The sequence below is a fragment of the Streptomyces physcomitrii genome, from assembly GCF_012273655.1.
GTDB classification, from domain to species: domain Bacteria; phylum Actinomycetota; class Actinomycetes; order Streptomycetales; family Streptomycetaceae; genus Streptomyces; species Streptomyces physcomitrii.
In genome coordinates, this window is sequence record NZ_JAAWWP010000002.1 from 374,869 (window position 1) to 489,200 (window position 114,332).

At 71.4% G+C, this 114,332-nt stretch carries 100 protein-coding genes and 3 pseudogenes (2 of these 103 only partly in view); 18 read left to right on the forward strand and 85 right to left on the reverse strand.

All coding sequences use genetic code 11. From position 1 onward, the window contains the following. From HFV08_RS04825 to HFV08_RS04835, 3 genes are all read right to left on the reverse strand, one after another. Positions 1-250 carry the 5' end (the start) of a DoxX family membrane protein gene (locus HFV08_RS04825; RefSeq protein ID WP_246341504.1) on the reverse strand. Its footprint begins 407 nt before the window's first position, so the window shows 250 of its 657 coding nt (coding positions 1-250); it begins with the start codon at positions 248-250; its stop codon lies off the left edge, out of view. A 126-nt stretch (positions 251-376) separates the two neighbouring features. Next, on the reverse strand, positions 377-1,642 hold the full coding sequence (locus tag HFV08_RS04830; protein ID WP_168536198.1) for a hypothetical protein: 1,266 nt from the start codon (positions 1,640-1,642) through the stop codon (positions 377-379). A gap of 427 nt (positions 1,643-2,069) precedes the next feature. Beyond that, a complete protein-coding gene (locus tag HFV08_RS04835; protein WP_168536200.1) occupies positions 2,070-2,855 on the reverse strand; it encodes a class II aldolase/adducin family protein in 786 nt (261 codons plus the stop codon). A 386-nt stretch (positions 2,856-3,241) separates the two neighbouring features. Here HFV08_RS04835 and HFV08_RS04840 point away from each other — a divergent pair, with 386 nt between their 5' ends. Both HFV08_RS04840 and HFV08_RS04845 read left to right on the forward strand, forming a co-directional pair. After that, a complete protein-coding gene (locus HFV08_RS04840) occupies positions 3,242-4,591 on the forward strand; it encodes an FG-GAP-like repeat-containing protein (protein ID WP_168536202.1) in 1,350 nt (449 codons plus the stop codon). A 114-nt stretch (positions 4,592-4,705) separates the two neighbouring features. Then, on the forward strand, positions 4,706-5,215 hold the full coding sequence (locus tag HFV08_RS04845) for a pyridoxamine 5'-phosphate oxidase family protein (RefSeq protein WP_168536204.1): 510 nt from the start codon (positions 4,706-4,708) through the stop codon (positions 5,213-5,215). 87 nt (positions 5,216-5,302) lie between these two features. Here HFV08_RS04845 and guaA read toward each other — a convergent pair whose 3' ends face one another. Further along, positions 5,303-6,883 carry a glutamine-hydrolyzing GMP synthase gene (gene guaA / locus HFV08_RS04850; protein ID WP_040252802.1) on the reverse strand — a complete coding sequence of 527 codons (1,581 nt, stop codon included), beginning with the start codon at positions 6,881-6,883 and terminating at the stop codon, positions 5,303-5,305. A gap of 659 nt (positions 6,884-7,542) precedes the next feature. Between guaA and HFV08_RS04855 the strand changes: the two genes are divergently transcribed. The 3 genes from HFV08_RS04855 (at position 7,543) to HFV08_RS04865 (ending at position 12,509) form a co-directional block, all read left to right on the forward strand. Beyond that, positions 7,543-7,971 carry a chorismate mutase gene (locus HFV08_RS04855; RefSeq protein WP_168536206.1) on the forward strand — a complete coding sequence of 143 codons (429 nt, stop codon included), beginning with the start codon at positions 7,543-7,545 and terminating at the stop codon, positions 7,969-7,971. Positions 7,972-8,750: 779 nt separating this feature from the next. Next, the gene (locus HFV08_RS04860; RefSeq protein ID WP_168536208.1) at positions 8,751-9,755 is read left to right on the forward strand and encodes an LPXTG cell wall anchor domain-containing protein; all 1,005 of its coding nucleotides are present in this window, start codon (positions 8,751-8,753) and stop codon (positions 9,753-9,755) included. Positions 9,756-10,076: 321 nt separating this feature from the next. Then, entirely contained in the window at positions 10,077-12,509 is a 2,433-nt protein-coding gene (locus tag HFV08_RS04865; protein WP_168536210.1) for a polysaccharide lyase 8 family protein, read from the forward strand. A 277-nt stretch (positions 12,510-12,786) separates the two neighbouring features. Here the strand turns inward: HFV08_RS04865 and HFV08_RS04870 are convergent, their stop codons facing one another. The 10 genes and pseudogenes from HFV08_RS04870 to HFV08_RS04915 form a co-directional block, all read right to left on the reverse strand. Next, positions 12,787-14,562: a GMC oxidoreductase gene (locus HFV08_RS04870; RefSeq protein ID WP_312885407.1), complete on the reverse strand. Its 1,776-nt coding sequence runs from the start codon at positions 14,560-14,562 to the stop codon at positions 12,787-12,789. A 294-nt stretch (positions 14,563-14,856) separates the two neighbouring features. After that, positions 14,857-16,485 (reverse strand): succinic semialdehyde dehydrogenase, encoded by a 1,629-nt coding sequence (locus HFV08_RS04875; protein ID WP_168536212.1) that lies wholly within the window; start codon positions 16,483-16,485, stop codon positions 14,857-14,859. 322 nt (positions 16,486-16,807) lie between these two features. Continuing rightward, positions 16,808-18,679 carry a serine/threonine-protein kinase gene (locus tag HFV08_RS31375; protein ID WP_446696843.1) on the reverse strand — a complete coding sequence of 624 codons (1,872 nt, stop codon included), beginning with the start codon at positions 18,677-18,679 and terminating at the stop codon, positions 16,808-16,810. Positions 18,680-18,799: 120 nt separating this feature from the next. Then, positions 18,800-20,584 carry a serine/threonine-protein kinase gene (locus HFV08_RS04885; protein WP_168536214.1) on the reverse strand — a complete coding sequence of 595 codons (1,785 nt, stop codon included), beginning with the start codon at positions 20,582-20,584 and terminating at the stop codon, positions 18,800-18,802. Between the two features lie 216 nt (positions 20,585-20,800). Further along, on the reverse strand, positions 20,801-22,432 hold the full coding sequence (locus tag HFV08_RS04890; protein WP_168536216.1) for a serine/threonine-protein kinase: 1,632 nt from the start codon (positions 22,430-22,432) through the stop codon (positions 20,801-20,803). A 99-nt stretch (positions 22,433-22,531) separates the two neighbouring features. After that, positions 22,532-24,109 (reverse strand): serine/threonine-protein kinase, encoded by a 1,578-nt coding sequence (locus HFV08_RS04895; RefSeq protein ID WP_168536218.1) that lies wholly within the window; start codon positions 24,107-24,109, stop codon positions 22,532-22,534. Positions 24,110-24,444: 335 nt separating this feature from the next. After that, a complete protein-coding gene (locus HFV08_RS04900) occupies positions 24,445-28,017 on the reverse strand; it encodes a serine/threonine kinase C-terminal domain-containing protein (protein ID WP_168536220.1) in 3,573 nt (1,190 codons plus the stop codon). Between the two features lie 570 nt (positions 28,018-28,587). Continuing rightward, positions 28,588-29,598 carry a serine/threonine kinase C-terminal domain-containing protein gene (locus tag HFV08_RS32690; RefSeq protein WP_168536567.1) on the reverse strand — a complete coding sequence of 337 codons (1,011 nt, stop codon included), beginning with the start codon at positions 29,596-29,598 and terminating at the stop codon, positions 28,588-28,590. A gap of 1,494 nt (positions 29,599-31,092) precedes the next feature. After that, positions 31,093-32,400, reverse strand: a pseudogene (locus HFV08_RS31380) (serine/threonine-protein kinase); the annotation flags it as partial. A gap of 330 nt (positions 32,401-32,730) precedes the next feature. Further along, positions 32,731-34,437, reverse strand: coding sequence for a glycerol-3-phosphate dehydrogenase/oxidase (locus HFV08_RS04915; RefSeq protein ID WP_168536222.1), 1,707 nt, complete (start codon positions 34,435-34,437; stop codon positions 32,731-32,733). A 325-nt stretch (positions 34,438-34,762) separates the two neighbouring features. Between HFV08_RS04915 and HFV08_RS04920 the strand changes: the two genes are divergently transcribed. Continuing rightward, positions 34,763-36,013: a nucleotide sugar dehydrogenase gene (locus HFV08_RS04920; protein ID WP_168536224.1), complete on the forward strand. Its 1,251-nt coding sequence runs from the start codon at positions 34,763-34,765 to the stop codon at positions 36,011-36,013. Between the two features lie 220 nt (positions 36,014-36,233). Next, entirely contained in the window at positions 36,234-36,875 is a 642-nt protein-coding gene (locus HFV08_RS04925) for a hypothetical protein (RefSeq protein WP_168536226.1), read from the forward strand. Positions 36,876-36,962: 87 nt separating this feature from the next. Here HFV08_RS04925 and HFV08_RS04930 read toward each other — a convergent pair whose 3' ends face one another. The 4 genes from HFV08_RS04930 to HFV08_RS04945 all read right to left on the reverse strand — a co-directional run bounded on the left by HFV08_RS04930 (position 36,963) and on the right by HFV08_RS04945 (position 41,332). Beyond that, positions 36,963-38,087 (reverse strand): GuaB3 family IMP dehydrogenase-related protein, encoded by a 1,125-nt coding sequence (locus tag HFV08_RS04930; protein WP_168536228.1) that lies wholly within the window; start codon positions 38,085-38,087, stop codon positions 36,963-36,965. 135 nt (positions 38,088-38,222) lie between these two features. After that, entirely contained in the window at positions 38,223-39,737 is a 1,515-nt protein-coding gene (gene guaB / locus HFV08_RS04935) for an IMP dehydrogenase (protein ID WP_168536230.1), read from the reverse strand. A gap of 165 nt (positions 39,738-39,902) precedes the next feature. Further along, on the reverse strand, positions 39,903-40,478 hold the full coding sequence (locus HFV08_RS04940) for a sigma-70 family RNA polymerase sigma factor (protein ID WP_040252770.1): 576 nt from the start codon (positions 40,476-40,478) through the stop codon (positions 39,903-39,905). Positions 40,479-40,720: 242 nt separating this feature from the next. Then, positions 40,721-41,332, reverse strand: a complete 612-nt coding sequence (locus tag HFV08_RS04945; protein WP_003948568.1) for a response regulator transcription factor — start codon at positions 41,330-41,332, stop codon at positions 40,721-40,723. A 455-nt stretch (positions 41,333-41,787) separates the two neighbouring features. On the opposite strand from HFV08_RS04945, the pseudogene HFV08_RS32065 reads away from it, so the two are divergent. Next, positions 41,788-42,108, forward strand: a pseudogene (locus HFV08_RS32065) (WhiB family transcriptional regulator); the annotation flags it as partial. A gap of 171 nt (positions 42,109-42,279) precedes the next feature. Here the strand turns inward: HFV08_RS32065 and HFV08_RS04955 are convergent. Beyond that, positions 42,280-43,176 carry a LysR family transcriptional regulator gene (locus HFV08_RS04955; protein WP_040252767.1) on the reverse strand — a complete coding sequence of 299 codons (897 nt, stop codon included), beginning with the start codon at positions 43,174-43,176 and terminating at the stop codon, positions 42,280-42,282. 80 nt (positions 43,177-43,256) lie between these two features. On the opposite strand from HFV08_RS04955, the gene HFV08_RS04960 reads away from it, so the two are divergent. From HFV08_RS04960 to HFV08_RS04970, 3 genes are all read left to right on the forward strand, one after another. Further along, entirely contained in the window at positions 43,257-43,937 is a 681-nt protein-coding gene (locus HFV08_RS04960; protein WP_168536232.1) for an MOSC domain-containing protein, read from the forward strand. Positions 43,938-44,021: 84 nt separating this feature from the next. Next, positions 44,022-44,798, forward strand: coding sequence for an SDR family NAD(P)-dependent oxidoreductase (locus HFV08_RS04965; protein ID WP_168536234.1), 777 nt, complete (start codon positions 44,022-44,024; stop codon positions 44,796-44,798). A gap of 128 nt (positions 44,799-44,926) precedes the next feature. Continuing rightward, positions 44,927-46,189, forward strand: coding sequence for a glycoside hydrolase family 27 protein (locus HFV08_RS04970; RefSeq protein ID WP_168536236.1), 1,263 nt, complete (start codon positions 44,927-44,929; stop codon positions 46,187-46,189). 188 nt (positions 46,190-46,377) lie between these two features. Here the strand turns inward: HFV08_RS04970 and HFV08_RS04975 are convergent, their stop codons facing one another. From HFV08_RS04975 to HFV08_RS04990, 4 genes are all read right to left on the reverse strand, one after another. Continuing rightward, positions 46,378-46,920, reverse strand: coding sequence for a DUF1990 domain-containing protein (locus HFV08_RS04975; RefSeq protein ID WP_168536238.1), 543 nt, complete (start codon positions 46,918-46,920; stop codon positions 46,378-46,380). Between the two features lie 304 nt (positions 46,921-47,224). Next, on the reverse strand, positions 47,225-48,847 hold the full coding sequence (groL, locus tag HFV08_RS04980) for a chaperonin GroEL (RefSeq protein WP_168536240.1): 1,623 nt from the start codon (positions 48,845-48,847) through the stop codon (positions 47,225-47,227). 113 nt (positions 48,848-48,960) lie between these two features. Then, positions 48,961-49,269: a co-chaperone GroES gene (gene groES / locus HFV08_RS04985; protein WP_040252755.1), complete on the reverse strand. Its 309-nt coding sequence runs from the start codon at positions 49,267-49,269 to the stop codon at positions 48,961-48,963. A gap of 305 nt (positions 49,270-49,574) precedes the next feature. Beyond that, positions 49,575-50,546: a polysaccharide deacetylase family protein gene (locus tag HFV08_RS04990; protein ID WP_168536571.1), complete on the reverse strand. Its 972-nt coding sequence runs from the start codon at positions 50,544-50,546 to the stop codon at positions 49,575-49,577. A 90-nt stretch (positions 50,547-50,636) separates the two neighbouring features. Here HFV08_RS04990 and HFV08_RS32695 point away from each other — a divergent pair. Then, positions 50,637-50,843 (forward strand): annotated as a pseudogene (locus HFV08_RS32695) (DUF8688 domain-containing protein); the annotation flags it as partial. Between the two features lie 45 nt (positions 50,844-50,888). After that, positions 50,889-51,902, forward strand: coding sequence for a class I SAM-dependent methyltransferase (locus HFV08_RS04995; RefSeq protein ID WP_512700955.1), 1,014 nt, complete (start codon positions 50,889-50,891; stop codon positions 51,900-51,902). Positions 51,903-51,909: 7 nt separating this feature from the next. On the opposite strand, the gene HFV08_RS05000 is transcribed toward HFV08_RS04995, so the two are convergent. Together HFV08_RS05000 and HFV08_RS05005 are read right to left on the reverse strand one after the other, a co-directional pair. Beyond that, positions 51,910-53,232 (reverse strand): RNA polymerase sigma factor, encoded by a 1,323-nt coding sequence (locus HFV08_RS05000; RefSeq protein ID WP_168536242.1) that lies wholly within the window; start codon positions 53,230-53,232, stop codon positions 51,910-51,912. Between the two features lie 125 nt (positions 53,233-53,357). Continuing rightward, the gene (locus HFV08_RS05005) at positions 53,358-53,711 is read right to left on the reverse strand and encodes a YciI family protein (RefSeq protein ID WP_168536244.1); all 354 of its coding nucleotides are present in this window, start codon (positions 53,709-53,711) and stop codon (positions 53,358-53,360) included. Between the two features lie 589 nt (positions 53,712-54,300). On the opposite strand from HFV08_RS05005, the gene HFV08_RS05010 reads away from it, so the two are divergent. After that, the gene (locus HFV08_RS05010) at positions 54,301-55,302 is read left to right on the forward strand and encodes an alpha/beta hydrolase family protein (protein WP_168536246.1); all 1,002 of its coding nucleotides are present in this window, start codon (positions 54,301-54,303) and stop codon (positions 55,300-55,302) included. A gap of 137 nt (positions 55,303-55,439) precedes the next feature. Here HFV08_RS05010 and HFV08_RS05015 read toward each other — a convergent pair whose 3' ends face one another. From HFV08_RS05015 to tsaB, 4 genes are all read right to left on the reverse strand, one after another. Then, positions 55,440-55,709, reverse strand: a complete 270-nt coding sequence (locus HFV08_RS05015) for a hypothetical protein (protein WP_168536248.1) — start codon at positions 55,707-55,709, stop codon at positions 55,440-55,442. A gap of 32 nt (positions 55,710-55,741) precedes the next feature. Continuing rightward, positions 55,742-56,947, reverse strand: coding sequence for a tRNA (adenosine(37)-N6)-threonylcarbamoyltransferase complex transferase subunit TsaD (gene tsaD, locus HFV08_RS05020; RefSeq protein ID WP_168536250.1), 1,206 nt, complete (start codon positions 56,945-56,947; stop codon positions 55,742-55,744). Continuing rightward, positions 56,940-57,449, reverse strand: a complete 510-nt coding sequence (gene rimI, locus HFV08_RS05025; RefSeq protein WP_168536573.1) for a ribosomal protein S18-alanine N-acetyltransferase — start codon at positions 57,447-57,449, stop codon at positions 56,940-56,942. Before rimI ends, tsaD begins: the two co-directional genes overlap by 8 nt. A 62-nt stretch (positions 57,450-57,511) precedes the next feature. Then, positions 57,512-58,165, reverse strand: coding sequence for a tRNA (adenosine(37)-N6)-threonylcarbamoyltransferase complex dimerization subunit type 1 TsaB (gene tsaB, locus HFV08_RS05030; protein WP_168536252.1), 654 nt, complete (start codon positions 58,163-58,165; stop codon positions 57,512-57,514). A 162-nt stretch (positions 58,166-58,327) separates the two neighbouring features. On the opposite strand from tsaB, the gene HFV08_RS05035 reads away from it, so the two are divergent. Continuing rightward, positions 58,328-58,879 (forward strand): hypothetical protein, encoded by a 552-nt coding sequence (locus HFV08_RS05035; RefSeq protein WP_078845473.1) that lies wholly within the window; start codon positions 58,328-58,330, stop codon positions 58,877-58,879. A gap of 272 nt (positions 58,880-59,151) precedes the next feature. Here HFV08_RS05035 and HFV08_RS05040 read toward each other — a convergent pair whose 3' ends face one another. From HFV08_RS05040 to HFV08_RS05065, 6 genes are all read right to left on the reverse strand, one after another. Then, the gene (locus HFV08_RS05040) at positions 59,152-59,367 is read right to left on the reverse strand and encodes a hypothetical protein (RefSeq protein WP_168536254.1); all 216 of its coding nucleotides are present in this window, start codon (positions 59,365-59,367) and stop codon (positions 59,152-59,154) included. Positions 59,368-59,718: 351 nt separating this feature from the next. Beyond that, a complete protein-coding gene (tsaE, locus tag HFV08_RS05045; RefSeq protein ID WP_168536256.1) occupies positions 59,719-60,282 on the reverse strand; it encodes a tRNA (adenosine(37)-N6)-threonylcarbamoyltransferase complex ATPase subunit type 1 TsaE in 564 nt (187 codons plus the stop codon). Beyond that, positions 60,239-61,468, reverse strand: coding sequence for an alpha/beta fold hydrolase (locus HFV08_RS05050; protein ID WP_168536258.1), 1,230 nt, complete (start codon positions 61,466-61,468; stop codon positions 60,239-60,241). The genes tsaE and HFV08_RS05050 overlap by 44 nt, the downstream gene beginning before the upstream one ends. A gap of 293 nt (positions 61,469-61,761) precedes the next feature. After that, the gene (gene alr / locus HFV08_RS05055; protein WP_168536260.1) at positions 61,762-62,910 is read right to left on the reverse strand and encodes an alanine racemase; all 1,149 of its coding nucleotides are present in this window, start codon (positions 62,908-62,910) and stop codon (positions 61,762-61,764) included. A 348-nt stretch (positions 62,911-63,258) separates the two neighbouring features. Continuing rightward, on the reverse strand, positions 63,259-64,695 hold the full coding sequence (locus tag HFV08_RS05060) for an NAD(P)H-hydrate dehydratase (protein ID WP_168536262.1): 1,437 nt from the start codon (positions 64,693-64,695) through the stop codon (positions 63,259-63,261). Between the two features lie 71 nt (positions 64,696-64,766). Next, positions 64,767-65,135 carry a holo-ACP synthase gene (locus tag HFV08_RS05065; RefSeq protein ID WP_168536264.1) on the reverse strand — a complete coding sequence of 123 codons (369 nt, stop codon included), beginning with the start codon at positions 65,133-65,135 and terminating at the stop codon, positions 64,767-64,769. Positions 65,136-65,447: 312 nt separating this feature from the next. Here HFV08_RS05065 and coaA point away from each other — a divergent pair, with 312 nt between their 5' ends. Further along, entirely contained in the window at positions 65,448-66,437 is a 990-nt protein-coding gene (gene coaA / locus HFV08_RS05070) for a type I pantothenate kinase (protein WP_168536266.1), read from the forward strand. Between the two features lie 43 nt (positions 66,438-66,480). After that, positions 66,481-67,461 (forward strand): DUF389 domain-containing protein, encoded by a 981-nt coding sequence (locus HFV08_RS05075; protein WP_168536268.1) that lies wholly within the window; start codon positions 66,481-66,483, stop codon positions 67,459-67,461. A 114-nt stretch (positions 67,462-67,575) separates the two neighbouring features. Here HFV08_RS05075 and glmM read toward each other — a convergent pair whose 3' ends face one another. The 3 genes from glmM to rplM all read right to left on the reverse strand — a co-directional run bounded on the left by glmM (position 67,576) and on the right by rplM (position 70,181). Beyond that, positions 67,576-68,934 (reverse strand): phosphoglucosamine mutase, encoded by a 1,359-nt coding sequence (gene glmM, locus HFV08_RS05080; RefSeq protein WP_168536270.1) that lies wholly within the window; start codon positions 68,932-68,934, stop codon positions 67,576-67,578. A 236-nt stretch (positions 68,935-69,170) separates the two neighbouring features. Then, complete coding sequence (gene rpsI / locus HFV08_RS05085; RefSeq protein ID WP_040252724.1) at positions 69,171-69,695, reverse strand: 30S ribosomal protein S9; 525 nt, start codon at positions 69,693-69,695, stop codon at positions 69,171-69,173. A 42-nt stretch (positions 69,696-69,737) separates the two neighbouring features. Beyond that, on the reverse strand, positions 69,738-70,181 hold the full coding sequence (gene rplM / locus HFV08_RS05090) for a 50S ribosomal protein L13 (protein WP_168536272.1): 444 nt from the start codon (positions 70,179-70,181) through the stop codon (positions 69,738-69,740). Positions 70,182-70,522: 341 nt separating this feature from the next. Between rplM and HFV08_RS05095 the strand changes: the two genes are divergently transcribed. Beyond that, complete coding sequence (locus tag HFV08_RS05095; protein WP_210429845.1) at positions 70,523-71,698, forward strand: hypothetical protein; 1,176 nt, start codon at positions 70,523-70,525, stop codon at positions 71,696-71,698. Positions 71,699-71,738: 40 nt separating this feature from the next. On the opposite strand, the gene truA is transcribed toward HFV08_RS05095, so the two are convergent. From truA to HFV08_RS05340, 47 genes are all read right to left on the reverse strand, one after another. Further along, on the reverse strand, positions 71,739-72,593 hold the full coding sequence (truA, locus tag HFV08_RS05100) for a tRNA pseudouridine(38-40) synthase TruA (protein WP_168536274.1): 855 nt from the start codon (positions 72,591-72,593) through the stop codon (positions 71,739-71,741). Between the two features lie 115 nt (positions 72,594-72,708). Beyond that, positions 72,709-73,212, reverse strand: a complete 504-nt coding sequence (gene rplQ / locus HFV08_RS05105; protein WP_168536276.1) for a 50S ribosomal protein L17 — start codon at positions 73,210-73,212, stop codon at positions 72,709-72,711. 143 nt (positions 73,213-73,355) lie between these two features. Next, entirely contained in the window at positions 73,356-74,378 is a 1,023-nt protein-coding gene (locus HFV08_RS05110; RefSeq protein WP_040252716.1) for a DNA-directed RNA polymerase subunit alpha, read from the reverse strand. A gap of 168 nt (positions 74,379-74,546) precedes the next feature. After that, the gene (gene rpsK, locus HFV08_RS05115; RefSeq protein ID WP_003948617.1) at positions 74,547-74,951 is read right to left on the reverse strand and encodes a 30S ribosomal protein S11; all 405 of its coding nucleotides are present in this window, start codon (positions 74,949-74,951) and stop codon (positions 74,547-74,549) included. 96 nt (positions 74,952-75,047) lie between these two features. Further along, the gene (gene rpsM / locus HFV08_RS05120) at positions 75,048-75,428 is read right to left on the reverse strand and encodes a 30S ribosomal protein S13 (protein ID WP_040252714.1); all 381 of its coding nucleotides are present in this window, start codon (positions 75,426-75,428) and stop codon (positions 75,048-75,050) included. A 217-nt stretch (positions 75,429-75,645) separates the two neighbouring features. Continuing rightward, positions 75,646-75,759 (reverse strand): 50S ribosomal protein L36, encoded by a 114-nt coding sequence (rpmJ, locus tag HFV08_RS05125; RefSeq protein WP_003948619.1) that lies wholly within the window; start codon positions 75,757-75,759, stop codon positions 75,646-75,648. A 68-nt stretch (positions 75,760-75,827) separates the two neighbouring features. Continuing rightward, positions 75,828-76,049, reverse strand: coding sequence for a translation initiation factor IF-1 (gene infA / locus HFV08_RS05130; RefSeq protein WP_003948620.1), 222 nt, complete (start codon positions 76,047-76,049; stop codon positions 75,828-75,830). A 207-nt stretch (positions 76,050-76,256) separates the two neighbouring features. Then, positions 76,257-77,093 (reverse strand): type I methionyl aminopeptidase, encoded by an 837-nt coding sequence (gene map, locus HFV08_RS05135; RefSeq protein ID WP_168536278.1) that lies wholly within the window; start codon positions 77,091-77,093, stop codon positions 76,257-76,259. Positions 77,094-77,290: 197 nt separating this feature from the next. Continuing rightward, on the reverse strand, positions 77,291-77,956 hold the full coding sequence (locus HFV08_RS05140) for an adenylate kinase (protein WP_168536280.1): 666 nt from the start codon (positions 77,954-77,956) through the stop codon (positions 77,291-77,293). After that, positions 77,956-79,269, reverse strand: a complete 1,314-nt coding sequence (gene secY / locus HFV08_RS05145) for a preprotein translocase subunit SecY (RefSeq protein WP_168536575.1) — start codon at positions 79,267-79,269, stop codon at positions 77,956-77,958. Before secY ends, HFV08_RS05140 begins: the two co-directional genes overlap by 1 nt. Positions 79,270-79,527: 258 nt before the next feature. Beyond that, the gene (gene rplO, locus HFV08_RS05150; RefSeq protein WP_168536282.1) at positions 79,528-79,983 is read right to left on the reverse strand and encodes a 50S ribosomal protein L15; all 456 of its coding nucleotides are present in this window, start codon (positions 79,981-79,983) and stop codon (positions 79,528-79,530) included. A 2-nt stretch (positions 79,984-79,985) separates the two neighbouring features. Further along, entirely contained in the window at positions 79,986-80,168 is a 183-nt protein-coding gene (rpmD, locus tag HFV08_RS05155; RefSeq protein WP_168536284.1) for a 50S ribosomal protein L30, read from the reverse strand. Further along, positions 80,168-80,776 (reverse strand): 30S ribosomal protein S5, encoded by a 609-nt coding sequence (gene rpsE / locus HFV08_RS05160; protein ID WP_005481208.1) that lies wholly within the window; start codon positions 80,774-80,776, stop codon positions 80,168-80,170. Before rpsE ends, rpmD begins: the two co-directional genes overlap by 1 nt. A gap of 64 nt (positions 80,777-80,840) precedes the next feature. Beyond that, positions 80,841-81,224 (reverse strand): 50S ribosomal protein L18, encoded by a 384-nt coding sequence (rplR, locus tag HFV08_RS05165; RefSeq protein ID WP_040252699.1) that lies wholly within the window; start codon positions 81,222-81,224, stop codon positions 80,841-80,843. 3 nt (positions 81,225-81,227) lie between these two features. Beyond that, positions 81,228-81,767: a 50S ribosomal protein L6 gene (gene rplF / locus HFV08_RS05170; RefSeq protein WP_168536286.1), complete on the reverse strand. Its 540-nt coding sequence runs from the start codon at positions 81,765-81,767 to the stop codon at positions 81,228-81,230. Between the two features lie 20 nt (positions 81,768-81,787). Next, entirely contained in the window at positions 81,788-82,186 is a 399-nt protein-coding gene (gene rpsH / locus HFV08_RS05175) for a 30S ribosomal protein S8 (RefSeq protein WP_010986352.1), read from the reverse strand. A 232-nt stretch (positions 82,187-82,418) separates the two neighbouring features. Further along, the gene (locus HFV08_RS05185; protein WP_003956452.1) at positions 82,419-82,604 is read right to left on the reverse strand and encodes a type Z 30S ribosomal protein S14; all 186 of its coding nucleotides are present in this window, start codon (positions 82,602-82,604) and stop codon (positions 82,419-82,421) included. Between the two features lie 5 nt (positions 82,605-82,609). Further along, entirely contained in the window at positions 82,610-83,170 is a 561-nt protein-coding gene (gene rplE / locus HFV08_RS05190) for a 50S ribosomal protein L5 (protein ID WP_040252696.1), read from the reverse strand. Continuing rightward, positions 83,170-83,493 carry a 50S ribosomal protein L24 gene (gene rplX / locus HFV08_RS05195; protein ID WP_168536288.1) on the reverse strand — a complete coding sequence of 108 codons (324 nt, stop codon included), beginning with the start codon at positions 83,491-83,493 and terminating at the stop codon, positions 83,170-83,172. Before rplX ends, rplE begins: the two co-directional genes overlap by 1 nt. Before the next feature lie 2 nt (positions 83,494-83,495). Next, a complete protein-coding gene (gene rplN, locus HFV08_RS05200; RefSeq protein WP_003974257.1) occupies positions 83,496-83,864 on the reverse strand; it encodes a 50S ribosomal protein L14 in 369 nt (122 codons plus the stop codon). Between the two features lie 154 nt (positions 83,865-84,018). Beyond that, positions 84,019-84,327 carry a 30S ribosomal protein S17 gene (gene rpsQ / locus HFV08_RS05205; protein WP_040252692.1) on the reverse strand — a complete coding sequence of 103 codons (309 nt, stop codon included), beginning with the start codon at positions 84,325-84,327 and terminating at the stop codon, positions 84,019-84,021. Then, the gene (gene rpmC, locus HFV08_RS05210) at positions 84,327-84,551 is read right to left on the reverse strand and encodes a 50S ribosomal protein L29 (RefSeq protein ID WP_003974259.1); all 225 of its coding nucleotides are present in this window, start codon (positions 84,549-84,551) and stop codon (positions 84,327-84,329) included. The genes rpsQ and rpmC overlap by 1 nt, the downstream gene beginning before the upstream one ends. Further along, the gene (gene rplP / locus HFV08_RS05215; protein ID WP_040252689.1) at positions 84,551-84,970 is read right to left on the reverse strand and encodes a 50S ribosomal protein L16; all 420 of its coding nucleotides are present in this window, start codon (positions 84,968-84,970) and stop codon (positions 84,551-84,553) included. Before rplP ends, rpmC begins: the two co-directional genes overlap by 1 nt. Before the next feature lie 5 nt (positions 84,971-84,975). Then, positions 84,976-85,815, reverse strand: coding sequence for a 30S ribosomal protein S3 (gene rpsC, locus HFV08_RS05220; RefSeq protein ID WP_040252687.1), 840 nt, complete (start codon positions 85,813-85,815; stop codon positions 84,976-84,978). Beyond that, on the reverse strand, positions 85,815-86,162 hold the full coding sequence (gene rplV, locus HFV08_RS05225; RefSeq protein ID WP_040252685.1) for a 50S ribosomal protein L22: 348 nt from the start codon (positions 86,160-86,162) through the stop codon (positions 85,815-85,817). Before rplV ends, rpsC begins: the two co-directional genes overlap by 1 nt. 42 nt (positions 86,163-86,204) lie before the next feature. Continuing rightward, the gene (rpsS, locus tag HFV08_RS05230; RefSeq protein WP_010986346.1) at positions 86,205-86,486 is read right to left on the reverse strand and encodes a 30S ribosomal protein S19; all 282 of its coding nucleotides are present in this window, start codon (positions 86,484-86,486) and stop codon (positions 86,205-86,207) included. 12 nt (positions 86,487-86,498) lie between these two features. After that, positions 86,499-87,335, reverse strand: a complete 837-nt coding sequence (rplB, locus tag HFV08_RS05235) for a 50S ribosomal protein L2 (protein WP_040252680.1) — start codon at positions 87,333-87,335, stop codon at positions 86,499-86,501. A gap of 38 nt (positions 87,336-87,373) precedes the next feature. Beyond that, positions 87,374-87,790, reverse strand: a complete 417-nt coding sequence (rplW, locus tag HFV08_RS05240) for a 50S ribosomal protein L23 (protein ID WP_040252678.1) — start codon at positions 87,788-87,790, stop codon at positions 87,374-87,376. Continuing rightward, a complete protein-coding gene (gene rplD, locus HFV08_RS05245) occupies positions 87,790-88,443 on the reverse strand; it encodes a 50S ribosomal protein L4 (RefSeq protein ID WP_040252676.1) in 654 nt (217 codons plus the stop codon). The genes rplW and rplD overlap by 1 nt, the downstream gene beginning before the upstream one ends. A 7-nt stretch (positions 88,444-88,450) precedes the next feature. Beyond that, positions 88,451-89,095 (reverse strand): 50S ribosomal protein L3, encoded by a 645-nt coding sequence (rplC, locus tag HFV08_RS05250; protein WP_040252674.1) that lies wholly within the window; start codon positions 89,093-89,095, stop codon positions 88,451-88,453. A gap of 14 nt (positions 89,096-89,109) precedes the next feature. Next, the gene (gene rpsJ / locus HFV08_RS05255) at positions 89,110-89,418 is read right to left on the reverse strand and encodes a 30S ribosomal protein S10 (RefSeq protein WP_014054162.1); all 309 of its coding nucleotides are present in this window, start codon (positions 89,416-89,418) and stop codon (positions 89,110-89,112) included. Between the two features lie 624 nt (positions 89,419-90,042). Beyond that, positions 90,043-91,236 (reverse strand): elongation factor Tu, encoded by a 1,194-nt coding sequence (gene tuf / locus HFV08_RS05260; RefSeq protein WP_040252668.1) that lies wholly within the window; start codon positions 91,234-91,236, stop codon positions 90,043-90,045. Positions 91,237-91,390: 154 nt separating this feature from the next. Further along, positions 91,391-93,517, reverse strand: coding sequence for an elongation factor G (gene fusA, locus HFV08_RS05265; protein WP_040252667.1), 2,127 nt, complete (start codon positions 93,515-93,517; stop codon positions 91,391-91,393). Positions 93,518-93,556: 39 nt separating this feature from the next. Next, positions 93,557-94,027: a 30S ribosomal protein S7 gene (gene rpsG / locus HFV08_RS05270; protein WP_003998848.1), complete on the reverse strand. Its 471-nt coding sequence runs from the start codon at positions 94,025-94,027 to the stop codon at positions 93,557-93,559. Positions 94,028-94,029: 2 nt separating this feature from the next. Then, positions 94,030-94,401 carry a 30S ribosomal protein S12 gene (rpsL, locus tag HFV08_RS05275; protein WP_003948652.1) on the reverse strand — a complete coding sequence of 124 codons (372 nt, stop codon included), beginning with the start codon at positions 94,399-94,401 and terminating at the stop codon, positions 94,030-94,032. A gap of 389 nt (positions 94,402-94,790) precedes the next feature. Then, positions 94,791-95,615: a hypothetical protein gene (locus HFV08_RS05280; protein ID WP_168536290.1), complete on the reverse strand. Its 825-nt coding sequence runs from the start codon at positions 95,613-95,615 to the stop codon at positions 94,791-94,793. A 300-nt stretch (positions 95,616-95,915) separates the two neighbouring features. Beyond that, positions 95,916-96,218, reverse strand: a complete 303-nt coding sequence (locus HFV08_RS05285) for a hypothetical protein (RefSeq protein ID WP_168536292.1) — start codon at positions 96,216-96,218, stop codon at positions 95,916-95,918. Further along, positions 96,211-100,710, reverse strand: a complete 4,500-nt coding sequence (locus tag HFV08_RS05290) for a DUF6531 domain-containing protein (RefSeq protein ID WP_312885392.1) — start codon at positions 100,708-100,710, stop codon at positions 96,211-96,213. The genes HFV08_RS05285 and HFV08_RS05290 overlap by 8 nt, the downstream gene beginning before the upstream one ends. 11 nt (positions 100,711-100,721) lie before the next feature. Beyond that, a complete protein-coding gene (locus HFV08_RS05295; protein ID WP_168536294.1) occupies positions 100,722-101,048 on the reverse strand; it encodes a hypothetical protein in 327 nt (108 codons plus the stop codon). A gap of 452 nt (positions 101,049-101,500) precedes the next feature. Further along, complete coding sequence (locus HFV08_RS05300) at positions 101,501-102,511, reverse strand: hypothetical protein (RefSeq protein WP_210429850.1); 1,011 nt, start codon at positions 102,509-102,511, stop codon at positions 101,501-101,503. Further along, entirely contained in the window at positions 102,508-103,185 is a 678-nt protein-coding gene (locus HFV08_RS05305) for a hypothetical protein (RefSeq protein ID WP_168536296.1), read from the reverse strand. The genes HFV08_RS05300 and HFV08_RS05305 overlap by 4 nt, the downstream gene beginning before the upstream one ends. Positions 103,186-103,441: 256 nt before the next feature. Further along, positions 103,442-107,353 carry a DNA-directed RNA polymerase subunit beta' gene (locus HFV08_RS05310; protein ID WP_168536298.1) on the reverse strand — a complete coding sequence of 1,304 codons (3,912 nt, stop codon included), beginning with the start codon at positions 107,351-107,353 and terminating at the stop codon, positions 103,442-103,444. A 142-nt stretch (positions 107,354-107,495) separates the two neighbouring features. After that, on the reverse strand, positions 107,496-110,981 hold the full coding sequence (gene rpoB / locus HFV08_RS05315) for a DNA-directed RNA polymerase subunit beta (protein ID WP_168536300.1): 3,486 nt from the start codon (positions 110,979-110,981) through the stop codon (positions 107,496-107,498). 649 nt (positions 110,982-111,630) lie between these two features. Next, positions 111,631-112,014: a 50S ribosomal protein L7/L12 gene (gene rplL, locus HFV08_RS05325; protein ID WP_040252643.1), complete on the reverse strand. Its 384-nt coding sequence runs from the start codon at positions 112,012-112,014 to the stop codon at positions 111,631-111,633. 127 nt (positions 112,015-112,141) lie between these two features. Beyond that, positions 112,142-112,672, reverse strand: a complete 531-nt coding sequence (rplJ, locus tag HFV08_RS05330) for a 50S ribosomal protein L10 (RefSeq protein ID WP_168536302.1) — start codon at positions 112,670-112,672, stop codon at positions 112,142-112,144. Between the two features lie 351 nt (positions 112,673-113,023). Further along, positions 113,024-113,929, reverse strand: coding sequence for an SCO4651 family lipoprotein (locus HFV08_RS05335; RefSeq protein ID WP_168536304.1), 906 nt, complete (start codon positions 113,927-113,929; stop codon positions 113,024-113,026). 125 nt (positions 113,930-114,054) lie between these two features. Further along, positions 114,055-114,332 carry the final stretch of an SCO4651 family lipoprotein gene (locus HFV08_RS05340; RefSeq protein WP_168536581.1) on the reverse strand. The gene runs 595 nt beyond the window's last position, so the window shows 278 of its 873 coding nt (coding positions 596-873); its start codon lies off the right edge, out of view; its stop codon occupies positions 114,055-114,057.

The following is a 114,332-nucleotide window of genomic DNA, read 5'->3' on the forward strand; positions in this document are numbered from 1 at the left end:
GCTTGTCGAGGCCCGCGTAGACGAAGGTCACGCCGAGGAAGAGGCGCAGCGGGAGGAGGGCGTGGCGGGTGAGGAGGGCGCGGAGCGAGTGGCCGGTCCGGGGGTCGGGGGCGGACCGCCCGGTCCGAGGGTCGGGAGCGGACCGGCCGGTGGCTCCGCGGGGGAAGCGGTCGCCCCGGTGCTCGCCGGGGGTGCCGCGGGTGTCCTCGCCGGGATCGCCGCCGGTGTCCTCGCCTCTGCTGTGGGCCATCGTCCGACCGCCTCTCCCGCCGGGCCCCGGTGGCCCGTCGAAGGACGGTACGTACGCCGGTTCCGGCCCGTTCATTCCAGCGTACGACGGGGTGGGAGGGGCCGCGTCCGGCCGGGGCGGGGCCGGTCAGTCCACCACGTCGATGGTGCGGCGGCCGGTCTCCAGGCCCGCGGCGGTGACCACCTGCACCTCGACCGGGCCGGGCTCGACATCGGCCGGCACCGGGACGGTCAGCACCGTGTCGGTGGGGTTGCTGAAGCCGCCGGGGACGGGGACCAGCGGGACGTGCACCTGCACGGGTCCGAGGCGTACCGCGAGGCGGGCGAGCTGCTCGGCGGTGCCCGCGCCGGGCGGCACGAAACCGGTGCCGCGGATCTCGATGTCGTCGCCGGTGCGGATCGGGCCGTCCAGGTCCCCGGCCTCGCGGGAGCGCACCACGGAGAGGATCACCGGCCGTCCGCCCGCGGTGCAGGCGGCCCCGGCGAAGACGGCCGCCGAGACCAGCACCAGGAGCACCACGGCCCAGGGCAGCGGGGGCAGCTCGCGCGGGCTCCGGGCCAGCAGTACGCAGCCGAGGACGAGCCCGGCCCCGCCCACCACCACGTACTGCGCCCGGGCCCAACTGCCGTGCCCCGCCTCGTCGGTGAAGAGATCGGCCCAGCGCGGCCGGTCGGCGCGGATCCGCTGGAGCCGCCCGGCGCGCACCCGTGCGGCGCGCACCCCGTCCACGGCCACCGCGACCGCCGCGAGCGCGCCGAGCAGGGTGACGAAGCCGGTGGACCGGCCGGGGCCGAGCGCGTCCAGCAGCTCCCGCCGGTCGGCCGCACCGCTCGCGGCGACGAGCTGGACGGCGAGGAGCAGCAGCGCGTAGACGGCGAGGAGCAGCCAGGCCGCCGCCACCGTCCGCGCGGCCGAGAGCCGGTTGCCGCCGCCGGTGAGCGGTGCGAGGAGGCCGCCGCGGGCGCGGTGCAGGTAGGCGGCGCCGCCGAGCAGCGCGCCGAGCGGCAGGGCGGCCACAAGTCCCGCCGTACGGGCGGTGGTCCAGCCCGCGCCGATCGCCGTGGCGGCCTCCACGAGCAGCAGCAGGACGAACCCGGTGGTCAGGACCTGGGCGGTCCGCTGCCAGAGCGGGTCGAGGCGGGCCTCGGCCTCGGCCCGGCCGCGCGCGGCGACCTGGGCGGCGGACTGGGTCAGCTCGTCGGAGACCCACTGGCGGCTCGCGCCCGCGGAGTGCGCGACGGCGGCGGGCAGGCCCTCGCCCGCGGCGAGTTCGTCCCGCCGGGCGAGGAAGCGGGCGACCGCTCTGCGGTGGCCCTCCCGGGCGCCCTTCGGGCAGTCGCCGCAGGTGCAGCCGCCCTCGTGTGCGCTCTGCCGCGCCTCCTGCACCGCCACCGGACCACTACTCCGTCGTCTGGGACCACCTGCCGTACGGCGGGGCGCTCGTGTCCGTACCCGGCCGCCGTCGGTACGGTCGACGGCCGCTGCCGATGATCGCCCGATGTGATCATGAACTTTCCTGCTGTGACTGGGAATTGTGCCGCACCCGGGGAGCGCGCGGGCACGGCGGAGGCCCCCGTGGGTGTGAAGCGGCCACGGGAGGGTTGACCTCGTACTCCCCCGGCGGGCGCGGTGCCCGCTATCCGGACACGGGGTGCTGCTCAGCGGCGTACGGGACGGTCGGCCGACCCGGTCGGCACCAGGTCCCGGGCAGTGGGTTGTGGGTCCCCGGCAGTGGGTTGTGGATCGCGGTTGTGGGTTGTGGATCGCGGGTTGTGGGTTGTGGGTCCCAGGTTGGGAACGGCTGCTGCGGCTGTGGTTCTCAGGCCAGCAGATCGGGCTCGCTGCGGCTGATCTGCTCCCACATCGGCTGGTAGTTGATCCAGGCGACGAGGTCGTGGCCGAGCTGTTCGCGGGTGGCGACCGCGCGGGCGTGGTCGATGAGGAAGGGCCGGCCGGCGGCGCGGGCCGCGAGCTGCACCTGGCAGGCGCGTTCCAGGGTCAGGAACCACCAGGCCGCCGCGTCGACCGAGTCGCCGACCGTGACCAGTCCGTGGTTGCGCAGCACCACCGCCTTGTGCGGCCCGAGCGCGGCGGCGATCCGGCGGCCCTCCTCGGTGTCGACGACCACGCCCGAGTAGTCCGGGTAGAGCGCGTGGTCCTCGTAGAAGGCGCAGGACTCCTGGGTGATCGGGTCGACGGGCTCGCCGAGCGCGGCCAGGGCGCGGCCGTGCACCGAGTGGCAGTGCGCGACGGCGACCACCTCGGGCCGGGCCCGGTGGATCTCGGCGTGCACGGTGAAGGCGGCCTGGTTCACATGGCGGCTGCCCTCGACGACCTGCCCGTCGTGATTGGCGAGAACCAGATCGCCCACCGTGAGATGGGCGAAGGGCATCCCGAAGGGGTTCACCCAGTAGTGGTCGGTGAGTTCGGGGTCGCGGGCCGTGAGATGGCCGGAGACCCCGTCCTCGTACCCGAGGCGGCCGAAGAGGCGCAGGGCACCGGCGAGGCGCTCCTTGCGGTGGCGGCGTTCGTCCTCGGGCGATTCGTGCACGGGCGGCATCGCGAACCGCAGCTGGTCGACGGGTATCGGAGTGGGCCCGTGCATCGTTCCTCCATCGCGTGCGGTGGTCCGCAGCGGAAGCTACCGGGGGCGGGCCGATCGGAACAGTCCCCGCACGCGAACACCTGCGGACGGCCGTCCGCCGCGGGAGAAGCGGAGGCGGTTCCGGGGCGCGGAGAGCACGGCAGGCGAGGGCGGTCGGGGGCCGGAAGACCGTGTGAGCAGGGGCGGTTCCGGAGGCGCGGATCGCGGTCGCGGCGGAGAAGGGCGCGGACGGGGTACAACCCTCGGCCCCGGTGGCGAGTCTGCCTCTGCGAGGCGGGGGACGTAAGCCTTCCGCCATCCACAGGCATCCGCATGGACACCCGGTCCCCGTGCGCCGTTCACCGGCGACCCGGGCCGGCGGCCGTGTCCCCCACCCAGGAGATTCCGTGCTCGTACCCCGCCATCGACTCGCCGCCCGCTGCGCCGCGGTCGCCGCCCTGCTCACCGCGCCCGTGGTGGCCCTGTCCGCCCCGGCCTCCGCCGACGGCGGGCGGGCCGCGGAACCCGCCGCCGTCCAGGCGGACTTCGACCACGACGGTCTCGCGGACGTGACGGCCTCCTCGCCCGCCGGTTACCAGTCCGTCCGGTACGGGGGTACGGACGGCCGGAACCAGACCGTGACGGTGGACCCCGCCCGCAGCACCGCCCGCGACCTGGACGAGGACGGCTACGCGGACCTGGTCTCCGGCGACACCATCCGCTGGGGCTCCGCCGAGGGGCTGACCGAGGCGGCGCTCACCATCCCCGCCGACCAGCAGTTCGGCGGCAGCGGCGTGACCTCGGGCGACTTCGACGGGGACGGCCACGCCGACCTCGTGGCGCAGAAGAAGGACGCCGAGGAGTGGGGCGATCTGCGCGTCCTGTACGGGCCGTTCACCCGCGAGGGCACCGCCAGCCGCTCCTCCGACCTGTCGACCGGCCGCACCTTCGACCCGACCCGGATGGTCTCCGGCGACATCACCGGCGACGGCCGCGACGACCTGGTCACCCTGCACGCCTTCGAGGAGATGTCGGAGTCCTCGCAGTTCTGGGCGGGCGGCGCGGACGGCCTGGCCACCAAGTCCACCACGCTGCCGGACGCCGCGTCCGCGGCCATCGGCGACGTGGACGCGGACGGCTACGGCGACCTGGTCATCCGCACCGTGCCGGGCGGCGTCGTGGAGAACCTCCCCTACGACGCGGGCACCGTGAAGGTCCTCTACGGCACCGCCAAGGGCCCCTCCACCAGCCGTACGACCACGCTCACCCAGGACTCCGCCGGGGTGCCGGGCGTGAGCGAGGACGGCGACCAGTTCGGCTACGACCTCGCGGCGGCCGATGTGAACGGCGACGGCTACGCCGACGTGGCCGCGGGCGTGCCCTACGAGGACCTGACCGCCAAGGGCAGGCCGGTCAAGGACGCGGGCTCGGTGGTGCTCCTCAGGGGCGGCGCGAAGGGCCTCACCGGCACCGGCGCGCAGGCCGTGCACCAGGACACCGCCGGGGTCCCCGGGGCCGCCGAGAGCAAGGACTACTTCGGCAGCGCCCTGTGGACCGGCGACACCGACGGCGACGGCCACCCGGACCTCGGGGTCGGCGCGCCCGGCGAGGACACCTCCAACGCGGACACCGGCGCGGTCTGGCTGCTGCGCGGCTCCCCGGCGGGCCTGACCTCGGAGGGCTCGACCGCCTTCAACCCGGCGGAGATCGGCGCCCCGGACGCCGACGCCCGGCTCGGCAGCGACTTCGCCGGCTGAGGCGGGATCCACCAGCGGGATCCACGAGCTGAAGCGGCGGGCGGGCGAGGGCCCCGCCCGCCGTTTCGCGGTCCGGCGGAGCCGATTGTCAGTGGCGGCGTGCAGACTGCCCGCATGACTTCCACGAGTGCCGGCAGGAGCGCGGGGCAGAGTGCCGGCTGGGGTGCCTTCGCCGCCGCGGAACCGGAGTTCGCCGCGCGGGCCGAGGCGCGCTTCGCGGCCTTCGCGCACCATGTGCTCGCGACCCTGCGGGCGGACGGCTCCCCGCGGACGCACGGCCTCGAAGTCCGCTTCCTGGACGGCGAGTTGTGGCTCGGCATGATGCCGGACTCCGCCAAGGCGCTGGACCTGCGGCGCGATCCGCGCTTCGCGCTCCAGGCCAATCCGGGCGCGGGGCAGGGGATGGACGGCGGGGACATCCGTCTGAGCGGCCGCGCCGTCGAGGTCACCGACCCCGCCGTCCGGGCCCGCTACACGGCCGAGGTGGACCCGCCCGACCCGGACGCCTTCCACCTCTTCCGCGCCGAACTCACCGAGGTGGTGCGGACCTCGGTGGAGGGGGCGCAGCTGGTCCTGCGGATCTGGCGCCCCGGCGAGGGGGTGCGCACCGTGCGGCGGAGCTGAGACCACCCCGCGGCGGGACGGGCCACGGGGGTGTCCGTCCCGCTCGCGGGGTCGGGGCCGGTCGGCGGGATCACTCCCGCGACGGGCTCACTCCCACTCGATGGTGCCCGGCGGCTTGCTGGTGACGTCCAGGACCACCCGGTTGACCTCGGCGACCTCATTGGTGATCCGGGTCGAGATCCGCGCCAGGGTCTCGTACGGCAGCCGGGACCAGTCGGCGGTCATGGCGTCCTCGGAGGAGACCGGGCGCAGCACCACGGGGTGGCCGTAGGTGCGGCCGTCGCCCTGGACGCCGACCGAGCGCACCTCGGCGAGCAGCACCACGGGGCACTGCCAGATGTCGCGGTCCAGACCGGCGGCGGTCAGCTCCTCGCGGGCGATGGCGTCGGCCTCCCGCAGCAGGTCGAGGCGGTCCTTGGTGACCTCGCCGACGATGCGGATGCCGAGGCCGGGGCCGGGGAAGGGCTGGCGGTGCACGATCTCCTCGGGCAGGCCCAGCTCGGCGCCGACCATGCGGACCTCGTCCTTGAAGAGCTGGCGCAGCGGCTCGATGAGCGTGAACTCCAGGTCCTCGGGGAGGCCGCCCACATTGTGGTGGGACTTGATGTTGGCGGTGCCGGTGCCGCCGCCGGACTCGACGACGTCCGGGTAGAGGGTGCCCTGCACCAGGAACTCCACCGGCTGGTCGCCCGGCGCCTCGGCGACGATCTCCGCCTGGGCCTGCTCGAAGACGCGGATGAACTCCCGGCCGATGATCTTGCGCTTCTGCTCCGGGTCGCTGACCCCGGCGAGCGCGTCCAGGAAGCGCTTCTCGGCGTCCACCACCCGGAGCTTGATCCCGGTCGCCGCCACGAAGTCCTTCTCGACCTGCGCGGTCTCGCCCTTGCGCATCAGACCGTGGTCGACGTACACGCAGGTCAGCTGCGGGCCGATGGCCTTCTGCACCAGGGCCGCGGCCACCGCCGAGTCGACGCCGCCGGAGAGGCCGCAGATCGCGCGCCGGTTGCCGACCTTCGCGCGGATCGCCTCGACCTGCTCCTCGATGACATTGCCCATGGTCCACTCGGGCGCGATCCCGGCGCCGCGGTAGAGGAAGTGCTCCAGGACCTGCTGGCCGTGCGTGGAGTGCATCACCTCGGGGTGGTACTGGACTCCGTAGAGCTTCTTCTCGTCGTTCTCGAAGGCGGCGACCGGGACCACGTCGGTGGAGGCGGTCACGGTGAAGCCCTCGGGCGCCGCGCTGCAGGCGTCGCCGTGCGACATCCACACCGGCTGCTCGTCCGGGGTGCCCTCGAAGAGGGTGGAGCCGGAGCGCGAGACATGCAGTCCGGTACGGCCGTACTCGCGGGCGCCGGTGTTGTCGACGGTGCCGCCGAGGGTGGTGGCCATCAGCTGGAAGCCGTAGCACATGCCGAAGACCGGGACCCCGGCCTCGAAGAGCGCGCGGTCCACGCTGGGGGCGCCCTCCGCGTACACCGACGAGGGGCCGCCGGAGAGGATGATCGCCGCGGGGTTCTTCGCGAGCATCTCGGCGACGGGCATGGTGCTCGGCACGATCTCGCTGTAGACCCGGGCCTCGCGGACCCGGCGGGCGATGAGCTGGGCGTACTGCGCGCCGAAGTCGACGACCAGGACGGTGTCGGGGGCGGCGGGGGACGCTGATGGCACGGCGGCGGCCTTCCGGCGTTGAGCAGGCTGGCCTGCGAGGTACAGGCTCTGCGGGGAAACAGGGGTTTGGTGTCGATTCTAACGGCGCCGGTGACCGCGCCCTCCGGCCCTCCCGGGGGCACTCTCCACCCCGGTCCTCCGCCCTCGGGTGCACTGTCCGCCGTCTCGGCGTCCACCCTGCGGGTGCACCCCGCGGTGCACCCGCTCGTCCCGGCCTCCACCTGGCGGTCCAGTGCCTGCCTCTCGCCGTCCACCCTTCAGTCCAGCGCCTGCTCCTCGCCGTCCACCCGTCGGTCCACCGCCTGCCCCTTGCCGTCCACCCGTCGGCGCGGCCGCCCTCCACCCCGGTCCGGCTCCGCCGCCCTCCCCGGTCCCGGCATACCGGCATACCGGGCCCCCGCCGTCCCGCCCCGTCTCAGCATCCGGGCCGCACCGGCGGCGGCTTGACCGGACGGCCGCCGGTGCGGGCATACTGACCGCGTGATCCAGCACAGCTTCGTCTTTACCTATGGCAACCGGTCCGCCGGCTGCCACGGTTGTGCTGCTTGATCCACTGACAAGCGACTTCCCAGGCGCCCCGGGCCGACAAGGCCCGGGGCGTCTGGCGTTTCCCGGGTCCTGGGCACCGGGGCACCTCCCCTTCAGCAGAGGAGCCCGCCATGACCGCCACGACCACCGCTGCCCCCGCCACCGGAGCGACCGCCGCCGCGAGCGCCGGTCCCGAGGGCGGCCCCGCGCGCGAGCCGCACCCCGCCGGAAAGCAGGCGGCAGGGAAGCAGGCAGCAAGGAAGCAATCGGCCGGGAAGCAGTCGGCCGCCGAGTGGACCGGTGCCCGTACCGAGGAGGCCGCGGGGGTGATCGCCGAGGCCAGGTCCCGTATCGACGCGCTCGACGACCGGATCATCGGCCTGGTGCAGGAGCGGATCGCCGTCTCCGCCGTCGTACAGGAGGCGCGGATCACCTCGGGCGGGCGGCGGGTGAACCTCTCCCGCGAGACGGAGATCCTCGGCCGCTACCGGGACGCCCTGGACCGGCCCGGCACCACCCTCGCGATGACCCTGCTCGAACTCTGCCGCGGCCGGTCCTGACCCGCGGAGGGGGGCGGCGGGCGGGCCGTCCCCCCGGCTGCCGTGCCGCCCGGGCCCGCCCGAAGCCCGCCGCGCCGCCGCACCTGCGTTCGGTCCGCTTCTCACCCGTACGGCGCGTGACCAGGGCGGCCCGGGCTTCGTTGATCCCGGTGTCCGTGCCAGCCAGGGGCGGGCCCCTCAGAAGAACCACGCGTGGCTCAGCCCGGAGCGATGAGACGTACGGATCGTGCGTCGTGGGACCTCGCTCCGGAGAGATGGCCGGACGGCAGGGGACAGCAGCCCGGTCATCAAAAGAAGCGGCCGGCTCCGGGGACGCCCGGGGCCGACCGACGCACCGGCCCTCCGCCCCGGCGGACAGGACCTCTCGGCCGGAGCGGCAGACCGCAGGACGACGACCACCACCCCCGGGCCGCGGGGACCCGCTCCCCGCCCCCCAGGACCACAGCGCGGCGCACCTCCCCCCGGCGCCGCCCCGGGTACCGACGCGGCCCTGACGTCGGTGCCGACACGAGGAGCCCCGCGTATCCGTCACGCGGGGCTCCTCGCTGTGCGCCCGCGGGAGGCCGGCACCTGCCCCCGGAGTACGTCGGGGGCCGCCCGCACAACCCCTGACCTGGTGATCCACCCCACATAAGATTTCTGTCAATTCGAGGACAACCCTTCACAGGGGTCGCGGGTCATCCATGCAGAACCAACGGCCACACCCGCGTCCCCACGCCGCGGAGGCCTCCACTCCCGTACTGCACCCCATGCAGTACGCCGGACTTCCTGAGGTCTTCATGAAGATTCGCCGCGCCCTGGCCACAGCGGCCGCGACGGCTGTCATAGCCCCGCTCGCCCTGCTGTCGGCCCCGGCCGCCTCCGCGGACACCACCGATCCGTCGGCGTCCACGACCGCCTCCCCGAGCGCCACGGAGCCGGACCCGAGCACCGGGACTCCCACCCCCTCGGACTCGGCCACTCCCCCGGCCACCGGCACGCCCACCTCCCCCGCCCCGACCGCGAGCACCTCGCCGAGCGGGGACACCAGCGCCAGCCCCTCGCCGACCGCCACGGCGCCCGACGAGGACGTCCCGTACTGCGAGGAACTGGACGAGGACTTCGCGGACGCCCGCGTCTCCGCCGCCGTCAGCGGGCTGCCCGGCAAGATCGTCGCGGGCAGCGGCTTCCACGAGTTCGCGCTGAAGGTCACCAACGACTCGAAGATCGACGTCGAGGGCGTCGCCTTCTACGCCGAGGTGGAGAACTACGAGGTCGACGACGAGGCGAAGTTCCTGAGCCGGTACGTCGACCTGCAGTTCAAGAACCCCGAGTCCGGGAAGTGGGAGCGCATCGGCAGCGAGGAGTGGGCCGGTGACTACTTCTTCTACGCCGAGAAGCTGACGGCGGGCAAGAGCCGGAGCGTCGCGCTGCGCGTGGCGATCGCCGAGGACGCCCCGGCCGGGGACGCCTACTCCTTCGGCTCCGGCGCCTACCTCGACCAGGTCGAGGAGCAGGACTGCATCGCCGAGGGCTGGGCCGCCTACGACTTCCAGGTCCTGAAGGCGGGTTCCGCCAACCCCGAGCCCGGTGAGGCCGAGCCGGGCAAGGGCGGCGGCAAGGACGGCAAGGGCAACCACCCGAAGCCCGCGGGCAAGGTCTCCGAGCTGCCGGGGGGCAGCCTCGCCGAGACCGGTTCCTCCTCGGTGCTGCCCGCCATCGGCCTGGTCGGCGGCCTCGCCGTGCTGGCCGGTGCCGGTGCCGTGGTCGTGGTGCGCCGCCGCAAGGGTGACGCGGCCGCGTAAGGCACCACCCCTGAACAGAAGGGACCTGCGCTCGGAGGGGGGCGCAGGTCCCTTCGGCGTTTCCGGACGCGGTTGTCCGGCCGGACGCCCCTGCCACGAGCGGGCGAACGCCGCTGATACGAGCGGGAGTTGAGGCAGCGGCGACCGGGCGGCGGGGTGGCGCGGGGGCGTCGGCCGGGTGACAGAACCATTGCCGGTCTCCGGGAGCCGTGCTAGAAAGCGCTTACTTCACGCAAGCGCTTTCCGTCGATTTCTCGCCACCCGCCCTCCAGGACGCATGACGCCACGCTCCCCTCCCCCGAGCACGGAGGTTTTCCGCCCATGCCCTCCGCCGTCCCCTCCTCCCTGCTGTCCCGGCGCGCGCTGCTGCGCCTGACGGCCGCCACCGCCCTCGCCGCCCCGCTCGCCGTCCAGGCGGGCCCCGCCCCGGCCGCCGCCGGCGACGTCTACGACACGCTGCGCCTCAAGTGGCGCGAACTGCAGCTCGGTTCGGGCTTCGACCCGGGCGCCGAGCCCTACCGCGGCAAGCTCCGCGCGCTCGGCGAGAGCGCGCGGAAGCTGCGCGAGACGATGGCGCCCGCCAAGGGCGCGCTCTGGCCGGATGCCGTCTACGGCGATCCGGAGCCGGACACCGAGGCCGACTCCTTCCCGTACTCCGAGGCCCTGCAGCGCAGTTACTACCAGCTGCGCACCATGGCCGAGGCCTACGTCCAGCCCGGCACCGGACTGACCGGCGACGCCGCCCTGCGCACCGCGATCCTCACCGGACTCGACCAGCTGCACGAGGAGGCCTACCACGCGGGGCAGACCCGCTACGGCAACTGGTACAACTGGCAGATCGGCGCACCCCAGGGCCTGCTCGACATCTGCTGCCACCTCTACGAGGAGGTCGGCCCCGAGCGGATCGCCGACTACGCGGCCGCCGTGGACCACTTCGTCCCGGACAGCGCGGTCGGCAGCTACACCGGGACCTCGACCGGCGCCAACCGGGTCGACCTGTGCCGGGTGCTCGCCCTGCGCGGCGTCCTCACCCGCACCCCCGCCAAGATCGCCCTCGCCCGCGACGCGCTCTCCCCGGTCTTCCCCTATGTGACCGAGGGCGACGGCCTCTACAGCGACGGCTCCTTCATCCAGCACACCTACGTCCCCTACGCCGGGTCCTACGGCTCGGTGATGGTCGGCGGGCTCGCCCTGCTCTTCGCGCTCCTGAAGGACTCCGACTGGGAGGTGACGGACCCGAAGCGGCAGATCATCCTGGACTCGGTGGAGAAGGCCTACGCGCCCTTCCTCTTCAACGGCCTGGTGATGGACAGCGTCTCGGGGCGGGCGATCAGCAGGGAGAGCGCCGCCGGGCCGAACGGGCTCACCCCGCAGGGCGACCATGTGCGCGGCCACGGCATCATCGCCGCGATCGCGCTGCTGGCGCGGAGCGCCTCGGCCGCCGAGAACTCCCGCTGGCAGTCCATGATCAAGGGCTGGTCCCAGCGGGCGGTGTACCAGCCGCTGCTCGACGACCCGGCGCTCGGCGTCGCCCCGGCCGCCCGGCTCGCCGCCGTCCTCGCGGGCGGTGCCCGGCCGAGCCCCGAGCCGGTGGGCCACTCGCTCTTCGCCGGCATGGACCGCGCGGTGCACCGCCGCCCGGGCTGGGCCGCGAGTCTGGCCATGGCCTCGGACCGGATCACCTACTACGAGACCGGCAACGGCGAGAACCTGCGCGGCTGGCACACCGGCTCCGGAATGCTCTACTGGTGGCCGAAGGACTCCGCCAACGGCCAGTACACGGACGCCTTCTGGCCCACCGTCGACCCCTACCGGCTGCCCGGCACCACCACCTCCCGCAAGAAGCTCACCGACGGCGAGGGCGGCGACTGGGGCGCGGCCCGGCCGGGGGTGAAGTGGGTCGGCGGCACCGGCGACGGTACGTACGGGATCAGCGGCCAGCACCTCAAGGGGCTCTCCTCCACGCTGAGCGCCCGCAAGTCCTGGATCTTCGCCGACGACGCGGTCGTCTGCCTGACCGCGGGCGTACGGGCGAAGGACGGCACCGCCGTGGACACCGTGGTGGAGAACCGGAACCTCGGCGAGAAGGGCGTGCACCGCTTCACCGTGGACGGGACGGCGCAGCCCACCACGGATGGCTGGAACGCCACGCTGCGCAAGGCGCGTTGGGCCCATCTCGCCGGGCACGGCGGCTATGTCTTCCCCGGCGGCGCCGGGCTGCGGGCGCTGCGCGAGACCCGTACCGGCACCTGGGCGGCGATCAACAAGAACGGCTCCACGACCCCGCTCGGCCGCCGCTATCTGACGCTCTGGTTCGACCACGGGAGCGACCCGGACGGCGCCGCCTGCGCCTATCTGGTGCTGCCCGGCGCGAGCGAGGCCCAGGTCGCCGCCCGTGCCGCGGACCCCGGCTGGCTGCGGGTGCTCGCCAACTCCGAGCAGCAGCAGGGGGTTTCGGTGCCCTCCCTCGGCCTGACCGCGGTCAACTTCTGGGCGGCGGGCAGCCTCGGCGGCCTCACCACCGGCGCTCCGGCGAGCGTGCTGGTCCGGCGCACCGGGAGCCGGGCCACCCTCGCGATCAGTGAACCCCCGCGCACCGGGGCCGAGTTCACGGTGAGCTGGCGGCAGCCGGTGACCGCGGTGACCTCGCGGGACCCCGGCGTCGAGGTGGTCGCCACCGGGGACTCGCTCAGCCTGAGGATCACCCCGGGGAAGCTGGGCGCGAGCCACCGGTGCACGGTGCGGCTGGGCTGAATCACCGGTGCACGGTGCGGCTGGGCTGGACCGCCTGCCGGGGCGACCGGGGTGGGCCACGGGCCGGGCTGGACTCCCGGCCGTCCCCGCCAGGTCGACCGGGTCCGACTCCTTGCCGCACTCGGGCTTTTGAAGCCGCCGGACCCCCGCCTCCCAGGGAAGCGGGGGTCCGGTGCTCGTCAACCGCCTTCGGTGGGGCCGTACTTCACGGGCCGTATCAACTGCCCGTGCCAGGGGCCTACTTCAGTGGGCGGCCTCAACTGCTCGCGTACGGCGCCTACTTCATCGGCGGGGCCTCGGCCTCCACCTTCTTCGGCGGGACCGTCGGGATGCCGAGGAAGGGCAGCTTGAGCGCGCCGAAGGCGTCGGCGGGGACGGCCGGGGACTTGGGGGCCACCGCGTTCAGCCGCACATAGGCCTCGCCCTGCGCCGGACGGATGTCCTCCTCACCCTTGTTGGGCCAGAAGGACATGGCGCGTTCGGCCTGCGCGGTGATGGTCAGCGAAGGGTTCACGCCCAGGTTGGCGGAGACCGCGGAGCCGTCCACCACCGAGATGCCCGGGTGCCCCCAGAGGCGGTGGTACGGGTCGATGACCCCGCTGTCCGCGTCGGCGCCGATGGTGCAGCCGCCGAGGAAGTGCGCGGTCAGCGGCATACCGGTCAGCTCGCCGATATTGGAGCCCGGGAAGCCGTTGATCTCCTCGGCGAGGATGCTGGCCGCCTGGGTGGCCTCGGCGATCTGCGTCGGGTTCTTCTCGCCGTGGCCCTGACGGGCCGTCAGCATGCCTTTGCCGAGGCCCTTTTCCTTGCGGTAGGTGGTCAGCGAGTTGTCCAGGGACTGCATGACGAGGCCGATGATGGTGCGCTCGGACCAGCGGCGGTTGGACAGCGCGCGGGCGAAGAGCAGCGGGTGGCGGACGTTGTTGGCGAGCCAGCGGCCGAGCCGCCTGCCGCGCGGGCTGAACGGCACCTGGAGCACCGTCATCGCGCCCATCGCGTTGGACTTCTTGCCGTAGCGCACCGGCTCGATGTGGGTGTTCTCGTTCGGGTGGATCGAGGAGGTGATCGCGACACCCTTGGTGAAGTCCGCTTTCTCGCCGTGCTTCTTGGCGTAGCGGCGGTTGTCGGTCTGCGCGCCGACCAGGGCCTCGGAGTTGGTGCGGGTGAGCACCCCGAGGCGGTCGGAGACGCGCGGCAGCAGACCGGTGTCCTTCATCCGGTGCAGCAGGGTCTGGCTGCCGTAGGTCCCGGCGGCGATGATCACCCGCCGGGCGGTGAGGGTGCGTCCCGCGCCCTTGCGCTTGTTGTCGGTCGGCAGCGTCTGCACGGCGAATCCGCCGCGGGAGTCCTCGGTGACCGCGACCACGGAGGTCATCGGGTGCACCACGGCGCCCGCCTTCTCGGCGAGGTAGAGGTAGTTCTCGTTGAGGGTGTTCTTCGCGCCGTGGCGGCAGCCCGTCATGCACTCGCCGCACTCGGTGCAGGCCTTGCGGGAGGGACCCGCGCCGCCGAAGAAGGGGTCCGCCACCTCCTCACCCGGCTTGACGTTCACACTGCCGTCGGTGTCCTTGCCGTCACCGAAGAAGACGCCGACCGGGGCCATGTGGAAGCTGTCGCCGACGCCCATCTCGTGCGCGGCGGCCTTGAGATGGACGTCCATCGGGGTCATCGTCGGGTTCAGCCGCACCCCGAGCATCCGCTTGGCCTGGTCGTAGTAGGAGGACAGCTCCTCCTGCCAGTCGGTGATGTCCTTCCACTGCGGGTCCTCGAAGAAGGCCTTCGGCGGCACGTAGAGGGTGTTGGCGTAGTTCAGCGAGCCGCCGCCGACGCCCGCCCCGGCGAGGACCATGACATTGCCGAGCAGATGGATGCGCTGGATGCCGTAGAGGCCGAGCGCGGGGGCCCAGAGGAAGTTCTTGATGTCCCAGGAGTTCTTCGGCAGGGTCTCGCGGGTGAAGCGGCGGCCCGCCTCCAGGACGCCGACCCGGTAGCCCTTCTCGGTCAGGCGCAGCGCCGACACCGAACCGCCGAAGCCGGAGCCGACCACGAGCACGTCGTAGTCGTAGGACTCGTCCGGGTCCTGTTCGCCCCGCCGCGCGCCTGGTGCGTCCTGCCCGGCGGGGACGGATTTCTCCAGTGCCACGATGCTCTCGCTCTCTTCGTTGTCCGCGGCGTCCGCGGTGTCCGTGGTGTCCGCGGTCTTCGACACGGCTCGGTGGTGACGGCTCGGTGCTGACGGCTCGACGGTGACGGCCCGGCGCGGGAAAAGCGGGTCGCCGCGCGCCGGGCCGTGCGCGCCCGCGCGCGGCCCGGTCGGGGAGTCGGCCCCGGATCTCCCGGACGCGGCCTAGCGCAGCCGCAGCTTCTTCAGGGTCTTCAGGCTCAGGGACATGAAGGCCGCGTACTTCTCGTCGTCCATGCCGAAGGAGGGGCCGAGCGGCAGGACCCGCTGGTGGGCGACGGTCTGCGCCTCGGTGTACTTGAGGATGCCCTCGGCGCCGTGCCGCCGGCCGAGGCCGGAGTCCTTCATGCCGCCCATCGGCGACTGCACGCTGGCGTAGCCCGGCGCGAAGCCCTCGTTGACGTTGGCGGTGCCGGTGTGCAGCCGGGCGGCGACGGCGCGGCCGCGGCGGGCGTTCTTCGACCAGACCGAGGAGTTGAGCCCGTACGGGGTGGCGTTGGCCAGCTCCACGGCCTCGTCGTCGGTGGCGAAGCGGTAGATCGAGACGACCGGGCCGAAGGTCTCCTCGGCGCACAGGGTCATCTCGTCGCCGACGCCGTCGAGGATGGTGGGCTCGTAGAAGTACGGGCCGACATCGGGCCGCGCGACGCCGCCCGCGAGGACCTTGGCGCCCTTGGCGACCGCGTCGTCCACGTGCTGGGTCACCGTCTTGAGCTGGCGCTCGCTGGCCAGGGAGCCCATCTCGGCGCCGTAGGCCAGGGAGTTGCCGAGCCGCATCTCCTTGGTCTTCGCCACGAAGCGGGCCACGAAGCGGTCGGCGACGGCCTGGTGCACGTACAGCCGCTCGATGGCGATGCACAGCTGGCCGGCGGTGGAGAAGCAGGCGCGGACGGCGCCCTCGGCGGCCTTCTCGATGTCGGCGTCGTCGAGCACGATCATCGGGTTCTTGCCGCCGAGTTCGAGGGAGACGCCGACCAGCCGGGCGGCGGCGCCCTGGGCGACCTCGCGGCCGACCCGGGTGGAGCCGGTGAAGGAGACGTAGTCGCCGCGCTTGACCAGCTCGGGGCCGACGACGGGGCCGTCGCCGATGACCACTTGGAAGACCTCGGCGGGCAGTCCCGCCTCGATGATCAGGTCGCGGGCCCACAGGCCGGTGAGGGCGGTCTCGGTGTCGGGCTTCATGACGACCGCGTTGCCGGAGACGAAGGCGGGCAGCGCGTCGCCGATGGTGAGTTCGAGCGGGTAGTTCCAGGGCGCGATCTGGCCGACCACGCCGCGCGGCTGCCGCCGCTCGCTGACGTGGGTGAGGAGGGGGACGGCGCCGGTGTGCCGCTTGGGCGCGAGGTAGGCGGAGGCGCGGCGGCCGTAGTGCCGGGCGGCCATCGCGACCGCCTGGATCTCCTCGTGCGCGTGCAGCCGGGTCTTGCCGGTCTCCAGCTGGATGAGGTCGAGCACCTCCGCCTGGCGCTCCAGGAGCAGGTCGTGGAAGCGCAGCAGTACGGCGGCGCGCCGGCGGACCGGAGCCGCGGCCCACAGCGGCTGCGCGGCGCGGGCTCGGGCGAAGGCGGTCTCGACGTCCTCGGGGGTGGACTCGGGGAGGTCGGCCAGCTTCTCGCCGGTCAGGGGCGAATGGTTCCAGGTGCGACCGGAACCGACGACGCCCTTGGTGAGCTGGGCGACCAGCTCGGGCGTCACGACATCGGCGGCCGTACGGGCACCCGCGGGGGCGGGCGCAACCGGGTTGGTACCGGCCGGCGTGGTGGAGTCCTGGCGGGGTGCGGTGGCCTGCGTCATAAGCGTGAGGGTATTCCTGTCACCGGGCTTTGTGTACCCATGGGTAACAGCAATTCACCGGGCCTGCACACGCTGCCAGTGATTGCTGGCACAACAGCCCTGATCAGGGGCTTGCCCGGTCGGGCACCGGAGAGAGCGGTGAGGGCTGTGACACATTCCTCACCGTGCGTGGTGCCGGGGTGACAGATGTGGCGGCGGGGAGGGGCGGGTCCGGTGGGAGCGCGTCCCGTGGCGAGGCGCGTGTCCGGCGGGAGCGCGCCGCGTGGCGGTGCCCGGGTTCCGCGGGAGCGCGCCGCCTGGTGACGCGGGTGTCGCGTGGGGCTCAGCCCGCCTCGACGGGCTCCAGGCGCAGGCCCGCCACGATGTCCCGGTAGAGGGCCCGCCCCTCGGCGCGGCTGCGGCCCTCGTCGAGCATGTCGACGAGGAGGGCATGGCAGGTGCCGTCCTCGTCGTAGACGAAGAGCTGCAGGGCCCGGCGCTTCTCCAGATCCTCGTAGGCGGACTCGGCGAGGCTGGTCCGGCGCCCGTCCAGGGTGCCCTCGCCGCACTTCGTCTCCGGGGTGGTCCACTCCTCCACCGGCACCTTCGCGGGATCGCCGCAGGGACCGCTCTTCCCGTAGGTGCCCTTCGGGTACAGGGTCAGCCGCACCCGGGTGTCGCCCACCGCGTACTCCAGGAAGTCCGCCTCCCCCGGCTCCCGTACGAAGCCGCCGCCGTTCCCGTCCCGCCGCTCCGCCGTCTCCGGCAGCTTGAGCGAGGCGCCGAGGTGGGGCAACCGCCGTCTGCTCCAGGTGGGTTCGGGCAGCTCCACGGAGGCGGTGGGGCTCCGGTCCGGCCCGTCCGCCCGGTCGCCGCCGTCGCCGTCCCGCCCGGCCCGGGTGCCCCAGATCCCGGCCCCGAGCGCGAGTCCGAGGAGGGCGGCCAGCGCGGCGATCCGTACCCAGCGGTGGTCGAGGCGGGAGGGGGAAGGGGCGGGGGCGGGGGAAGAGGCGGGGACTGGTTCGGGTTCGGGGGAATCGGGGCCCCGGGGTTCGGAGTTCGCGGGTCCGGGGTCCTCGGTCCTCGGATCCTGGGATTCGGGACCCTGGGGCTCCGAATTCTCGGATTCGGGATCCTGGGATCCCTGGTCCTGGGACTCGGGATCCTGGGACTCGCGGTCCTGGGACCCGCGGTCCTGGGATACAGGATCCGTGGACTCCTGATCCGAGGACTCACAATCCGAGGACTCCCGATCCGAGGACTCCCGATCCTTGGATCCCAACTCCAGGAGCCCCGACTCCCAGGCCCCCGACTCCCAGGCCCCGGCCTCCCCACCCCCAGAACCCGACGACACCCCCGCCCCCGGACCCGCCCCCAGCACCACCGGCCCCGTCTCCTCGAAGGCCGTCGCCGAGCGGAGGTGGCGGAGGGTCTCCTCGGTGGTGGGGCGGGCCTCGGGGTCCTTGGCGAGGAGGTGGCGGATCAGCGGGGCGAGGCGGCCGGAGGCGGCCGGCTCGGGTGGTTCGGCGCCCAGTACGGCGGCGAGTACGGCCTCCACGGCGTGGCGGCGGAAGGGCGAGAAGCCTTCGGTGGCCGCGTAGAGGAGGACGCCGAGGGACCACAGGTCGGAGGCGGGTCCCGCCCGGTGGCCCGCGATGCGCTCCGGCGCCACGTACTCCAGCGAGCCGACGAACTCGCCGGTGACGGTGAGGGATTCCTCGCCGCGGATCTGGGCGATGCCGAAGTCGGTGAGGACCACCCGGTCATGGCTGCCGAGCAGGACGTTGGCGGGCTTCACATCGCGGTGCACGATGCCCTTCGCGTGCGCGGCACCGAGCGCCCCGGCGAGGGCGAGGCCGACCCGGGCCGCCTCCGGCACCGCCAACGGCCCCCGGTCCAGGCGCTCCTGGAGGGACTCGCCCCGTACCAGCTCCATGACGATCCAGGGCAGGCCGTCCTCGACGACGACATCGTGCACGGAGACCGCGCAGGGGTGGTCGACCCGCGCGGCGGCGCGGGCCTCGCGGTGGAGGCGGGCGGACATCCGCCGGTGCGCCTCCTCCTGCGGATCGCCGGGCAACCGCGGCTGCTTCAGGGCCACTTCATGGCCCACCCGCTCGTCAAGGGCGCGCCACACCGTGCCCATGCCGCCGGAGCCGATGCGCCCGACCACCCGGTAGCGCCCGCCCACCAGCCGCCCCAGAACCCCGGCCACTCCCCCTCGTTCCCCCTCGGTCCCGTTCTCCCGCACCCCCGCGCCCGATCCGGGGCCCGGCGCGCACGGCATCGGCCGACCGCTCCCCGGGCTGCGGGGACCGGCCGGCCGGATCCGTCCTCAGAGCTTGCTGATCTCCAGCTTCTCGATCGCCCCGTCGGCGACCTCGCGGCCGCGCTCGACGAAGTCGCCCTTGCCCGGGTAGCCGATGATCAGCTTGTACATGTCCCCGGCCTTCGACTTGTAGTAGAAGATCCGGATCTCCCGGGGGTGGCGCCGGTCGTCGCCGGTCCCCTCGGTGTACGTACCGGTGTTCTCGGCCGACTCCCCGCCCTTGTACGTCGTCTTGTCGGTGTGCATCTTCAGGCCCGCGTCGGAGCCGATGCCGAGGTCGGACTCGCCGGTCTCCTGGAAGGTCTCGGCGTCGTCGTAGGCCTCGGCGGTCGCCGAACCGGCGATGTTGTCAAGGCTGTCGTCCTTCTCGGCGTCGACCTGGAGCCGGACCCAGATCGCGCCGCTCGGGTCGGCGTACTCGGCCCAGCCCTGGTCCGAATCGTCCTCCTCCGGAACGTACTTGACGTACGACTCGGGCACCGAGACCGTCGCCCCGAGCCCCTTCGCCTCGTCGTCCTTCCAGCCCTCGGCGGAGGAGCCGCCGAAGGGGTCGGCGAGGACCACGCCCACCACGAGGACGGCGGCCACCAGCGCGGCGCCGATACCGAGCAGCGCCTTGCGGCTCAGGGTGACGCCCTGGGCGCTGCCGGGCCCCGCGGCCCGCACCGTGGGGGCGGGCGGCGGCGCGGGCGCGGCGGCCTGCTCCAGGAGCTGGCGCACCCGGGCGGCGGCCGGGCGCTGCGCCGGGTCCTTGTGCAGCAGGCCGTTGATGGCGTCGGCCAGCGGGCCCCGCGCGGAGGCGGGCGCGGCGGGCGTCGCGTTCAGTACCGACTGCAGGGTGGCGGGGGTGTTGCTGCGGCGGAAGGGCGAGACGCCCTCGGTCGCCGCGTAGAGCACCACGCCGAGCGACCAGAGATCGCTCGCCGGTCCCGGCCGCTGCCCGAGGACGCGTTCGGGGGCGATGAACTCCGGTGACCCGACGAAGCCGCCGGTGTCGGTCAGATTGGTCTCGCCCTCGATCTGGGCGATGCCGAAGTCGGTGAGGACCACCCGCTCGTGGCGGCCGAGCAGCACGTTGTCCGGCTTCACATCGCGGTGCAGGACGCCCCCCTGGTGCGCGGCGTCCAGGGCGCCGAGCACCTCAAGACCGATCCGGGCGGCCTCGCGTGCGCCGAGGGTGCCCTCCTGGAGCGCCTCGCCGAGGGTGCGGCCCTGGACGAACTCCATGACGATCCACGGCTGGCCGTCCTCGACGGCGACATCGTGCACGCTGACCACCGCGGGGTGGTCGAGCCGGGCGGCGGCCCGCGCCTCGCGGCGCATCCGCTCGAAGACCGTGGCGCGTTCGCGTTCGGGAAGGTGGTCCGGGACCCGCGGTTCCTTGACCGCCACCTCCCGGTCGACGGTCTCGTCCTTGGCCCGCCAGACGGTGCCCATGCCGCCGTGCCCGAGCTTGGCGAGCAGCCGGTAGCGCCCGGCGATCAGGCGCCCCGCCCCCGGGTCGGGCTGCGCCTGCTGGTGCGGCACCGCCTGGGTCGGCTGGGCGTGCGGCGCGGGGGGCACGGGCGGTGCCTGCTGACCCGGATGCGGTCCGGGACCCCCCGGCGGCTGACCGTGCCCCTGCTGCTGCCCGGGGTACCCGTACCCGCCCTGCTGCGGCTGCTGCCCCTGGGGAACCCCGCCGTACGGGGCTCCCGGCTCCCGGGGCCGAGGCGGCTGGAGTCCGTAGCTGGTGGTCTCGCCGGACCCGCTGCCGCCGGACCCGTAGGGGGCTCCCCCGTCGTTGCTCATGCATCCCTCTCTATCGCGTGGGGAGGCGCCACTTCCAGTCCGGTCACAGAGCCGTGACCCGCCGCCCCGCTTTGCCCCGTTTTCCGCGAGCGGGCGGCGGAGGTACGCCCTCCCGATCCGTACCTTTTGGGAGTTGACCCGTTACGTACGGTCAGCCTCCGGCGGTCCCGGGGGCCGGCGCGGGCGGCCGGAACGGTCGGCCCCGGCCGGACCCGGTCAGCCGCGGCCGGTGACCTGGAAGCCCGAGGCGGCCGTGTCGAAGTGCTCCTTCGCCTCCTGGAGCCGCCCGACGGGGGCGGAGACCCAGACGTCGTACATCCGCCCGCCCTCCTCCCAGCAGAGGTCGAAGGTGTGCCGCGGGCCCTCCTCGGCGGTGAAGCCGTCCCAGGTGAACTCCCAGAGGGCGGCGGGGTGTTCACCGTGGGTGGTCGCGGTGACCGTGCCCGCGCGGTAGCCGGGGTTGTGGTCCGGGCCGGCGGCGTCGGCGCGGCGCATCACGGCGAGCGGGCCGCCCTCCTCCGGGTCCGCCTCCTTGACGCCGATCCGGAAGACGGAGCCGGGCGAGAGGTAGAAGACGCGCTCGCCGTCGGGCGAACGGGTGTACCCGGCCGGGACGTTGAGCGAGAAGCCCCTCGGGTCCTCGGCGCGGCGGTAGCCCGCGGGCGGCGCGGGGGCGGTGCCGCCCGGCGGGCTCGCGCTCGGCCCGGGCGCGGTGCCGGTGGCCGAACTCCCGGGCGCGGCGGGCGAGTCGGTACGGGTGGCCGAACTGCCCGGCGTGCCCGGCGAGTCGGTGCTGTCGCCGAGGCTCAGCGCCACCGCCGCGACCCCGGCGCCGAGGCCCGCCGCGAGCAGCACGGCGGCGGCCAGCGCGGGGCGCCCGAACCGCCGGGGCCCGGCCGGTGCCGCGGGCGCCCGGAGCAGTCCGACGCCGGGCTCGGTGGGGACGTAGGCGCCGGGGGCGAGGCCGCCGGGGGCCGGGTGTTCCGGCGGGGCCTGGCCCACGGCGGGCGGCATGCGGCCGGTGTCGAGGTAGGCGCGCAGCAGCCGTTCGGCCTCGGGGGCGGTGAGCCTGCGGGCCGGGTCGCGCTCCAGGAGCCCGGTCACCACCGGGAGCAGCGCGGCGGCCTCGGCGGGCGGGCGGATCTCGTCGAAGACCACGGCGTGCAGCACCCCGCCGAGGGACTCCCGGTGGAAGGGCGAGACCCCGCTGACGATCGCGCAGAGCAGCGCGCCGAGCGACCAGAGATCGCACTCGGGGCCGATCCGCCCGCCCGACATCCGCTCCGGGGCGGTGTATTCGGGCGAGCCGACGAAGGAGCCGGTCTCGGTGAGCGTGGTCGCGCCGTTCACGTGCGCGATGCCGAAGTCGGTGAGGACCACCCGCCCCAACTCCCCGTCGACCAGGACGTTGGCGGGTTTGAGGTCGCGGTGCAGGACGCCCGCCTCGTGCGCGGTGCGCAGGGCGCCGAGCAGCGCCAGGGCGATCCGGGCGGCCTCCGGCGCCGGGACCGGGCCGTCCGCGAAGACCCGGCTCTGCAGGGAGCCGCCCTCGACCAGCTCCATCACGATGAAGAGGCGTTCCTCGTGCTCCACGACGTCGTGCACGACCACCACATGCGGATGCCGCAACTGGGCCACCGCGCGGGCCTCGCGCAGCGTACGGTCGCGGCGCCCGCGGGCCTCCTGGGGCGACAGGGAGTCGTCGGTGTCGAGTTCCTTGACCGCGACCGGGCGCCCGAGCAGCTGGTCCTCGGCCCGCCAGACCACGCCCATGCCGCCGCGCCCGAGCCGCTCCCGCAGCCGGTAGCGGCCCGCGATGACGCGGACGGTGTCCCCCTCGCTGCCCATGGGGTCATCATGCCCCACGGTGGCCAGCGGCTTTGCGGCTTGCGGGGGCGGCCCACCGGGACGCGCCGGAGGCGTCCGCCGTACGTGTGGCGGGGCGGCCTATTCGCGCCAGCTCCGCAGGATCGAGCCGAACTGCTTGCGCGCCTCGGCCCAGTCCTCCTCGGGGGAGGAGAGGTAGAGCGCGTACTCGACCCCCTCCGCGCTGACATAGGTCTGCTCGATCGCCCGGCGCGGCCCCGGGTGCTCGCCGGAGGCCCCCGCGGTCCAGGTGAACTCCCAGAGGGAGCCCTTGCGGTCGCGGTAGACGTTCGGCTCCATCTGGAGCCTGCGATAGGCGGTCAGCTTCTCCACCGACTTCTCCAGGGCGAGCTGGTGCAGCCGTACGTCGTCGTAGTCGGGCGAGGTGTCGCGGCTGATGCGGACGAAGTGCTCGCCGCCGTCCGGGGTGTAGTCGATCTGGCCCTCGTTCACCTCGCGCTTCCAGCCGCGCGGCAGCGAGAGCGAGAAGCCCTCCGGATCGTGCACCCGCTCCCAGCCCTCGGGGGTCTCGGCGGAACCCGTCGCGCCCGGCGAGGCGCCCTGGCTGTCGTCCTGGCGCTGGTTCCACAGGTGCACCCCGGCCGCCGTGCCGCCGCCGACCAGCGCGGCGGCGAGCACCACGACCAGGATCGCGCGCCGGCCGCGTCCGCGCGGGGCGGGAGCCGCCCCGGAGCCCCCGTAGCCCTGCGGTTCCCCGGGCGGATACGGGCGGCCGTAGGAGGGGGTGTGCTCGTAGGCGTGCGGGTCGCTTCCCGGCAGCGTTGCCGGCTCGTGCCGCTCGGGGCCCGGCTGCGGCGGCACCTGCGGCAGGGTCACCTCGGGGCTGCCGCCGCGGGCCACCTCGGCGAGGAGCTGCTCGGCCTCGGCGGGGCCCGGCCGGTGGCGCGGGTCCTTGCGCAGCAGGGCGGTGATCACCGGTCCGAGCGCTCCGGCCCGCGCGGGCGGCGCCGGTTCCTCGTCGACCACCGCCTGCATGGTGTTGAGCGGGGTGGTGCGCCGGAAGGGCGAGACGCCCTCGACCGCGGTATACAGGGTCGCGCCCAGCGCCCACAGGTCGGCGGAGGGCCCGGGCTCGGCGCCGCGGACCCGCTCGGGCGCCAGATAGTCCACCGAGCCGACGATCTCCCCGGTGCGGGTGAGCGTCGAATCGCCCTCGACCTGGGCGATGCCGAAGTCGGTGAGGAGCACCCGGCCGTCGTCGGCGAGCAGGACGTTGCCGGGCTTGACGTCCCGGTGCAGTACCCCGGCGGCGTGCGCGGCGCGCAGGGCGCGCAGCACCCACAGGCCGATCCGGGCCGCCCGCCGGGCCTCGACGCCGCCGTCCTGTTTGACGGTGTCGGCGAGGGAGGTGCCCTCGACCAGTTCCATCACGATCCACGGGCGGTCGTCGTGTTCGAGGACGTCGTGCACGGTGACCACGGCCGGGTGGTTGATCCGCGCGGCGGCCCGTGCCTCGGTCTGGGTACGGGCGAGCAGTACCGAGCGGTCCGAGTCCTGCACGTACTGAGCGGCCGTCAACTCCTTGACGGCGACGGCCCGGTGGAGGAGTTCGTCCTGAGCGCGCCAGACCCGGCCCATGCCGCCCCGGCCGATGGTCTCGCCGAGCCGGTAGCGGCCGCCGAGGAGCAGGCCCTGCATCTGGTTCACATTCCCCCGCACTGCCCCCGAACAATGGTCTCGACATCCCCCAGACTAAGGACCCGGACCCGCCCGGGGAACGGCGGCTCCCGCAAGGAGACCGCACTGTGACGCTTGTCGCGCCGCAACAGTGCGACGCCGGGCGGCTGAAAACCGTCCGCCCCGGCCGGGCAGGGGCAGTTGAGGGGGTGTCGGGTGCGCGGGCGTACGGAGTGGTGGTACGGAGGTGGTGATACGCGGCGCCGGGCCCGAGGGATCCTTGCCGCGTCAACTCACCCCGTGCGGGGCCATGTTGCGATCCCGGGCGACCGAACTCCCCGAGCCGTCCGCTCCGTTCAGCCCGTGAACCGGTAACTCGCCGAGGCCTGCTCGTAGAAGCGGGTCACCTCGTCGCGCTGGGTCTCCGGGCCGATGACCTGGAGCACGTGGTAGCGCCCGCCGAAGACCATCGCCAGATTGCGCACGAAGACCTCGCGCCCGTCCGACTCCTGCCAGGTGAACTGCCCTTCGGCCATCCGGCGCCCGCCGACGTCGATGCTGCGCATGCCGGAGGAGGTGGCCCAGGTCGAGTCCCGGAAGGGCTGGAGCTCGTACTCCCGCTCGCGCTGGTACGACATCGGGTCGTCCCCGAAGGTGGCGGTGCTGTCCCGGCCCGGGGTGATCAGCAGGGTGAACTGGCCGTTGGTGTAGCTGACTTGCTTGCGGCCGTTCTTCGGGGTGCGGGTCCAGCTCTCCGGGACCTGGACCTGGAAGCCCTCCTTGTCCTTGCGGAGGGCATAGCCCGCGGGGAGTTCGGGGTTGGTGGTCTGCGGCTGCTCGGAACCCGGGTTCTGCGGGTCGCCGGACTCCCCGCCGTCCTCGCCCGGGCTCTCCTCGGAGGTGGGCCCCGGCTGCTGTCCGGTGGCGTCGCCGGAGCCGGGCCGGTTGTCGCCGCCCGCGTTCTCCCCGGACTTGGGCAGGAACAGCATCGCGAAGGCGAGCGCCCCGACCAGGCCGACGAGGACCAGGATCAGCAGGGTGCGGCCGAGCGAACGGGGCTCGCGTCCACCGCGCCCCGCGGGCCGCTTCTTGCCGATCCGGGGTTCCCGCGGCGCCCGCGGCTCCGGCTTCGGCCGCGCCGGGCGCTCCCGGCCCGCCTTCTCGCGTGCCGGGGCCTGGCGGGCGGGCCGTTCGCGTACCGGCGCGTGTTCGCGGGCCACGTGCTGTTCGCGGGCCGCCGCCTCGCGGGCGGCGCGCTTGTGGCGGGCGGGCTTCGCCGCGCCCCGCCGCCGCCAGCGCCGCACCAGCTCACCGCGGCGCCGCACGATCGGCAGCAGATGCGGATCGGCCGGCGGGCCCGCCACCACATGCGCGCCCGCCTCGGGCTCCGGCGCCGAACGCACCAGGGACCGCAGCCAGCCGCGCAGCTCCTCGAAGTCGAGGCGCTCGGTGGGGTCTTGGCGCAGCAGCGACTCGACCACCGGCCGCAGCGGCCCGCACTCCTCGGCGAAGGCGGGCGGCTCCGCGCACACCAGCTGCACCAGCTCGCTCGTACTGTCCTCCGGGTACGGGGCATAGCCCTGCACCGCGCGGAAGAGCAGCGCGCCCAGCGCCCACAGGTCGGTGGCGGGCCCGATCGGCGCGGCCAGCTGCCAGTTCTCGTGCACCGGCCCGGCCTGCTCGGGCGCCCACCGCTCGGTCACCGGACCGACCACGGCCATCCGCGCCTGCCGCGCCCGCTCGGCGGCCAGCGCGGTGGCGGGCCCCCGGCGCCGCACCGGCGCCTGGTCCTCCGGCACATCCCAGCCGGAGGGCCAGGAGGCGGCGGGGCGTTCGGCGTGCGGGTCGGCGTCGGCCGACGCCGGGTCCTGGGCGTGCGGATCGTCTTCGGGGTGCGACTCCCCGGCGCCGTACGGGGATTCGCCGTACGGCGTCAACTCGCGGGAGTCGTGCGGGACTTCGCCACGAGGAGCCAACTGGCGGGAGGGGTACGGGGTTTCACCGTAGACCGCCGAACGGCCGGAGCCGGAACCGAAGTCAGCATCGGGGCCGGAGTCGGTGCCGGGGCCGGAGTCGGCGGGGGTTTCGCCGTGGGTCGACTCCCCCGCGCCGTACGGGAGTTCGCCGTGCGGCGCCGTCTCGCCCGGGCCGTACGGGGAGGTGCCCGCCCCGGCCGGGTCGCGGTCCCAGCCGAGCGGCAGCGGCGGAAGACCGGTGGGCCGCGGCGCCGGGGGCTGCTCGCCCGCTTCCCCACGGGGAACGGCACCGTGCCAGGGCTCGGCCGGGGCGCCGTGCACCCCGTAGGGATCGGCGATACGGCCGGGCGGCGTGACAAGGTCCTCGGGCGCGCTCCGTACGCTGTCGCCCGGCCGGGAGTGCGGGGAGCGCGGCGGCACCGGGGCGGAGGGGTCACCGGGGGCGCCGCCGCGGCGGCCCTGGGCGCCCTGGCCCTGAGGCGCGGAGGGCGCGGCGGGCCGCTGCTGCGGTCCTTGGGAGGTGCCGGGCGCCTGTCGATGACCGTAAGGCGCGTCGGGGGACTGCTGCCGGCCGTACGGCGCGTCGGGTGACTGCGGCTGGCCGTACAGCGCATCGGACGACTGCTGCCGACCGTGAGGCGCGTCGGGTGACTGCTGCTGGTTTCGGGACGGCCCGGGCTGCTGCTGGTTCGGGGACGGCCCTGGCTGCTGCTGCCGTCCGTACGGCGACTCGCCCCGCTGCTCCCTGGCCTGCTGCGCGCGCTGCTCCTCGTCCGCCTGGCGGCCGCGCTGCTGCTGTTCGCTGTGCCGGGCAGCGGCCCGGGTACCCGCCTGGTAGGCGGCGATCGCCGAGCCCGCGCGGGGCGGGCGGCCGGAGTCGCCGGGGCCCGAACTGCCGTCGCCGTAGGGCGCGTTGCGGTCCCGGGAGCCCGGGGTCCCCGGGCGCGGGGCCTCCTGCGCCTCCCGCGCACGGCCCTGGTCCGGGGCGCGGCCCTCTCCGGCGGGACCGCGGCCGGGGCCTTCGGGCAGGGCAGCCGCCCCGCGGCCGTAGCCCTCCGGGAGCGCCGCCGAGACGCCCCGCTGCCGGGCCTGGGTGAGTCCGTGCGTACGGCTGCCGCCCGCGCCTTCCGGTGCCGGGGTGGTGCGGGCCCCGCCGCGCGCCGGGCCCGGCGTGCCGCGGTCTTCGGGGCCGCCGTGCCCCGGGCCTCGGCGCGGTCCGCCGACCGGCTGGGAGCCGGTGTCGTCCTGGAGGGCGCCGCCCGGTCCCGGGGGGCCGTCGTGCGGCGGCTCGGGGCGCGGGTCGTAGCCGCAGAGCGCCTCCTCGGCCGCCCCGGCGGCCAGCCCGGTGAGCATCACCCGGCCGTCGTCGCAGATGAGCACCGTACGGGCGGTGATGTTGCGGTGCACCCAGCCGTGCGCGTGCAGGGCGCGCAGGGCGGTCACCACATCGGCGGCGACCTCGGCCGCCCGGTACGGCGAGAGCGGTTCGTCCGCGAGGAAGGCCGCGAGCGAGCGGGCCGCGACGAGTTCGGTGACGATCCAGAGCGAGCCGCCCTCGGCGAAGACGTCGAAGACCTGGTCGAGCCGCGGATGGTCCGGCACCTGCGCAGCCGCCTGCGCGGCCTCGATGGCCCGCTGCACCACCGGATCGGGGGAGCTGCGCACCTCGGCGCCCTCGCCCCTGCCCCCGGCGGCGGTACGTCCCCGCTCCCCCGCCCGGCCACCGGCGCCGGGCGCCCCGCCGCGTCCGCCCCGGCTGACGTACCCCTCCGGCAGGCCTTCGGAGTCGAGCACCTCCGCCTCGACGACCTCGGGCAACGGCACCTGCCGGACGAGGACTTCCTGCCCGCTGTACGTGTCGAAGGCGCGGGTCTGGGAGATTTCGTGCCCGCCCGAGGTGGGCAGCGGCAGACGGTAGCGACCGGCCAGTACCCGGCCCGCGTACTCCTCCATGTCGCCTCCCCCGCCGCGCGGTGCGGTCGATTCCGTTCCCGGTCAGATCTGTTCGCCTTGCGCCCCGCTTGCGCACCGCTTCGGATGCAGACGGTCCGCAAGGCTTCACGATACGTGCCGACAGCACCACGTACCGAACGGATCCCACAACTTCCGTTCCCCGCAACAAGCCGCCCAGCTCAGGGGCACCAACTCCCGGGGCCCGAGCGGCCGTTCGACCCCGGTGGAGCCCGCCCGGGGGCCGACCGGAGGCCGAACAGGGGCCTGGCGGAGGGGTTTCGCCCCAGATTCCGGGCGCCTGTTCACGGGGCCGGGGCTCCGGACTCCGCTCAGGCGGGTTCCGGGCCCCGGGCAGACGGTTCCGCTGGGTTCCGCTCGGACGCTGTCCTCTGGGCTCCGCTGGGCGGTCGACCCGACTTCGCTCAGGCGGCCGACCGGGCTCCGCTCGGGGCGTCGACCGGACTCCGGGCGGGCGGATCGCTCGCGCTCCCCGGCTCGGGGCTTCTCCCCGGGCCGAGGACCGCTGCCGACTCAGGCTTTCTTCCCAAGCTTTCGTATCAGGCCTTCTTCTCAGGACTTCTTCGGGGTGAAGGTGTCGGTGAACACCTTCCAGGTGTCGCGGCGCTGGCCGGTGTCCCAGTCCGCGTCCTTCGCCGTGTACATGAGTGCGTAGCCGAGGGTGGGCCCGACCACGAAACCGCGGTCGATGGAGCGGTACTTCACGCCCTTGTCGACGTACGTGAACTCCCAGTCCGCCGTTTCCCAGTCCCGGAAGCCGACCTTCTCTATCCGGATGCGGTGGTACTGCGACCGCTCCATGTACTGCTCCTGGCTGCGCCAGTCCGCGACGGGGTTGTCCTTGGGCGTCGAGGTCCAGCCGACCAGGAGCTTCTGGCCGTCCGGCCCCTCGAAACGGGCACCGGCCGCACTGGTCGAGGTGTACTTCCAGCCCTTGGGCAGACCGATCGAGAAGCCCTGGGAGTGGCGGTAGGTCGTGACGGTGTCCTCGATTCCGCTGCCGCCGTCCGAGCCGCCGTCCCGGCCGGGGTCGTGGCCCTCGCCCGCGTCCTCGCCGGGCTCACTGCCCTCGCCCTTGCCGTCGTCGTCCTTTTCGCCGTCGTCCTTGCCGTCCTCGCCCTTGTCCTTGTCCTTGTCCTTGTCCTTGCCGGTGTCCTGGCCCTGGTCGTCCTGGCCTCCGCTGCCGCCCGCCGAGGTGTTCTTGTCCCCGCCCGGGCCGCCCTTCCCGGCCTGGTCCGAGTCATCGCGCAGGGCCAGCCCGAGCACGGTGGCCACCACCGCGAGCGCCAGCACCGCCGCCGCGATCACCAGCGCCCGGCGCGGCACCCCGGCGAGCGGCGAACCGGAGGATGAGCTGTCCCCTCCGCCACCGGAAGGGGGCCCACTCGGCGCGGCGGGGGTCCCGGCACTGGACCCGGCAGCCTGTCCGGCCGTACCCGAAGCCGATCCGGCACCCGAAGCCGAGGCCGATCCGGAGCCTGAGCCGGAGGCCGGAGCCGCGCCCGAACCGGTGCCGGTCCCCGAAGCCGCCGCGGCGCCCACTCCGGCACCCGCCCCGGCCATGCCGGACAGCACGGCGGTACGGGGATCCGCGGCGGGCCTCGGCGGGGTGGTCGCGCTCCCGGCGCCTGAGGCACCAGCGGCACCCGAAGCGGCAGCACCTGAAGCGGCAGCCGCACCCGCGGAGCCCTTGGTGCCGGTGCCGGTGCCAGAAGCGGCCTTGCCGGAGGCTCCGGTGCCCGAAGTCCCTTGGCCTGACGTTCCCTTGCCCGACTTCGCGGAGCCGGACTCCGCACCGCCGGTCCGCGCGGAGCCGGACTTCGCGGTACCCGTGGAAGGCGAGCCCGAGGCGGGCGCGCCTGAACCCGAGGTGGGCGCGCCTGAAGCCGCCGTACCCGAGGTGGACTGCGCGCCGGGCTTCCCGTTGCGTGCGGTGGCCGCCGCGGCGGCACCGGTGAGGTGCACCGTCCGCGGATCGGCGACGGGCTTGTCCCCGGCGGCGGACTCGCCCTCGGGGGCGGACTCGCCGTCCCCGGCAGACGCCTTGTCCCCGGCGGCCTTGTCCTCGGTAGGCACCGCGTCCCCGGCGGAGACCTCGTCCTCGGAACTGCCGTTCCCGCCCTCGGACTTCGTCTTCGCCCCGGTGTCCGAGGAGCCCTTGCCCTCGGTCCCGGACGTCGCCCGGGCGCCTCCCGCTCCCGCGAGGTCCTTGCCCAGGGCCAGCGTTCCGCCCTCGACGGCGGCGACGGTACCCACGGCCGCGGCTGCCTTGCCCGCACCGTGGTCCGAGTCCGAGTCCGAGACCGAGCCCGATTCCCGGCCCGTGCCCTCGCCGGAACCGCCCGGGGAACGGCCGTCCTCAGAACCGTCCCCGTCGGGACCGCCCTCGCCAGAGGCTTCCTTGCCGGACGCCTCCGTGCCGGAACCGCGCTCTTCAGCGCCGCCCTTCTCCGAACCGCTCGCTTCCGGACCGCTCGCCTTCGAACCGCCCGCCTTCGAACCGCCCTTGTCCTCAACGGACTTGTCCGCCCCGGGCACGCCGAAGGCCGCGTCGACCAGATCCGTAGCCGGTGCCACGTCATCCGCGACGGCGGAGTCTTGAGAGCCGCCGGATCCGGCAGAGTCGGCAGAACCGCCGGATCCGGCAGAGCCACCGGAGTCGGCAGAACCCTCAGGCTCACCGGACTCACCAGACCTACCGGACGTACCCGAAGAGCTGCCGGACGTCCCCGGCTCGGCGGAATCAGCCCCAGAAGCCCCCTGGCCCGAGCTGCCCGAACTGCCCGAGTCCGAAGAGCTGACCGCGGGCAGCACAGCCGTCCTCGCCACCTCGGCCACCGGCTTCGAGTCTCCGGCTTCCCCGGCCTCTGCCGCGACCCCCGCGCCTGCCTCGGCCCCTGACGAGCTGTCGGCCCCGGTCGCGTCCTCCTTCGGCACGTCCTCGGCCAGGCCGCCGGTGACAGCCGTGCCCGAGGCGGCGCCCACCGCCGCGTCCAGGCCGCCGAGTCCCGCAAGGGTCTTCCTGTCCTGGGCGAGCTGCTCGGCCGACTTCTCCTGAGCGCCCGGCTGAGCGGCCGGCGCGGCCGGCTCTTCCGCGGTGACCGGGGCGGCGGTCGGCCTGTCCGGCGCGGAAGGGCCCGCCGGGGCCCCCGCGCCCGTACCGGCGCCGCGCTTCGGGAGGCGTGAACCGCCGCTCTGCCGGCTCTGCTTGGTCCGGCTCTCGCCGGAGCCGCCCGCGGCCTTGCGTACCGCGCGCAGGGCGCCGCGCAGGCGCTCCGCGACGTCCTCGGAGCGCTTGCCCGAGGGGGCCGGAGCACCCGGCGCCGCCGTGCTGCCCGCCGCGGCGGACGCGGAGCCCTCGGTGGCGGGGGCCGGGCCGAAGCCGCCCGCGGACGGGGCCGGGCCGGTGGCCCCGGTCTCCCGGGCGGCGTCGCCCGGCGGGCGGGTGGGCGGCGGCGGGACCCGCAGATGGTGGGTGGACCGGTCGGACCTGGGCGCGGGCGCCGGTTCGGGGGCGTGCACCAGGGCGGTGAGCAGGGCGCGGGCGCCCGCGTCGTCGAGGCGCTGGCCGGGGTCCTTGGCGAGCAGTCCGTAGATGACCTGGGAGAGCTTCTCGCCCGCGTTCTTCGGCGGTTCGACCGGCTCGGTCATCACCGCGGTGAGGGTGGCGATGGCGGTGCCCTTGTCGTAGGGCGGGCCGCCCTCCACCGCCGCGTAGAGCAGGCCGCCGAGGGACCAGAGGTCGGCCGCGGGGCCGGGCTTGTGGCCGCGGGCGCGCTCCGGCGAGATGTAGGAGGGGGCGCCGACGAGCATGCCGGTGGAGGTGATCGAGGGGTCGCCCTCGACCTGGGCGATGCCGAAGTCGGTGAGCACGACCCGGCCGTCCTCGGACATCAGGACGTTGGAGGGCTTCACGTCCCGGTGCAGGATGCCCTCGCGGTGCGCCGAGCGCAGCACGTCGAGGACGGCGAGGCCCACCTCGGCCGCGCGGCGCGGGGTGAGCACGCCGTCCTGCCGGATCACGTCCGCGAGGGACTTGCCCTCGACCAGCTCCATCACGATCCAGGGGCGGTCGTCCTCGTCCACGACGTCGTAGACGGTGACCGCGCTGGAGTTGCGGATCCGCGCGATCGCCTTGGCCTCGCGCAGGGTGCGGGTGATCAGGCGGCGCTTGTCCTCGTCGTCGATGGCGGACGGGAAGCGCAGCTCCTTCACGGCGACCGAGCGGCCCAGCGTCTCGTCCAGCGCCCGCCACACGGTCCCCATGCCACCGCGGCCGAGGACGTCCTGCAGCCGGTAGCGACCGGCGAGGAGACGTTCCCCCTTGTCCTGACGGGTCGCCCCCGTCTTCTCCGCCTCCGACATGAGTCCCCTCTGCACCGTGCTCGCAACCCGCCCCGAAAGTGCCACCATTGTCCCTCACGCGGGGACCGCGCGGCGCCGCAGGGTCCGCCGTCCCGCATCATGGGCACACCCCGGCGCCCGGCACCAGTGGCCCGGCCGCCCCGCACCACCGCCACCCAAGCGCCGCCCACCGCCCCGGCGCCCCCGCCGAGTTCACGCACCGCGCCGGGGGTCCGGTTCCCGCCACGCGCCCGGCGCCCGTCGGCCACCGGGGCCGAACCCGCCCTGCCCGGCGTCGAGTTCGGTCCCGGAGCCGCTGCCGCGCGGGTCCGTACGGGCCCGGGTGCCCGGCTACAGCGGCACGATGTCCGGCGCCCCGAGCCGGGCCGCGTCCGCGGTCAGGTCGTCGGGCTGGCGCTGGGACTCGCGCTCGGCCTCGACCCGCTTCTCGTAGTGCGCGACCTCGCGGGCGATCTGGTCCTTGTCCCAGCCGAGGACCGGGGCCATCAGCTCGGCCGCCTCCTGGGCGCTGCGCGCACCGCGGTCGAAGGTCTCGATCGAGATGCGGGTGCGGCGGGTGAGGACGTCGTCGAGGTGGCGGGCGCCCTCGTGCGAGGCGGCGTAGACGATCTCGGCGCGCAGATAGTCCTCGGCGTGCTTCAGCGGCTCGCCGAGGCTCGGGTCCTCGGCGATGAGGGCCAGCACCTCCTCGGTGAGCGAGCCGTACCGGTCGAGGAGGTGCTCGACGCGGACCACGTGCAGACCGGCGCGCTGGGCGAGGCGGGCGCGGGCGTTCCACAGCGCCCGGTACCCCTCCGCGCCGACCAGCGGGACGTCCTCCGTCACGCAGTCGGCCACCCGCTGGTCGAGTCCGTGCACCGCCGCGTCCACCGCGTCCTTCGCCATCACCCGGTAGGTCGTGTACTTGCCGCCCGCGACCACCACCAGGCCGGGCACCGGATGCGCCACGGTGTGCTCGCGCGAGAGCTTGCTGGTGGCCTCGGACTCCCCGGCGAGCAGCGGCCGCAGCCCCGCGTAGACGCCCTCGACGTCGTCCCGGGTGAGCGGGACCGCGAGGACGGAGTTCACATGCTCCAGGAGGTAGTCGATGTCCGCGCTGGAGGCCGCCGGGTGCGCCTTGTCCAGGTCCCAGTCGGTGTCGGTGGTGCCGACGATCCAGTGCCGGCCCCAGGGGATCACGAAGAGCACGGACTTCTCGGTGCGCAGGATCAGCCCGGTGCTGGAGTGGATGCGGTCCTTGGGGACCACCAGGTGGATGCCCTTGGACGCGCGTACGTGGAACTGGCCGCGCTCGCCGACCAGGCCCTGGGTGTCGTCGGTCCACACCCCGGTGGCGTTGACGACCTGCTTGGCGTGGATGTCGTACTCGCCGCCCGCCTCGACGTCCTCCACCCGCGCCCCGACCACGCGCTCGCCCTCGCGCAGGAAGCCGGTGACCCGGGCCCGGTTGGCGACCTTGGCGCCGTAGGCCCCGGCGGTGCGCACCAGGGTGGCGACATAGCGGGCGTCGTCCATCTGGGCGTCGTAGTACTGCAGGGCGCCGACCAGGGCGTCCTTGCGCAGGCAGGGGGCGACCTGGAGGGCGTGGCGGCGGCTGAGGTGGCGGTGCATCGGCAGGCCCCTGCCGTGGCCGCGGGCCATGGACATCGCGTCGTAGAGGGCGACGCCGGAGCCCGCGTACCACCGCTCCCAGCCCTTGTGCTGCAAGGGGTAGAGGAAGGGCACCGGCTTGACCAGGTGCGGGGCGAGGCGCTCCAGGAGCAGTCCGCGCTCCTTGAGGGCCTCGCGCACCAGGGTGAAGTCGAGCATCTCCAGATAGCGCAGCCCGCCGTGGATCAGCTTGCTGGATCTGCTGGAGGTGCCGGAGGCCCAGTCGCGCGCCTCGACGATGCCGGTGGCCAGGCCGCGGGTGACCGCGTCCAGGGCGGTGCCCGCGCCGACCACACCGCCGCCCACGACCAGTACGTCGAGTTCCTTCTCGGCCATCGCCGCGAGCGCCTCGGCCCGCTGCTCCGGGCCCATTGCCGCTGTCCTCACCGCTGCCTCCCGTCGTCCGCCGCCCCGGCCCACACCTGGTGGCGTGTGCCCGGACTCCAGTCCCCCATGCCGAAGATTCTGACCGCCCCGCCCGAGTTCAGCCACCACGCCACCGCCGCCTGTGGACAACTCCGGAGCCACATCCCGGACCAGGCAACACACGTCAACTTCTGTCCGCGCAATACACCAAAACGGTCATATTTACTCCTAGTGTGACAGTGCGCTGGTCCACCTTGTCCACAGGGCTTGCGTTAGCGAATCACTCCGGTTATGGGGTCGGCGCCAGCACCGCACCGCGGGCCCCGAGGGAAGGACGGCCACCGACATGCCCGCAGACCTCGCCGTCATCGGACTCGGTCCCCTCGGGCTCCCGCTGGCCCAGGCCGCGGTCAGGGCCGGGATCCCCACCCTCGGCTACGACCCGGGCCGCGCCCCCGCCACCGGCCAGCCGACCGCCGAACGCCTCGACAGCGGTGCCCTCAGCCCCGCCGACCTGCGCCGGATGCTCGCCGGGGGCTTCCACACCACCACCGACCCCGCGGAACTCGGCCGGGTGCGCACCGCCGTCATCTGCGCCCCCACCCCGCGCAGCGCGCACGGCCCGCTGGACCTCGGCCAGGTCACCGAGGCCGCGCGGGTGCTCGCGACCCGGCTGCGCCCGCACACCACGGTCATCCTCGAATCCCCGGTACCGCCCGGCACCACCGAGGACACCCTGCGCCCGCTGCTCGAACAGGGCTCGGGCCTGCGCGCCGGCACCGACTTCCACCTCGCCTACGCCCCGAGCCGCCTCGACCCGGGCAGCCGCAGCCACTCGCACTCCAACACCCCGCAGGTCATCGGCGGCCTCACCCCCGCCTGCACCGAGTCCGCCGCCGCCTTCTACGCCCGGCTCACCGAGAAGGTGGTACGCGCCCGGGGGCTGCGCGAGGCGGAGACCGTGCAGCTCCTGGAGACCAACTACCGGCACGTCAACATCGCCCTGGTGAACGAGATGGCCGTGCTCTGCCACGAGCTGAACGTCGACCTCTGGGACGTCGTGCGCTGCGCCGAGACCAAGCCCTTCGGCTTCCAGGCCTTCCGCCCCGGGCCCGGCGTCGGCGGCCACGCGGTGCCGCAGGAGCTCGCGGGCCCGCCGCATCTGGTGCGCCCGCTGCGGATGGTGGAACTCGCCCAGCAGATCAACGACCACATGCCCGCCTACGTCGTGCAGCGGGCCGCCGCCCTGCTCAACGAGCACGGCAAGTCCGCCCGCGCCGCCCGCGTCCTGCTGCTCGGCGTCACCTACAAGCCGGACCTCGCCGACCAACAGGGCTCCCCCGCACGGGAGATCGCCCTGCGCCTGACCGACCTCGGCGCCTCGGTGAGCTACCACGACCCGCTGGTCCCCTCCTGGAGCGTGCTCGAACGCCCCGTCCCGCGCGCCGAGTCGCTCTACGAGGCCGCCGCCGACGCCGACCTGACGATCCTGCTCCAGCAGCACCGCACGTACGACCTCCAGGGCCTGTCGGTGAAGGCCCAACTCCTCCTGGACACCCGGGGAGCCGCACCGCCCGGCGCCGCCCAGCGGCTCTGAGCGCGGGCCGCGCGGAGGGGCACCATCGCGGCGCGGAGCGGCCGGACGCCGAGGCGCGGAGCCGCCGGACGCCGTGGCACGGGGCGGCCACAGGCCCGCAACGGCCTTGTCCCCAGAGGGCGTTAATCCGATAAGCCCGACGGTTCCGACTGCTAATCTGCGACGAATCAGTCTGCGGCGACCCGCAGTTGCCCACGCGCGAATCCGGGGGACCCTTCCTATGAGCCACAACTACCCGCCACCCCAGCCGCCGAACAACGGGCCCTGGGGACCGCAAGGGGGACCGCAGGGAGGCGGCCACTGGGGACCGCAAGGGGGCGGCCCGCCGCCGCAGGGATTCCCGCCGCAGGGCTTCCCGCCGCCCGGCCCCCAGCAGGGCTTCCCGCCGCAGGCGTACCCGGGCGGCCCCTACCCGCCGCCGTACGGACCCCGGGGCCGCCGCGAGAACCCGGCGCTCGGGCTCGCCCTCGGCTTCGCCGCCTCGGCCCTGGCGGTCGTCCTCTACGCGATGATGATCGACGACGCCCAGGAAGAGGACCTGCTCGGCTGGCTCGGCCTGCTGATCGGCCCCGCCATCGGCTTCCTGGTCGGCCTGACCGGCGGCCGCAACCCGGTGCTCCCGCTGGTCAGCGCCGCGCTCGGCCCCCTCGTCGTCTACTTCGGCCAGATCCTCGGCCTGTGCCTGCTGCTCACCGGCAACACCGACCAGGCCATGGACCTCTTCTTCGAGGACTTCGACAAGGTCAGCGACCTCTGGTCGCACGGCATGGAGGACTCCAACACCGTCTACATCGTCTGCGCCGGGGTGGGCGGACTGCTCGCCGCCCTCGGCGGCGGCCGGATCGGCCGCACGGGCCGGTAACCGGCAGCCACCCGCGACGGACAAGAGCCCCGGGCCCCACTCTCGTACGTACGAGGATGGAGCCCGGGGCTCTTGGTGTCCGTCCCGTCAGCGCTTGTGCTGCGAGTCCGCGACGGTGACCTCGACCCGCTGGAACTCCTTGAGCTCGCTGTAGCCGGTGGTCGCCATGGCGCGGCGCAGGGCGCCGAAGAAGTTCATCGAACCGTCCGGGGTGTGCGAGGGACCGGTCAGGATCTCCTCGGTGCTGCCGACCGTGCCGAGGTCGACCCGCTTGCCGCGCGGGACCTCCTCGTGCACCGCCTCCATGCCCCAGTGCACGCCGCGGCCGGGGCCGTCGGTGGCGCGGGCCAGCGGGGAGCCCATCATCACCGCGTCGGCGCCGCAGGCGATCGCCTTGGGCAGGTCGCCGGACCAGCCGACGCCGCCGTCCGCGATGACGTGCACGTACCGGCCGCCGGACTCGTCCATGTAGTCGCGGCGGGCGGCGGCCACATCGGCGACCGCGGTGGCCATCGGGACCTGGATGCCGAGGACGTTGCGGGTGGTGTGCGCGGCGCCGCCGCCGAAGCCGACCAGGACGCCCGCGGCGCCGGTGCGCATCAGGTGCAGGGCCGCGGTGTAGGTGGCGCAGCCGCCGACGATGACCGGGACGTCCAGCTCGTAGATGAACTGCTTGAGGTTGAGCGGCTCGGCCGCCGAGGAGACGTGCTCGGCGGAGACCGTGGTGCCGCGGATCACGAAGATGTCGACCCCGGCGTCCACCACGGCCTTGGAGAACTGGGCGGTGCGCTGCGGGGAGAGCGCGGCGGCGGTGACCACGCCCGCGTCCCGCACCTCCTTGATACGGCGGCCGATCAGCTCCTCCTGGATCGGCGCGGCGTAGATCTCCTGGAGGCGCTGGGTCGCCTCCGTCTCGTCCATGCCGACGATCTCGTCGAGCAGCGGCTGCGGGTCCTCGTGCCGGGTCCACAGGCCTTCGAGGTTGAGCACCCCGAGTCCGCCCATCTCGCCGATCCGGATCGCGGACTCCGGGGAGACCACGGAGTCCATCGGGGCCGCGAGGAAGGGCAGTTCGAAGCGGTAGGCGTCGATCTGCCAGGCGATCGAGACCTCCTTCGGGTCCCGGGTACGGCGGCTGGGGACGACGGCGATGTCGTCGAAGGCGTACGCCCGGCGGCCGCGCTTGCCGCGCCCGATCTCGATCTCAGTCACGTGTGTGGCCTCTCCTCATTGCTGAAGCGCCGGTATCGCTTTTCCGCGCCGGGGTTCAGTATCGCCGACGCATGCCGCAGGGGCGGCCCCGGGGAAACCCCGTACGGGAGACCGCCCCTGCACGCCCTCGGGTGCTCAGCGCCTGCTGGTGTAGTTCGGTGCCTCGACGGTCATCTGGATGTCGTGCGGGTGGCTCTCCTTGAGGCCCGCCGAGGTGATCCGTACGAACCGGCCGTTGGCCTGGAGGTCGGGCACCGTGCGCCCGCCGACGTAGAACATCGACTGGCGCAGGCCGCCGACCAGCTGGTGGACGACCGCGGAGAGCGGGCCGCGGTAGGGCACCTGGCCCTCGATGCCCTCGGGCACCAGCTTGTCGTCGGAGGCGACGCCCTCCTGGAAGTAGCGGTCCTTGGAGAAGGAGCGCTGCTCGCCGCGGGACTGCATCGCGCCGAGCGAGCCCATGCCGCGGTACGACTTGAACTGCTTGCCGTTGATGAAGAGCAGCTCGCCCGGCGACTCCTCGCAGCCCGCGAGCAGCGAGCCCAGCATCACCGTGTCGGCGCCCGCGACCAGGGCCTTGGCGATGTCGCCGGAGTACTGCAGGCCGCCGTCGCCGATGACCGGGACGCCCGCCTCCTTCGCGGCGAGCGAGGCCTCGTAGATGGCGGTGACCTGGGGTACGCCGATGCCCGCGACGACGCGGGTGGTGCAGATGGAACCGGGGCCCACGCCGACCTTGATGCCGTCGACACCGGCGTCGATGAGGGCCTGGGCGCCGTCGCGGGTGGCGATGTTGCCGCCGATGACGTCGGCTCCGCCCGCGTTCGACTTGATCTTGGCGACCATGTCGCCGACCAGCCGCGAGTGGCCGTGCGCGGTGTCCACGACGATGAAGTCGACGCCCGCCTCGACCAGCGCCTGGGCCCGCTCGAAGGCGTCCCCGGCGACACCGACCGCGGCGCCGACGACGAGGCGGCCCCCGGCGTCCTTGGCGGCGTTCGGGTACTTCTCGGCCTTCACGAAGTCCTTGACCGTGATGAGGCCCTTGAGCACGCCCGCGTCGTCCACCAGCGGCAGCTTCTCGATCTTGTGGCGGCGCAGCAGCTGCATCGCGTCCACCCCGGAGATGCCGACCTTGCCGGTGACCAGCGGCATCGGGGTCATGACCTCGCGCACCTGGCGGGAGCGGTCCGACTCGAAGGCCATGTCGCGGTTGGTGACGATGCCGAGCAGCTTGCCGCCGCCGTCGGTGACCGGGACGCCGCTGATGCGGAACTTCGCACAGATCGCGTCGGCCTCGGCGAGGGTGGCGTCCGGGTGCACGGTGATCGGGTCGGTGACCATGCCGGACTCGGAGCGCTTGACCAGGTCGACCTGGTTGGCCTGGTCCTCGATGGAGAGGTTGCGGTGCAGCACGCCCGCGCCGCCCTGGCGGGCCATGGCGATCGCCATCCGCGCCTCGGTGACCTTGTCCATCGCCGCGGACAGCAGCGGGACGTTCACCTTGACGTTCTTCGAGAGGTGCGAGGCGGTGTCGATCTCCTCGGGCGCCATGTCGGACGCACCCGGCAGCAGCAGGACGTCGTCGTAGGTCAGCCCGAGCGTCGCGAATTTGCCGGGCACTCCGACATCGCTGTCCTGTGCAGTCATGACACCTTCCCCAATAGCCTTGATCGGTGCGGATGTCCATGCTAACGGCCTTTGGCGGCGTCGGATTCCACCAGCCGGATCACCGCCCGGATTCGTGCGAAGCTCCGAGGCCGGGCGCACGGCGCCGGATCCCGCCGCCCGCGACGGCCGGTCCGCCGCCCGCGGCTACTGCTCCGCGAGCGCCCGCAGTCTGCTCAGCGCGCGGTGCTGGGCGACCCGGACCGCACCCGGGGACATCCCGAGCATCTGACCGGTCTCCTCGGCGGTGAGGCCGACCGCGATCCGCAGCAGCAGCAGCTCGCGCTGGTTCTCCGGGAGGTTGGCGAGCAGTTTCTTGGCCCACTCGGCGTCGCTGCTGAGCAGGGCGCGCTCCTCCGGGCCGAGCGAGTCGTCCGGCCGCTCGGGCATCTCGTCGGAGGGCACCGCGGTCGAGCCGGGGTGGCGCATCGCGGCGCGCTGGAGGTCGGCGACCTTGTGCGCGGCGATCGCGAAGACGAAGGCCTCGAAGGGGCGCCCGGTGTCCTTGTAGCGCGGCAGCGCGAGCAGCACCGCCACACAGACCTCCTGCGCCAGGTCCTCCACGAAGTGCCGGGCGTCACCGGGCAGCCGGGAGAGCCGGGTGCGGCAGTAGCGCAGCGCCAGCGGGTGCACATGGGCGAGCAGGTCGTGTGTCGCCTGCTCGTCACCTTCCACGGCGCTTTGGACGAGCGCACCGATCGTCGTCGTCTCGTCGTCGCGCATCGGTCCATGGTGCCTTGGCGGCGCCGCGCCCGTGGCACCGCGTCCATAGTTGTGCATCGAAGCGTTATGAGCAGGTGCGCCGGAACTCATCCGCTGCGCCCTCCCCTCCCGCTCGGCCGGACTGTCCCCGAGGAACTCCACACCTCAAGGATGCGGCATCGGGCGGGAAACGAGCAGCGGGCGTACGCCGTCCCGCCCGCCGGGCGGCGGGCGGGAGCCGAGGAACACCCGCGGCGGCGCACTCAGCGCACCAGGCCCCAGCGGAAGCCGAGGGCGACCGCGTGTGCGCGGTCCGAGGCCCCGAGCTTCTTGAACAGGCGCCTGGCGTGGGTCTTCACGGTGTCCTCGGAGAGGAACAGCTCGCGGCCGATCTCCGCGTTGGAGCGGCCGTGGCTCATCCCCTCGAGCACCTGGATCTCGCGGGCGGTCAGCGTCGGGGCGGCGCCCATCTCGGCGCTGCGCAGCCGGCGCGGGGCCAGCCGCCAGGTCGGGTCGGCGAGCGCCTGGGTGACCGTGGCCCGCAGTTCGGCGCGGGAGGCGTCCTTGTGCAGATAGCCGCGGGCGCCCGCGGCGACGGCGAGCGCCACGCCGTCCAGGTCCTCGGCGACCGTGAGCATGATGATGCGGGCGCCCGGGTCGGCGGAGAGCAGCCGCCGGACGGTCTCCACCCCGCCGAGGCCGGGCATCCGCACATCCATCAAAATCAGATCGGAGCGGTCGGCACCCCAGCGGCGGAGGACTTCCTCGCCGTTGGCCGCCGTCGTGACGCGCTCGACGCCGGGCACGGTTGCCACCGCACGGCGGAGCGCCTCTCGGGCAAGCGGGGAGTCGTCGCAGACGAGGACGGAAGTCATGACCGCCCTCCGCAGCTGATGCGCGTCACCTTGAGCCTCCAGGCTGGGTACGAATCGTCACCTGTGCGGTTGCTGGCCCCTCGACGTCCCGGCATTCAGACAAATGCCCGAGCGCTTGCGCCTTCAACCGCCTACGGGACTCTCAACGACGGTCACCCGAAAGAGTTACGGGCCCGGGGTGAGGTTTCAGCACTCTCCGTAAGGACGCGCACACGGTACGGAGATCGGCGGCCGTCGACGCCATGACCAGGCATTTCGGAACCGGCTATGCCCCATTCAGCGCCTTTTCTTCCCTTTGGCTGGTGTCTGCGACTAGATTCGCAAGAGTCATATTTTCATCTCCTTAGACAATCATTGTGCGACTGTGGGCCACTCTGCGTGTCCGCGCAGCTCCCCGGCCGCCGTGATCACCGCGAACCCGCGCGACCGCGACCACCGCTACGAGGGGACACGCAATGGCAGACTTCTCCCGCCTTCCCGGACCGAACGCCGATCTGTGGGACTGGCAGCTCCTCGCGGCCTGCCGCGGGGTGGACAGTTCGCTCTTCTTCCACCCGGAGGGCGAACGGGGCGCGGCGCGCAGCGCGCGCGAGAACTCGGCCAAAGAGGTCTGCATGCGGTGCCCGGTGCGCGCCGAGTGCGCGGCCCACGCGCTGGCCGTACGCGAGCCGTACGGCGTCTGGGGCGGACTGACCGAGGACGAGCGCGAGGAGCTGATGGGCCGGGCCCGCAGCCGCCTGGTGCACACCGGAGCGCCCGCGATGAACACCGCGAACGCCGGGCACGCCGGGCACGCCGGGCACGCCGGGCACGCCGGGCACGCCGGGCACGCCGGAAACACAGAACACGCCGCGAACACCGCCGGCCCCGCCTCCATGACCAGCCGCTGAGTGGCCGCCCGCCCACGAAGGAACGTTTTTCCACAGGAGCGCTCCGCCCCGTCCCCCTCAGCGCCCGGCGACCCGCGCCAGATGCTCCAGGGTCGCCGCCACCGCGGGGACCTGGGCCAGATCCGGCAGGGTCAGCGCGACGACCTCCCGGTGCACCGGCGGTTCGAGCCGCACCGTGCGCGCCCGCCGGGGGCGCACCGACTCCAGGGCGAGCCCCGGCAGCACCGCCACCCCGAGCCCGGCCGCGACCAGGCCGACCACCGCCGGATAGTCGTCGGTGGCGAAGTCGATCCGCGGGGTGAAGCCCGCGCCCGCGCAGACCTCGACGAGCTGGGTGCGGCAGCGGGGGCAGCCCGCGATCCAGGACTCCCCGGCGAGTTCACCGATGCCGAGCCGGGCGGCGCCCGCGAGCCGGTGCCCCTCCGGTACCAGGCCGACGAGCCGGTCGGCGAGCAGCGGACGTACCACCAGGTCGTCCCACTCCCCCGCGCCGGCCGCGCCGGAGTAGCGGAAGGCGAGGGCCACGTCGCAGTCGCCCGCGCGCAGCATCTCCACCGAGCGCGGCGGCTCGGCCTCCTCCAGGAAGACCCGGGTGCCCGGGTGCGCGGCGCGCAGCGCGGCGAGCGCGGCCGGGACCAGGGTGGAGCTGCCGCTCGGGAAGGACACCAGGCGCACCCGGCCCGCGCGCAGACCGGCGAGCGCGGCGACCTCCTCCTCGGCCGCGGTGAGCCCGGCCAGGATCCCGGCGGCGTGCCGGACCAGCGCCTCGCCCGCCTCGGTCAGCCGCATCTCCCGCCCGGACCGTACGAGCAGCGGGGTGCCCACGGAGGACTCCAGGGCCTTCATCTGCTGGCTGACCGCCGGCTGGGTGCAGCCGAGCACCCGGGCCGCCGCGGAGAAGGAGCCGGTGGCGGCGACCTGGCGCAGCACGCGGAGGTGGCGGGCTTCGATCACCCGGCCAGCATAAGGCCGCCTTTTGACGTGCACCCGAAAGGCCGTGGACGCTTTGGGGCGCAGGTGATTAGCGTGCGGACATGAAGGTTCTCTCGGTGAACATCGCCCAGCCGAAGTCCGTCGACTACACCACCCAGGCCCAGGGGCTCACCGGGATCGACAAGCGCCCGGTCGAGGGCCCGGTACGGGTGAGCGCGCCCGGCCCGATGGGGAGCGCGGGCAGCGGCCTCGCCGGGGACGCGGTCTGCGAGCGGCGCTTCCACGGCGGGCACGACCAGGCCGTGTACGCCTACGCCCGCGAGGACCTCGACGCCTGGGAGCAGCTGCTCGGGCGCCCGCTCACGCACGGCAGCTTCGGCGAGAACCTCACCACCCTCGGCCTCGACCCCACCGCCACCCTGATCGGCGAGCGCTGGCGGGTCGGCGGACAGGTGCTCCTGGAGGCGAGCGCCAGCCGCATCCCCTGCCGTACGTTCGCGGGCTGGCTCGGTGAGCGCGGCTGGATGAAGACCTTCACCGCGCGGGCCGTGCCCGGTGCCTACTTCCGGGTGATCGAACCCGGCGAGATCCGCCCCGGCGACGCGGTGGAGGTGGTGCACCGGCCCGCCCACACGGTCACCGTCGGCCTGGAGTTCCGCGCCCTGACCACCGAACGCGCCCTGCTGCCGCGGCTGCTGGCCGCCGAGGAGGTGCTGCACCCGAAGGCCCGGGAGGCGGCCCGCAAGTACGTGGCCGGGCAAGGGAGTTCGCGGGCGGAGTGAGCGGGAGCGCGCGAGGCCCTCGGCCGGGGGCGCGCGTCCGGGCCCGCGGATCACCAGGGCCGGGCAGGGCCTAACCTTGCGGCCATGACCAGAGCTCTGATCACGGGATCCACCGCGGGCATCGGCGCCGCCTTCGCCCGCCGTCTCGCCGCGGACGGGCACGACCTCGTCCTGGTCGCGCGCGACACCGAGCGGCTGCGCGAGCAGGCCACCGAGCTGCACGACCGGCACGGCATCGAGGCCGAGGTGCTCACCGCCGACCTCGCGGGCGAGCAGGGCATCACCGCGGTCGAACGGCGCCTCGGCGACACCCGGAGCCCGGTCGACCTGCTGGTCAACAACGCAGGGTTCGGCAACAAGGGCGCCTATCTGGACGTGCCGGTCGCGGACGAGCTGACCATGCTGAAGGTGCACTGCGAGGCGGTGCTCCGGCTGACCAGCGCGGCCGCCGCCGCGATGCGCGAGCGCGGGCGCGGCGGGGTGGTCAACGTCGCCTCGGTCGCCGCCTTCGTGCCGCGCGGGACCTACGGCGCCTCCAAGGCCTGGGTCGTGCAGTTCACCCAGGGCGCCGCCCGCGATCTGGCCGGCAGCGGGGTGCGCCTGATGGCGCTGTGCCCCGGCTTCGTCCGCACCGAGTTCCACGAGCGCGCCGGGATGGGCACCGAGAGCATCCCCCGGTGGATGTGGCTGGACGCCGACAAGCTGGTCGCCGCGGCCCTCGCCGACCTCGCCCGCGGCCGGACCCTCTCGGTGCCGGACCCGCGCTACAAGGCCCTGCTCGGTGTGGTGAAGCTCGCCCCGCGCGCGCTGCTCGGCGGGGTGTCCTCGCGGGCCGGGCGCAAGTACGGCCCGCGACACTGACACCGGCCCGCCGCCCGGCCCGGGGGCGGTAAGTCCAAGTGCGCGGGCGTACTTCTCCATGGCCACCGCCACCCGGGGCGGGGAGTGTGGGGCCCCTCCCGTCCCCTCAGCGAGAGGCTCCCCGCCCCATGAAGACCGCTCTCGTACGCGCCGCCGTGGCCGGCGGCCTGCTGTGCATGACCGCCTCCCTGCTGCTCGCCCCGGGGTCCGCGGCCGCCGGTGCCGGCCCGGGGCGGGACCCCGGCGAGGGCTCGTACAACGGGCTGGCGCTCACCCCGCCGATGGGCTGGAACAGCTGGAACAAGCTGCGGTGCGGGGTGGACGAGGAGGATGTGCGCGGCATCGCCGACGCGATCGTCGCCAAGGGGCTGGACGAGCTGGGCTACCGGCACGTCACCGTCGACGACTGCTGGATGGCGAACTCCCGTGACGCGCACGGCGATCTCACCGCCGACCCGGAGCGCTTCCCCTCCGGGATGAAGGCGCTGGGCGACTATCTGCACGCCCGCGGGCTGAAGTTCGGCCTGTACGGGTCCCCGACCCAGGGCACCTGCCAGAAGCGGCCCGGCAGTTACGGCCACGAGCGCCAGGACGCCCGGCGGTTCGCCGACTGGGGCGTGGACTACCTCAAGTACGACTGGTGCCAGACCTCGCCGGAGGAATCCCCGGACATGTGGGCCGACTTCCCCGGCCACACCCAGAAGCAGCTGGCCCGGGTGCTCTTCCCGCGGATGGCGAAGGCGCTGCAGGAGACCGGGCGCCCGATCGTCTACAGCCTCTCCGCCTGCTGCGAGGACCTCGGCTTTCCCGAGTGGGGGCGCTCCACCGCGAACCTGTGGCGCACCTCGACCGACATCTCCGACACCTGGGAGAGCATGCTCGCCAACTTCGAGGCGGCCGCGGCCTTCCCCGAGGCGGCGGGCCCCGGCGGCTGGAACGACCCCGACATGCTGGAGATCGGCAACGGCGGCATGACGGACACCGAGTACCGCTCCCATCTGAGCCTGTGGGCGATGCTCGCCGCGCCGCTGATCGCGGGCAACGACCTGCGCACCATGTCCGAGGAGACCCGGCGGATCCTCACCAACCGCCGGGTCCTCGCGGTGGACCAGGACGAGCGGGGCGAGCAGGCCGCCGTGGTCACCCGCGAGAACGGGCGCTGGGTGCTGAGCAGGCGACTGGCCGACGGCAGCCGGGCGGTGGCCCTCTTCAACGCCACCGGGAAGGAGCGGCGCCTCGCCACCACCGCGGAGGCGGCGGGCCTGCCCGGCTCCCGGCACGGCTACCGGGTCCGCGACCTGTGGAGCGGCCGCGCGAGCCACACCGCAGGCGAACTGTCGGCCACCGTCCCGGCGCACGGCACGGTGCTGCTGCGGGTGGCGCGGCGGTAGCAGCCCGGCCGGGCGGGCCGCTCCCGTACCGGCGGGGGTCCGCTTCCATACGGCCGGGCTGCTCGCCCCCGTACCGGCGGGGGCCCGCCTCCGTACGGCCGGGCGGCCCGCCCTCGTACCGGCGCCGGGGAAGGCTGACAGGGGTCGCCCTCCCCGGCGCCCTCGACTGCCGTGCCGGGTACGGCGGTTCAGGTTGCGGACGGCCGCGCGCCCGCTGCCGCGAGGCGGGCCAGGACCCGTCCGCAGCGGCGTCCGTAGGCGCGCTGGAAGAGGGGGACCAGCGGCCCGGCGAGACGGGTGTACCAGCGGTCCGGCCTGCTGAAGGCGGTGACGGTGAGCAGGACCGCGCCGCCGGGCGCCAGCTCCACCAGGAAGGCCTCCTCGCCGCGCTCGGGGTGGCCGGGCAGGGTCCCGTACGCGAATCCGGCCCGCCGGGGACCGCGCAGTGCCCAGACCACCCGGCAGCGTCCGGCCACCGGCCCGATCCGCACGGCCACTTCGGCACCCGGCACCGCGCGCTCGGCGTCCGGGGTGATCCCGATGCCGAGGCCCCGGTGCATCCGCCAGTCCAGGAGCGCCTCCGCGGCGGCCTCGAAGACCGCCTCGCCCAGGCCGAGCGGGGTGCGCACCCGCAGGTGGTGGTAGCCGCCGGGGAGCGGTCCGTGCTGGGTCGCGCCGACCTCGGGATAGGTGAGCGGCACGGGCGCCGCCGCGGGCGTGGGATCGGCCATGACGGCATTCTCGTACGAGGCGGTCGGCAGGCGGCGGACGGCAGGCGGCAGGCGGCAGGCGGCAGGCGGCAGGCGGCAGGAGCTGACCGGGAGCGTGCGCGGGCGGGTCCGCGGGCGGGTCCGCGGGCCGGGTGCGGACGGGCGGCGGGCACGGGTGCGCGGGCGGAGGTCCACGGGCGGGGTCTGCGGACTGCGTTCCCGCGGGGGCGCACGCACCGCGGCCCGGCACCCCCGTGGGGATGCCGGGCCGCTGTCCGGCCGGGCCGCGCGGACTCAGCCGGGATGCTTCAGGCGAGGCCGGGCCTCAGTGCGAGTGGCCGTGGCCGTGGCCGTCGTCGGCCTCCTCCTCGGCCGGCTTCTCGACGACCAGGGTCTCGGTCGTGAGCAGCAGGGAGGCGATGGAGGCGGCGTTCTCCAGGGCGGAGCGGGTGACCTTGACCGGGTCGATGACACCGGCCTTGACCAGGTCGCCGTACTCGCCGGTGGCGGCGTTGTAGCCGTTGCCCTTCTCCAGCTCGGCCACCTTGGAGACGATGACGTAGCCCTCGAGACCGGCGTTCTCGGCGATCCAGCGCAGCGGCTCGACCGCGGCGCGGCGGACCACGGCGACACCGGTGGCCTCGTCGTCGCTCTTGCCGAGGCCGCCGTCCAGGACCTTGGCGGCGTGCACCAGGGCGGAGCCACCACCGGAGACGATGCCCTCCTCGACCGCGGCGCGGGTCGCGGAGATGGCGTCCTCCAGACGGTGCTTCTTCTCCTTCAGCTCCACCTCGGTGGCGGCGCCGACCTTGATCACGCAGACGCCGCCGGCCAGCTTCGCGAGGCGCTCCTGGAGCTTCTCGCGGTCCCAGTCGGAGTCCGTGGCCTCGATCTCGGCCTTGATCTGCGCGACGCGGCCGGTGACGTCCTCGGTCTTGCCGCCGCCGTCCACCAGCGTGGTGTCGTCCTTGGTGACCGTGACGCGGCGGGCGGTGCCGAGCACGTCCAGGCCGACCTGGTCGAGCTTGAGGCCGACCTCCTCGGCGATGACGGTGCCGCCGGTGAGGGTGGCGATGTCGCCGAGCATGGCCTTGCGGCGGTCACCGAAGCCGGGGGCCTTCACCGCGACGGCGTTGAAGGTGCCGCGGATCTTGTTGACCACCAGGGTCGACAGGGCCTCGCCCTCGACGTCCTCGGCGATGATCAGCAGCGGCTTGGAGGAGTTGGTCTGGATGACCTTCTCCAGGAGCGGCAGCAGGTCCTGGATGGACGAGATCTTGCCCTGGTGGATCAGGATGTACGGGTCGTCGAGGACGGCCTCCATACGCTCCTGGTCGGTGACGAAGTACGGGGACAGGTAGCCCTTGTCGAAGGCCATGCCCTCGGTGAAGTCCAGCTCCAGACCGAAGGTGTTGGACTCCTCGACGGTGATGACACCGTCCTTGCCGACCTTGTCCATCGCCTCGGCGATGAGCTCGCCGACCTGCGGGTCCTGGGCGGACAGACCGGCGACGGCGGCGATGTCGGACTTCTCGTCGATCGGGCGCGCGGTGGCGAGCAGCTCGTCCGAGACGGCCTTGACGGCGGCGTCGATGCCCTTCTTCAGGGCGGCCGGGGAGGCACCGGCGGCGACATTGCGCAGGCCCTCCTTGACCAGGGCCTGGGCGAGCACGGTCGCGGTGGTGGTGCCGTCACCCGCGATGTCGTTGGTCTTGGTCGCCACCTCCTTGACGAGCTGGGCGCCGAGGTTCTCGTACGGGTCCTCGACCTCGACCTCACGGGCGATGGTGACGCCGTCGTTGGTGATGGTCGGGGCGCCGAACTTCTTGTCGATGACGACATTGCGGCCGCGGGGGCCGATGGTCACCTTCACGGTGTCGGCAAGCTTGTTGACGCCGCGCTCGAGGGCGCGACGGGCGTCCTCGTCGAACTTCAGGATCTTCGCCATGGAGCGGTTTCATTCCTCTCAAACGAACTGCGCCCCGGGCGCCCGGCAGGCTGTGAGTGAACGCAGCGATTCGCGGGGGCCAGGGGCGCAGATCATCAGCAAAATACGGTGAATTACTTCTCGATGACCGCGAGCACGTCGCGGGACGAGAGGACGAGGTAGTCCTCGCCGTTGTACTTCACCTCGGTGCCGCCGTACTTGCTGTACAGGACGACGTCACCGACCTGAACGTCGAGCGGCAGGCGCTCGCCGTTCTCGAAACGGCCCGGGCCCACGGCCAGGATGACGCCCTCCTGGGGCTTCTCCTTGGCAGTGTCCGGGATGACCAGGCCGGAGGCCGTGGTCTGCTCGGCGTCGAGCGGCTGGACCACAATGCGGTCCTCAAGCGGCTTGATGGCAACCTTGGTGCTGGCGGTCGTCACGATCCGACCTCCCCCTTCGGAGATCTCACGGGGTCAACTGATCTGAGGTGGCGACCGGGTGGATCCGTCGTCGCGGGTGCCGGACCTGCCCGTCGCTTCTGGCACTCTCCAGTGGGGAGTGCCAAGGGCGACACTATGACTGCGATTAGCACTCGGTCAAGCGGAGTGCCAATGAGGCGGCGGCGCGTTGCCCGTGTTCCCTCTTCCGAGGTCGCCCGGAGGCCCCTGCGGGGCGCGCGATCCGGCCCGTACGCCCCCACCGGAACCCGTACGGCGAGCGGGGACGCGCGGCCGGTCCCCGCCGCTCAGAGGTAGTCCTCCAGGCGCGCCACCGCGAAGCCCTGGGCCGTCACCGCCCGCAGGAAGGCGCGGACCATGTCCTGCATGGTGCCCTGCCACTCGCCCCGCCCGCTGAAGTGGGTCAGCACGATGTCCCCGGCGTGCAGCTTGCGGTCGAGCTCACGGTAGTCCCAGCGGTCCAGGGCGATCTCCTCGTTCCACAGCGGAACGGCCTCGATGCCGCAGGACCGGGCGGCGAGCAGGGTGTCCCGGTTGTAGTTGCCGTAGGGCGGGCGCAGCAGCGTGGGCCGGTGCCCGTACTCCCGCTCCATCACCTCCTGCATCCCGCAGATCTCCCGCCGCTGCTGCGCGTAGCCGAGCTTCGGCAGGTAGGGGTGGCTCAGGGTGTGGTTGTGCAGCGTGGCGCCGCTCGCGCGCAGGCGGCGGAAGTAGGCGTAGTCGTCCTTGACCAGGTAGTCGGTGAGGAAGGCGGTGTAGGGGATCTTCAGGTCGGCCATCATGCGCGGGAGGGCCGGGTCCTTGTCGTAGCCGTCGTCGATGGTCAGGAAGACGACCTTGTCCCGGGTGGGCACCCGGGTCAGCACCGGCGGCAGACCCCGCTGACCGCCGCGCACCTCGAAGCCCCGGCGGGTGTGCAGCGCCGGTTTGCGGGCGGGCGGCGGCGGTGCCGGCAGCGGGGCCGCGAGCAGCCGCCAGCGGGTGGCGGCGGCGAGCCGGGCGGCGCGCGCCCCGGCCTGCTCGGCGGGGGCGGCGAGGGCGCGGGCGCGGGGGGCCTCGGCGGGCGCCTCCAGGGGACGCAGTCCGCCCGCCGCCGCGCCGGGTGCGCCGGGGGCGCCGGGTGCGCCCGCCGGGGAGCCGGAGCCGCGCTCCACGCACCCGACGGCGACGGCCGACATCGAGAAGGCGAGCACGGCGGCGAGGCCGTGCACCAGTTTCCGCCTTCCGGCCCATTGGGCATTTTGTCGTACTAGACGCATGGCGCCGCATCCTGCCAAGGCACCGCCCGCGCCGGGCACCGACACCACCGCCGCGCCCGCCCGGTCCACCGACTGGCCCACAATGGCCCGGTGAACGACCGCAACGCCCCGGCCCCTGCCGCCCCCGAGGACCCCGGCCCGCTCGCCGCCTTCGCCGCCCTGCTCACCCCGGAGGGCCGCGAGCTGCTCGGCCTCGTCGCCGGGACCGCCCCGGGCGAGGAGCTGGCCCTCGCGACCCGGCTGCGCCGGGCGCACCCGGCGGCGCTGGTCTCCGCCGCGCTCGGCCAGGAGCGGCTGCGGGCCCGGGCGGTCGCCAAGTTCGGCGCCGGGGACGCGGCGCGGATGTTCTTCACCGCGCACGGCCTCGAGCAGTCGACCCGCACCTCGGTGGCCGCCCACCGCGCCGCCCGGCTGGCCTCGCTGGGCGTGCGCAGCGTCGCCGACCTGTGCTGCGGGATCGGCGGGGACGCGCTCGCCCTCGCCCGCGCCGGGATCCGGGTGCTCGCCGTCGACCGGTCCCCGCTCACCTGCGCCGTCGCCCGCGCCAACGCGGCGGCCCTCGGCCTGGCGGACCTCGTCGAGGTGCGCGAGGCCGAGGTCACCGAGGTGGACACCCGCGGATACGGGGCCGTCTTCGTCGACCCCGCGCGCCGGGCCCCCGCCGGACGCGGCGGCCGGGGCGGCGGCAACGTCCGCGTCTTCGACCCCGAGGCCTACTCGCCCCCGCTCTCCTGGGCCGTCGGCGCCGCCCGCACCGCCCCGTACGCCGCGCTGAAGATCGCGCCCGGCATCCCGCACGAGGCGATCCCGGAGGACGTCGAGACCGAGTGGGTCTCCGAGCGCGGGGACGTGAAGGAGGCGGTGCTGTGGTTCGGCACCGGGCGGCCGGCCTCCCGGCGGGCCACCCTGCTGCCCTCCGGCGCCGCCCTCGCCGTCCCGCTCGACCGGATGCTCCCCGACCCGGAGGTCCGCCCGGTCGGCCGCTACCTCTACGAGCCGGACGGCGCCGTCATCCGCGCCCATCTGGTGGCCGAGGTCGCCCGGCAGGTCGGCGGCGGCCTCCTGGACGCCACCATCGCGTACGTCACCGCGGACGAGCCGCACCCCACCCCGTACGCCACCGCCTATGAGATCACCGACCAACTGCCCTTCAACGTGAAGAAGTTGAAGGCGCTGCTCCGGGAGCGCGGGGTGGGCAACCTGACCGTGAAGAAGCGCGGATCGGCGGTGGAACCCGAGGAGTTGCGGCGCAAGGTGAAGCCCGAGGGGCCGCGGGCGGCGACGGTCTTCCTCACCCGGGTCGCGGGCGCGCCGACCATGCTGATCGGGGCGCCGGCCGGCTTCGAGCAGAACTGACGGTACGTCACTTTCCGTCTGGGTACGCCGAGTCGGGGCCGGACTCCGCCGCGCGGCGCAGCAGCAGGGCACGTTCGCGGGCGTTGCGGGTGAGTGCGGCCGCGCGGCGGAACTCCGCGGCCGCCTCGGGGCCGCGGCCGAGGCGGGCGAGCAGGTCGCCGCGGACGCTGGGCAGCAAGTGGTAGCCGTCCAGGGCGCCTTGGGCGGCCAGGGCGTCGACGAGGGCGAGGCCCCGCTCGGGCCCCTCGGCCATCCCGAGGGCGACGGCGCGGTTGAGTTCGACCACCGGGGAGGGCGCCTGCCTGGCCAACAGGCCGTAAAGGGTGGCGATCCGCGCCCAGTCGGTGTCCTCGTAGCGGTGGGCGCCCGCGTGCGAGGCGGCGATCGCGGCCTGGAGCACATACGGTCCGTGCGGGGCGCCCCGGGCCGCCTCCTCGGCGCGGCCGAGGGCGGTGAAGCCGCGGGCGATCAGCAGCCGGTTCCAGCGGGCCCGGTTCTGGTCGCGGAGCAGCACCGGGTACCCGTCCGGTCCGGTGCGGGCGGCGAGCCGGGAGGCCTGGAGCTCCAACAGGGCGGCGAGGCCGTGCACTTCGGGCTCCCGCGGCATCAGGCCCGCGAGCACCCGGGCCAGCCGCAGCGCCTCCTCGCAGAGCGCCGGGCGCACCAGGTCCTCGCCCTCGGTGGCCGCGTACCCCTCGTTGAAGATCAGGTAGACGACCTCCAGGACCGAGCCGAGCCGCGCCTGGCGGTCCTCGCCCACCGGCACCTCGAAGGGCACCTCCCGTTCCGCGAGGGTGCGCTTGGCGCGGACCAGGCGCTGGGCGACGGCGGACTCGGCGGCGAGGAAGGCGCGGGCGATCTCGGCGGTGCTCAGGCCGCCGAGCAGCCTCAGGGTCAGGGTGATCCGGGACCGCGGGGAGAGCACCGGGTGGCAGGAGACGAAGAGCAGCCGCAGCAGGTCGTCGTCGATGGCCTCGGCGTCCGGCACCGCGGCCGGGTCCTCGGCCGGGTCGCCCGCCGGGGGCGCCGTCTCCAGCTCGCGCCCGAGCACGGCGAGCTTGCGCGCGTAGCGCTCCCGGCGGCGGACCAGGTCGACCGCGCGGCGCCGGGCGGCGGTCATCAGCCAGGCCCCCGGCCGGTCCGGGATGCCCTCGCGGGGCCACTGCTCCAAGGCGGCGACCAGGGCGTCCTGGGCGAGTTCCTCGGCGGTGCCGATCTCGCGCACCAGCCGGGCGGTGGCGGCGATCAGGCGGGGCGACTCCATCCGGAAGACGGTCTCGACGACCCGGCGGACCTCCTCGGCGGCCGCCTCGCCCCGCGCTGCGCTCATCCGGCCATCAGACACCGGCCGGGCATCCGGCACCAGGGCCGGACGCCCGGTGTCGCCGGACGCCCGGCCGCGGCGGCGGTGCGCGGCGGCGCGGGCGGTGCCCACGGCGGGTACGGCGTGCGTGCTCACTCGGCGATCTGGCGGACCTCGCAGGTGACCGTCCAGTGGTCGTCGTGGACCCGCAGGAAGCGCTTGGACCATTCGACGGCCTCGGCCATGTCCTTGCACTGGGAGAGGGCGTAGCCGCCGATGACCTCCTTGGTCTCGGTGAACGGCCCGTCGGTGACCGAGATCCGGCCGCCCTCCCAGTGCACCCGCACGCCCTCCGCGGTGGGGGTGAGCCCCGCGGTGTCGAGCATCACCCCGGCCTTGGTGATCTCCTCCAGGAGCGCGTTCATGCGCTCCGTCATCTCCTCGCTCGGGCCCTCGGCGGGGGCGTTCTTCTCGTCGATGCGGACCAGCGACAGAAAGCGCGGCATGGTGTGCTCCCTCGGTACGGCGGCGGGCTCCGGGCCCTCCGCGGGGCGGGGCCGGTCCCCGTCCTCACCCCTGCGTCGACCGGGCCGGGCGGAAATCGACATCCGCCGCCGAACTTTTCCGGAGAATTTTTTCCGCGTCCCCGAGGACACCCCGGGCGCCCTCGGAAGGAGCACCCGAAGCCCCGGCGGGAGCCCGCGAAAAGAACCAAGGAAATCCTCAAGGAAGCGGCAATAAGTCTGACCATTTCCCGTGCGGAGAGCTTCGGCGGGGCCGTCTTTCCCGGCGGGGCGTGAGAGCGCTCACTACTGCCTTGCGCGGGGGATGATCTCCACCGACGATGTTCTGACCTCGTCCTCGACTTCCCTGTCCGCGGTGCCCCCTGGGCCGCGGCCGGGGATTTTCCGGCCCTGTCCGGAACCACCGGGCAAACGGTCCGCGGGATTGTCTGCCTACCGGTCCGTAACACCACGGGCCTTCCCGCCGTCATCGATAATCCCCTCGTATACGGGCGGCAATCGGGAATCGGCGCGCCCCGAACGGCAGTTGAAGGTACGGATGACCCAGCGAGCCCCATGGAGGGGACCGGCGATGAACGGCGTGCGGCACGAACTCCTCGGCGAGGCGCACCTCACGCTGCCCGAGGGCACGCCGAAGGCGGTCATCGTGCTCAACCCCGCGATGGGCGTGCCCGCCACGTACTACGCGCGTTTCAGCGCCCAGCTCGCCGGCCACGGGATCGCCGTGGTCGCCGCCGAACTGCGCGGGCAGGGCGCCAGCCGCCCCCGCTCCGGCCGCCGCACCCGGCACGGCTACCAGCAGCTGATCGCGCACGACGTCCCCGAGACCGTCGCCGCCGTCCGCGCCCACTTCGGCCCCGAACTCCCGCTCTACCTGCTCGGGCACAGCCTCGGCGGCCAGATATCCATGCTGTACGCGACCCGGGAGCACGCCCGCACCCATGTCGACGGCCTGGTCCTGGTCGCCTCCGGCACCGCGCACTTCCGCGCCTACCCGGGCCTGCGGCGGGCCGGGGTGCTGCTCTTCTCGCAGTCCGCCGCGACGCTGGCCTCGGTCTGGGGCTACTGGCCCGGGCACCGGCTCGGCTTCGGCGGCCGCCAGCCCGCGATGCTGATGCGCGACTGGGCCCGGCTCGCCCGCACCGGCCGCTTCAGCCCCGCCGACGCCGACGTCGACTACGAGGCGCTGCTGCGCGAGACCCGGCTGCCGGTGCTCGCGGTCTCGGTGGCGGGCGACACCCAGTACTCGCCGCGCAGCGCCGTGGACGGCCTGGTGCGCAAGCTGCCGCCGGGCGTCGCGACCCGGATGCACTGGCGGCCCTCCGACGGCTCCCGGCCCGGCCATCTGCGCTGGCCCCGCTCCGCCGACGAACTCGCCACCCGGATCGCCGAGTGGACCACCGAGCTGCGGGCCGCCCGCCCGCAGCGGACCCCGGCACCCCGGCAGGGCCCCACCGCCCCGCCGCCGACCCGGGTCAGGCCCGCACAGCTCCGGCCCGCGCAGCTCGGGCCCGCGCAGGCCGAGCTGCCCGGACCCGCGCGGACGCCGCGCACACCGGCCGCCGAGAGCTGAGGCCCCGGCCGCGCCGGACCGCGGCCACACAGATTCCCCGGGCGGGGACGGGGGTACCGCCCGGGGTTCCAGCTCCCCCTGCCGGACACCGCCGGCCGGTGTCCGGCTCCTCCGCCAGTCGGTGTCCGGCCCCTCCGCTAGTCGGTGTCCGGCTCCTCGCCGACCGCCTCGAACCGCCACCGGTGCACCGCCCGGGAGACCAAGGCGGCCTCCGGCTCGGGCAGTTCGGGCAGCTCGGCCTCGTAGGGGGCGTCCCACCAGGTGAGGACGAGGACGCGGTCGCCGGGGGCGCGGAAGGTCTCGCGGCGCGGCGGGCGCGGGCGCAGCTCCTGGGCGCGGGCCCAGCGCAGCAGCTCCTCGCCCCGCCCCTCGGCGGCGCGGGCCTCCCACATCAGGGTGACGGTCAACGGGCTCGGCCTCCTCGGCGCCGCCGGGCGGCTCAGGGGTACAGGTTGTCCTTGGCGAGTTCGTGCACGTGGTCGTGATCGTGGGAGTGGCCGTGCGGATGACCGTGGCCGTGCGGGTGGCCGTGCCCGTGCGCGCCGCCGCCCTCCGCCTCCGCCGTCCCGCCCGCCTCCGCGGTGTCCTTGCGCGCGCCCGGCACATGCGGCTCGGTGACCGGCAGCGAGGAGTCGGCGGGGAGTTCCCAGTCGGAGGCGGCGCGCCCGCGGGCGACCATCTCGGCGCCGAGGGCGGCGACCATCGCGCCGTTGTCCGTGCACAGCTTCGGCCGGGGCACCCGCAGCCGGATGCCGTACTTCTCGCAGCGCTCCTGGGCGAGCGCCCGCAGCCGCGAGTTGGCGGCGACCCCGCCGCCGATCATCAGATGGTCCACGCCCTCCTCCCGGCAGGCCCGCACCGCCTTCTGCGTCAGCACGTCGACCACGGCCTCCTGGAAGGACGCCGCCACATCCCGCACCGGCACCTCCTCCCCCGCCGCCCGCTTCGCCTCGATCCAGCGCGCCACCGCGGTCTTCAGCCCGGAGAAGGAGAAGTCGTACGGGGCGTCGCGCGGGCCGGTGAGCCCGCGGGGGAAGGCGATGGCGCCGGGGTCGCCCTCGCGGGCGTAGCGGTCGATGACCGGGCCGCCGGGGAAGCCGAGGTGCAGCACCCGGGCGATCTTGTCGAAGGCCTCGCCCGCGGCGTCGTCGATGGTGGCGCCGAGCGGCCGTACGTCGGAGGTGATGTCGGTGGAGAGCAGCAGCGAGGAGTGGCCGCCGGAGACGAGCAGGGCCATCGTCGGCTCCGGCAGCGCGCCGTGCTCCAGCTGGTCCACGCAGATGTGCGAGGCCAGGTGGTTCACGCCGTAGAGCGGCTTGCCGAGGGCGTAGGCGTAGGCCTTCGCCGCGGAGACGCCGACCAGGAGCGCGCCCGCGAGGCCCGGGCCCGCGGTGACCGCGATGCCGTCCAGATCGCTCGCGGCGACCCCGGCCTCCTTCAGGGCCCGCTGGATGGTGGGCACCATCGCCTCCAGGTGCGCCCGGGAGGCGACCTCGGGCACCACCCCGCCGAAGCGGGCGTGCTCGTCGACGCTGGAGGCGACGGCGTCGGCGAGCAGGGTGGTGCCGCGGACGACACCGACCCCGGTCTCGTCGCAGGAGGTCTCGATGCCGAGGACGAGCGGCTCGTCGCGTACGTCAGCCATGGAGTGATCCTTGTGAACCGGGTGCGGCGGGGGCTCCGGGGCCGCCTGCCGGAGGAGCGGGCGCCATGGTCAGGCGCATGACGAGGGCATCGACGTTCCCGGGCTGGTAGTAGCCGCGGCGGAAGCCGATGGGCGCGAAGCCGAAGCGTTCGTACAGGCGCTGGGCGCGGTGGTTGTCGACGCGGACTTCGAGGAGCACCTCGGTGCACTCGAAGCGGGTGGCCCAGCCGAGCAGGTCGGTGAGCAGCCGGGCGCCGAGCCCGGTGCCCCAGTGCTCGCGGTCGACCGCGATGGTCTGGACGTCGCCGAGGCCGCCGGAGGCGGCGAAGCCCGCGTACCCGGCGAGCCGGCCGTCCTCGGCCTCGGCGACCACATAGCGGCGGTTGGCGCCCGCGCCCCTGGCGTGCGCGAGCTCGGACCAGAACATGCCCCGGGACCAGGCGTCCTCGGGGAAGAGCACGCGCTCCAGGGCGAGCACCGGCTCGATGTCCCACCAGCGCATCTCCCGCAGCCGGGGGCCGTCCTCGGCCGCCGCGCTCCGCTGCGGTTCACCGGCTGCGGCGCTCACTTGGGGGTGACCACCTTGTAGTTCTTCGGCACCTGGGCGTCGGGGCGGCGCAGGTACAGCGGCCGCGGGGCGAGGAGTTCCGCACCCGCGGCGAGCCGCCGGGCCGCCACCGCGGCCAGCGCCGCGGCCGAGACGTGCTCGGGCCCGCGCGGGTCCGCGAAGACCTCCGGGTAGAGCAGGGCACCGGCGCCCACCGCGGGCAGGGCCGTGAGCTCGGCGGCGATCTCGGCCGGGCGGTCCACGGCGGGCTCCGAGGTACGGGTCGCGGCGTTCTCGTAGCGCGCCCAGTAGACCTCCTTGCGCCGGGCGTCGGTGGCCACCACGAAGGGCTCGTCGAGCCCCGCCTCGTGGGCGAGGCCGTCCAGGGTGCACAGCCCGTGCACCGGGACGCCGAGGGCGAGCCCGAAGGTGTCGGCGGTCATCAGGCCGACGCGCAGCCCGGTGTACGGGCCGGGTCCGACGCCGACGACGATGCCGGTGACCGCGGTGAGCGGGGCCTTGGCCTCCGCGAGCACCCGGTCCACGGCGGGCAGCAGCAGCTCCCCGTGGCGCCGGGCGTCCACCTGGCGGGAGGAGGCGACGACGTTCTCGCCGTCGTGCAGGGCGACCGTGACGGCCGGGGTGGCGGTATCAAGAGCGAGCAGGAGCACGCAAACAGCCTACGGCTCCGGCACCCGTGCCACGGCCCGGCAGCGGCGGACCGGCGCACGAGTGCCCGGCTGCTACCGTCGACCCCGGGGTCCCCTCGGTGCGGGATTCCGCCGAATGACCCGGCCGCAGGGCGCCGGGTACGGGGACGAGAGGCGGCAGTGGTGTCACGGAGCAGCTCGGGATTCGTGGCCGCGCTCACCGCGGCGGCGATGGCCGCGGTCGGCTTCCTCGCCTACCAGGCCTCGGCGAACGCGCCGGAGGACCTGGGCCGCGAGCCCGCCGCCAAGTCCCCGGGCGCCTCCGGTCCCGAGTCCCCCGCCAAGCCGAAGCCCGACCAGCTGCCCGCCCACTCCGGCACCGGCGAGCGGGTCGTCTACTCGCTGCGCGCCGACCGGGTCTGGCTGGTGGGCGAGGACAACCGGGCCCAGACCAGCTACCGGGTCACCCCGAGCAGCGTCGACCCGCTGCCCGGCAGCTACCGGGTGACCTCCCGCTCCGAGTCCGTGGTCGGCTCCGACGGCGTCCCCATCGAGCATGTGGTGCGCTTCGCGGTGACCGACGGCGTGGTGATCGGCTTCAGCGCGGCCGTGGACGGCTCGACCCCGAAGCCCGACCCGGACAAGCGCACCGGCGGCATCCGCCAGTCCCGCTCCGACGCGAACGTGATGTGGAAGTTCGCGGGCGAGGGCGGCAAGGTCGTCGTGGTGCGCTGAGGGCCCGGGGCGCGCTGAGGCGCACGGGACGCGGGAACGCGGGCCGGGCTCTGCGACTCGTGTAGGACGTGCCGGGTCGCGTACGCGCCCGATCGCACACGTTCCAGGTCGCGTACGCGCCCGATCGCGTACGTGCCGATGCGGGGGGGGGCGCCTGGCACTCCCCTCGCTCACGCGCCGAACTCGCCTGCGTGCCGAGTCACTTCGTGATGTCGCGCCCCCTCGCGTACGAGCCCGGGTGAGCCCCTACGCGCCCCGTGAGCCCGGAGGTCTCAGGCGGCCTTGCTGTCCTGGTGGCCGGTCGGCTCGGCGCGGTCGTCCCGCGGGTCCTCCGGCGTCTCGTGCGGCGGGGTGCGCGGCGGGGTGGAGACCGCGTCCGCGGCGACGCAGGACTGGAGCAGCTCGCTCATCGACAGGGCCGAGGGCACGGGCGGCTCGGCAACGGGCGCCTCGTGCTCCGGCCGCGCCTGGCGCTGGGATGCCGACATGGTGCCTCCTGAGCTTCCGGCGGCACGCGCAGTTAGGCATGCCTTACCGGTACTCCTTCCATGTCACCACGGACAGCGGCCCCGGCGCAACATTTTGCCGACGGCTTGTCGGGATGTTCATCCTCCCGGGACCAGACCCCCTCGGGTACGGGTGGCGGGCCGGCCCGGCCGGAGCGGGGGCGAGCCGAACGGACCGGAGCGCGGGGTCGAGCCGAACGGAAGGCAGCAGGCGCTGCGGGGGCACGAGTGGGGCGAACCGGTCGGCGGTCGGCCGTCGGCGATCAGCCGTCAGCCGTCGGCGATCAGCGGTCGGCTGTCTGCGGTCTGCGGTCTGCGGTCTGCGGTCTGCGATCAGTCGTCAGCGGGCGCCAGGGACGCGAGGGCTCCGGGTGCCGACCAGCGTGCGCCGAGGCCGCGCAGGGTGACCGTCCGGGTCTCGTCGTGCTCGCGGCCGTCGGCGGGGGCCTGGTCGCCCGTACTGCGCTCGATGGTGATCTCCAGCCGGTCCGCGGACAGCTCCTCGACCTTGCCCTCGCCCCACTCGACGACGATCACCGACTCGGGCAGCGAGACATCGAGGTCCAGGTCCTCCATCTCGTCGAGGCCGCCGCCGAGCCGGTAGGCGTCCACGTGCACCAGCGGCGGGCCCCCGCCGAGGGGCGGATGCACCCGGGCGATGACGAAGGTGGGCGAGGTGACGGCGCCGCGGACGCCCAGGCCCTCGCCGAGGCCGCGGGTCAGGGTGGTCTTGCCCGCGCCGAGTTCGCCGCTGAGCATCACCAGGTCGCCGGGGCGCAGCAGGCGCGCGAGGCCGCGGCCCAGGTCCTGCATGGCGCCCGGGGAGGTGAGGGTGCGGCGGACGGTCCTGCCGTCAGCCGCCGTGTTCGGCGCTGGGGCCGGTACTGCTCGATCCATAGTCGCCCACGTTAACGCCTGCCCGGACGGCCCCGGCCCGGACGAGCAGGTCCGCGAGGCGGTCGGTGACCAGTTCCGGGTGCTCCATCATCACCAGGTGCCCGGCGTCGGGGACGAGCACGAGTTCCGCCTCCGGCAGCAGCGCCGCGATGGCCTCGCTGTGCTCGCTGGGCGTGATCATGTCGTGGTCGCCCGCGAGGACCAGCACCGGCAGCCCGGTCAGACGGGCCAGCGCCTCCGCCTTGTCGTGCCCGGCGAAGGCCGGGTAGAACTCGGCGACCACGTCGATGGGCGTGGACTCGATCAGCCGCTCGGCGAACCGGGCGACGCCGGGGTCGACGTCCTTGGAGGCGAAAGAGTACCGCTTGATCAGCCCGGCGAAGAGGTCGGCGGTCGCCCGCCGCCCGCGCTCGACCAGCTCGGCGCGCTGCCCCATGACCCGCAGCACGCCCGGCAGCACCCGGCGCACCGCGTTGACGCCGAGGACCGGCAGCCCGTAGCTGACCTCGCTCATCTTTCCGGAGGAGGTGCCGACGAAGGCGACCGCCCGCACCCGCTCCCGGACGTACTCCGGGTAGTGCGCGGCCAGCGCCATCACCGTCATGCCGCCCATGGAGTGCCCGGCGAGCACCACCGGGCCCTTGGGCACGGCGGCGTCCAGGACAGCCTTGAGGTCCCGGCCGAGCTGGTCGATGGAGACCGGCTCGCGCCCCTCGGCCTGACTGACGCCGCGCCCGCTGCGGCCGTGGCTGCGCTGGTCCCAGTAGACGCAGCGGACCACTCCGCGCAGGGCGGCCCGCTGGAAGTGCCAGGAGTCCTGACTGAGGCAGTAGCCGTGGCTGAAGACGACGGTGACGGCCGGGGTGCGGCGGCCGAAGAGGCGTCTGCGGCGCTGGGCCGGGCCGCCGTCCCGGTCCGGCTCGTCGACCTCGTAGTACAGCTCGGTGCCGTCGTCGGCCACGGCGGTGCCCGGGGTGCCGCGCAGCGCACCGTAGGAACCCGCGGAGTCGAGGACGAGCCGGGCCTTCTTGCGCATGCCGCGGCCGACCGTGAGGCGCTCTATCGCGACCCCCGCCGCGGCACCCGCGGCGACCACGCCGATCGCGGCACCGGCGAGACCGGCCTTGCGCCAGGGCTCCCCACCGGCCGCGACCGCCGCCGCGGCCCGCACACTGCCCTCGCTCACGCCCACTCCTCTCCTCGCCGCTCGCGGCCACCGCGTGGTGCACCGGCGCTTCGCCGTGCCGTCCCGCGTACCCCGTCGCCTCCGCCTGTCCCGTACCCCGTCACCCGCGCATGCCCGCGTTCGCGGGAACCCTGTCGATCATCCTGGGGCCCGCGCCGCTCTGTCCACAGCGTGTTGGCTCACATCTGATCGGCATATTTTTGGGTGGAGTGAGGATCGGCCCGGGTGCCGATGGGGGTGGACAACCATCGGCGAGCGGCGCGACCGGCAGCCGACGACCGGCCCGGACGCGGCTAGACGCCCGAGTAGACCCGCGGCACCCGGGGACTGATCCGCGTGACGATCTCGTACGCGATGGTGCCCGCGGCCTGGGCCCAGTCCTCCGCGGTGGGTTCGCCGCGGTCGCCGGGGCCGAAGAGGACCACCTCGTCCCCGGCCCGCGGGGTGTCGCCGCCGAGGTCGACGACGAACTGGTCCATCGCCACCCGGCCCGCGACGGTACGGAGTTTGCCGCCGACCAGGACGGGACCGGTGCCCGAGGCGTGCCGCGGGACGCCGTCGCCGTAGCCGACCGGGACCAGGCCGAGGGTGGTCTCGCCGGGGGTGACGTAGTGGTGCCCGTAGCTGACGCCGTGGCCGCCGGGCACCTGCTTGACCAGGGCGAGCGCGGCGGTCAGGCGCATGACGGGCCGGAGGTCGAAGTCCGCCGGGACGCCGATCTCGGGGCTCGGGGAGATGCCGTACAGGGAGATCCCGGGGCGCACCAGGTCGAAGTGGGAGTCCGGGACGGTCAGGGTGGCGGGCGAGTTGGCGAGGTGGCGCACCTCGGGGCGCAGGCCCTGGGCCTCAGCGTAGGCGGTCATCTCACGGAAGAGGGCGAGCTGGGCGGCGATGGAGGGGTGGCCCGGCTCGTCGGCGCAGGCGAAGTGGGACCAGAGCCCGGTGACCCGGATCAGCCCCTCGGCCTCGGCGCGGCGGGCGGCGACGACGAGTTCCGGCCAGTCGGCGGGCTGGCTGCCCGCGCGGCCGAGACCGGTGTCGGCCTTCAGCTGGACGAGCGCGGTCCGGCTCGCGGTGCGGGCCGCGGCCACCACCTCGTCCATCGCCCACATCCCGCTCACCGAGACGTCGATCCCGGCCTCGACCGCCTCGCGCCAGGGCCCGCCCGGGGTCCAGAGCCAGCACAGGATCCGGGCGTCGTCCCGGCCGATTCCGGCCGCCCGCAGGGCGAGCGCCTCCTCGGGCGTCGCGGTGCCGATCCACTCGGCGCCCGCCGCCAGGGCGGCCCGGGCGCAGGGCAGCATGCCGTGCCCGTACCCGTCGGCCTTGACGACGGCCATGAAGGCGGCACCGGGGGCGTGGGCGCGCAGGCTGCGGACATTGGCCCGCAGGGCGGCAAGGTCGATCTCGGCGCGGGCGCGCAACGGGGCAGTTTCAGTCATCGCGCCCTCAGTCTCTCAGAGCCCGGGGCCCGCACCGGCCGCCCGGACGCGGTTCCGGTCGCCCGCCCGTCGCCCACCCCAGGCGCCCGCACGTCGCGCACCACCGGTTCCCTTCCCGGACGCGGTTCCGGTCACCCGCCCATCGCGCACCCCAGGCGCCCGCACGTCGCGCACCACCGGCCCCCATCCCGAGCGCGCTGCCCGGCCCGCCCCCGGCCCGCAGCCCCCGGCCGTCGCACACCACCGTCCCTCGCCCGTCAGGCACCACCGGTTCCCGCCCGTCGCACACCACCGGCCCCCGCCCCGGGCGCGCTGCCCGCCCCCGTCCCGCAGCCGCCGCCCGCCCCCCTACTCCCCCCGCACATCCCGCCAGGCCGCCCCCAGTGCCTCGGCCACCTGGAAGGCGTGGGCCGGGGCGCCGTCCGCGGCGAAGCGTCCGGCGAGGCCGTGCAGATAGGCGCCGACCGAGGCGGCGTCGAGGCCGTCGAGCCCGGCGGCGAGCAGCGAGCCGGCGAGACCGGAGAGGACGTCCCCGCTCCCGGCGGTGGCGAGCCAGGGCGTGCCGGTCGGGTTGACCCGGACCGGCCCCCCGGCGGGTCCGGCGACCAGGGTGGTGGACCCCTTGAGCAGGGCGGTGGCCCCGAAGCGGTCGGCGAGGGCGCGGACCGAGGCGAGGCGGGCGGACTCGACCTCCGCGCGGCCGGTGCCGAGCAGGGCGGCGGCCTCCCCGGCGTGCGGGGTGAGCACGGTCGGCGCGGTCCTGGCCCGTACCGCCGCGGCCTCGGCGTGGCGCAGCCCGTCCGCGTCGACGAGCACCGGGACGTCCGCGGCGAGGATCTCCGCCACCGCCTCGGCGTTCTCGCCGATGCCGGGGCCGACCACCCAGGACTGCACCCGCCCGGCCCTGGCGGGCGGCCCGGCGCTGACCAGGGTCTCGGGGAAGCGGGCGAGGACGGCCTCGGCGGCCGGTCCGACATAGCGGACCGCCCCGGCCCCGCCGTGCAGGGCACCGGCGACCGCGAGCACGGCGGCCCCCGGATAGCGCGCGGACCCGGCGACCACCCCGACCACCCCGCGCCGGTACTTGTCGCTCTCCGCGGAGGGCGCGGGCAGCAGCGCCCGGACGTCGGCGTACTGCAGGGCCTGGACCGCGGGCGCCTCAGGCAGGTCGAGGCCGATCTCCACGAGCCGTACGGCGCCCGCGTGCTCCCGCCCCGGGTCGACGAGCAGCCCCGGCTTGTAGGTGCCGAAGGTGACCGTGGCGTCCGCGCGGAAGGCCTCGCCGGGCACCTCGCCGGTGTCCGCGTCCACACCGCTCGGCAGGTCCACGGCGAGCAGTACGGCCCCCGACTCCCGTGCCGCGCGGGCGAGCCCGGCCGCCTCGGGGCGCAGCCCGCCGCGGCCGCCGATGCCGGTGATGCCGTCCAGGACCAGGTCCGCCCGGGCGATCTCGGCGGCGCCGCCCCCGGGGCCGCGGACCACCCTGCCGCCCGCGCGGCGCAGGGCCGTGAGCCCGCCGGGGTGCGCCCGCTCGGGGGCGAGCAGGACGGCGGTGACCCCGGCGCCCCGGCGGGCCAGCCGGGCGCCCGCGTACAGGGCGTCGCCGCCGTTGTCCCCGCTGCCCACCAGGAGGACCACCCGGGCCCCGTACACCCTGGTCAGCAGTTCGGCCGCGGCGGCGGCGAGTCCGGCCGCCGCCCGGCCCATCAGGGTGCCCTCGGGCAGCCGTGCCATCAGCTCCCGCTCGGCGGCCCGTACCGTCTCGGCCTCGTACGCGCTCCGCATGCCCAGCCCTCCGTGTCCGTTGCCCTCCGTGCCCGTTCCCGGCCCCGGGCGGCCGTCCGCCCGCGCCCGGCTCAGCCCTCCGCGATCACCACGGCCGAGGCGACGCCCGCGTCATGGCTCAGCGAGATATGCCAGGAGCGGACGCCGAGTGCGGCGGCGCGGCGGGCCACGGTGCCCTCGACCCGCAGCCGCGGGCGGCCGCTGTCCTCCACCCAGACCTCGGCGTCCGTCCACTTGAGGCCCGCGGGGGCGCCGAGCGCCTTGGCGAGCGCCTCCTTGGCGGCGAACCGGGCGGCGAGCGAGGCGATACCGCGGCGCTCCCCGCTCGGCAGGATCAACTCGGCCGGGAGGAAGAGGCGTTGGGCCATCGAGGGGGTGCGTTCCAGTGAGGCGCGGAACCGGTCGATCTCCGCCACGTCGATGCCCACCCCGATGATCACGCGCGCTCCCGTTCCTCTCCGGCCCCTCAGGACCCGCCCCGCCGCCGCGGCCCGCCGCGCCGGCCCGCCGCCTGCTGCGGCGCCCCCGATCGTACGGCCGCCCCGGGTACCGGTCCGCCGGAGCACGGCGGGCGGGACGGCCCCTCGGCCCGGCCGCCCGCCGACGCGCTCCACGATTACGCCCATACCGGCACCCTACGGGCGCATCGCCCGCGTTTCCCGCCCGGCGCCGACCCCTCACCGGCGCCCCGCACCCCCGAAGGTGACGCACCCCACCCTTCGCTCCCGCCATACAGCCGTAACAATGAACTGGTGATCTCACCGGTCTCCTCGCCGCCCAGGAACCCGCACCGGCCCCGGCCGGAGGCGACTCCCTACGTCGACCTCACCCGCGCCGAGTGGAGCGCCCTGCGCGAGAAGACCCCGCTGCCGCTGAGCGCGGCGGAGGTGGAGCAGCTGCGCGGGCTCGGCGACGTCATCGACCTCGACGAGGTGCGCGACATCTATCTGCCGCTGTCCCGGCTGCTCAACCTCTACGTGGGCGCCACCCACGGACTGCGCGGCGCGCTCAACACCTTCCTCGGCGAGAAGGGCTCCCAGTCGGGCACCCCCTTCGTCATCGGCGTCGCGGGCTCGGTCGCCGTCGGCAAGTCCACGGTCGCCCGCCTCCTCCAGGCGCTGCTCGCGCGCTGGCCCGAGCACCCGCGCGTCGAACTGGTCACCACGGACGGCTTCCTGCTGCCGATGCGGGAGCTGCGCGAGCGCGGCCTGGTCTCCCGCAAGGGCTTCCCGGAGTCCTACGACCGGCGGGCGCTGACCCGCTTCGTCGCCGACATCAAGGCCGGCAAGGACGAGGTCACCGCCCCCGTCTACTCCCACCTGATCTACGACATCGTCCCCGACCAGAAGCTGGTCGTGCGCCGGCCCGACATCCTCATCGTGGAGGGCCTCAACGTCCTGCAGCCCGCCCTGCCCGGCAAGGACGGCCGCACCCGGGTGGGCCTCGCGGACTACTTCGACTTCAGCGTGTACGTGGACGCCCGCGCCGAGGACATCGAGCGCTGGTACCTGAACCGCTTCCGCCAGCTGCGCGCCACCGCCTTCCAGGACCCCTCCTCGTACTTCCGCAAGTACACCGAGGTCTCCGAGGAGGAGGCGCTCACCTACGCGCGCACCACCTGGCGCACCATCAACAAGCCGAACCTGCTTGAGAACGTCGCCCCCACCCGGGGCCGCGCCGCCCTGGTCGTGCGCAAGGGCCCGGACCACAAGGTCCAGCGGCTGAGCCTGCGCAAGCTCTGAGCCGGGACCGCCGCCCGGCCCGGCGCCCGCGTAGTCTGCGCGCATGCTGCACCTGCGTGTGATCTGCCCCGCCGAGCGCACCGAGGAGGTGGTGCGCCTGGCCGAGGCCTCCGTCGGCACCGCCCACCTGGTGGTCCTGCCGGGGGCCGCCCGCAACCCGGCCGGGGACCTGGTGCTCTGCGATGTGGCCCGGGAGGCCGCCGAGCACCTGCTGCGCGGGCTGCGCGAACTCGGCATCCCGGACAGCGGCGCGGTCAGCGTGGAGGACGTGGACCTGACCCTGTCCCGGCGCGCGGACAAGGCGGAGGCCGAGGCGCCGGGCGAGGCGGCCGACGCGGTGCTGTGGGAGGAGCTGACCGAGGCGACCCACGAGGAGTCCACGCTCAGCGTCACCTATCTGGCCTTCCTCACCCTCGCCATGATGATCGCCGCCTGCGGTGTGGTCCTGGACAACGCGATCCTCATCGTCGGCGCGATGGCGGTCGGCCCAGAGTTCGGCCCGCTCGCCGGGATCTGCACGGCCCTCGCGCGCCCCGCCCCGCGGCTCGCGGCCCGCTCGCTGACCGCGCTGCTGGTCGGCTTCGCGGTGGCGATGCTGGTCACCGTCGGCTTCAGCTACTTCATGGACTGGGTCGGCCTGTTCAGCGACACCAAGCTGGACGCGGAGCGCCCCAACACCAACTTCATCTACCGCCCGGACTGGTTCTCCTTCGTGGTCGCCGTCCTCGCGGGCTGCGCCGGCACCCTCTCGCTGACCTCCGCCAAATCGGGCGCCCTGGTCGGCGTCGCCATCTCGGTGACCACGGTCCCGGCCGCCTCGAACGCGGCCGTCGCCTTCAGCGTGGACGAGTACCACCAGGCCTGGGGCTCCACCGAGCAGCTGCTGCTCAACATGGTCGGCATCGTCCTCGCGGGCACCTGCACCCTGCTGCTGCAGAAGGCCCTCTGGGCGGGCACCCACGGGCGCCGCCCGCTGCCGGGCCACTTCCCGGGCGCGCACCCGGCCTCCCGCAAGGACCCCTGAGCACGCGGGCCCGCACCCGCTCCCGCACCCGCTCACGTACGCCAAAAGCCGCGCCCCGCACGGCAGTTGCCGTACGGGGCGCGGCCCGGCGGAAGGCGCGGACGCGGAACCGGCTCAGCCCAGCGCGGACTTGACCACGTCGGCGAGGCGGGCGGCCACCGCGCGGGCCTGGTCGATGTCGGCGGCCTCGACCATCACCCGCACCAGCGGCTCGGTGCCCGAGGGGCGCAGCAGCACCCGGCCGGTGGCACCGAGGGTGCGCTCGGCCTCGGCGACGGCGGTGGCCAGCTCGGCGGAGGTGGTGACCCGGGTCTTGTCCACATCGGGGACGTTGACCAGGACCTGCGGCAGCCGCTCCATGACGCCCGCGAGCTCGGCCAGGCTCCGGCCGGTCTCCGCGACGCGGGCCGCGAGCAGCAGCCCGGTCAGGGTGCCGTCGCCGGTGGTGGCGTGGTCGAGGATGATGACGTGCCCGGACTGCTCGCCGCCGAGGGCGAAGCCGTGCCGCTTCATCTCCTCCAGGACGTAGCGGTCGCCGACGGCGGTCTGCACCAGGCTCAGTCCCTCGCGCTCCAGGGCGAGCTTGAAGCCGAGGTTGGACATCACGGTGGCCACCACGGTGTCCTCGCGCAGCACCCCCCGCTCACGCATGCCGAGCGCGAGCACCGCGAGGATCTGGTCCCCGTCGATCTCCGCGCCGGTGTGGTCCACGGCCAGGCAGCGGTCGGCGTCCCCGTCGTGCGCGATGCCGAGGTCGGCGCCCTGCTCGACGACGGCCGCCTTCAGCAGGTCGAGGTGGGTGGAGCCGCAGCCCTCGTTGATGTTGAGGCCGTCCGGCTCGGCGCCGATGGTGACGATCTCGGCCCCGGCCCGGGCGAAGGCGGCGGGCGAGACCCGGGAGGCGGCGCCGTGCGCCTCGTCCAGGACGATCTTCAGCCCGTCGAGCCGGTTGGGCAGCACCCCGAGCAGATGCGCCGTGTACTGCTCGACGCCCTCGGTGTACGGGGTGACCCGGCCGACCCCGGCTCCGGTCGGGCGGTCCCAGGGGGCGCCGGTGCGGTGCTCCTCGTAGACGGACTCGATGCGGTCCTCCAGCTCGTCGGCGAGCTTGTGGCCACCACGGGCGAAGAACTTGATGCCGTTGTCCGGCATGGCGTTGTGGCTGGCGGAGAGCATCACGCCGAGATCCGCGCCGAGCACGCCGGTCAGATGGGCCACGGCCGGGGTGGGCAGCACGCCGACCCGCAGCACATCGACCCCGGCGCTGGCCAGGCCCGCCACCACGGCGGCCTCCAGGAACTCCCCGGACGCGCGGGGATCCCTGCCCACCACGGCCTTGGGCCGGTGGCCTGCGAAGGTGCCCGCCTCGGCGAGTACATGGGCCGCCGCCACGGAGAGGCCGAGCGCGAGCTCGACCGTCAGATCCGCATTGGCGACACCGCGCACGCCGTCCGTGCCGAAGAGTCGTCCCACTGGTGTCCTCCGAACTTTCTCACTGCTCGCTGAAGCGCCGTCCGGGCGGCCCGTCCGCCCCGGGGAGAGTCGTCCGCTCTCGCAGGGTGGTCGGAAATCATTCGAACATGCAAGCCTTGAAGCGCCTTGTGTCGCTATACGTCCACATACACCCAAGGTCTGCCACAAACGAACGCCCCGGCGGCACAGCGTGCCGCCGGGGCGAACGGAAGTACAGGAAAGGCGTAATCCTGTGATCAGCGCTTGCTGTACTGCGGGGCCTTGCGGGCCTTCTTCAGACCGGCCTTCTTGCGCTCGACCGCGCGGTCGTCGCGCTTGAGGAAGCCGGCCTTCTTGAGGGCGCCGCGGTTGTTGTCGACGTCGGCCTCGTTGAGGGCGCGGGCGACACCGAGGCGCAGGGCTCCGGCCTGACCGGAGACACCGCCGCCGGCGATGCGGGCGACGACGTCGTAACGGCCTTCGAGTTCGAGCACCTTGAAGGGCTCGTTGACTTCCTGCTGGTGCACCTTGTTCGGGAAGTAGTCCTCGAGGGTGCGACCGTTGATCTTCCACTTGCCGGTGCCCGGGACGATCCGGACACGGGCGATGGCGTTCTTGCGGCGGCCCAGTCCGGCGGCCGGCTGGGGCTCACCGAAACGCGAGGCCAGCGACTCGGACGTGTACTCGCCCTCGACGGGGACCTCGGTCTCGGAGGTGTACTGCTCGGTGTGCTCGACGTCGGTTTCCTCGACGAGCGGCTGCTCAGCGGTGGTCTCGGCCACGATGCTCCTCAGATTCTGTTCAGTCTTAGGGGGTGGCCGGGATTACTGCGCGACCTGGGTGATCTCGAACGGCACCGGCTGCTGGGCAGCGTGCGGGTGCGACTCGCCCGAGTAGACCTTCAGCTTCGAGAGCATCTGACGGCCCAGGGTGTTCTTGGGGAGCATGCCCTTGACGGCCTTCTCCACGGCCTTCTCGGGGTTGTTCGTGAGGAGGTCGTCGTAGCGGACGCTGCGCAGACCGCCCGGGTAACCGGAGTGGCGGTAGGCGAGCTTCTGGGTCCGCTTGTTGCCGGAGAGGTGCACCTTGTCGGCGTTGATGATGACGACGAAGTCACCGGTGTCGACGTGGGGCGCGTAGATCGGCTTGTGCTTGCCGCGCAGGAGGGAGGCGGCAGTGGTTGCCAGACGACCCAGGACAACATCCTGGGCGTCGATGACGTGCCACTGGCGCGTCACATCGCCGGGCTTGGGGCTGTACGTACGCACGGTCGTAGCCTTCGCTTCTTCTGTGGTGGATGCCGCCGCACCCGTGAGAGGGGTACGGAGACAGGGTCCTGTTCAAGGTCACCACGGACGATCACGACAGCCATGACCGCGGCGGTCGACGCAAACCGCCTGCAGGTCGCTGGTCATCGGCCCGGTGGACCGGCGTAACGGCGAGCTCACGTGAGTTTGAGCGCACCAGAACGCATAACAAAAGAGCAGACTACCCGCGCCGCCCCGGAAGGGTCAAAACGCGGACCGGGCGGCCCCCTGCCCCGGCCCTGCGGCGAATCCTCACCCGCCCGGCGCACCGCTCAGGGCCCGCCCGCTCTAGGATGCGCCCCATGAGCTTTGGGCAGGGGGGACCCCCGCGGGGTCCGGGCGACCCGGGTCAGCAGCCGGGCCGGGGCGGGGCCCAGCAGAACCCGCAGCAGAACAGCGGCCAGGGTTACGGCTACCCGCAGCAGGGCGGCGGCTACGGCTACCCCCAGCAGCAGCCGCAGGGGTACGGCTACCCCCCGCAGCAGAGCGGCGGCGGTTACGGCTACCCCCCGCAGGACAGCGGCCAGGGCTACGGCTACCCCCAGCAGAACAGCGGCGGCTACGGCTACCCGCCCCAGCAGCAGGCGCCGCCCCCTCAGCAGCACGGGCAGCAGGGGCAGCAGCAGTACGGGCAGCAGCCGGACCAGGGGAACCGGTGGCAGCGGCCCGGCGGCGACGGCACCCCGGACTGGGGCGCCCTCGCCGAGGCCTCCGAGTCGCGCGCCCGCAGGCGCAAGTGGCTGATCGCGGGCGCCGCGGGCCTGGCCACCGTGCTGATAGGCGTGGGTGTGGCGGTCGGCGTGGTCTCGGCCAACGGGGACAGCGAGGCCTCCGACGACCCGAGCGGCAAGCTGCCCGGCACCGCGGACATCCCCAGCGACACCAGCAGGCCGGGCCCCTCCTTCGAGGCGACCACCCCTCCCCCGCCGCCGGACCCGATGGACTACATCTCCAGCGCGAAGAAGGACAAGGCGCCGCTCAGCCCCGGGACCCTCTTCCCGGGCACCAAGCTGACCAAGGGCGACCGGGTCTACCGGAAGGGCCCGGTCCGCGACACCAAGAAGTGCGCCGAGGCCACCCGCGGCGAGCTCGGCGGGGTGCTCACCAAGAACAAGTGCACCCGCATGATCCGCGCCGCCTACACCCGCGAGGGCGTCTCGGTCACCATCGGCGTCGCCGTCTTCGACACCGCGGCCCAGGCCGCCAAGGTCGTCCAGCAGGCCGAGGACGGCAACATCGTCTCGCTGACCGGCAAGCCGGTGGGCACCTACTGCCGCTCCGGCGTCTGCCGCGACACCGTCAACGCCCACGGCCGGTACGCCTACTTCAGCATCTCGGGCTTCACCAGCGGCAAGGACGTCACCAAGAAGGACCGCGAGGTCTACCGCGTCGGCGACGACCTGCGCGTCTTCACCTACAACCAGATCAACCGGCGCGGCGAGGCCCAGGCCTCGGCGGCGGCCGAGGCACCCCAGTAGCCCGGCACCCCGGCGGGGCACTTTCGCGCGCCGGGCGGGCTCAGCAGCAGCCCGCCCCCGGCAGCGTCCGCCGGTTGCGCGCCTCCAGGTTCCGGGCGGCCAGCAACTCGTCCGCGGGATAGCCGACTTCCTCCAGGGTGAGCCCGTGCGGCCGCACCACGTGCACCGCCGAGTCCCGTACGCCCGCGGCGAGCACCCGGCCCGGCCAGTCCGGCTCCCGGTGCCCGTCCCCGACGAAGAGCAGCGCCCCGATCAGCGAGCGCACCATGTTGTGGCAGAAGGCGTCCGCCCGCACCGTGGCCGTGACGATGCCGTCCGCGTCCCGTACCAGGCTCAGCTCCTGGAGCGTGCGGATGGTCGTCGCGCCCTCGCGCTTCTTGCAGTAGGCGGCGAAGTCGTGCTCGCCGAGCAGCGCCCGGGCCGCCTCGTTCATCGCCGCGACGTCCAGCGGCCAGTCGTGCCACAGGACATGGCCGCGCAGCAGCGGGTCGACGCCGCCGGGGTGGTCGGTGATCCGGTAGGCGTAGCGCCGCCAGATCGCCGAGAAGCGGGCGTTGAACCCGCCGGGCGCCTCGTCCGCGCGCCAGATCCGTACGTCCTTGGGCAGCCGTCCGGCCAGCCGCTTGAGCAGCTTCTCGCGGTGCTCGGCCCAGAGCGCGGCGGGCAGGTCGACATGGGCCACCTGTCCGCGGGCGTGCACCCCGGAGTCGGTGCGCCCGGCCACGGTCAGCTCGAAGCCCCGCTCGGCGCGCGTCACCACCCGCAGCGCGTCCTCGATCTCGCCCTGCACGGTGCGCCGCCCCCCGGCCTGCTTCGCCCAGCCGGAGAACTCCCGGCCGTCGTAGCTCAGATCAAGCCGCACCCGTACGAAGCCGGGCTCCACCTCGTCCGCCACCTTCCGGGGCCTCCTGTCCATCCGCCCGGCCACCGCGCCGGGTCCAGCGGGTCCGCGCATGGCACGGGCCCGTACCCCGGGAGGGATACGGGCCCATGCGACGCGTTCAGAACGCTCAGGCGTCCTTGGCGTCCTCGGCCGGAGCCTCGGCGTCGTCCTTCTTCAGGTCCGCGGCCGGGGCCTCGTCCTGCTTCTGGGCGTCTTCCTTGACCGCGCGCTTGGTCGCGGCCTCGGCCTCACCGGTGGCCTGCTGGGCCACGGTCAGGGCCTCCACCAGCTCGATGACGGCCATGGGCGCGTTGTCGCCACGGCGGTTACCGATCTTGGTGATACGGGTGTAGCCACCCGGGCGGTTCTCGTACCGCGGGCCGATCTCCGTGAAGAGCGTGTGCACGATGCTCTTGTCGGTGATGACCTGGAGCACCTGGCGGCGGTTGTGAAGGTCGCCCTTCTTCGCCTTGGTGACCAGACGCTCGGCGTAGGGCCGCAGACGGCGGGCCTTCGCCTCGGTGGTGGTGATGCGGCCGTGCTCGAAGAGCGACTTCGCGAGGTTCGCGAGAAGCAGCTTCTCGTGCGCGGCGCTGCCGCCAAAACGGGCACCCTTGGTGGGCTTCGGCATGGTGTTGCTCCTTCAGGTCTGCACCGGCCGTATCAGGTACCGGTGTCAGTGTCCGCGCGGGCGAGTGCCCGGCGGAGATCCGGGCGGACCCGGAAGTCTGCGCCCGCGGAGCACCCGGTGAGGGCGCCCCGCGGACAGACAGCTCAGTACTGCTCGGTCTCCACGAAACCGGTGTCGCCCTCGTCGTCCGCACCGAAGGCGTCCGCCGCGGCGGTCGGGTCGAATCCGGGCGGGCTGTCCTTGAGCGCGAGGCCCATCCCGGCCAGCTTCGCCTTGACCTCGTCGATCGACTTGGCACCGAAGTTGCGGATGTCGAGCAGGTCGGCCTCGGAGCGCGCGACCAGTTCACCCACGGAGTGGATGCCCTCACGCTTGAGGCAGTTGTACGAGCGGACCGTGAGCTCCAGCTCCTCGATCGGCAGCGCGAGATCGGCGGCGAGGGCGGCATCCGTCGGGGACGGGCCCATGTCGATGCCCTCGGCGTCGATGTTGAGCTCGCGGGCCAGGCCGAAGAGCTCGACCAGGGTCTTGCCCGCGGAGGCCATGGCGTCCCGGGGGCGCATGGCCTGCTTGGTCTCGACGTCGACGATGAGCTTGTCGAAGTCGGTGCGCTGCTCGACTCGGGTCGCCTCGACCTTGTAGGTGACCTTGAGGACCGGGCTGTAGATGGAGTCGACCGGGATCCGGCCGATCTCCTGGCCCAGCTGCTTGTTCTGCACGGCGGAGACGTAGCCGCGGCCGCGCTCGACGGTCAGCTCCATCTCCAGCTTGCCCTTGCCGTTGAGCGTGGCGAGGACCAGGTCGGGGTTGTGGACCTCGACACCGGCCGGGGGCGCGATGTCGGCGGCGGTGACCAGACCCGGGCCCTGCTTGCGCAGGTACATCACGACCGGCTCGTCGTGCTCCGAGGAGACGACCAGCTGCTTGATGTTGAGGATCAGGTCGGTGACGTCCTCCTTGACGCCCGGCACGGTGGTGAACTCGTGCAGGACACCGTCGATGCGGATGGACGTGACCGCCGCACCCGGGATCGAGGAGAGGAGCGTACGGCGGAGCGAGTTGCCGAGGGTGTAGCCGAAGCCCGGCTCCAGCGGCTCGATCACGAACCGGGAGCGGAACTCGTCGACGACCTCTTCGGTCAACGAGGGACGCTGAGCGATCAGCATGAAGTGATTCCTTCAGTCAGGGGCACCCGCTATTTGATGCCCGACTTCCCGGACCGAGGTCCGGGTTCCACTTGCAAGGGTACGGGCGGCACGGCCCCGCGAGGGAGTCGTACCGCCCGATGACCCGGAAGCTGCGCTGTGGACGGGGCCGGGATCCGGCCCCGGGCCTCAGACGCGCCGGCGCTTGGGCGGACGGCAGCCGTTGTGCGGGGTGGGGGTGACGTCCTGGATCGAGCCGACCTCGAGGCCGGTGGCCTGGAGGGAGCGGATCGCGGTCTCACGGCCGGAGCCGGGACCCTTGACGAAGACGTCGACCTTGCGCATGCCGTGCTCCTGCGCGCGGCGGGCGGCCGACTCGGCGGCCATCTGCGCGGCGAAGGGGGTGGACTTGCGCGAGCCCTTGAAGCCGACGTGGCCGGCGGAGGCCCAGGAGATCACGTTGCCCGTGGGGTCGGTGATCGAGACGATCGTGTTGTTGAACGTGCTCTTGATGTGCGCGTGGCCGTGAGCGACGTTCTTCTTTTCCTTGCGGCGCACCTTCTTGGCAGCGCCCTGACGTCCCTTGGGGGGCATGTCTTAACTCCTACGGGAGGTGGTCGGTCCTACAGCGAAGACCGCTGGTACGCGGTGGTCCGGACGAGAGCCGGACACCGCCGAGTCCGCTGCGGACTACTTCTTGCCCGGCTTCTTCTTGCCGGCGATGGCGCGACGCGGGCCCTTGCGGGTGCGGGCGTTGGTGCTGGTGCGCTGACCGTGCACGGGCAGGCCACGGCGGTGACGCAGACCCTGGTAGCAGCCGATCTCGACCTTGCGGCGGATGTCGGCCTGAACCTCGCGGCGGAGGTCACCCTCGGTCTTGAGGTTGGCGTCCACGTACTCGCGGATCTTGACCAGCTCCTCCTCGGAGAGGTCACGCACGCGGGTGTTGGGGTTCACGCCGGTCTCGACCAGCGTCTTCTGCGACAGGGTCCGGCCGATGCCGAACACGTAGGTGAGGGCGACCTCCACACGCTTGTCGCGCGGGATGTCGACACCGGAAACGCGTGCCATTCAATGGCTCCAGTTGATTCGCGGAGGTCTTCCACAAGGCCGCTCCCGACCCGCCGGCCGTCTCCCTCGCGGGAAGACGAAGTGCGGTACGGACGGGTCCCCGGCCTCCGACCGGGGGTGTCGCCACTCCGAGGACGCGATGCCTCGGAAGTTCAGACGGGCCCTGCGTATTTTCTTTGCTTGCGTCGCGCGAAGTTCTGCGGAGTGCAGACCTGCGTCAGCCCTGGCGCTGCTTGTGGCGCGGGTTGTCGCAGATGATCATGACTCGGCCGTGACGGCGAATCACCCTGCACTTGTCGCAGATCTTCTTGACGCTCGGCTTGACCTTCATGGGTGTGAGGTTCTCCGGGTCAGTGCCAGCAACCCCGCCACCGGACGGCAGCGGGGTACGGGCAAGATCTACTTGTACCGGTAGACGATCCGGCCACGGGTCAGGTCGTACGGAGACAGCTCCACCACGACCCGGTCGTCAGGGAGGATACGGATGTAGTGCATACGCATCTTGCCGCTGATGTGTGCCAGGACCTGGTGGCCGTTCTGGAGCTCGACCTTGAACATGGCGTTCGGAAGAGACTCGACGACAGTGCCCTCGATCTCGATGGCACCTTGCTTCTTGGCCACGCTTCGCCCTTCGAATCGACTACCTTGATCGGCCCCGCCCCCTGACCATCCCCGTGAAGAGGACATGCAGGGACACGCGAGCCGACGAGTCAGTCTACGTCAGCGTCGAAGGAAAAACGAAATCGTGCGGCAAGAGAACAGGCTTCCCGCTCCCGGCGATCCTTAATCACCCCCGGGAACGGGCCGGAGCCCGGGCCGGGACCGCCCTCAGCCCAGCGGATCGGGCGCCGGAGTCACCCCGTAGGCCGCCAGCCGCTCCCGGCCGCAGTCGGGGGCGGTGAGGACCAGCGGGCCCTGCTCGGTGATGGCCACCGAGTGCTCCCAGTGCGAGGACCAGCTGTCGTCCAGGGTGAGGACGGTCCAGTCGTCGGAGAGGGTCTTGGTCTTCGGGGTGCCGAGCGAGACCATCGGCTCGATCGCCAGGCACATCCCGGGCACCAGCTTCGGACCGCGGCCGCGGCGGCGCTCCACGTAGTTCAGCAGGTGCGGGTCCATGTGCATCTGGGTGCCGATGCCGTGGCCGCCGTAGTCCTCGATGATCCCGTACTTGCCGCCGCCCGGGCGCGGCTGGCGGCGGATGAAGGTCTCCACCGCGCGCGAGATGTCGACGAGCCGGTTGCCGGTCCTCATCGCGGCGATCCCGGCCCACATGGACTCCTCGGTCACCCGGGACAGCTCCGTCAGCTCGGGGGCGTGGCCGCTGCCGACGAAGGCGGTGAAGGCGGCGTCGCCGTGCCAGCCGTCCACGATGGCGCCGGCGTCGATGGAGATGATGTCGCCGTCCTTGAGCACGACGTCCGGGCTCGGGATGCCGTGCACGACGACCTCGTTGGGCGAGGTGCAGATGGTCGCCGGAAAGCCGCCGTAGCCGAGGAAGTTGGACTTCGCGCCGTGCTCCGCGAGCACCTTGCGCGCCACGTCGTCCAGGTCCTTGGTGCTCGCCCCCGGCACCGCCGCCTCGCGGGTGGCCCGGTGGATCTCGGCGACGACCAGCCCCGCCTCACGCATCTTCGCGATCTGCTCGGGGGTCTTGATCTCCACCATGGGGGCGTCGCCTCTTCGTCTCGGTACGGATCCGCGCGCACCCTGCGCGCGGCGCGGCCACCGCGGGCCGCAACCACCCATTGTGCACCGGCGCGCGGCGGTCCCGGCCGTCGGCGGGGCTCCGGGCCCCCGGCGCACGGCACGGGGAAGGCCGCGGCCCCCGAGGGACCGCGGCCTTCCTCACAGCTGTGGCGCGGCTACTGCGCGGCGGTCTTCGCCGTCTGCAGGGCGTCCATCGCGCGCTTGGTGACCTCGTCCACCTTGCCGAGCGCGGGGATCGTGACGACCAGGCCCTGGGCCCGGTAGTAGTCGATGATCGGCTCGGTCTGCGTGTGGTAGACCTCCAGGCGCTTGCGGACGGTCTCCTCGCTGTCGTCCTCGCGCTGGTAGAGCTCGCCGCCGCAGACGTCGCAGACGCCGTCCTTCTTGGGCGCGCTGTACGTCACATGGAAGACGTGCGCCGAGTCCTTGCGGCAGATGCGGCGGCCGGCGATGCGCTTGACCACCTCGTCCTCGGGGACCTCCAGGTCGAGCACCGCGTCCAGCCGCATGCTCGCGTCCCTCAGCGTCTCGTCGAGCGCCTCGGCCTGGGACACATTGCGCGGGAAGCCGTCGAGCAGGAAGCCGTTCTCCGCGTCCGGCTGGTCCATGCGGTCCTTGGCCATCCCGATGGTGACCTCGTCGGGCACCAGATTCCCGGCGTCCATATAGGCCTTGGCCTGCTTGCCCAGCTCCGTGCCCTGGCTGATGTTGGCGCGGAAGAGGTCGCCCGTGGAGATGTGCGGAATCGACAGGTTCTTGGCCAGGAACGCGGCCTGCGTTCCCTTACCGGCGCCAGGCGGCCCGACGAGGACGATACGCATCAGCGGAGGAACCCTTCGTAATTGCGCTGCTGGAGCTGGCTCTCGATCTGCTTCACCGTCTCGAGGCCGACACCCACGATGATGAGGATGCTGGTCCCGCCGAAGGGGAAGTTCTGGTTTGCCCCGAAACCAACCAACGCCATCGTCGGCACAAGAGCGATCAGGCCCAGATACAGCGAACCCGGCCAGGTGATCCGGTTGAGTACGTAGCTCAGGTACTCAGCGGTCGGTCGGCCAGCCCGGATGCCCGGGATGAAGCCACCATACTTCTTCATGTTGTCCGCGACTTCCTCGGGGTTGAACGAGATCGCCACATAGAAGAAGGCGAAGAACACGATCAACAGGAAGTACATGGTGATGTAAATCGGGTGGTCGCCCTTGGTGAGGTTCTGCTCGATCCAGGACTTCCAGCCGGACTTGTCATCCGAGAACTGCGCGATGAGCGCCGGAATGTAGAGCAGCGACGAGGCGAAGATGACAGGAATCACACCCGCCTGGTTCACCTTGAGCGGGATGTACGTGGACGTACCCCCGTAGGACCGGCGGCCGATCATCCGCTTCGCGTACTGCACGGGGATGCGGCGCTGCGCCTGCTCGACGAAGACCACCAGGCCGACCATCACCAGGCCGACCAGGATCACGGTGCCGAACTCGATCCAGCCGCCGGCCAGGCTGCCCTGCTGCTTGATGGCCCACAGCGCGCTCGGGAAGGTCGCGGCGATCGAGATGAACATCAGGATGGACATGCCGTTGCCGATGCCGCGGTCGGTGATCAGCTCACCGAGCCACATGACCATGGCCGTACCGGCGGTCATCGTGATGACCATGGTGACGGTGACGAAGATCGACTGGTCCGGGACGATGTCGCCGGCCACCGGGCAGCCCTGGAAGAGCGCGCCGCTGCGGGCGGTGGCCACCAGGCCGGTGCCCTGCAGGATGGCGAGCGCCACCGTCAGGTAGCGGGTGTACTGCGTGATCTTCGCGGTACCCGACTGGCCTTCCTTCTTCAGGGCCTCCAGGCGCGGGATCACCACGGTCAGCAGCTGCAGAATGATGCTCGCCGTGATGTACGGCATGATGCCCAGCGCGAAGATGGTGATCTGAAGCAGCGCGCCACCACTGAACATGTTGACCAGACCGAAGAGACCGCTGTTGCCTTCAGCGATGTCCATGCAGGTCTGGACGTTCTTGTAGTCGACACCGGGGATCGGGATATGCGTACCGACCCGGTAGATGACGATGATGGCCAGCGTGAAGAGCAGCTTCTTGCGCAGGTCGGGCGTCTTGAACGCCCGGGCGAACGCGGTGAGCACGGTGCCTCCTGCGACCCCCGCGCTCATGCGTCAGAGGTGACGGTCTTGAGGTTCGACGATTGGGTACAGCCGGTGTTGGGCGGACCCGCCCGCTCGACTCGCCTTTCGGGCAGGCCGATCGGGCAGGGGTGTGCACCCAACCCCTTATAGCAACAGCGCACGCAACCTTACCTGCGACTGTGCCCCCCTTGGAACGACCAACCGGGGATACCCCTTATGTGGGGTATCCCCGGTCGGGATCGCTCATGTCACTCGGGCTCAGACGAGCTCGGTGACGGTACCGCCGGCGGCGGTGATCTTCTCCTTGGCGGAGCCGGAGACGGCGTCGACCGTCACCTGCAGCGCCACCGAGAGCTCGCCCTGGCCGAGGACCTTGACGAGGCTGTTCTTGCGGACCGCACCCTTGTCGACCAGGTCGGCAACGGTGACCTCGCCGCCCTCGGGGTAGAGGGAGGCGAGCTTGTCCAGGTTCACGACCTGGTACTCGGTCTTGAACGGGTTCTTGAAGCCCTTGAGCTTCGGGAGACGCATGTGGAGGGGCATCTGGCCACCCTCGAAGCGCTCCGGAACCTGGTAACGGGCCTTGGTGCCCTTGGTGCCACGACCGGCCGTCTTACCCTTCGAGGCCTCACCGCGACCGACACGGGTCTTCGCGGTCTTGGCTCCGGGGGCGGGACGGAGGTTGTGGATCTTGAGCGGGTTCTGCTCCGCCATGATCAGTCGACCTCCTCGACCGTCACGAGGTGGCGGACGTGGCGCACCATGCCGCGGAACTCGGGGCGGTCCTCCTTGACGACCACGTCGTTGACCCTCTTCAGGCCAAGCGAACGCAGCGTTTCACGGTGGTTCTGCTTGCTGCCGATGTACGACTTCGTCTGCGTGATCTTGAGGCGGGCCATTACGCAGCACCCGCTCCCGCACGCGCACGCAGCAGGGCCGCGGGGGCGACGTCCTCGAGGGGCAGACCGCGGCGGGCCGCGATCTCCTCGGGACGCTGCAGGCCCTTGAGGGCCGCCACGGTGGCGTGCACGATGTTGATCGCGTTGGACGAGCCGAGCGACTTCGACAGGATGTCGTGCACACCGGCGCACTCGAGCACGGCACGCACCGGGCCACCGGCGATGACGCCGGTACCGGGGGAAGCAGGCTTGAGCAGGACGACGCCCGCGGCCTTCTCGCCCGTGATCGGGTGCGGGATGGTGCCCTGGATACGGGGGACCTTGAAGAAGTGCTTCTTGGCCTCCTCCACACCCTTGGCGATGGCGGCCGGCACCTCCTTGGCCTTGCCGTAACCGACACCCACGGTGCCGTCACCGTCGCCCACCACGACCAGCGCGGTGAAGCTGAAGCGACGACCACCCTTCACAACCTTGGCGACGCGGTTGATCGCGACAACGCGCTCAACGTACGCGGTCTTCTCGGCGGCAGCAGCGCCGCCGTCACGGCCCTTCCGGTCCCGCCGCTCGCCGCCACCGGCACCGCTGCCGCGGCGCTGGGGTCCAGCCATTGGAATTACCTCTCTCTGTTTCCGCTAGCTACGCAGCAACAAAAGTCGCTGCTGCGACGGGGGCTCAGAACTTGAGCCCGGCTTCGCGGGCGGCGTCCGCCAGGGCGGCGATGCGCCCCGCGTACTGGTTGCCACCGCGGTCGAATACGACGGCCTCGACACCCGCGGCCTTGGCGCGCTCGGCGACGAGCGCGCCGACCTTGCCGGCCTGCGCGGACTTGTCGTCCTCGCCGCTGCGGATCGACGTGTCCAGGGTCGACGCCGACGCCAGGGTGTGACCCTTGATGTCGTCGATGACCTGGGCCACGATGTGGCGGTTCGAGCGCGTCACGACGAGGCGCGGACGCTCGGCCGTACCCGAGATCCTCTTGCGGATGCGGATGTGGCGGCGCTTGATGGCAGCGCCCTTGTAGGCCTTGCCCTTGGCGATCTTCACACCGTATGCCATGGCTTACTTACCCGCCTTTCCGACCTTGCGGCGGATGACTTCGCCCTCGTACTTGACGCCCTTGGCCTTGTACGGGTCGGGCTTGCGCAGCTTGCGGATGTTGGCCGCAACCTCGCCGACCTTCTGCTTGTCGATGCCCTCGACCGAGAGCTTGGTCGGGGACTCCACCTTGAAGGTGATGCCCTCCGGGGCCTCGACCAGGATCGGGTGGCTGTAGCCCAGCGAGAACTCCAGGTTGGAGCCCTTCGCGAGGACGCGGTAGCCGACACCGCTGATCTCGAGCTTCTTCACGTATCCCTGGGTCACACCGGTGATCATGTTCGCCACCAGCGTGCGGGACAGGCCGTGCAGGGCCTTGTTCTGACGCTCGTCGTTGGGGCGGGTGACGTTGAGAACGCCGTCCTCACCCTTGGCGATGCCGATCGGCTGCACGATCGTGTGGGAGAGGGAGCCCTTGGGACCCTTCACACTCACGGTGCTGCCGTCGATGGTGACGTCCACGCCGGTGGGAACCGGGATGGGGAGCTTGCCGATGCGCGACATTGCTATTCCTCCGTTCCCGATTACCAGACGTAGGCGAGGACTTCCCCGCCCACACCCTTCTTGCCTGCCTGCTTGTCGGTGAGCAGACCGTGCGACGTGGAGATGATGGCCACGCCCAGGCCGCCGAGCACCTTCGGCAGGTTGGTGGACTTCGCGTACACCCGGAGACCGGGCTTGGAGATCCGCTTGATGCCCGCGATGGAGCGCTCACGGTTGGGGCCGAACTTCAGCTCCAGGACGAGGTTCTTGCCGACCTCGGCGTCCTCGACCTTCCAGCCCGTGATGAAGCCCTCCTGCTGGAGGATCTCCGCGATGTGCGACTTGATCTTGCTGTGCGGCATACCCACGGTGTCGTGGTACGCCGAGTTCGCGTTACGCAGACGAGTCAGCATGTCCGCGATCGGATCAGTCATGGTCATGAATTGGCCTTCGGCCTCTCTCGCCGGGGTTTCCTGTATGCGCCATCCCTCTCCCCGCTCATGGGCGGGACGGGTGCGGCGCGGGGACCTACGGCGTAGTAAGCGTTGACTTGCGGGCAGGAGCCCGCGGACGGGCGGCAGAGGCCCAACCCCCCAAGCCTAGGGCATGCGGGGAGGGCCTTCTGCCAGACCCTTTGCTTACCGAGAGCTTCCGGTGATCCCTGAAGGGGATTTACCAGGAGCTCTTGGTCACGCCCGGCAGTTCACCGCGGTGAGCCATCTCACGAAGGCAGACGCGGCACAGGCCGAACTTGCGGTACACGGAGTGCGGGCGGCCACAGCGCTGGCAGCGGGTGTAGGCACGCACACCGAACTTGGGCTTACGAGCAGCCTTGGCAATCAGAGCCTTCTTCGCCATCTCGCTCACGCCTCCTTGAACGGGAAGCCGAGGTGACGAAGGAGCGCGCGGCCCTCAGCGTCGTTGGTCGCCGTGGTGACCACGGTGATGTCCATACCCCGGACGCGGTCGATCTTGTCCTGGTCGATCTCGTGGAACATGACCTGCTCCGTGAGACCGAAGGTGTAGTTGCCACGGCCGTCGAACTGCTTGGGGGACAGACCGCGGAAGTCGCGGATGCGCGGGAGCGCCAGCGACAGGGTGCGGTCCAGGAACTCCCACATGCGGTCGCCACGGAGCGTGACGTGGGCACCGATCGGCTGGCCCTCGCGCAGCTTGAACTGCGCGATGGACTTACGGGCCTTGGTGACGGCCGGCTTCTGACCGGTGATCGTGGTGAGGTCCTTGATGGCGCCCTCGATCAGCTTGGAGTCGCGGGCGGCGTCGCCCACACCCATGTTGACCACGATCTTGACGAGGCCCGGAACCTGCATGACGTTCTCGTACGAGAACTCCTCACGCAGCTTGCCGGCGATTTCCTCGCGGTACTTGAGCTTCAGGCGGGGGGAAGTGGTGGTGGCAGTCATCAGATGTCCTCACCGGTCCGCTTGGCAACGCGGATCTTGTTGCCGTCCTCGTCGAAGCGGTAGCCGACGCGGCTGACGACCTTGTTGCCGTCCTTCTCCACGACCAGCTGCACGTTGGAGACGTGCACAGGCGCCTCGGTGGTCACGATGCCGCCGGCCTGCGAGCCGGAGGCGGTGGGACCGGCCTTGGTGTGCTTCTTGACCCGGTTGACACCCTCGACCAGGACGCGCTCCTCGCGCGGGAAAGCGGCAATGACCTTGCCCTGCTTGCCCTTGTCCTTACCGGTGATGACCTGGACCAGGTCGCCCTTCTTGATCTTCATGCTTACAGCACCTCCGGCGCGAGCGAGATGATCTTCATGAACTTCTTCTCGCGCAGCTCACGGCCGACCGGGCCGAAGATACGGGTGCCGCGAGGGTCGCCGTCGTTCTTGAGAATGACGGCGGCGTTCTCGTCGAAGCGGATGTACGAGCCGTCGGGACGGCGGCGCTCCTTGACGGTGCGAACGATGACCGCCTTGACGACGTCACCCTTCTTCACGTTGCCACCGGGGATCGCGTCCTTGACGGTGGCGACGATGACGTCACCGATGCCCGCGTAGCGGCGACCGGAACCACCGAGAACACGGATGGTGAGGATTTCCTTCGCACCCGTGTTGTCGGCGACACGCAGTCGCGACTCCTGCTGGATCACGTCTATCTCCTGAATGTCTGCCGGTTCCCGGCGAGAAGCGCGAATGCCTCGCGCCTCTCGCCGAGCCTGGCGGAACGAACCCGAGGGAAACCCCTCAGGCAATTTTTCGAATCAAGAACTCCGGGCCGGTTCCGATGCGGGAACCGGCGGGGAATTACTTGGCCTTCTCGAGGATCTCGACGATGCGCCAGCGCTTCGTCGCGGACAGCGGCCGGGTCTCCATGAGGAGGACGCGGTCGCCGACGCCCGCAGCGTTCTGCTCGTCGTGCGCCTTGAGCTTGTTCGTACGGCGGATGACCTTGCCGTACAGCGCGTGCTTCACCCGGTCCTCGACGGCGACGACGACGGTCTTGTCCATCTTGTCGCTGACGACCAGGCCCTCACGGGTCTTGCGGAAACCGCGCGCGGTCTTCCCCGCGGCGGAGCCGCTGTTGGATTCAGTAGTCACGTTGCTCTCGCTCATCAGGCGCTCTCCACCGTCTCGATGCCCAGCTCGCGCTCACGCATGAGGGTGTAGATCCGCGCGATGTCCTTGCGGACGGCCTTGAGCCGGCCGTGGTTCTCGAGCTGTCCGGTCGCCGCCTGGAAGCGGAGGTTGAACAGCTCTTCCTTGGCCTCGCGAAGCTTCGCCAGAAGCTCCTCGTTGCCCAGCTCGCGCAGCTCGGACGCCTTGGTACCGGCCGACATCACGCTTCACCTGCCTCGCGCCGGACAATGCGGCACTTCATCGGAAGCTTGTGAGCAGCGCGGGTAAGCGCCTCACGCGCAATCTTCTCGTTCGGGTAGGACAGTTCGAACATCACCCGTCCCGGGTGAACGTTCGCGACCCACCACTCCGGCGAACCCTTACCGGAACCCATGCGGGTCTCGGCGGGCTTCTTCGTCAGCGGGCGGTCCGGGTAGATGTTGATCCAGACCTTGCCGCCACGCTTGATGTGACGGGTCATGGCGATACGCGCGGCCTCGATCTGACGGTTCGTCACATAGGCCGGGGTCACCGCCTGAATACCGTACTCACCGAACGCAACCGTCGTACCGCCCTTGGCCTGACCACGGCGCTTCGGGTGGTGCTGCTTGCGGTGCTTGACCCTGCGGGGGATCAGCATTTCGGTCAGGCCTCCGTTCCGCCGCTAGAAGGGGTGGCGGCCTCAGCGGCGGCGGGAGCCTCGGCCTTGGGGGCCTCGGCGGCCGGAGCCGACTGCTGGGGCTTGCGGCCGCGTCCGCCACGCTCGCCACCGCGGCCACCGCGGGCCGGGCGGTCGCTGCCGCCGCGGGCCGGACGGTTGCCGGCACGGGCCGCGGCGTTCTCGGCGCGGACCTCGGCGATGTTCTTGACGTCGCCCTTGTAGATCCAGACCTTCACGCCGATGCGGCCGAAGGTGGTCTTGGCCTCGAAGAAGCCGTAGTCGACGTTCGCGCGGAGCGTGTGCAGGGGCACGCGGCCCTCGCGGTAGAACTCCGAGCGGGACATCTCGGCGCCGCCGAGACGGCCGCCGCACTGGATCTTGATGCCCTTGGCGCCGGCCTTCATCGCCGTCTGCATGCTCTTGCGCATGGCACGGCGGAAGGAGACGCGGGAGGACAGCTGCTCGGCAACGGCCTGGGCGACCAGCTGGGCATCGGTCTCGGGGTTCTTGACCTCGAGGATGTTCAGCTGGACCTGCTTGCCGGTGAGCTTCTCGAGGTCACCGCGGATGCGGTCGGCCTCGGCGCCGCGGCGGCCGATGACGATGCCCGGGCGGGCGGTGTGGATGTCCACGCGGACGCGGTCACGGGTGCGCTCGATCTCCACCTTGGAGATGCCGGCGCGCTCCATGCCGGACGTCATCATCCGGCGGATGGCGACGTCTTCCTTGACGTAGTCCTTGTAGAGCTTGTCGGCGTACCAGCGCGACTTGAAGTCGGTGGTGACACCGAGCCGGAACCCGTGCGGGTTTACCTTCTGGCCCATTACCGGGTTCCTTCCTTGCTGCTGACGACCACGGTGATGTGGCTGGTCCGCTTGCGGATCCGGTAGGCGCGGCCCTGGGCGCGCGGCCGGAACCGCTTCAGGGTCGGGCCCTCGTCGACGTACGCCTCGGAGATGAAGAGGCTGTCGGCGTCGGTGTGGTCGTAGTTGTGCGCGGCGTTGGCGATGGCGCTGTCCAGCACCTTGCCGACCGGCACGCTCGCGGCCTGCGGGGCGAAACGCAGGACCGCCTGAGCCTCCGTGGCGTCCATGCCACGGATGAGGTCCACCACGCGGCGGGCCTTCATGGGCGTGACGCGGATGAACCGCGCCTGGGCCCTGGCTTCCATGGTTGTCCCTTCGGTGTTTGTCATGATCGTTTCCACCCCGCCTTAGCGGCGCTTCGACTTCCGGTCGTCCTTGACGTGGCCGCGGAAGGTGCGAGTCGGCGAGAACTCGCCGAGCTTGTGGCCGACCATCGACTCGGTGACGAACACCGGGATGTGGGTCTTGCCGTTGTGCACCGCGATCGTGTGGCCGAGCATGGCCGGGATGATCATCGAGCGACGGGACCAGGTCTTGATGACGTTCTTGGAACCGGCTTCGTTCTGGGCGTCCACCTTCTTGATCAGGTGGTCGTCGACGAAGGGCCCCTTCTTGAGACTGCGCGGCATCTGAACCCGCTCCTAGCGCTTCTTGTTCGTCTTGCGGCGGCGGACGATGTACTTGTTGCTCGCCTTCTTGGGAGAACGCGTACGACCCTCCTTCTGACCCCACGGGCTGACCGGGTGGCGACCACCGGAGGTCTTGCCCTCACCACCACCGTGCGGGTGGTCAACCGGGTTCATCGCCACACCGCGGACGGTCGGGCGGACACCGAGCCAGCGCTTGCGGCCGGCCTTGCCCCAGTTGATGTTCGACTGCTCGGCGTTGCCGACCTCGCCGACGGTGGCGCGGCAGCGCACGTCGACCAGGCGGATCTCACCGGACGGCATACGGAGGTGCGCCATCGCGCCCTCCTTGGCGAGCAGCTGCACCGAGGCACCGGCCGAGCGCGCGAACTTGGCGCCGCCGCCGGGGCGGAGCTCGATCGCGTGCAGGGTCGTACCGACCGGGATGTTGCGGAGCGCCAGGTTGTTGCCCGGCTTGATGTCGGCGCCCGGGCCGTTCTCGACGCGGTCGCCCTGCCCGAGGCCGCGCGGCGCGAGGATGTAGCGCTTCTCGCCGTCGGCGTAGTGCAGCAGCGCGATGCGCGCGGTGCGGTTGGGGTCGTACTCGATGTGCGCGACCTTCGCCGGCACGCCGTCCTTGTCGTGACGACGGAAGTCGATCACGCGGTAGGCGCGCTTGTGTCCGCCACCCTGGTGGCGAACGGTCACACGACCGGTGTTGTTACGGCCGCCCTTGCTGTGCAGCGGGCGGACCAGCGACTTCTCCGGCGTGGACCGCGTGACCTCGACGAAGTCGGCGACGCTGGAGCCACGACGGCCCGGAGTCGTCGGCTTGTACTTGCGGATACCCATTTCTCAGTCCTCGTCCGATATCGGACCAGGGCGCTCCGTTAGGAGGCCTGGCCGAAGATGTCGATACGGTCGCCCTCGGCGAGGGTCACGATCGCGCGCTTGCTGTCGGCACGCTTGCCGAAGCCGGTGCGGGTCCGCTTGCGCTTGCCCTGGCGGTTGATCGTGTTGACCCCGGTGACCTTGACCGAGAAGACCGCCTGGACGGCCTCCTTGATCTGGGTCTTGTTGGCACGCGGGTCCACGACGAAGGTGTACTTGCCCTCGTCGAGCAGCGCGTAGCTCTTCTCGGAGACGACCGGCTTGAGCAGCACGTCACGGGGGTCCGTGAAGCTCTTGCTCAGCGGCGTCTCGACGGTGTTCTTGCCCTCGGTGGCGTGGCGCTTCGCCTTGGCGACGCGCGCGGCCTTCGCGGCCTTGGCGGCCTTGGGCGCAATGCTCGGGTGACGCGTAGCCATCAGGCCTCGCTCCCTTCGGTCTGGTCAGCCTTCTGCGGGCCGGACACGAAGGACTCCAGAGCGGCCTGGGTGAAGACCACGTCGTCGGAGCGCATCACGTCGTACGTGTTCAGCTGGCCCGGCTCCAGGATGTGCACCTGGGGCAGGTTGCGGGCGGACAGCCACGCGGCCTCGTCCGCACGCTCGACGACCAGGAGCAGGTTCTTGCGCTCCGAGATCTTGCCGAACAGGGACTTCGCGGCCTTGGTGGAGATGTCGCCGTCGACCACGCCGGAGACGACGTGGATGCGGCTGTTGCGCGCCCGGTCGGTGAGGGCACCGCGCAGGGCGGCGGCCTTCATCTTCTTCGGGGTCCGCTGCGAGTAGTCACGCGGCACGGGGCCGTGGACGACGCCACCGCCGGCGAACTGCGGCGCACGGGTCGAGCCCTGACGCGCGCGGCCGGTGCCCTTCTGGCGGTAGGGCTTCTTGCCACCACCGCGGACCTCGCCACGGGTCTTGGTCTTGTGCGTGCCCTGGCGGGCAGCGGCCAGCTGGGCGACGACGACCTGGTGGATCAGCGGGATGCTGACCTTCGCGTCGAAGATCTCCGCGGGGAGCTCGACGGTCCCGGCCTTGTCGCCTGCCGGCGAAAGGATGTCAACAGTGCTCATCGTTACCTCAGGCCCCCTTGGCCGCGGTGCGGACCAGGACGAGGCCGCCGTTCGGACCGGGAACCGCGCCCTTGATGAGCAGCAGACCCTTCTCCGCGTCAACGGCGTGGACGGTCAGGTTCTGGGTGGTGACCCGCTCGTTGCCCATGCGGCCCGCCATGCGCAGGCCCTTGAACACGCGGCCCGGGGTGGCGCAGCCGCCGATGGAACCGGGCGAGCGGTGCTTGCGCTGGGTGCCGTGACCGGCGCCGAGGCCCTTGAAGTTGTGACGCTTCATGACACCGGCGAAGCCCTTGCCCTTGCTCTTGCCGGTCACGTCGACCTTGAGGCCGGCCTCGAAGGTCTCGGCGGTCAGCTCCTGGCCGAGGGTGTACTCGCCGGCGTCGGCGGTACGGATCTCGACGAGGTGGCGACGGGGGGTGACGTCGGCCTTGGCGAAGTGGCCCTTGAGGGGCTTGTTCACCTTGCGCGGGTCGATCTCGCCGAAGGCGATCTGGACCGACTCGTAGCCGTCACTGTCATTCGTACGGACCTGGGTAACGACACAGGGCCCGGCCTTGACCACGGTCACCGGGACGACACGGTTGTTCTCGTCCCAGACCTGGGTCATGCCGAGCTTCTCGCCCAGGATGCCCTTGATCTGCTTGGTCATCTCTTCCGCGCCTCTCAGAGCTTGATCTCGATGTCGACGCCGGCCGGAAGGTCCAGGCGCATCAGCGAGTCAACGGTCTTGGGCGTCGGGTCGAGGATGTCGATCAGGCGCTTGTGCGTACGCATCTCGAAGTGCTCGCGCGCGTCCTTGTACTTGTGCGGCGACTTGATGACGCAGTACACGTTCTTCTCAGTGGGCAGCGGCACCGGGCCCGCGACCGACGCACCAGTACGCGTCACCGTCTCGACGATCTTCTTCGCCGAGGAGTCGATGACCTCGTGGTCGTAGGCCTTGAGCCGGATGCGGATCTTCTGTCCCGCCATGGCTACTTCGTAGTCCTGTCTCTCGTCAACGCTCTGGAACCCGGGGGCTTTCCTGCGGCCCCTCCTCCGACCCACGCGGTCGGGCGTGTCGCGCTCCACCTGAAAGGGATGCCCAGAAGGCCTTCCCTGCCGAGGGATCGCGATCGACGACCGCGGAACCGGGGGTGAGACACCCACCGGGCGCCCTGGCCGAGGAACCCCACCGCACTTCCCGAAAGATTCCCGTACGTCCGCCCCAGCGCTGCCCACAGGACCGAGGTCCTGCAAAGAACTGGCAGTTGGGACGACGAGTACTGTGGGACTCGCTTCCGGTCCTCCCGGCGGGAGGCGCGCAGCATCGGCACTCAACCGAGCAACCCCGATAGTTTGCCATACGGGACAGGGCCCTGGCCAATCGGGTCGTAAACCCTACCCCGGGGGGCGCGAGTTTCAAACGCACGCCGGGCGCACGGGCCCGTCGACCCGGAGCGGGCCGCGCCCCTTTCCCGCGCAGGGCGCGAACAGGCGAAAGAGTGCGGACAGGCGAAAGGGCCCGTACGGCACCGCGGTCTCCCACGGTCCGTACGGGCCCTTCCCGGTTGCTCGGCGAGCTACCAGGCACTCAGGCCAACAGGCAAGCGGAGCTTACTTGTTGATCTTGGTGACCTGGCCGGCGCCCACGGTCCGGCCACCCTCACGGATGGCGAACTTCAGGCCCTCCTCCATGGCGACGGGCTGGATCAGCTCGACGGTCATTTCGGTGTTGTCGCCCGGCATGACCATCTCGGTGCCCTCGGGGAGGGTCACGACGCCGGTCACGTCAGTCGTACGGAAGTAGAACTGCGGGCGGTAGTTGTTGAAGAAGGGGGTGTGACGGCCACCCTCGTCCTTCGACAGGATGTAGGCCTGGGCCTCGAACTCGGTGTGCGGGGTGACCGAACCGGGCTTGATGATGACCTGGCCGCGCTCGACGTCCTCGCGCTTGATGCCGCGGAGCAGGAGGCCGACGTTCTCACCGGCCTGGCCCTCGTCGAGCAGCTTGCGGAACATCTCGATGCCGGTGACCGTGGTGGTGGTCTTCTCGGTCTTGATGCCGATGATGTCGACGGTCTCGTTGACCTTGAGGATGCCGCGCTCGATACGACCGGTGACGACGGTGCCACGACCGGTGATCGTGAAGACGTCCTCGATCGGCATCAGGAACGGCTTGTCGACGTCGCGCTCGGGCTCCGGGATGGACTCGTCGACGGCCTTCATCAGGTTGAGGACCGACTCGCCCCACTCCTTGTCGCCCTCGAGCGCCTTCAGAGCGGAGACCTTGACGACCGGAACGTCGTCGCCCGGGAACTCGTACTCGGAGAGGAGCTCACGGACCTCGAGCTCGACGAGCTCCAGGATCTCCTCGTCGTCCACCATGTCGGCCTTGTTCAGGGCGACGACGATGTACGGAACGCCGACCTGGCGGGCCAGGAGCACGTGCTCCTTGGTCTGCGGCATCGGGCCGTCGGTGGCGGCGACCACGAGGATGGCGCCGTCCATCTGCGCCGCACCCGTGATCATGTTCTTGATGTAGTCCGCGTGACCGGGGCAGTCGACGTGCGCGTAGTGACGCGTCTCCGTCTGGTACTCGACGTGCGCGATGGAGATGGTGATACCGCGCTGGCGCTCCTCAGGAGCCTTGTCGATCTGGTCGAAGGCCGAGGCCTCGTTCAGGTCCGGGTACGCGTCATGCAGCACCTTGGTAATGGCGGCCGTGAGGGTCGTCTTACCGTGGTCGATGTGACCGATGGTGCCGATGTTGACGTGCGGCTTAGTCCGCTCGAACTTCGCCTTCGCCACTGGGGTCCTCCTGTGGAGTGGTTCTGAACGCCTTGCTTCATCGGCGCCAGGTGATCTTTGCTGGAAAGTCCGGGCCCGGGGGCATTCCTCCGCTGTTGCGGCGGAATGCCCCGGAAGGCTCCGGAGTCAAGCCTAAAGCGTGAACTCGGCTGAGTTACTCGCCCTTGGCCTTCGCGATGATCTCCTCGGCGACGTTCCGCGGAACCTCGGCGTAGGAGTCGAACTGCATCGAGTAGCTTGCGCGACCCGACGTCTTGCTGCGGAGGTCTCCGACGTAGCCGAACATCTCCGACAGCGGAACCAGGCCCTTGACGACCCGGGCGCCACTGCGCTCCTCCATGGCCTGGATCTGGCCGCGGCGGGAGTTGATGTCGCCGATGACGTCGCCCATGTAGTCCTCGGGCGTGGTGACCTCGACGGCCATCATCGGTTCGAGGAGCACGGGACCGGCCTTGCGCGCGGCCTCCTTGAAGGCCTGCGAGCCGGCGATCTTGAACGCGAGCTCGGAGGAGTCCACCTCGTGGTAGGCACCGTCGAGCAGGGTCACGCGGACACCGGTCATCTCGTAACCGGCGAGGATGCCGAACTGCATGGCCTCCTGGCAGCCCGCGTCCACCGAGGGGATGTACTCCTTGGGGATGCGGCCACCCGTGACCTTGTTGACGAACTCGTACGAGACGTCGCCGTCGGTGATGGGCTCGATCGCGATCTGCACCTTGGCGAACTGACCGGTACCACCGGTCTGCTTCTTGTGGGTGTAGTCCACGCGCTCGACCGTCTTGCGGATGGTCTCGCGGTACGCGACCTGCGGCTTGCCGACGTTGGCCTCGACCTTGAACTCGCGCTTCATGCGGTCGACCAGCACCTCGAGGTGCAGTTCGCCCATGCCGCCGATGATGGTCTGGCCGGTCTCCTCGTCCGAGTGGACCTGGAAGGAGGGGTCCTCCTCCGAGAGCCGCTGGATGGCGACACCCAGCTTCTCCTGGTCGCCCTTGGACTTGGGCTCGATGGCGACCTGGATGACCGGCGCCGGGAAGTCCATGGACTCCAGGATGACCGGGGCCTTGTCGTCGCAGAGCGTCTCACCGGTCGTGGTCTGCTTCAGACCCATCACGGCGATGATGTCGCCCGCGCCCACCGACTCGATCTCCTCACGCTTGTTCGCGTGCATGCGGTAGATCTTGCCGATGCGCTCCTTCTTGCCCTTCACGGAGTTCAGCACCGCGGTGCCGGACTCCAGGCGGCCCGAGTAGACCCGGACGAAGGTGAGCTTGCCGAGGTGCGGGTCGCTCATGATCTTGAACGCCAGCGCCGACAGCGGCTCCTCGTCGGAGGGCTTGCGCGCGACCGTCTTCTCCGGGTCCTTCACGTCGTGGCCCTCGATGGCCTCGACGTCCAGGGGGGAGGGCAGGTAGCGCACGACCGCGTCGAGCAGGGGCTGCACGCCCTTGTTCTTGAACGCGGTACCGCAGAAGACGGGGGTGACGGTGGTGTCGCCGCCCTTGCCGGAGGCGATGGTGATGCGGCGCACGGCCGCGTACAGCTGCTCCACGGTGGGCTCGGTGCCCTCCAGGTACAGCTCCATCATCTCTTCGTCGTTCTCCGCGATGGCCTCGAGGAGCTTGCCGCGCCACTCTTCGGCGGCCTCGGCGTGCGTCGCCGGGATGTCCACGACGTCGTAGGCCTCGCCCTTGGCGGCCTCGGCCGACCAGACGAGCGCCTTCATCTGGACGAGGTCGACGACACCCTGGAAGTCGGCCTCGGCACCGATGGGCAGCTGCATGACCAGCGGAGTCGCACCGAGGCGGTCGACGATCATGTCGACGCAGCGGTGGAACTCGGCACCGGTACGGTCCAGCTTGTTGACGAAGCAGATACGCGGAACGCCGTAGCGGTCGGCCTGACGCCACACGGTCTCGGACTGCGGCTCCACGCCGGCGACGCCGTCGAACACCGTCACCGCACCGTCGAGGACACGCAGCGAACGCTCCACCTCTACGGTGAAGTCCACGTGCCCCGGGGTGTCGATGATGTTGATCGTGTGGTCGACGTCTTCCAGCGGCCAGTGACAGGTGGTGGCAGCAGAGGTGATCGTGATGCCACGCTCCTGCTCCTGCTCCATCCAGTCCATGGTGGCGGCGCCGTCGTGGACCTCACCGATCTTGTACGAGACACCGGTGTAGAACAGGATCCGCTCGGTGGTCGTCGTCTTGCCCGCGTCGATGTGGGCCATGATCCCGATGTTGCGGACCTTGGCCAGGTCAAGTGAAGTGGTAGCCATAAGGCTTCAGTCTTCTCTCGGTCTCGATGTGGGTAGCGACTACCAGCGGTAGTGCGCGAAGGCCTTGTTGGACTCGGCCATCTTGTGCGTGTCCTCGCGCTTCTTCACGGCCGCACCGAGGCCGTTCGAGGCGTCGAGAAGCTCGTTGAGCAGACGCTCGGTCATGGTCTTCTCGCGACGGGCGCGGGAGTAACCGACCAGCCAGCGCAGCGCCAGGGTGTTGGCGCGGCCGGGCTTGACCTCGACCGGCACCTGGTAGGTGGCGCCACCGACACGGCGGGACTTGACCTCGAGGGTCGGCTTGATGTTCTCGAGCGCGCGCTTGAGAGTGATGACCGGGTCGTTGCCGGTCTTCTCGCGCAGGCCCTCCATGGCGCCGTAGACGATGCGCTCGGCGGTGGAGCGCTTTCCGTTCAGCAGCACCTTGTTGATGAGGGAGGTCACCAGAGGAGAACCGTAGACCGGGTCGATGATGACCGGGCGCTTCGGGGCGGGGCCCTTACGAGGCATTCTTACTTCTCCTTCTTGGCGCCGTAGCGGCTGCGGGCCTGCTTGCGGTTCTTGACACCCTGGGTGTCGAGCGAGCCGCGGATGATCTTGTAGCGAACACCCGGCAGGTCCTTCACACGGCCGCCGCGCACGAGCACGATGGAGTGCTCCTGCAGGTTGTGTCCCTCACCCGGGATGTAGGCCGTGACCTCGATGCCGGAGGTCAGACGCACACGCGCGACCTTCCGCAGCGCCGAGTTCGGCTTCTTGGGGGTGGTGGTGAACACACGCGTGCAGACGCCGCGACGCTGGGGGGAACCCTCGAGTGCGGGCGTCTTGTTCTTCTCGACCTTGTCCTGCCGGCCCTTGCGGACCAGCTGCTGGATCGTAGGCACTACTTCTCCGGTTTCTGTGTGCCGATGTGAAGCTAACCTGGAACGTCACCGACCCACGCGGTCGGGTGTGTCGAATGCTGCAGACTCCCGCCGCCAGGCAGGAAGAAGCGCAGATCGCGGTGTGGCCAATGACGGCGCCCGTACGGCAGAAGACACGCACGAGGGCCAGGGCACACCCCAGGCACAAGGTCTGAGCGTAACGGGGTTGGCCAGCGGGGTCAAAAGCGATACGCACCAGGGGGCGATCACCGCCCCGGCCCGAACCGAGGGACACGGGTCACGCCCGCGGGCCTCCCGCCCACCTCGAACGAGCCGCCGCCCCGCAGGACCCGCCCGTCCCCGCAGAGTGCCGGAGGCTCGGCACCCCGCCTCGGCCTACCGCAGCAGGGTCAGGCGAGGAGCCCGCGGTCGGTCGTACGCCGACTTGATTGCGCGCTCTTGACATGAGCCTGCTGAAATTCAAGGAAGTAGGCGAAATGTTCAGGATCGACAAGAACATCGAGCCGCTCGCCGATCTCTCGCGTCTCGGCTTCGGCCAGTGGCGCGGCCTCGGACACCGCGCCCGGGTCCAGCGCGCCGAACCTGGCAGGGATGACGTCTCTCATTGAGTCCGGAATCTCGTACAGCCGTCTGAGGTTCGCGGTGGTGCGGTCGAACGCCAAGAAGACCCAGCCGTCCTGGAGCGGGGGCCGGAGACGTTCCGGTGCGTACCGTCGGCTCTCGTGCAGCCTTCTCGTCGCAGCGCGGGCCGCTTCCATGTCCGGAGGCGGCGGGGGCGGCTGCTGGATCCGGTCGCGGTCCAGGACGAGCCACACCTCCTCGTCCTCCGTGGTCACGCCGCACATGACGCTCCCGTCGAGGGCCATGGTGACGAACTCCGCATGCCCGGGCTTTCCATGGTTTCCGGTCAGGTTCTCGGCAAGGCGCACCTCACCGCACAGCCTGACGGGGACCCAGGGGCCGTCCATGGGGGTCGCGATCAGAAAGCGGCCCGCTCCGTCGACGACATCGTGTTCGCGAGCCAGACGCAGCCAGGCCTCATCGACGCGGTCACTCAGATCGGCCGCCGCGAGGGGAACGACCGCGGCGGGGTCGGTTCCGCCGAAGGTGATGCCCACTGCTTGGCGCGCCGCGGGAAGCGTGGCCGGCACCTGCCCTTCCACGACCTCCAGGCCGCAGCGGCCGAAAAGTTCCCTGCCTTTCATTTCGCTCATTCAGGGGCACACCTTTTCATCCTTAACCCGTGCCGGGCACCGTACGGACAGCCACAAGACCCATGGCCGACTCATCATCCAGGTTTCTGACGAACCACCGCCCGGGTGTTGCTGCTGCGGAGATCTCTTCAATAGTCGCCAACTCTTCTTCGGAAACCTCTTCCGAAGACAAACTTTTCAACCCTTCTCGCTTCACCACCACTCAACAAGGACACCCAGTAACGCTCGGTCGGATACCCTAACCTCTCCGCAGTCACAAGCGAATGCCACGTTATAAGCGAACACCCTGCTCGGGCCCGATCAGCCCTCACTGCCCACGGACTTCAACATGGTTCCCGGCGTCAACCATTCGGCCGCCAACCCTTTTACGGTGACTCTCCCTGAATGGACAGTGTCCAACTGCTCCACGCTCTTGCCATACCACTCGATCTTTTCCAACGTGAGGTGCGCCGAAATATCTTCGACTTCTACGAGCGAAGGGTCGACTCGGAACGACATACCCAGCAGGGCCGTTCCTTCGAGGCAACGCACGACGCAGATTTTTGTGTTCTGCTCGTGAGGCGGGAACACGTCCAGGATGCTCAGAGTGACGCTCTCAGGCACGCTTATGGGCCTCCTCTACAAATCGTGCAACCTGCTGAGGTGAAAGTTTCGGAACATCGTATTCCAGCAACGGATCAATGTCACCTTTGTCGACTCGCCGTGGCACGCTGATCCCCATCTCTGAGAGTATCTCTCTCGCGGTCGACGAAGGAATTTGCGCGGAAGCGCGAGACGAAAGCTCAGCAGGAGACAGCTCGACTGGCCACTCCGCTTCGCGTGCAATATACCCTTCATGCACGGGAACTCCATCCAGTGCGCGGCGTGGATATATTTCCACGACGGCGTCTCCGTACCTCTCGGATTGGGTAGCGAATACTGTAGCGACTCCGGGGTCTGACGATGTGGGCGTAATACCGTGCCGTTGCACACCGGGGCTCCCCTCAAACCCTCGAGTAGTTCCACGGAATAGATGCTCCGGGCATGGAGACAAACCGAAAGGGTCAGTCCAGGTGTGCGGATTACGGACGTAAACGGCTGGATTAGGGCCCGGGGCGAGACCGAGTGGATCTATTGCCGTATAGCGCGCGGTTTCGGGGTCGTAATGACGGAAGTAGTTGTAGTGAAGTCCCGTTTCGGGGTCAAAGTATTGACCGGGAAAGCGTAGGGGTGTGTAAGCCTGGCTCTCCGTTTCCCAGGCAGTAGCACCCCACAGGGTGCTGCGGGCACGCCACGCAATTTCGCCCCGTTCGTCCACGAGTTCGCTGGGGGCACCGACCAAGTCGGTGACAATGGCATAAAAGCGGGAGTCGATGACTTCTTGCGGTGCGTCCGCCGCGGTGATGCGTTCAGTCTGGGCCAGGGGACGGGAGCCGTGGTAATCCCAAGTGACGATGACGGTGTCGGGTTGATCCACAGACTCGGTAGTCTGCTCACACAGGGTTGTACCGTCCCAGGTGAAGTGGACACGCTCAGCGAAGGTCTCTCCGTCTTCGGACAGACGAATCTTATTCGTGCGGCGTCCCAGAGGATCGTAGGTGTAGCGCCAACAGGTCCCGTCCGGGGTGGTCACCTGGACGAGGCGATCCTCGGCGTCCCACTCATAGCGCCAAGTGTCCGGCTTGCGGGACAGCCGGGCCTTCTGGCGCAGAATGGTGCGGCCGGCGGCATCGTATTCATAGCGGATGTTGCCCGCACGCCGGATTCGGGTGCCCTCGTATACGCGCTCGCCTATCGCCTCTTGGCCGGGAAGCGCCGCAGGCCAGGATGCCGAAGCCTGGTTGCCTGCCGCGTCGTATGCGTAGGTCTCCGTCCAGTTCGCCGCATGCACCGCCGTCACTCGGCCCGCTGGATCCAGGTCGAAGCTGCGAGATCCAGCAAGGAGGTCTTCGAGACCGATGAGGTTGCCGTCGGCCCGATACGTGTACTCCCGGCTCTGGATCGCGCGTCCATCGCGGGCCGTCACGGACTGCGTCGTCAGTCGGCCGAGAACGTCGAAGGTCTGCTCCAACGCGACGGTCTCGCCGATTCGGCGAGCGATCTCGCGCCCCGAGGTGTCGTATGTGAAGTCGATGGTGTGCCCGGATGCCACCATCTGCGCCTGATGTCCGTCGGGGCCATAACTCCAGCTTGTAGTTGCCCCAGTTGGTGTTCGACGACCGGCTGGGCGACCCAACTCGTCGTAGAAATACGTCACTTCACGGCCATCGACCATCTCCGATGTGAGACGTCCGGACGAGTCTCGCAACAGCGCCAGTGTGGCGCCTCCAGGACCAGTCGCCTGCGTCATCCGGCCCATCGTGTCGTAGGCGTAAGCCGTCACTTGGCCTACTGCGGCTTTGCGGACTACTTGGCCCATGGCGTTACGTTCGAATGAGATGCTCTGGCCGATCGGATTCGTACGGGAAGTCAACCGGCTCGCGTCGTCGTACGCATACGTGAGCTGCCGCTCGTCGAAGTCTGTCTCGGCGATCAGACGTCCAGCCGGGTCGTACAAGTAGCCCCAGCTCAGACCCTGCGGGTTTTGGACCTCACGCAGACGGAGTTCTGAATCGTAGGAGAACTCATAGCGCGCACCGTCTGGGTCAGTACGTGCTGACAAGGTGTCGAATTGCGCGTACTCGAATTGTGCGACGCCGCCATTCGCATCTGTATGGCGGATGCAGTTGCCTTCTCCGTCGTACAACCAAGACTCCTCTGAGCCGTCGGCTGCTGCACGGAGCATGGGCTTACCCTCCACAGTCCATTCGAGAGAAGTCCTTGCGCCGAGCCCGTCGGTGATGACTACGGGGCGGCCGAAAGGGTCGCGCTCCCATCGAGTACATGAGCCGTGGGGATCCGTGACTTCGATCGGCAAGCCGGCTTCGTCGGTGCGTATCGACGTGGTGCGGCCGAGTGCGTTGATGACGGAGACGAGGCGGCCGCCTTCGGAGAAAGCAAAACGGGTCGTGTGACCGGATGTGTCAGTGACAGCGAGGGGATTGCCCTCCGGCGAGTACTCCCTCACGCTGACCGTCCCATCCGGGTTGGTCATCCGGGTTGGCAGGCCCAGGTCGTTGTATTCAGCGACGAACTCGGCTCCGTCAGGCCGTACGACCCGTGTGACGTTGCCCTGATCATCGTAGAGGTACCGCATAGCGTGACCCAACGGGTCTGTGACTGCGATGAGTTGGAGGTTCCCGTCCCATTCCCGCAGCGTGAGGTTGCCCAGGGGGTCGGTTTCACGTATCAGGCGGCAGTACTCGTTGTGCTCGTACACACGCGTATGGCCGAGGGAGTCGGTTACGCGGGTAGTGAGCGTCATCTCGTCGTAGGTGAGGGTGGAAGCCAGAACGTCGTTGGTGCCGCCGGTTTCGATGACGCGGCCGCAGGCGTCGTACAGGTACCAGTAGGTGGTGCCGTTCCGGTCCGTCCATGACGTGATGCGCCCTTCCCTGTCGTAGGTGTAACGCAGCGCAAGTCCAGAGGAGTTGATCTCTCCGACGAGTTGTCCGCTCTCGTCGTACTCAAAGGCGATGAGTGTGGTGCCGGGGCTCTTCGCGTCCTCGGGGTCGAGGAGCCGCAGCCGGACGATCCGGTCGAGGGATTCGTGATGGTCGAGGGCGATGCGGTAGCCGCCCGAGTGGGCGACGGTGCGCGGCTGGTCGCTCAGTTTGTTGTCGTACTCGAGGGTGATGCGGTTGCCGTTGCGGTCGCGGATGTACTGCAGGGGGATGTCGAGGGCTGTCGCCTCGTCGTCGGGGGTCTGCCCGGGGACAGGTACCGGGCTGTGGAAGGCGTAGGTCAGTCCGGTTTCGGGGTCGCTGATGTGCAGGGCGCCGTCGTAGCCGGGGTCGAAGCGCAGGGTGAGGCGAGAGCCCGGGGTCTCGGGGCGTACCTGCTCGCCGGTCTCGGCGTCCGGCAGGGGGAAGCAGAGGCGGGAGCCGTCGGCGGCGAGGTAGACGACGCCCTCTTCGTCGATCTGCAGGCGCTGGTCGATCGTGGAGGCCCAGGACGGGCCGAACCAACCCCCGTACCGGTAGGAGGAGAGGTGGGTGCGCTCCAGCAACAGCGGGAGTACGCCGGGGAGTTCGGCGTCCCGTTGGGTGAGGGCCATGTCGCCGGTCGCGACGTCGATCGGGTCGCGTACGAACTTCTTGAGCGCGTTCTGGACCGAGGCCGGGAGCTTGTCCCAACCGGGCCGTGCCTTGAGGCGGTTGAGGGTGGAGCAGTTGAGCTTGAGGGCGCTGCGCAGCTTGGACAGGTGCTTGGGCTTGAGCTTGCCCAAGCCCTTGCCGAGGAGTTTGCCAAGAGCGCCGCCGCCGATGCCGAGGGCCGCGCCCATGGCGAGGGTTTCGGCGAGTTTCTCGGGGTCCTTGAACGTGGACGGGTCCTTCAGCAGCGCGTCCAGGGCGGCGAACTTCGCGCCCTCGCCCGCGAGTTTGCCCATCCGCGCGACCGACTTGATCGACTTCAGTGCCTTGAGTGCCCGGGTCAGCGCCCGGATCGTCTCCATCACCAGACGGATGGTGCGGCCAAGGGCCGTGCCGGCCTTCTCGATCCGGGCGATGATGGCCATCACCTTCGCGAAGCGGGCACCCGCGGCGAGGGTGCTGACCACGGTGGAGGCGCCGCCGGTCAGCACGCCGAGCGCCAGCCCGGCCATCTCGACCTCGATGATCTCCACCACGATCACGCCAAGTTCGGACAGCAGATGCTCTGCCTCGTTGGCGAACTTGTCCAGGCCGTCCGCACCGTCCCGCAGGCCGTCGGCCATCTTCGAGGCCTGCGCACGGGTCTTCTGCGCCCGCTTGAAGAACTCCCTGGCGGTCTTGCCCTCCCAGACCACGTCCGCGAGAGCCTTCTCGGCGTCCTTGGCCGCATCGTCGACCGCGTCCGCCAGCGCGCGCCACTTCTTCGCGATGTCGCGTACGCCGTCGGGATCCACCGCAGGATCGGAGATGCCCAAAAACTGCATCATGCTGGCCAGGTTGTCCCCGGCCATGTGATTGAACTTGTTGATCAGCTTCAGCGGATTGATGTCATCAACGTGATGCAGCGGATTCCAGTCGACCACGACGCGCGACCTCAGCCCTTCCGGCCCGAACCCTTGCCCTTGCCCTGCGCCGCCTCAAGCAACAGGTCCAGAGCATCGAAAGCATCCGACAGATCCGTCATCAGCGTGGCTTCGTCATGCCACTCGTCCACCAGCTGCTCCGCGAGCTTCGACAGGGTCTCCATACCGTCCCGCACATCGTCCGTCGCGCTCATCAGCGCACCGAGCGCACCGAGCGCCGACAGATCGTGCGTCTGGGACTTGAAAGCATGGAGCGGCTTGGACACATGATGGGGCGCTTTACGCAGCAACGGGGCGGCGTTCGCTATCGACGCCGATTCCTTGCCCAGGTCTCCCATGACCACTCCTGTCCCTCAGCTCGAACCGCTGCCACCCAGCTCACGGTGTTGCGCGTGCCAACCGAAAGACGCTAACCGAAGTGGCCGAGTGAACTCCATACGATCCGTGAGCTGTGCGTCACAGGTGCGGTGTTTGGGAGCATGAACGGCCGGGCCCGTGTGGGGCGGTAATCTCCACCCGCTGTGGGACAGCCACCCTGGCAGCTGAAACCCCCTGTCCGACGCGATAGTGACAACTTCCGCGACGGCGCAGGGGGCTTCGACAGTCATCCTTCCACCCCGCCCTCGCCCGTCGACTCCCCCAGCGGACCATCGGGCCTTCTCATACCCGAGAGTGCGAACTGCCCATGCACTGGAGGAGGTTTGAGTCTCGGCCCACGTTGCGGTGGTGGCCGCGACCCCAGGGTGGTCACCACCAGGGGTGACCACCCTCCAAAAGAAGGAACCTCGCCTCAGCGGTTGACCGCCTGGGCCTCCTCCACCTCCACCGGCTGGTTGTTGCCGTACTCGCCGTCGGGCAGGTCGCCGCCCGCGCCGCCGGTGCCCGTCCAGGTGATCTTCCAGGTCGCGGTGGCCTGGAGGTCGAAGGTGCCGTCGCCCGAGGACTTCAGGTAGGTGATGCCGCACGGCGGGGTGCGGTCCGCCTTGCCCTTGGCGTAGGGCTCGCCGATCGAACCGTCCTTGCCCACCGGGCAGTTGCCCGAGGCGGGGAGGACCTCGGCGTCCTCGGTGCCGGGCTTGAGGGTGAGGCCGGTCGGCTCGGCGGTGGTGGTGGCCTCCATGTGGAAGCCCGGGAAGTCCAGCGAGGCCGTGACGGACACCGGCTGGAAGTCCCCCTTGTCGAGCCAGGCCCAGGTCGGCAGATTCACCTTGGTCGCACCCGCGGGGGCGAGGGTGACCTTGGTGCCGGGGACCTTGATCTGGTTGTAGGCGAGGCCGGCGAGGATCTCGGGGTTGATGGCCTGCGGCTCGTCGGGCTGTTCGCCCTCGGGCACCCAGAACGGGTCCCGCTTGCACGCCCACTGCTCCGCGTACGAGGCGTCGGGATTCTGCACCGCGCCCCAGTACATGCCCTTGTCGCCGTCGTGGTACTCGTCCTTGGCGTAGCCCTGGTTCTCGTCCGAGATCTCGCCGGTGAACTCCCTGCCGTCCGGGTCGTGCACGGCGGCGAAGTAGATGTTCTGGCGCACCTTCCGGAATTCGCCGGACTTCCACTGCGGCGCGTACCAGCAGCCGGGCGGGTCCCAGTCGGCGCTCGAAGAGTTCAGCCCGCCCGAGCCGTTGCCTCCTGAGGTGCCGGAGCCGGTGAAGCGGACCTTCACCTGGGCGCCCAGGCTGTCGTTCTTCTTCGTACCGGTCGAGGAACCCTCGGTGAGGCCCTCGCCCGCGTATGCCTGCCCACCGGAAACCAGGGCCACCGAGCACACGGCGGCACCTATCAGAAGCCTGCGGAAAGTAGTCATGCCCTGCACTCCCGAGATGGATCCGTCACCTTGACGCCGGCTGCTCGCCACAGCCCCTTCTTGCCCTCGGAGGGGCTCATCGCGATTTCCCAGAAGGCGAAGTCCTCAGCGCTCGGCTTTGTACGGCGGACCTTCTCGGTCTTCACTTCCTTGCTGTAGTACTTGGAGCTGTCGCTGCAGAAATTGATGACGACGGACTTCGCGCTCTTTGTCGGAATGACCTTGGTACGGAAGTAGCGCTGCTCGCCCGAGATGGTGAGTCCCGCGTCCACTCGAGCCTTGATCTGCTCCTTGGCGTACTGCTGCGCCTGGCTCTGGAAATCGGAGTAGAACTTGTACGCGCTCTCGTCCGGATCCTGCTTGACGATGCCGTAGCGGATCGCGCGGATGAAGTTCTGAGCGTCGCCGAGCGCGGCCGCCTGCTGGGGGTCCGAGAGCTTCGGTTCCTCGAAATCGATCTGCACGTCCGAGGGAAGAGTGATCTTCGGCCGGTCGAACTTCGGCGCCTCGCCGCTCGCCGAAGGCGAAGCCGGCGCACTCGACTTCGTCTCGCCCCCCGCACCCTCGATCTTGTCCTCGTCCTTGCCCTTGTCGTCGCCCCCGCAGCCCGTGAGGAGGAGGGCGGCGGCGGCCGTGAGCGAGACGGCGGCGGGCAGCACACGAATGCGGTACACGGACAACTCCCGGTGGAGAACGAGACTTTGGCTGATCAGTAGACGCTAGCGAGCGGTGACGCGGTTCCGCCACCTTTGCCGAGGCGGGATTCCCTCACATCACGAATTCCGCGAACTCTCCTGAATCCACACAGGATTGGGACATATACCTGCGGGTCCGCCGCGGAGTTCGGCACCCACGCCGAAGGGCGGCCACCCCGCAAGGTGACCGCCCTTCGCGACCTCGGCGCACCGGATGTTCCCGGTGCCCCTCAGCTCACTGGTTGTACGGACCGTAGTCGTAGTCCTCCAGCGGGACCGCCTGGCCCGAACCCGTCCCGAAGGGCGAGTAGTCGATGTCGTCGTAGCCGACGGCCGAGTACATCGCGGCCTTGGCCTCCTCGGTGGGCTCGACCCGGATGTTGCGGTAGCGGGACAGGCCCGTACCGGCCGGGATGAGCTTACCGATGATGACGTTCTCCTTGAGGCCGATGAGGCTGTCGGACTTGGCGTTGATCGCCGCGTCCGTCAGGACCCTGGTCGTCTCCTGGAAGGAGGCGGCCGACAGCCAGGACTCCGTCGCCAGCGAGGCCTTGGTGATACCCATCAGCTGCGGACGGCCGGAGGCCGGGTGGCCGCCTTCCTGGACCACACGACGGTTCTCGGTCTCGAACTTGGAGCGCTCGACGAGCTCGCCCGGCAGGAGTTCCGCGTCGCCGGACTCGATGATCGTCACGCGGCGCAGCATCTGCCGGATGATGATCTCGATGTGCTTGTCGTGGATCGACACACCCTGCGAGTTGTAGACCTTCTGGACCTCGCCGACCAGGTGGACCTGGACGGCGCGCTGGCCGAGGATGCGGAGCACGTCGTGCGGGTTGGTGGCACCCACGGTGAGCTTCTGGCCCACCTCGACGTGGTCGCCCTCGCCCACCAGGAGACGGGCGCGCTTGGAGATCGGGAAGGCCGTCTCGTCGCTGCCGTCGTCCGGGGTGACGACGATCTTCTTGGTCTTCTCGGTCTCCTCGATGCGGACGCGGCCCGCGGACTCGGAGATCGGGGCGACACCCTTCGGCGTACGGGCTTCGAAGAGCTCGACGACTCGGGGCAGACCCTGGGTGATGTCGTCACCGGCCACACCACCGGTGTGGAAGGTACGCATCGTCAGCTGGGTGCCGGGCTCACCGATGGACTGGGCGGCGATGATGCCGACCGCCTCACCGATGTCGACCAGCTTGCCGGTGGCCAGCGAGCGGCCGTAGCACATGGCGCAGGTGCCGACGGCGGACTCGCAGGTCAGGATCGAGCGGGTCTTGACCGTCTCGATGCCCGCGGCGACCAGCTGGTCGATGAGGACGTCGCCCAGGTCGACGTTGGCCGGGGCCAGCACCTTCCCGTCCACGACGATGTCCTCGGCGAGCATCCGCGCGTACACGGAGGTCTCGACGTCCTCGGTCTTGCGCAGCACCCCGTCGGCGCCCCGCTCGGCGATCGCCAGCTTGAGGCCGCGGTCGGTGCCGCAGTCCTCCTCGCGGATGATCACGTCCTGGGAGACGTCGACCAGACGACGGGTCAGGTAACCCGAGTCGGCGGTACGCAGGGCGGTGTCGGCCAGACCCTTACGGGCACCGTGCGTCGAGATGAAGTACTCGAGGACGGAGAGGCCTTCACGGAAGGACGCCTTGATGGGACGCGGGATGGTCTCGTTCTTGGCGTTCGACACCAGACCACGCATACCGGCGATCTGACGCATCTGCATCATGTTTCCGCGCGCGCCCGAGTTCACCATCATGAAGATCGGGTTGGTGCGCGGGAAGTTGTCGTTCATGACCTCCGCGACCTCGTTGGTCGCCTTGGTCCACAGGGCGATGAGCTCCTGGGTGCGCTCGTCCTTGGTGATCAGACCGCGCTCGTACTGCTTCTGGACCTTCTCGTCCTGGGCCTCGTAGCCCTTGACGATCTCCTTCTTCGCCTCGGGCACGACGACGTCGGAGATGGCGACGGTGACGCCGGAGCGGGTCGCCCAGTAGAAGCCGGCCGCCTTCAGGTTGTCGAGCGTCGCCGCCACGATGACCTTCGGGTAGCGCTCGGCCAGGTCGTTGACGATCTGGGAGAGCTGCTTCTTGCCGACCTCGTAGTCGACGAAGGGGTAGTCCTCGGGCAGCAGCTCGTTGAAGAGCGCGCGGCCCAGGGTGGTCCGCAGCCGGAAGGTGTCGCCCTGCTGCCACTCGTCGGGACCGAAGTCCTCGCCCTCGGCGGGCGCCGGGGGCGTCCAGCCGCGCGGCGGGATGGTGCCCACCGGGAAGCGGACGTCGATCTTCGACTGGAGGGACAGCTCGCCGGCGTCGAAGGCCATGATGGCCTCGGCGACGGAGGCGAACGGGCGCTCCTCGCCCTTCAGCTCGCGCTCCGCACCGTCGGTGGTGAGGAAGAACAGTCCGAGCACCATGTCCTGGGTGGGCATGGTGACGGGACGGCCGTCGGCGGGCTTGAGGATGTTGTTCGAGGACAGCATCAGGATGCGGGCCTCGGCCTGCGCCTCCGCGGACAGCGGCAGGTGCACGGCCATCTGGTCGCCGTCGAAGTCCGCGTTGAAGGCGGTGCAGACGAGCGGGTGGATCTGGATGGCCTTGCCCTCGACCAGCTGCGGCTCGAAGGCCTGGATGCCGAGGCGGTGCAGGGTGGGCGCGCGGTTCAGCAGCACCGGGTGCTCGGCGATGACCTCTTCGAGCACGTCGTAGACGACCGTGCGGCCGCGCTCGACCATGCGCTTGGCGCTCTTGATGTTCTGCGCGTGGTTCAGGTCGACCAGGCGCTTCATCACGAACGGCTTGAAGAGCTCCAGGGCCATGGCCTTGGGCAGACCGCACTGGTGCAGCTTGAGCTGCGGGCCGACGACGATGACGGAACGCGCCGAGTAGTCGACCCGCTTGCCGAGCAGGTTCTGCCGGAAGCGGCCCTGCTTGCCCTTGAGCATGTCGGACAGCGACTTCAGCGGACGGTTGCCGGGGCCCGTGACCGGGCGGCCGCGGCGGCCGTTGTCGAAGAGGGCGTCGACCGCCTCCTGGAGCATCCGCTTCTCGTTGTTCACGATGATCTCGGGGGCACCGAGGTCGAGCAGGCGCTTCAGGCGATTGTTGCGGTTGATGACGCGGCGGTACAGGTCGTTCAGGTCGGAGGTCGCGAAGCGGCCACCGTCCAGCTGCACCATCGGACGCAGGTCCGGCGGGATGACCGGCACGCAGTCGAGCACCATGCCCTTGGGGCTGTTGGACGTCTGCAGGAAGGCGGAGACGACCTTGAGGCGCTTGAGCGCACGGGTCTTCTTCTGGCCCTTGCCGGTACGGATGATCTCGCGGAGGCGCTCGGCCTCCTCGTCGAGGTCGAAGGACTCCAGGCGCTTCTGCAGCGCCGCGGCACCCATCGAGCCGTCGAAGTAGGTGCCGAAGCGGTCGCGCAGCTCGCGGTAGAGCAGCTCGTCGCCCTCCAGGTCCTGGACCTTGAGGTTCTTGAAGCGGTTCCACACCTCGTCGAGACGGTCGATCTCGCGCTGCGCGCGGTCGCGCAGCTGCTTCATCTCGCGCTCGGCGCCCTCGCGCACCTTGCGGCGCACATCGGCCTTGGCGCCCTCGGCCTCCAGCTCGGCGAGGTCCGTCTCGAGCTTCTTGGCGCGGGTCTCCAGGTCGGAGTCGCGGCGCTGCTCGATCTGCTGGCGCTCCACGGAGACGTGCGCCTCCAGGGAGGGCAGGTCGCGGGTGCGGCGCTCCTCGTCGACGAACGTGATCATGTACGCCGCGAAGTAGATGACCTTCTCCAGGTCCTTCGGGGCGAGGTCGAGCAGGTACCCGAGGCGGGAGGGGACGCCCTTGAAGTACCAGATGTGGGTGACGGGGGCGGCGAGCTCGATGTGGCCCATCCGCTCACGGCGCACCTTGGCGCGGGTGACCTCGACGCCACAGCGCTCACAGATGATGCCCTTGAAGCGGACACGCTTGTACTTGCCGCAGTAGCACTCCCAGTCCCGGGTCGGACCGAAGATCTTCTCGCAGAAGAGTCCGTCCTTCTCGGGCTTGAGGGTGCGGTAGTTGATGGTCTCCGGCTTCTTGACCTCGCCGTGGGACCACTGTCGGATGTCGTCCGCGGTCGCCAGGCCGATCCGCAGCTCGTCGAAGAAGTTGACGTCGAGCACTTGTCGTCAATCCCTCTTTCGGGGGTTGTGCCCCTCCCCCGCCGCAGCGGGGGAAAGGGGGCGCTTCATCAATGGTCTGAGGGGTCCGGGGTTGACCGGGGCCGGCCGTAGCTACCTACGGCGGAGGCCCCGGTCAGACTCGTCAGACCTCTTCGACGCTGCTCGGCTCGCGCCGGGACAGGTCGATGCCGAGCTCCTCGGCGGCACGGAAGACGTCCTCGTCCGTGTCGCGCATCTCGATGGACATACCGTCACTGGAAAGCACCTCCACGTTGAGGCACAGGGACTGCATCTCCTTGATGAGCACCTTGAAGGACTCGGGGATGCCGGGCTCCGGGATGTTCTCGCCCTTGACGATGGCCTCGTAGACCTTCACGCGGCCGGTGACGTCGTCGGACTTGATGGTCAGCAGCTCCTGGAGGGCGTAGGCGGCGCCGTACGCCTCCAGCGCCCACACCTCCATCTCACCGAAGCGCTGGCCACCGAACTGGGCCTTACCACCCAGCGGCTGCTGGGTGATCATGGAGTACGGACCGGTCGAGCGGGCGTGCAGCTTGTCGTCGACCAGGTGGTGGAGCTTGAGGATGTACATGTACCCGATGGAGATCGGGTCCGGGAACGGCTCGCCGGAGCGGCCGTCGAACAGCCTCGCCTTGCCGGACGGCAGCACCATGCGGTCGCCGTCGCGGTTGGGGATGGTGTGCTCCAGGAGGCCCGCCAGCTCGTCCTCGCGGGCACCGTCGAAGACCGGGGTCGCGACGTTGGTGCGCGGGTCGACCTGGTCGGCCTCGATCGCCTGCAGGCGCTCGGCCCACTCCTCGCCGAGGCCGGAGACGTCCCAGCCCTGGCTGGCGAGCCAGCCGAGGTGGATCTCCAGGACCTGCCCCGGGTTCATCCGGGAGGGGACGCCCAGCGGGTTGAGGATGATGTCGACCGGGGTGCCGTCCTCCAGGAAGGGCATGTCCTCGATCGGCAGGATCTTGGAGATGACGCCCTTGTTGCCGTGGCGGCCGGCGAGCTTGTCACCGTCGGTGATCTTGCGCTTCTGCGCCACGTACACGCGCACCAGCTGGTTCACACCGGGGGGAAGCTCGTCGCCCTCCTCGCGGTCGAAGACGCGGACGCCGATGACCTTGCCGGTCTCGCCGTGCGGCACCTTCAGCGAGGTGTCACGGACCTCACGGGCCTTCTCACCGAAGATCGCGCGCAGCAGGCGCTCCTCGGGGGTCAGCTCGGTCTCGCCCTTGGGGGTCACCTTGCCGACGAGGATGTCGCCGGCGATGACCTCGGCGCCGATGCGGATGATGCCGCGCTCGTCGAGGTCGGCGAGGACCTCCTCGGAGACGTTCGGGATGTCCCGGGTGATCTCCTCGGGGCCCAGCTTGGTGTCCCGGGCGTCGACCTCGTGCTCCTCGATGTGGATCGAGGAGAGGACGTCGTCCTGCACGAGGCGCTGCGACAGGATGATCGCGTCCTCGTAGTTGTGGCCCTCCCAGGGCATGAACGCCACGAGCAGGTTCTTGCCGAGCGCCATCTCACCCTCTTGGGTGGCGGGCCCGTCGGCGAGGACCTGGCCCTCGATGACGCGGGCGCCCTCGTCCACGATCACCTTCTGGTTGACCGAGGTGCCCTGGTTGGAGCGGGAGAACTTGGCGATGCGGTACGTGGTGTAGGTGCCGTCGTCGTTGGCGACGGTGACGTAGTCCGCGGAGACCTCCTGGACCACACCCGCCTTCTCGGCCTTGATGACGTCACCGGCGTCGACGGCGCAGCGGTACTCCATGCCCGTACCGACGAGGGGGGCCTCGGCGGTGATCAGCGGCACGGCCTGGCGCATCATGTTGGCGCCCATGAGCGCGCGGTTGGCGTCGTCGTGCTCCAGGAAGGGGATCATGGCGGTCGCGACCGACACCATCTGGCGCGGCGAGACGTCCATGTAGTCGACGTCCTCGCCGGGGACGTAGTCGATCTCGCCGCCGCGGCGGCGCACCAGCACCCGGGACTCCTCGAAGTGGAGGTCCTCGGTGAGCGGAGCGTTCGCCTGGGCGATGACGAAGCGGTCCTCCTCGTCGGCGGTGAGGTAGTCGACCTCGTCGGTGACGATGCCCTCGGTGACGCGGCGGTACGGGGTCTCCACGAAGCCGAAGGCGTTGACCCGGCCGTAGGAGGCGAGGGAGCCGATCAGGCCGATGTTCGGGCCTTCCGGCGTCTCGATCGGACACATCCGGCCGTAGTGCGAGGGGTGCACGTCGCGGACCTCGAAGCCGGCCCGCTCACGGGAGAGGCCACCGGGGCCGAGCGCGGACAGACGGCGCTTGTGCGTCAGCCCGGACAGCGGGTTGTTCTGGTCCATGAACTGGGACAGCTGGCTGGTGCCGAAGAACTCCTTGATGGAGGCGACGACCGGCCGGATGTTGATCAGGGTCTGCGGCGTGATCGCCTCGACGTCCTGGGTGGTCATGCGCTCGCGCACGACGCGCTCCATACGGGCGAGACCCGTGCGGACCTGGTTCTGGATCAGCTCGCCGACGTTGCGCAGGCGGCGGTTGCCGAAGTGGTCGATGTCGTCGGTCTCGACCACGATCTGGGTGCCGCTGTCGCCGACCGTCTCGGTCTCGCCGGCGTGCAGCTTCACCAGGTACTTGATCGTCGCGATGATGTCCTCGACGGTCAGGATCCCGGCGTCCAGCGGGGCGTCGGCGCCGAGCTTCTTGTTGACCTTGTAGCGGCCGACCTTGGCCAGGTCGTAGCGCTTGGGGTTGAAGTAGAGGTTCTCCAGCAGGGTCTGCGCGGCCTCGCGGGTGGGCGGCTCGCCCGGGCGCAGCTTGCGGTAGATGTCGAGGAGCGCGTCGTCCTGGCCCTGGGTGTGGTCCTTCTCCAGGGTGGCGCGCATCGACTCGTACTCGCCGAACTCCTCGAGGATCTGCTCGGTGGTCCAGCCGAGCGCCTTGAGCAGGACGGTGACGGACTGCTTGCGCTTGCGGTCGACACGCACACCGACCATGTCGCGCTTGTCGATCTCCATCTCCAGCCAGGCACCCCGGGACGGGATGATCTTGGCGGTGAAGATGTCCTTGTCGGACGTCTTGTCGATGGAGGAGTCGAAGTAGACGCCCGGCGAACGCACCAGCTGGGAGACGACGACACGCTCGGTGCCGTTGATGACGAAGGTGCCCTTGTTCGTCATGAGCGGGAAGTCGCCCATGAAGACCGTCTGGGACTTGATCTCACCGGTCTCGTTGTTGGTGAACTCGGCGGTGACGAAGAGCGGGGCCGCGTACGTGAAGTCGCGCTCCTTGCACTCGTCGATGCTGTTCTTCGGTGGCTCGAAACGGTGGTCGCGGAAGGTCAGGGACATCGACCCGCTGAAGTCCTCGATCGGGGAGATCTCCTCGAAGATCTCCTCCAGACCGGACTTGGTGGGGACGTCCTGTCCGCTGTCCAGAGCCGCCTCGACACGAGCCTTCCACGCCTCGTTACCGAGCAGCCAGTCAAAGCTCTCGGTCTGCAGAGCAAGAAGGTTCGGAACCTCGAGGGGCTCCTTGATCTTTGCAAAAGAGATGCGCAGCGGGGCGGTGCTTGCGCCGTTGTTCGTATTCGCGGTCGAGGCAGTGCGCGAGGCGGCCAAGAGGGGGTCCTTCCGAGGGCTCGGACTCACTACGCGCGTACCGGCCCCACACCGGAAGCCAGTGACAAAACCTCAAGAAAACCCTGGTCAGGTCCGGTTTCGTCGGCTGTGCTCAAGTGCGGGCGTGCCCCTGGTGACGGGCAGGAGGCAGCTAACAGGCAGCGCAAAGGGTCAGTGTAGCCACTCGGCCCACTGATGTCCACTCCGGGTTTTCCGAGGCCTGTTCGAGCCTCATATCGACCCTCGTTGTTCTCGCCACTCGCAGCTCGCGGTCTTCCATACTCTCGACGCACATCGATACTGCCCTCTTCGCCAGCGATCCATGCCTCGGATCCGGATCGGTTCTGGCGACGCGTCCTGAGAATCGCGCGCCGCGTGCGGTTCGTCAAGAGCCCCCAGGCCGAACCACACGCCGCGATCCTCACTGCCGGGCCCCTCCACACTGCCGGGCCCTCCACGCGGACCCCGCCTCCCGGCGGAGCGCAACGAAGATCACCCTACTCGCCGGACCCCGCTGTGCAAGGGAGGTCCTCGCCCGGCCCCGTCAACGCCGAAGGGCGACCACCCGGATGGGTGATCGCCCTGAGCGCTCCGGCCGTTACAGCGGCACGCCGCCGGAGGCCGGAAAAGAGTCAGCGGACTCGCGAGGTCACTTGACCTCGACGGAGGCGCCGGCGCCCTTGAGGGCCTCAGCGGCCTTCTCCGCGGCGGCCTTGTCGACCTTCTCCACGACGGCCTTCGGGGTGCCGTCGACGAGGTCCTTGGCCTCCTTCAGACCCAGCGAGGTCAGCTCACGCACGACCTTGATGACCTGGATCTTCTTGTCGCCGGCGCCGGTGAGGATGACGTCGAACTCGTCCTGCTCGGCAGCGGCCTCGGCCGGGGCGGCACCGGTCGGGGCGACCGCGACGGCGGCCGGGGCGGCGGCGGTGACGTCGAACTTCTCCTCGAACGCCTTCACGAACTCGGCGAGCTCAAGGAGGGTGAGCTCCTCGAACTGGGCAAGCAGGTCTTCCTGGCTGAGCTTCGCCATGGTGGCGGTCCTTCCACTAATTCGGCTGGTGCCGGATGTACATGTCAGGCGGGCGTACGTCGGGCCCGCTGTCGGCCTCCCGCGGCCTAGGCGCACCTAGGCGAGGGCTGCCAATGTGCGAGCCGAATTACTCGGCACCGCCCTGCTCGGCCTTCTTGGCACGAAGCGCCTCCGCGGTGCGGACGAACTTCGAGGGAAGCGCCTGGAAGAGCGCGGCAGCCTGGGACTGCTTGCCCTTCATGGCGCCCGCCAGCTTGGCGAGCAGAACCTCGCGGGACTCGAGGTCCGCGAGCCTCTTGATCTCGTCGGCGGACAGCGGCTTGCCGTCCATGACGCCGCCCTTGACGACCAGGGCAGGGTTGTCCTTGGCGAAGTCGCGCAGACTCTTCGCCGACTCCACCGGGTCACCGGTGACGAAGGCGATCGCCGTGGAGCCCTTGAACAGGTCGTCCAGGGTGGAGATCCCGGCCTCGTTGGCCGCGATCTTGGAAAGCGTGTTCTTCGACACGCGGTACGTAGCGTTCTCACCGAGCGAACGGCGCAGCTCCTTGAGCTGCGCCACGGTGAGACCGGTGTACTCGGTCAGCACAGCGGCGTTGGAGCTGCGGAACTTGTCCGCCATCTCGGCAACCGCGGCAGCCTTGTCGGGCCTCGCCATGAGCCTCGGCCTCCTTCCGGGTGAACAGGACCGCGCGGACCCGAAGGAGGAGTGGAGCTAAAACGAAACGCCCCGGCGCAGGCGGCCAGGGCGTGAGCTCGACCGGAACCGGATTCGTGAACCGAATCGCGACCGGGAGCACTTCCAGGGTCACCTACGCAGGTCGCCGCAATTCAGCGGATCCTTCGGCCACCGCACCCTCAGTTGAGCGCGCGGCAACGACCAGCGGTCTTTGGCTTCCTCGGAAGAGTACGGGACCGGCTCACCGGCAGGCAAATCGCCTCCGGCCCGCCGGTGGGCGGGGCTCCGGCCGCCGCTCCCCCGCGGGGTCCCGGCGGCCGGTCGCCGCGCCTACTGCTGCTGCTTCATCAGCTCCTTGAAGTCCACGGTGTCGTCCGCCGGGGGCGCCTCGGCGGTGACATGGATCCCGTAGTCGCTGTAGAAGGCCGTGGTGGTGAGCCTGCCCTTGGCGGTGTCGCCGGCCTCGGTCTTCTTGACCATCAGGTCCTTGTCGTCGACCCAGATGTCGATGGTCTCGGTGGTGATGCCGGAGTCCCGCAGCTGCTTCTTGAGGTCCGCGAGCTGGTCCTTGTCGAGGTTCGAGCCGCGCTCGGCCAGCTCGGCGACCTCGACCTTGCCGCGGTAGTGCGTGGTCTTCTCGCCGCGCACCTCCTCCTCGCCGACCCGGCGTACGTCACCGGAGGCGAGCAGCAGCTTCACGGACTGGTTGGGCGTGGAGTTCTGCAGCTGGTCCTTCATGTACGCCCCGCTGGAGCCCGCCAGCTCCTCCAGGTCCTCGTAGCCGTAGCGGATCCAGTGCTTGCCGCCCGCCTGCCGCGCGAAGGGCTCGCCCATCTTCGCGTAGTACTCGTCGGGCAGATAGCGGGCGTCGATGCTGGAGGAGCCGGCCTGCTCCATCTGCTGGGCCATCTGACCGCCGGTGTACGTGATGTTCATCGCCCCGGTGGTGCCGTCCGCCCAGGACAGCTCGCCCTTGGTCTCCATCGACAGGACCTCGCCCATCGAGAAGGTGGACTCGACCTTGGCGGAGTCGGCGGCCTCGGTGGACTCGTCCACGGTGCGCAGCGCGGTCAGGGCCGAGGCGGAGTTCCCCTCGGAGCCGTTGTCCGCGGGCCTGTCCGCCGCCTTCTCGTCCTTCGTGCCGTCCCCGTCGGAGGAGCCGCAGGCGGCCACCGACGTGAGGGCCGCGGCGGCCGCCACGGACAGAGCGAGCCGACGCAGATGTCTGGTCTTCATTTCCCACCCCTGTGAGTCTTCTGTGAACCGCACGCTAGTGCAGGGAGCCGAGACCGGTCCCGGGAACGAGACGACCCCGCAACTCCGGGCGGTTGCGGGGCCGTCGGCGGTTCAGCCGAGGAGGGTCACTCCTCGGCCAGGGCCGCCATCTCCTCGGCGAAGTCGAAGACCTCGGCGGCGGGCGGCGCCTTCACCTCGACGGGCTTGTTGAAGTCGAGGAAGGTCAGCGTCATGTCCATCGGACCCTCCTCGGCCTTGCCGCGCATCCGGAACTGCTTGGTGCGGTCCTCGCCGTCGATCCACACGTCCATGTCGAGCGCGCCGATGCCGAGCTCCTCGTACTGCTCGAGGCTCTTCTCGCGCTGCTCGCGCCGCTTGCCGTCCGCGCCGGCGAGCGAGGCCC

Coding starts and splice junctions, on each gene's coding strand:
- rplV (WP_040252685.1), bottom strand. CDS start 86,162: ATGGAAGCCAGGGCCCAGGCGCGGTTCATCCGCGTCACGCCCATGAAG.
- rplX (WP_168536288.1), bottom strand. CDS start 83,493: ATGAAGATCAAGAAGGGCGACCTGGTCCAGGTCATCACCGGTAAGGAC.
- rplF (WP_168536286.1), bottom strand. CDS start 81,767: ATGTCGCGCATCGGCAAGCTCCCCATCCCGGTTCCCACCGGCGTGGAC.
- HFV08_RS05295 (WP_168536294.1), bottom strand. CDS start 101,048: ATGGGAGACCTGGGCAAGGAATCGGCGTCGATAGCGAACGCCGCCCCG.
- rpsG (WP_003998848.1), bottom strand. CDS start 94,027: ATGCCTCGTAAGGGCCCCGCCCCGAAGCGCCCGGTCATCATCGACCCG.
- HFV08_RS04975 (WP_168536238.1), bottom strand. CDS start 46,920: ATGGCCGATCCCACGCCCGCGGCGGCGCCCGTGCCGCTCACCTATCCC.
- HFV08_RS04990 (WP_168536571.1), bottom strand. CDS start 50,546: ATGCGTCTAGTACGACAAAATGCCCAATGGGCCGGAAGGCGGAAACTG.
- HFV08_RS05185 (WP_003956452.1), bottom strand. CDS start 82,604: ATGGCGAAGAAGGCTCTGATTGCCAAGGCTGCTCGTAAGCCCAAGTTC.
- HFV08_RS04875 (WP_168536212.1), bottom strand. CDS start 16,485: ATGACGCAGGCCACCGCACCCCGCCAGGACTCCACCACGCCGGCCGGT.
- HFV08_RS05095 (WP_210429845.1), top strand. CDS start 70,523: ATGAGCTTTGGGCAGGGGGGACCCCCGCGGGGTCCGGGCGACCCGGGT.
- rplR (WP_040252699.1), bottom strand. CDS start 81,224: ATGGCATACGGTGTGAAGATCGCCAAGGGCAAGGCCTACAAGGGCGCT.
- rplP (WP_040252689.1), bottom strand. CDS start 84,970: ATGCTGATCCCCCGCAGGGTCAAGCACCGCAAGCAGCACCACCCGAAG.
- HFV08_RS05060 (WP_168536262.1), bottom strand. CDS start 64,695: ATGCGGAGCGCGTACGAGGCCGAGACGGTACGGGCCGCCGAGCGGGAG.
- rpsK (WP_003948617.1), bottom strand. CDS start 74,951: ATGCCCCCCAAGGGACGTCAGGGCGCTGCCAAGAAGGTGCGCCGCAAG.
- rplJ (WP_168536302.1), bottom strand. CDS start 112,672: ATGGCGAGGCCCGACAAGGCTGCCGCGGTTGCCGAGATGGCGGACAAG.
- HFV08_RS04885 (WP_168536214.1), bottom strand. CDS start 20,584: ATGAGCAACGACGGGGGAGCCCCCTACGGGTCCGGCGGCAGCGGGTCC.
- rplQ (WP_168536276.1), bottom strand. CDS start 73,212: ATGCCGAAGCCCACCAAGGGTGCCCGTTTTGGCGGCAGCGCCGCGCAC.
- HFV08_RS05010 (WP_168536246.1), top strand. CDS start 54,301: ATGAACGGCGTGCGGCACGAACTCCTCGGCGAGGCGCACCTCACGCTG.
- rpsE (WP_005481208.1), bottom strand. CDS start 80,776: ATGGCTGGACCCCAGCGCCGCGGCAGCGGTGCCGGTGGCGGCGAGCGG.
- rpmD (WP_168536284.1), bottom strand. CDS start 80,168: ATGGCCCGCCTCAAGATCACGCAGACGAAGTCGTACATCGGCAGCAAG.
- HFV08_RS04900 (WP_168536220.1), bottom strand. CDS start 28,017: ATGGAGGAGTACGCGGGCCGGGTACTGGCCGGTCGCTACCGTCTGCCG.
- HFV08_RS05075 (WP_168536268.1), top strand. CDS start 66,481: ATGCTGCACCTGCGTGTGATCTGCCCCGCCGAGCGCACCGAGGAGGTG.
- HFV08_RS04895 (WP_168536218.1), bottom strand. CDS start 24,109: ATGCAGGGCCTGCTCCTCGGCGGCCGCTACCGGCTCGGCGAGACCATC.
- HFV08_RS05000 (WP_168536242.1), bottom strand. CDS start 53,232: ATGAGCGCAGCGCGGGGCGAGGCGGCCGCCGAGGAGGTCCGCCGGGTC.
- rpsM (WP_040252714.1), bottom strand. CDS start 75,428: ATGGCACGCGTTTCCGGTGTCGACATCCCGCGCGACAAGCGTGTGGAG.
- rpsH (WP_010986352.1), bottom strand. CDS start 82,186: ATGACCATGACTGATCCGATCGCGGACATGCTGACTCGTCTGCGTAAC.
- rplD (WP_040252676.1), bottom strand. CDS start 88,443: ATGAGCACTGTTGACATCCTTTCGCCGGCAGGCGACAAGGCCGGGACC.
- rplO (WP_168536282.1), bottom strand. CDS start 79,983: ATGGCGGAGCAGAACCCGCTCAAGATCCACAACCTCCGTCCCGCCCCC.
- HFV08_RS04995 (WP_512700955.1), top strand. CDS start 50,889: ATGTTCTTCACCGCGCACGGCCTCGAGCAGTCGACCCGCACCTCGGTG.
- rplW (WP_040252678.1), bottom strand. CDS start 87,790: ATGGCTACGCGTCACCCGAGCATTGCGCCCAAGGCCGCCAAGGCCGCG.
- HFV08_RS04920 (WP_168536224.1), top strand. CDS start 34,763: ATGCCCGCAGACCTCGCCGTCATCGGACTCGGTCCCCTCGGGCTCCCG.
- rplB (WP_040252680.1), bottom strand. CDS start 87,335: ATGGGTATCCGCAAGTACAAGCCGACGACTCCGGGCCGTCGTGGCTCC.
- HFV08_RS04965 (WP_168536234.1), top strand. CDS start 44,022: ATGACCAGAGCTCTGATCACGGGATCCACCGCGGGCATCGGCGCCGCC.
- HFV08_RS04970 (WP_168536236.1), top strand. CDS start 44,927: ATGAAGACCGCTCTCGTACGCGCCGCCGTGGCCGGCGGCCTGCTGTGC.
- HFV08_RS05110 (WP_040252716.1), bottom strand. CDS start 74,378: ATGCTGATCGCTCAGCGTCCCTCGTTGACCGAAGAGGTCGTCGACGAG.
- alr (WP_168536260.1), bottom strand. CDS start 62,910: ATGACTGAAACTGCCCCGTTGCGCGCCCGCGCCGAGATCGACCTTGCC.
- rpmC (WP_003974259.1), bottom strand. CDS start 84,551: ATGTCGGCCGGTACCAAGGCGTCCGAGCTGCGCGAGCTGGGCAACGAG.
- rplL (WP_040252643.1), bottom strand. CDS start 112,014: ATGGCGAAGCTCAGCCAGGAAGACCTGCTTGCCCAGTTCGAGGAGCTC.
- map (WP_168536278.1), bottom strand. CDS start 77,093: ATGGTGGAGATCAAGACCCCCGAGCAGATCGCGAAGATGCGTGAGGCG.
- rpsC (WP_040252687.1), bottom strand. CDS start 85,815: ATGGGCCAGAAGGTAAACCCGCACGGGTTCCGGCTCGGTGTCACCACC.
- HFV08_RS05140 (WP_168536280.1), bottom strand. CDS start 77,956: ATGCGTATCGTCCTCGTCGGGCCGCCTGGCGCCGGTAAGGGAACGCAG.
- HFV08_RS04855 (WP_168536206.1), top strand. CDS start 7,543: ATGACCGCCACGACCACCGCTGCCCCCGCCACCGGAGCGACCGCCGCC.
- rpmJ (WP_003948619.1), bottom strand. CDS start 75,759: ATGAAGGTCAAGCCGAGCGTCAAGAAGATCTGCGACAAGTGCAGGGTG.
- HFV08_RS04890 (WP_168536216.1), bottom strand. CDS start 22,432: ATGGGCAGCGAGGGGGACACCGTCCGCGTCATCGCGGGCCGCTACCGG.
- rplC (WP_040252674.1), bottom strand. CDS start 89,095: ATGACCAAGCAGATCAAGGGCATCCTGGGCGAGAAGCTCGGCATGACC.
- tsaE (WP_168536256.1), bottom strand. CDS start 60,282: ATGGATCGAGCAGTACCGGCCCCAGCGCCGAACACGGCGGCTGACGGC.
- HFV08_RS05335 (WP_168536304.1), bottom strand. CDS start 113,929: ATGAAGACCAGACATCTGCGTCGGCTCGCTCTGTCCGTGGCGGCCGCC.
- HFV08_RS04940 (WP_040252770.1), bottom strand. CDS start 40,478: ATGCGCGACGACGAGACGACGACGATCGGTGCGCTCGTCCAAAGCGCC.
- rplE (WP_040252696.1), bottom strand. CDS start 83,170: ATGACTGCCACCACCACTTCCCCCCGCCTGAAGCTCAAGTACCGCGAG.
- guaB (WP_168536230.1), bottom strand. CDS start 39,737: ATGACTGCACAGGACAGCGATGTCGGAGTGCCCGGCAAATTCGCGACG.
- HFV08_RS04960 (WP_168536232.1), top strand. CDS start 43,257: ATGAAGGTTCTCTCGGTGAACATCGCCCAGCCGAAGTCCGTCGACTAC.
- HFV08_RS05005 (WP_168536244.1), bottom strand. CDS start 53,711: ATGCCGCGCTTTCTGTCGCTGGTCCGCATCGACGAGAAGAACGCCCCC.
- tsaD (WP_168536250.1), bottom strand. CDS start 56,947: ATGGCTGACGTACGCGACGAGCCGCTCGTCCTCGGCATCGAGACCTCC.
- fusA (WP_040252667.1), bottom strand. CDS start 93,517: ATGGCTACCACTTCACTTGACCTGGCCAAGGTCCGCAACATCGGGATC.
- HFV08_RS05300 (WP_210429850.1), bottom strand. CDS start 102,511: ATGACTACTTTCCGCAGGCTTCTGATAGGTGCCGCCGTGTGCTCGGTG.
- HFV08_RS04860 (WP_168536208.1), top strand. CDS start 8,751: ATGAAGATTCGCCGCGCCCTGGCCACAGCGGCCGCGACGGCTGTCATA.
- HFV08_RS05280 (WP_168536290.1), bottom strand. CDS start 95,615: ATGAGCGAAATGAAAGGCAGGGAACTTTTCGGCCGCTGCGGCCTGGAG.
- rpsJ (WP_014054162.1), bottom strand. CDS start 89,418: ATGGCGGGACAGAAGATCCGCATCCGGCTCAAGGCCTACGACCACGAG.
- rpsS (WP_010986346.1), bottom strand. CDS start 86,486: ATGCCGCGCAGTCTCAAGAAGGGGCCCTTCGTCGACGACCACCTGATC.
- rimI (WP_168536573.1), bottom strand. CDS start 57,449: ATGCGCTGGTGGGACATCGAGCCGGTGCTCGCCCTGGAGCGCGTGCTC.
- HFV08_RS04845 (WP_168536204.1), top strand. CDS start 4,706: ATGACTTCCACGAGTGCCGGCAGGAGCGCGGGGCAGAGTGCCGGCTGG.
- rpsQ (WP_040252692.1), bottom strand. CDS start 84,327: ATGAGCGAGAGCAACGTGACTACTGAATCCAACAGCGGCTCCGCCGCG.
- HFV08_RS04835 (WP_168536200.1), bottom strand. CDS start 2,855: ATGCACGGGCCCACTCCGATACCCGTCGACCAGCTGCGGTTCGCGATG.
- HFV08_RS04925 (WP_168536226.1), top strand. CDS start 36,234: ATGAGCCACAACTACCCGCCACCCCAGCCGCCGAACAACGGGCCCTGG.
- HFV08_RS04865 (WP_168536210.1), top strand. CDS start 10,077: ATGCCCTCCGCCGTCCCCTCCTCCCTGCTGTCCCGGCGCGCGCTGCTG.
- groL (WP_168536240.1), bottom strand. CDS start 48,847: ATGGCGAAGATCCTGAAGTTCGACGAGGACGCCCGTCGCGCCCTCGAG.
- HFV08_RS04945 (WP_003948568.1), bottom strand. CDS start 41,332: ATGACTTCCGTCCTCGTCTGCGACGACTCCCCGCTTGCCCGAGAGGCG.
- HFV08_RS05040 (WP_168536254.1), bottom strand. CDS start 59,367: ATGTCGGCATCCCAGCGCCAGGCGCGGCCGGAGCACGAGGCGCCCGTT.
- HFV08_RS32690 (WP_168536567.1), bottom strand. CDS start 29,598: ATGGCCGGGGCGGGTGCCGGAGTGGGCGCCGCGGCGGCTTCGGGGACC.